This window comes from Ruegeria sp. AL12, from assembly GCF_056540885.1.
On the sequence record NZ_JBQFXN010000009.1, the window covers coordinates 1 to 110,362 of the forward strand.

The 110,362-nt window shown below is 59.2% G+C and carries 113 protein-coding genes (1 of these 113 cut by a window edge); 47 read left to right on the forward strand and 66 right to left on the reverse strand.

The window, feature by feature from the left end; all coding sequences use genetic code 11:
* The first annotated feature begins 111 nt into the window (after positions 1–111).
* The 4 genes from pta to ACR0C6_RS17675 all read left to right on the forward strand — a co-directional run bounded on the left by pta (position 112) and on the right by ACR0C6_RS17675 (position 5,760).
* Entirely contained in the window at positions 112–1,119 is a 1,008-nt protein-coding gene (gene pta, locus ACR0C6_RS17660; protein WP_480447417.1) for a phosphate acetyltransferase, read from the forward strand.
* A gap of 90 nt (positions 1,120–1,209) precedes the next feature.
* Positions 1,210–4,029: a molybdopterin oxidoreductase family protein gene (locus ACR0C6_RS17665; protein ID WP_480620465.1), complete on the forward strand. Its 2,820-nt coding sequence runs from the start codon at positions 1,210–1,212 to the stop codon at positions 4,027–4,029.
* Positions 4,030–4,138: 109 nt separating this feature from the next.
* Positions 4,139–4,888: a 4Fe-4S dicluster domain-containing protein gene (locus tag ACR0C6_RS17670; RefSeq protein ID WP_171172200.1), complete on the forward strand. Its 750-nt coding sequence runs from the start codon at positions 4,139–4,141 to the stop codon at positions 4,886–4,888.
* Positions 4,888–5,760 (forward strand): dimethyl sulfoxide reductase anchor subunit family protein, encoded by an 873-nt coding sequence (locus tag ACR0C6_RS17675; protein WP_480620467.1) that lies wholly within the window; start codon positions 4,888–4,890, stop codon positions 5,758–5,760. The genes ACR0C6_RS17670 and ACR0C6_RS17675 overlap by 1 nt, the downstream gene beginning before the upstream one ends.
* Before the next feature lie 134 nt (positions 5,761–5,894).
* On the opposite strand, the gene dapA is transcribed toward ACR0C6_RS17675, so the two are convergent.
* On the reverse strand, positions 5,895–6,767 hold the full coding sequence (gene dapA / locus ACR0C6_RS17680) for a 4-hydroxy-tetrahydrodipicolinate synthase (protein ID WP_224858702.1): 873 nt from the start codon (positions 6,765–6,767) through the stop codon (positions 5,895–5,897).
* A 134-nt stretch (positions 6,768–6,901) separates the two neighbouring features.
* On the opposite strand from dapA, the gene ACR0C6_RS17685 reads away from it, so the two are divergent.
* Positions 6,902–8,875 carry a lytic transglycosylase domain-containing protein gene (locus ACR0C6_RS17685; protein ID WP_480620468.1) on the forward strand — a complete coding sequence of 658 codons (1,974 nt, stop codon included), beginning with the start codon at positions 6,902–6,904 and terminating at the stop codon, positions 8,873–8,875.
* On the opposite strand, the gene ACR0C6_RS17690 is transcribed toward ACR0C6_RS17685, so the two are convergent.
* A complete protein-coding gene (locus ACR0C6_RS17690; protein WP_480620470.1) occupies positions 8,849–9,718 on the reverse strand; it encodes a DMT family transporter in 870 nt (289 codons plus the stop codon). The two genes, ACR0C6_RS17685 and ACR0C6_RS17690, sit on opposite strands and share 27 nt — an antisense overlap.
* The gene (gene mnmC2, locus ACR0C6_RS17695; RefSeq protein ID WP_480620472.1) at positions 9,715–10,380 is read right to left on the reverse strand and encodes a tRNA (5-methylaminomethyl-2-thiouridine)(34)-methyltransferase MnmC2; all 666 of its coding nucleotides are present in this window, start codon (positions 10,378–10,380) and stop codon (positions 9,715–9,717) included. The genes ACR0C6_RS17690 and mnmC2 overlap by 4 nt, the downstream gene beginning before the upstream one ends.
* Before the next feature lie 55 nt (positions 10,381–10,435).
* Between mnmC2 and ACR0C6_RS17700 the strand changes: the two genes are divergently transcribed.
* On the forward strand, positions 10,436–11,470 hold the full coding sequence (locus ACR0C6_RS17700) for an NAD(P)/FAD-dependent oxidoreductase (RefSeq protein ID WP_480620474.1): 1,035 nt from the start codon (positions 10,436–10,438) through the stop codon (positions 11,468–11,470).
* Here the strand turns inward: ACR0C6_RS17700 and ACR0C6_RS17705 are convergent.
* The 4 genes from ACR0C6_RS17705 to ACR0C6_RS17720 form a co-directional block, all read right to left on the reverse strand.
* Positions 11,462–12,253: an HTD2 family dehydratase gene (locus tag ACR0C6_RS17705; protein ID WP_480620476.1), complete on the reverse strand. Its 792-nt coding sequence runs from the start codon at positions 12,251–12,253 to the stop codon at positions 11,462–11,464. The genes ACR0C6_RS17700 and ACR0C6_RS17705 overlap by 9 nt on opposite strands.
* Before the next feature lie 15 nt (positions 12,254–12,268).
* Positions 12,269–12,811 (reverse strand): NADPH-dependent FMN reductase, encoded by a 543-nt coding sequence (locus tag ACR0C6_RS17710; RefSeq protein WP_171119885.1) that lies wholly within the window; start codon positions 12,809–12,811, stop codon positions 12,269–12,271.
* A 132-nt stretch (positions 12,812–12,943) separates the two neighbouring features.
* On the reverse strand, positions 12,944–13,615 hold the full coding sequence (locus ACR0C6_RS17715; RefSeq protein WP_152459228.1) for a YiaD family glycine zipper/OmpA-like lipoprotein: 672 nt from the start codon (positions 13,613–13,615) through the stop codon (positions 12,944–12,946).
* 126 nt (positions 13,616–13,741) lie between these two features.
* Positions 13,742–14,434 carry a helix-turn-helix transcriptional regulator gene (locus ACR0C6_RS17720; RefSeq protein WP_171642196.1) on the reverse strand — a complete coding sequence of 231 codons (693 nt, stop codon included), beginning with the start codon at positions 14,432–14,434 and terminating at the stop codon, positions 13,742–13,744.
* A gap of 106 nt (positions 14,435–14,540) precedes the next feature.
* Between ACR0C6_RS17720 and ACR0C6_RS17725 the strand changes: the two genes are divergently transcribed.
* Positions 14,541–14,732 (forward strand): hypothetical protein, encoded by a 192-nt coding sequence (locus tag ACR0C6_RS17725; RefSeq protein ID WP_152459230.1) that lies wholly within the window; start codon positions 14,541–14,543, stop codon positions 14,730–14,732.
* Positions 14,733–14,734: 2 nt separating this feature from the next.
* Here the strand turns inward: ACR0C6_RS17725 and ACR0C6_RS17730 are convergent, their stop codons facing one another.
* On the reverse strand, positions 14,735–15,382 hold the full coding sequence (locus tag ACR0C6_RS17730; RefSeq protein WP_480620479.1) for an RluA family pseudouridine synthase: 648 nt from the start codon (positions 15,380–15,382) through the stop codon (positions 14,735–14,737).
* A gap of 96 nt (positions 15,383–15,478) precedes the next feature.
* Between ACR0C6_RS17730 and ACR0C6_RS17735 the strand changes: the two genes are divergently transcribed.
* On the forward strand, positions 15,479–15,889 hold the full coding sequence (locus tag ACR0C6_RS17735; RefSeq protein WP_152459232.1) for a nuclear transport factor 2 family protein: 411 nt from the start codon (positions 15,479–15,481) through the stop codon (positions 15,887–15,889).
* A gap of 2 nt (positions 15,890–15,891) precedes the next feature.
* Positions 15,892–16,602 (forward strand): SGNH/GDSL hydrolase family protein, encoded by a 711-nt coding sequence (locus tag ACR0C6_RS17740; RefSeq protein WP_480620481.1) that lies wholly within the window; start codon positions 15,892–15,894, stop codon positions 16,600–16,602.
* Here ACR0C6_RS17740 and rarD read toward each other — a convergent pair.
* The 13 genes from rarD to ACR0C6_RS17805 form a co-directional block, all read right to left on the reverse strand.
* Positions 16,593–17,498 (reverse strand): EamA family transporter RarD, encoded by a 906-nt coding sequence (gene rarD / locus ACR0C6_RS17745; RefSeq protein ID WP_171119891.1) that lies wholly within the window; start codon positions 17,496–17,498, stop codon positions 16,593–16,595. The genes ACR0C6_RS17740 and rarD overlap by 10 nt on opposite strands.
* A 262-nt stretch (positions 17,499–17,760) precedes the next feature.
* Positions 17,761–20,214, reverse strand: coding sequence for a GcvT family protein (locus tag ACR0C6_RS17750; RefSeq protein ID WP_480620482.1), 2,454 nt, complete (start codon positions 20,212–20,214; stop codon positions 17,761–17,763).
* An 89-nt stretch (positions 20,215–20,303) separates the two neighbouring features.
* The gene (locus ACR0C6_RS17755; protein ID WP_480620484.1) at positions 20,304–21,281 is read right to left on the reverse strand and encodes a GlxA family transcriptional regulator; all 978 of its coding nucleotides are present in this window, start codon (positions 21,279–21,281) and stop codon (positions 20,304–20,306) included.
* 4 nt (positions 21,282–21,285) lie between these two features.
* Complete coding sequence (locus tag ACR0C6_RS17760) at positions 21,286–22,179, reverse strand: homocysteine S-methyltransferase family protein (protein WP_480620486.1); 894 nt, start codon at positions 22,177–22,179, stop codon at positions 21,286–21,288.
* Between the two features lie 11 nt (positions 22,180–22,190).
* Entirely contained in the window at positions 22,191–23,243 is a 1,053-nt protein-coding gene (locus tag ACR0C6_RS17765; protein WP_152459238.1) for an alcohol dehydrogenase family protein, read from the reverse strand.
* Between the two features lie 12 nt (positions 23,244–23,255).
* Positions 23,256–23,732, reverse strand: a complete 477-nt coding sequence (locus ACR0C6_RS17770) for a cupin domain-containing protein (RefSeq protein WP_480447397.1) — start codon at positions 23,730–23,732, stop codon at positions 23,256–23,258.
* Between the two features lie 16 nt (positions 23,733–23,748).
* Complete coding sequence (locus ACR0C6_RS17775) at positions 23,749–26,196, reverse strand: GcvT family protein (RefSeq protein ID WP_480620488.1); 2,448 nt, start codon at positions 26,194–26,196, stop codon at positions 23,749–23,751.
* A gap of 15 nt (positions 26,197–26,211) precedes the next feature.
* Entirely contained in the window at positions 26,212–26,592 is a 381-nt protein-coding gene (locus tag ACR0C6_RS17780) for a GFA family protein (RefSeq protein WP_152459241.1), read from the reverse strand.
* 4 nt (positions 26,593–26,596) lie between these two features.
* A complete protein-coding gene (locus ACR0C6_RS17785; protein ID WP_152459242.1) occupies positions 26,597–27,220 on the reverse strand; it encodes a LysE family translocator in 624 nt (207 codons plus the stop codon).
* Positions 27,220–27,789 carry a helix-turn-helix domain-containing protein gene (locus ACR0C6_RS17790; protein ID WP_480620490.1) on the reverse strand — a complete coding sequence of 190 codons (570 nt, stop codon included), beginning with the start codon at positions 27,787–27,789 and terminating at the stop codon, positions 27,220–27,222. The genes ACR0C6_RS17785 and ACR0C6_RS17790 overlap by 1 nt, the downstream gene beginning before the upstream one ends.
* A gap of 333 nt (positions 27,790–28,122) precedes the next feature.
* The gene (locus ACR0C6_RS17795; protein ID WP_480620492.1) at positions 28,123–28,872 is read right to left on the reverse strand and encodes a hypothetical protein; all 750 of its coding nucleotides are present in this window, start codon (positions 28,870–28,872) and stop codon (positions 28,123–28,125) included.
* 141 nt (positions 28,873–29,013) lie between these two features.
* Complete coding sequence (locus ACR0C6_RS17800) at positions 29,014–29,469, reverse strand: GAF domain-containing protein (protein WP_480620494.1); 456 nt, start codon at positions 29,467–29,469, stop codon at positions 29,014–29,016.
* 72 nt (positions 29,470–29,541) lie between these two features.
* Positions 29,542–30,714 carry a thiolase family protein gene (locus ACR0C6_RS17805; protein ID WP_224858731.1) on the reverse strand — a complete coding sequence of 391 codons (1,173 nt, stop codon included), beginning with the start codon at positions 30,712–30,714 and terminating at the stop codon, positions 29,542–29,544.
* 103 nt (positions 30,715–30,817) lie between these two features.
* Between ACR0C6_RS17805 and ACR0C6_RS17810 the strand changes: the two genes are divergently transcribed.
* The 3 genes from ACR0C6_RS17810 to ACR0C6_RS17820 all read left to right on the forward strand — a co-directional run bounded on the left by ACR0C6_RS17810 (position 30,818) and on the right by ACR0C6_RS17820 (position 33,420).
* Positions 30,818–31,156, forward strand: a complete 339-nt coding sequence (locus tag ACR0C6_RS17810; protein WP_117872067.1) for an STAS domain-containing protein — start codon at positions 30,818–30,820, stop codon at positions 31,154–31,156.
* Between the two features lie 21 nt (positions 31,157–31,177).
* Positions 31,178–31,627, forward strand: coding sequence for an ATP-binding protein (locus ACR0C6_RS17815; protein WP_480447391.1), 450 nt, complete (start codon positions 31,178–31,180; stop codon positions 31,625–31,627).
* A 215-nt stretch (positions 31,628–31,842) separates the two neighbouring features.
* Positions 31,843–33,420, forward strand: a complete 1,578-nt coding sequence (locus tag ACR0C6_RS17820; RefSeq protein WP_480620496.1) for a gamma-glutamyltransferase family protein — start codon at positions 31,843–31,845, stop codon at positions 33,418–33,420.
* Between the two features lie 35 nt (positions 33,421–33,455).
* On the opposite strand, the gene hspQ is transcribed toward ACR0C6_RS17820, so the two are convergent.
* Positions 33,456–33,782, reverse strand: coding sequence for a heat shock protein HspQ (hspQ, locus tag ACR0C6_RS17825; protein ID WP_050604943.1), 327 nt, complete (start codon positions 33,780–33,782; stop codon positions 33,456–33,458).
* Between the two features lie 80 nt (positions 33,783–33,862).
* Here hspQ and ACR0C6_RS17830 point away from each other — a divergent pair, with 80 nt between their 5' ends.
* Together ACR0C6_RS17830 and ACR0C6_RS17835 are read left to right on the forward strand one after the other, a co-directional pair.
* Positions 33,863–34,744: an AEC family transporter gene (locus ACR0C6_RS17830; RefSeq protein ID WP_480620498.1), complete on the forward strand. Its 882-nt coding sequence runs from the start codon at positions 33,863–33,865 to the stop codon at positions 34,742–34,744.
* 60 nt (positions 34,745–34,804) lie between these two features.
* Entirely contained in the window at positions 34,805–35,386 is a 582-nt protein-coding gene (locus ACR0C6_RS17835) for a transglycosylase SLT domain-containing protein (RefSeq protein WP_152459251.1), read from the forward strand.
* A 14-nt stretch (positions 35,387–35,400) separates the two neighbouring features.
* Here the strand turns inward: ACR0C6_RS17835 and ACR0C6_RS17840 are convergent, their stop codons facing one another.
* The 4 genes from ACR0C6_RS17840 to ACR0C6_RS17855 all read right to left on the reverse strand — a co-directional run bounded on the left by ACR0C6_RS17840 (position 35,401) and on the right by ACR0C6_RS17855 (position 41,591).
* Complete coding sequence (locus ACR0C6_RS17840; RefSeq protein ID WP_170345603.1) at positions 35,401–35,997, reverse strand: LolA family protein; 597 nt, start codon at positions 35,995–35,997, stop codon at positions 35,401–35,403.
* Positions 35,998–36,036: 39 nt separating this feature from the next.
* Positions 36,037–38,958: a DNA translocase FtsK gene (locus ACR0C6_RS17845; RefSeq protein ID WP_480447389.1), complete on the reverse strand. Its 2,922-nt coding sequence runs from the start codon at positions 38,956–38,958 to the stop codon at positions 36,037–36,039.
* A 14-nt stretch (positions 38,959–38,972) separates the two neighbouring features.
* On the reverse strand, positions 38,973–40,154 hold the full coding sequence (locus ACR0C6_RS17850) for an aminotransferase class I/II-fold pyridoxal phosphate-dependent enzyme (protein WP_480447388.1): 1,182 nt from the start codon (positions 40,152–40,154) through the stop codon (positions 38,973–38,975).
* 108 nt (positions 40,155–40,262) lie between these two features.
* Entirely contained in the window at positions 40,263–41,591 is a 1,329-nt protein-coding gene (locus tag ACR0C6_RS17855; RefSeq protein ID WP_480620500.1) for an amidase, read from the reverse strand.
* Between the two features lie 88 nt (positions 41,592–41,679).
* On the opposite strand from ACR0C6_RS17855, the gene ACR0C6_RS17860 reads away from it, so the two are divergent.
* A complete protein-coding gene (locus tag ACR0C6_RS17860) occupies positions 41,680–42,906 on the forward strand; it encodes an FAD-dependent monooxygenase (RefSeq protein WP_480447386.1) in 1,227 nt (408 codons plus the stop codon).
* Here ACR0C6_RS17860 and ACR0C6_RS17865 read toward each other — a convergent pair.
* From ACR0C6_RS17865 to ACR0C6_RS17880, 4 genes are all read right to left on the reverse strand, one after another.
* A complete protein-coding gene (locus ACR0C6_RS17865; RefSeq protein ID WP_117872046.1) occupies positions 42,903–43,088 on the reverse strand; it encodes a Trm112 family protein in 186 nt (61 codons plus the stop codon). The two genes, ACR0C6_RS17860 and ACR0C6_RS17865, sit on opposite strands and share 4 nt — an antisense overlap.
* On the reverse strand, positions 43,085–43,726 hold the full coding sequence (locus tag ACR0C6_RS17870) for an LON peptidase substrate-binding domain-containing protein (RefSeq protein ID WP_480447385.1): 642 nt from the start codon (positions 43,724–43,726) through the stop codon (positions 43,085–43,087). The genes ACR0C6_RS17865 and ACR0C6_RS17870 overlap by 4 nt, the downstream gene beginning before the upstream one ends.
* 27 nt (positions 43,727–43,753) lie before the next feature.
* Positions 43,754–44,668 carry a thioredoxin gene (trxA, locus tag ACR0C6_RS17875; protein ID WP_480620502.1) on the reverse strand — a complete coding sequence of 305 codons (915 nt, stop codon included), beginning with the start codon at positions 44,666–44,668 and terminating at the stop codon, positions 43,754–43,756.
* Positions 44,669–44,743: 75 nt separating this feature from the next.
* Positions 44,744–45,532 (reverse strand): exodeoxyribonuclease III, encoded by a 789-nt coding sequence (locus ACR0C6_RS17880; RefSeq protein ID WP_480447383.1) that lies wholly within the window; start codon positions 45,530–45,532, stop codon positions 44,744–44,746.
* A gap of 242 nt (positions 45,533–45,774) precedes the next feature.
* Here ACR0C6_RS17880 and ACR0C6_RS17885 point away from each other — a divergent pair, with 242 nt between their 5' ends.
* Complete coding sequence (locus tag ACR0C6_RS17885; protein WP_480620504.1) at positions 45,775–46,593, forward strand: DUF2189 domain-containing protein; 819 nt, start codon at positions 45,775–45,777, stop codon at positions 46,591–46,593.
* A gap of 216 nt (positions 46,594–46,809) precedes the next feature.
* Here ACR0C6_RS17885 and ACR0C6_RS17890 read toward each other — a convergent pair whose 3' ends face one another.
* A complete protein-coding gene (locus ACR0C6_RS17890; protein WP_117872957.1) occupies positions 46,810–47,496 on the reverse strand; it encodes a response regulator transcription factor in 687 nt (228 codons plus the stop codon).
* 162 nt (positions 47,497–47,658) lie between these two features.
* Here ACR0C6_RS17890 and ribA point away from each other — a divergent pair, with 162 nt between their 5' ends.
* Positions 47,659–48,750, forward strand: coding sequence for a GTP cyclohydrolase II (gene ribA, locus ACR0C6_RS17895; RefSeq protein WP_480620506.1), 1,092 nt, complete (start codon positions 47,659–47,661; stop codon positions 48,748–48,750).
* Positions 48,747–49,247, forward strand: coding sequence for a L,D-transpeptidase family protein (locus tag ACR0C6_RS17900; protein ID WP_480620508.1), 501 nt, complete (start codon positions 48,747–48,749; stop codon positions 49,245–49,247). The genes ribA and ACR0C6_RS17900 overlap by 4 nt, the downstream gene beginning before the upstream one ends.
* Here the strand turns inward: ACR0C6_RS17900 and ACR0C6_RS17905 are convergent.
* Positions 49,231–49,890 (reverse strand): YggS family pyridoxal phosphate-dependent enzyme, encoded by a 660-nt coding sequence (locus ACR0C6_RS17905; protein WP_480620510.1) that lies wholly within the window; start codon positions 49,888–49,890, stop codon positions 49,231–49,233. The two genes, ACR0C6_RS17900 and ACR0C6_RS17905, sit on opposite strands and share 17 nt — an antisense overlap.
* Before the next feature lie 101 nt (positions 49,891–49,991).
* A complete protein-coding gene (locus ACR0C6_RS17910) occupies positions 49,992–51,119 on the reverse strand; it encodes a porin (RefSeq protein WP_480447379.1) in 1,128 nt (375 codons plus the stop codon).
* 286 nt (positions 51,120–51,405) lie between these two features.
* Here ACR0C6_RS17910 and ACR0C6_RS17915 point away from each other — a divergent pair, with 286 nt between their 5' ends.
* From ACR0C6_RS17915 to holA, 4 genes are all read left to right on the forward strand, one after another.
* A complete protein-coding gene (locus ACR0C6_RS17915) occupies positions 51,406–51,888 on the forward strand; it encodes a DUF3576 domain-containing protein (RefSeq protein ID WP_480447378.1) in 483 nt (160 codons plus the stop codon).
* 72 nt (positions 51,889–51,960) lie between these two features.
* Positions 51,961–54,498, forward strand: a complete 2,538-nt coding sequence (gene leuS, locus ACR0C6_RS17920) for a leucine--tRNA ligase (RefSeq protein ID WP_480620512.1) — start codon at positions 51,961–51,963, stop codon at positions 54,496–54,498.
* The gene (gene lptE, locus ACR0C6_RS17925; RefSeq protein WP_480620514.1) at positions 54,485–54,976 is read left to right on the forward strand and encodes an LPS assembly lipoprotein LptE; all 492 of its coding nucleotides are present in this window, start codon (positions 54,485–54,487) and stop codon (positions 54,974–54,976) included. Before leuS ends, lptE begins: the two co-directional genes overlap by 14 nt.
* Positions 54,973–56,001: a DNA polymerase III subunit delta gene (gene holA, locus ACR0C6_RS17930; protein WP_480620516.1), complete on the forward strand. Its 1,029-nt coding sequence runs from the start codon at positions 54,973–54,975 to the stop codon at positions 55,999–56,001. Before lptE ends, holA begins: the two co-directional genes overlap by 4 nt.
* Position 56,002: 1 nt before the next feature.
* On the opposite strand, the gene ACR0C6_RS17935 is transcribed toward holA, so the two are convergent.
* The gene (locus ACR0C6_RS17935; RefSeq protein WP_480620518.1) at positions 56,003–57,187 is read right to left on the reverse strand and encodes a TIGR03862 family flavoprotein; all 1,185 of its coding nucleotides are present in this window, start codon (positions 57,185–57,187) and stop codon (positions 56,003–56,005) included.
* A gap of 48 nt (positions 57,188–57,235) precedes the next feature.
* Between ACR0C6_RS17935 and ACR0C6_RS17940 the strand changes: the two genes are divergently transcribed.
* A complete protein-coding gene (locus tag ACR0C6_RS17940) occupies positions 57,236–57,532 on the forward strand; it encodes an HNH endonuclease (RefSeq protein WP_171230594.1) in 297 nt (98 codons plus the stop codon).
* On the opposite strand, the gene ACR0C6_RS17945 is transcribed toward ACR0C6_RS17940, so the two are convergent.
* The 3 genes from ACR0C6_RS17945 to ACR0C6_RS17955 are packed head-to-tail and all read right to left on the reverse strand — an operon-like array spanning position 57,533 to position 59,615.
* Positions 57,533–58,270 (reverse strand): VOC family protein, encoded by a 738-nt coding sequence (locus ACR0C6_RS17945; protein ID WP_480620520.1) that lies wholly within the window; start codon positions 58,268–58,270, stop codon positions 57,533–57,535. It lies immediately after the preceding gene.
* Entirely contained in the window at positions 58,267–58,875 is a 609-nt protein-coding gene (locus ACR0C6_RS17950) for an enoyl-CoA hydratase/isomerase family protein (protein ID WP_480447374.1), read from the reverse strand. Before ACR0C6_RS17950 ends, ACR0C6_RS17945 begins: the two co-directional genes overlap by 4 nt.
* Positions 58,872–59,615, reverse strand: coding sequence for an SDR family oxidoreductase (locus ACR0C6_RS17955; RefSeq protein WP_171642135.1), 744 nt, complete (start codon positions 59,613–59,615; stop codon positions 58,872–58,874). The genes ACR0C6_RS17950 and ACR0C6_RS17955 overlap by 4 nt, the downstream gene beginning before the upstream one ends.
* Before the next feature lie 107 nt (positions 59,616–59,722).
* Between ACR0C6_RS17955 and ACR0C6_RS17960 the strand changes: the two genes are divergently transcribed.
* From ACR0C6_RS17960 to lpxK, 5 genes are all read left to right on the forward strand, one after another.
* Positions 59,723–61,270, forward strand: coding sequence for a DUF2125 domain-containing protein (locus ACR0C6_RS17960; protein WP_480620522.1), 1,548 nt, complete (start codon positions 59,723–59,725; stop codon positions 61,268–61,270).
* 172 nt (positions 61,271–61,442) lie between these two features.
* Complete coding sequence (locus tag ACR0C6_RS17965; RefSeq protein ID WP_480620524.1) at positions 61,443–62,789, forward strand: TldD/PmbA family protein; 1,347 nt, start codon at positions 61,443–61,445, stop codon at positions 62,787–62,789.
* Positions 62,776–63,576, forward strand: a complete 801-nt coding sequence (locus ACR0C6_RS17970) for an inositol monophosphatase family protein (RefSeq protein WP_480620526.1) — start codon at positions 62,776–62,778, stop codon at positions 63,574–63,576. Before ACR0C6_RS17965 ends, ACR0C6_RS17970 begins: the two co-directional genes overlap by 14 nt.
* Entirely contained in the window at positions 63,573–64,811 is a 1,239-nt protein-coding gene (locus tag ACR0C6_RS17975) for a 3-deoxy-D-manno-octulosonic acid transferase (RefSeq protein WP_480447370.1), read from the forward strand. The genes ACR0C6_RS17970 and ACR0C6_RS17975 overlap by 4 nt, the downstream gene beginning before the upstream one ends.
* Complete coding sequence (lpxK, locus tag ACR0C6_RS17980; RefSeq protein ID WP_480620528.1) at positions 64,798–65,799, forward strand: tetraacyldisaccharide 4'-kinase; 1,002 nt, start codon at positions 64,798–64,800, stop codon at positions 65,797–65,799. The genes ACR0C6_RS17975 and lpxK overlap by 14 nt, the downstream gene beginning before the upstream one ends.
* Before the next feature lie 39 nt (positions 65,800–65,838).
* Here lpxK and ACR0C6_RS17985 read toward each other — a convergent pair whose 3' ends face one another.
* Positions 65,839–66,501 (reverse strand): DsbA family protein, encoded by a 663-nt coding sequence (locus tag ACR0C6_RS17985; protein ID WP_480620530.1) that lies wholly within the window; start codon positions 66,499–66,501, stop codon positions 65,839–65,841.
* 13 nt (positions 66,502–66,514) lie between these two features.
* Positions 66,515–67,021 carry a DUF721 domain-containing protein gene (locus ACR0C6_RS17990; RefSeq protein WP_480620532.1) on the reverse strand — a complete coding sequence of 169 codons (507 nt, stop codon included), beginning with the start codon at positions 67,019–67,021 and terminating at the stop codon, positions 66,515–66,517.
* A gap of 81 nt (positions 67,022–67,102) precedes the next feature.
* Between ACR0C6_RS17990 and mutY the strand changes: the two genes are divergently transcribed.
* Entirely contained in the window at positions 67,103–68,158 is a 1,056-nt protein-coding gene (mutY, locus tag ACR0C6_RS17995) for an A/G-specific adenine glycosylase (RefSeq protein WP_480620534.1), read from the forward strand.
* 61 nt (positions 68,159–68,219) lie between these two features.
* Entirely contained in the window at positions 68,220–69,356 is a 1,137-nt protein-coding gene (locus ACR0C6_RS18000) for an alkane 1-monooxygenase (RefSeq protein WP_480620536.1), read from the forward strand.
* Positions 69,357–69,435: 79 nt separating this feature from the next.
* Here ACR0C6_RS18000 and ACR0C6_RS18005 read toward each other — a convergent pair whose 3' ends face one another.
* The 4 genes from ACR0C6_RS18005 to ACR0C6_RS18020 form a co-directional block, all read right to left on the reverse strand.
* Positions 69,436–70,818 (reverse strand): adenylate/guanylate cyclase domain-containing protein, encoded by a 1,383-nt coding sequence (locus ACR0C6_RS18005; RefSeq protein ID WP_480447364.1) that lies wholly within the window; start codon positions 70,816–70,818, stop codon positions 69,436–69,438.
* 140 nt (positions 70,819–70,958) lie between these two features.
* Positions 70,959–72,059: a site-specific DNA-methyltransferase gene (locus tag ACR0C6_RS18010; protein WP_152459284.1), complete on the reverse strand. Its 1,101-nt coding sequence runs from the start codon at positions 72,057–72,059 to the stop codon at positions 70,959–70,961.
* Positions 72,060–72,166: 107 nt separating this feature from the next.
* Complete coding sequence (locus ACR0C6_RS18015; protein WP_480447362.1) at positions 72,167–72,784, reverse strand: ribonuclease HII; 618 nt, start codon at positions 72,782–72,784, stop codon at positions 72,167–72,169.
* Positions 72,785–72,894: 110 nt separating this feature from the next.
* Positions 72,895–73,353 carry a hypothetical protein gene (locus tag ACR0C6_RS18020; protein WP_480447361.1) on the reverse strand — a complete coding sequence of 153 codons (459 nt, stop codon included), beginning with the start codon at positions 73,351–73,353 and terminating at the stop codon, positions 72,895–72,897.
* Positions 73,354–73,530: 177 nt separating this feature from the next.
* On the opposite strand from ACR0C6_RS18020, the gene ACR0C6_RS18025 reads away from it, so the two are divergent.
* The 3 genes from ACR0C6_RS18025 to ACR0C6_RS18035 all read left to right on the forward strand — a co-directional run bounded on the left by ACR0C6_RS18025 (position 73,531) and on the right by ACR0C6_RS18035 (position 76,172).
* The gene (locus ACR0C6_RS18025) at positions 73,531–73,818 is read left to right on the forward strand and encodes a hypothetical protein (protein WP_152459287.1); all 288 of its coding nucleotides are present in this window, start codon (positions 73,531–73,533) and stop codon (positions 73,816–73,818) included.
* Positions 73,790–74,491, forward strand: a complete 702-nt coding sequence (locus ACR0C6_RS18030) for a winged helix-turn-helix domain-containing protein (RefSeq protein ID WP_152459288.1) — start codon at positions 73,790–73,792, stop codon at positions 74,489–74,491. Before ACR0C6_RS18025 ends, ACR0C6_RS18030 begins: the two co-directional genes overlap by 29 nt.
* A gap of 106 nt (positions 74,492–74,597) precedes the next feature.
* On the forward strand, positions 74,598–76,172 hold the full coding sequence (locus ACR0C6_RS18035) for a DUF427 domain-containing protein (RefSeq protein ID WP_480620538.1): 1,575 nt from the start codon (positions 74,598–74,600) through the stop codon (positions 76,170–76,172).
* A gap of 100 nt (positions 76,173–76,272) precedes the next feature.
* Here the strand turns inward: ACR0C6_RS18035 and ACR0C6_RS18040 are convergent, their stop codons facing one another.
* The 6 genes from ACR0C6_RS18040 to ACR0C6_RS18065 all read right to left on the reverse strand — a co-directional run bounded on the left by ACR0C6_RS18040 (position 76,273) and on the right by ACR0C6_RS18065 (position 79,962).
* Positions 76,273–77,067: a DUF1217 domain-containing protein gene (locus tag ACR0C6_RS18040; protein WP_480620540.1), complete on the reverse strand. Its 795-nt coding sequence runs from the start codon at positions 77,065–77,067 to the stop codon at positions 76,273–76,275.
* On the reverse strand, positions 77,064–77,465 hold the full coding sequence (gene flbT, locus ACR0C6_RS18045; protein ID WP_152459291.1) for a flagellar biosynthesis repressor FlbT: 402 nt from the start codon (positions 77,463–77,465) through the stop codon (positions 77,064–77,066). The genes ACR0C6_RS18040 and flbT overlap by 4 nt, the downstream gene beginning before the upstream one ends.
* Positions 77,465–77,839 carry a flagellar biosynthesis regulator FlaF gene (flaF, locus tag ACR0C6_RS18050; RefSeq protein WP_171230577.1) on the reverse strand — a complete coding sequence of 125 codons (375 nt, stop codon included), beginning with the start codon at positions 77,837–77,839 and terminating at the stop codon, positions 77,465–77,467. Before flaF ends, flbT begins: the two co-directional genes overlap by 1 nt.
* A 77-nt stretch (positions 77,840–77,916) precedes the next feature.
* Positions 77,917–79,128 (reverse strand): flagellin, encoded by a 1,212-nt coding sequence (locus tag ACR0C6_RS18055; protein ID WP_171119936.1) that lies wholly within the window; start codon positions 79,126–79,128, stop codon positions 77,917–77,919.
* Between the two features lie 209 nt (positions 79,129–79,337).
* On the reverse strand, positions 79,338–79,697 hold the full coding sequence (locus ACR0C6_RS18060; RefSeq protein WP_152459294.1) for a flagellar biosynthesis protein FlgN: 360 nt from the start codon (positions 79,695–79,697) through the stop codon (positions 79,338–79,340).
* On the reverse strand, positions 79,687–79,962 hold the full coding sequence (locus ACR0C6_RS18065; protein WP_171230574.1) for a rod-binding protein: 276 nt from the start codon (positions 79,960–79,962) through the stop codon (positions 79,687–79,689). The genes ACR0C6_RS18060 and ACR0C6_RS18065 overlap by 11 nt, the downstream gene beginning before the upstream one ends.
* 110 nt (positions 79,963–80,072) lie before the next feature.
* Here ACR0C6_RS18065 and ACR0C6_RS18070 point away from each other — a divergent pair, with 110 nt between their 5' ends.
* From ACR0C6_RS18070 to ACR0C6_RS18080, 3 genes are read left to right on the forward strand one after another with little or no spacing between them, the layout of a single operon-like run.
* A complete protein-coding gene (locus ACR0C6_RS18070; protein WP_480620543.1) occupies positions 80,073–81,296 on the forward strand; it encodes a flagellar hook-length control protein FliK in 1,224 nt (407 codons plus the stop codon).
* Between the two features lie 3 nt (positions 81,297–81,299).
* Positions 81,300–81,962 (forward strand): flagellar hook capping FlgD N-terminal domain-containing protein, encoded by a 663-nt coding sequence (locus ACR0C6_RS18075; protein ID WP_480620545.1) that lies wholly within the window; start codon positions 81,300–81,302, stop codon positions 81,960–81,962.
* A 53-nt stretch (positions 81,963–82,015) separates the two neighbouring features.
* Positions 82,016–82,882 (forward strand): phosphotransferase, encoded by an 867-nt coding sequence (locus ACR0C6_RS18080; RefSeq protein ID WP_480447354.1) that lies wholly within the window; start codon positions 82,016–82,018, stop codon positions 82,880–82,882.
* Between the two features lie 9 nt (positions 82,883–82,891).
* Here the strand turns inward: ACR0C6_RS18080 and ACR0C6_RS18085 are convergent, their stop codons facing one another.
* The 5 genes from ACR0C6_RS18085 to ACR0C6_RS18105 form a co-directional block, all read right to left on the reverse strand.
* The gene (locus tag ACR0C6_RS18085) at positions 82,892–84,193 is read right to left on the reverse strand and encodes an NAD(P)/FAD-dependent oxidoreductase (protein WP_480447353.1); all 1,302 of its coding nucleotides are present in this window, start codon (positions 84,191–84,193) and stop codon (positions 82,892–82,894) included.
* On the reverse strand, positions 84,190–85,008 hold the full coding sequence (locus ACR0C6_RS18090; RefSeq protein WP_152459300.1) for an ABC transporter permease: 819 nt from the start codon (positions 85,006–85,008) through the stop codon (positions 84,190–84,192). The genes ACR0C6_RS18085 and ACR0C6_RS18090 overlap by 4 nt, the downstream gene beginning before the upstream one ends.
* Complete coding sequence (locus ACR0C6_RS18095) at positions 85,005–85,895, reverse strand: ABC transporter permease subunit (protein WP_152459301.1); 891 nt, start codon at positions 85,893–85,895, stop codon at positions 85,005–85,007. Before ACR0C6_RS18095 ends, ACR0C6_RS18090 begins: the two co-directional genes overlap by 4 nt.
* Positions 85,895–87,022: an ABC transporter ATP-binding protein gene (locus ACR0C6_RS18100; RefSeq protein WP_480620547.1), complete on the reverse strand. Its 1,128-nt coding sequence runs from the start codon at positions 87,020–87,022 to the stop codon at positions 85,895–85,897. Before ACR0C6_RS18100 ends, ACR0C6_RS18095 begins: the two co-directional genes overlap by 1 nt.
* Before the next feature lie 75 nt (positions 87,023–87,097).
* The gene (locus ACR0C6_RS18105; RefSeq protein WP_480620549.1) at positions 87,098–88,183 is read right to left on the reverse strand and encodes a polyamine ABC transporter substrate-binding protein; all 1,086 of its coding nucleotides are present in this window, start codon (positions 88,181–88,183) and stop codon (positions 87,098–87,100) included.
* A 140-nt stretch (positions 88,184–88,323) separates the two neighbouring features.
* Here ACR0C6_RS18105 and ACR0C6_RS18110 point away from each other — a divergent pair, with 140 nt between their 5' ends.
* Positions 88,324–89,007 (forward strand): GntR family transcriptional regulator, encoded by a 684-nt coding sequence (locus ACR0C6_RS18110; RefSeq protein ID WP_171331767.1) that lies wholly within the window; start codon positions 88,324–88,326, stop codon positions 89,005–89,007.
* Between the two features lie 77 nt (positions 89,008–89,084).
* Positions 89,085–90,482 carry an aspartate aminotransferase family protein gene (locus ACR0C6_RS18115; RefSeq protein ID WP_152459305.1) on the forward strand — a complete coding sequence of 466 codons (1,398 nt, stop codon included), beginning with the start codon at positions 89,085–89,087 and terminating at the stop codon, positions 90,480–90,482.
* Between the two features lie 53 nt (positions 90,483–90,535).
* On the opposite strand, the gene ACR0C6_RS18120 is transcribed toward ACR0C6_RS18115, so the two are convergent.
* Positions 90,536–91,852 carry a lytic murein transglycosylase gene (locus ACR0C6_RS18120; protein WP_480620551.1) on the reverse strand — a complete coding sequence of 439 codons (1,317 nt, stop codon included), beginning with the start codon at positions 91,850–91,852 and terminating at the stop codon, positions 90,536–90,538.
* Positions 91,853–91,914: 62 nt separating this feature from the next.
* On the reverse strand, positions 91,915–92,628 hold the full coding sequence (locus ACR0C6_RS18125) for a helix-turn-helix transcriptional regulator (protein ID WP_480620553.1): 714 nt from the start codon (positions 92,626–92,628) through the stop codon (positions 91,915–91,917).
* 85 nt (positions 92,629–92,713) lie between these two features.
* Here ACR0C6_RS18125 and ACR0C6_RS18130 point away from each other — a divergent pair, with 85 nt between their 5' ends.
* Positions 92,714–93,412 carry a glutathione S-transferase family protein gene (locus tag ACR0C6_RS18130; RefSeq protein WP_480620555.1) on the forward strand — a complete coding sequence of 233 codons (699 nt, stop codon included), beginning with the start codon at positions 92,714–92,716 and terminating at the stop codon, positions 93,410–93,412.
* Positions 93,409–93,795, forward strand: a complete 387-nt coding sequence (locus ACR0C6_RS18135; RefSeq protein ID WP_152459309.1) for a DUF1801 domain-containing protein — start codon at positions 93,409–93,411, stop codon at positions 93,793–93,795. Before ACR0C6_RS18130 ends, ACR0C6_RS18135 begins: the two co-directional genes overlap by 4 nt.
* On the opposite strand, the gene rnr is transcribed toward ACR0C6_RS18135, so the two are convergent.
* The 3 genes from rnr to dapE are packed head-to-tail and all read right to left on the reverse strand — an operon-like array spanning position 93,786 to position 97,810.
* Positions 93,786–96,044 carry a ribonuclease R gene (rnr, locus tag ACR0C6_RS18140; RefSeq protein WP_480620557.1) on the reverse strand — a complete coding sequence of 753 codons (2,259 nt, stop codon included), beginning with the start codon at positions 96,042–96,044 and terminating at the stop codon, positions 93,786–93,788. The genes ACR0C6_RS18135 and rnr overlap by 10 nt on opposite strands.
* A 47-nt stretch (positions 96,045–96,091) precedes the next feature.
* Positions 96,092–96,667 (reverse strand): TIGR04282 family arsenosugar biosynthesis glycosyltransferase, encoded by a 576-nt coding sequence (locus ACR0C6_RS18145; protein ID WP_480447347.1) that lies wholly within the window; start codon positions 96,665–96,667, stop codon positions 96,092–96,094.
* Positions 96,668–96,670: 3 nt separating this feature from the next.
* On the reverse strand, positions 96,671–97,810 hold the full coding sequence (dapE, locus tag ACR0C6_RS18150; protein ID WP_480620559.1) for a succinyl-diaminopimelate desuccinylase: 1,140 nt from the start codon (positions 97,808–97,810) through the stop codon (positions 96,671–96,673).
* 210 nt (positions 97,811–98,020) lie between these two features.
* Between dapE and ACR0C6_RS18155 the strand changes: the two genes are divergently transcribed.
* On the forward strand, positions 98,021–99,079 hold the full coding sequence (locus tag ACR0C6_RS18155; RefSeq protein ID WP_171230558.1) for a transporter substrate-binding domain-containing protein: 1,059 nt from the start codon (positions 98,021–98,023) through the stop codon (positions 99,077–99,079).
* Here ACR0C6_RS18155 and ACR0C6_RS18160 read toward each other — a convergent pair.
* Complete coding sequence (locus ACR0C6_RS18160) at positions 99,076–99,420, reverse strand: hypothetical protein (protein ID WP_171119954.1); 345 nt, start codon at positions 99,418–99,420, stop codon at positions 99,076–99,078. The two genes, ACR0C6_RS18155 and ACR0C6_RS18160, sit on opposite strands and share 4 nt — an antisense overlap.
* A 337-nt stretch (positions 99,421–99,757) precedes the next feature.
* On the opposite strand from ACR0C6_RS18160, the gene ACR0C6_RS18165 reads away from it, so the two are divergent.
* Entirely contained in the window at positions 99,758–100,261 is a 504-nt protein-coding gene (locus ACR0C6_RS18165) for a hypothetical protein (protein ID WP_480620561.1), read from the forward strand.
* A 139-nt stretch (positions 100,262–100,400) separates the two neighbouring features.
* On the opposite strand, the gene dapD is transcribed toward ACR0C6_RS18165, so the two are convergent.
* The 3 genes from dapD to ACR0C6_RS18180 all read right to left on the reverse strand — a co-directional run bounded on the left by dapD (position 100,401) and on the right by ACR0C6_RS18180 (position 102,892).
* Positions 100,401–101,228 (reverse strand): 2,3,4,5-tetrahydropyridine-2,6-dicarboxylate N-succinyltransferase, encoded by an 828-nt coding sequence (dapD, locus tag ACR0C6_RS18170; RefSeq protein WP_171119955.1) that lies wholly within the window; start codon positions 101,226–101,228, stop codon positions 100,401–100,403.
* Between the two features lie 108 nt (positions 101,229–101,336).
* Positions 101,337–101,936 carry a GntR family transcriptional regulator gene (locus ACR0C6_RS18175; protein ID WP_480620563.1) on the reverse strand — a complete coding sequence of 200 codons (600 nt, stop codon included), beginning with the start codon at positions 101,934–101,936 and terminating at the stop codon, positions 101,337–101,339.
* A gap of 44 nt (positions 101,937–101,980) precedes the next feature.
* On the reverse strand, positions 101,981–102,892 hold the full coding sequence (locus tag ACR0C6_RS18180) for a threonine/serine dehydratase (protein ID WP_480447344.1): 912 nt from the start codon (positions 102,890–102,892) through the stop codon (positions 101,981–101,983).
* A 79-nt stretch (positions 102,893–102,971) separates the two neighbouring features.
* Here ACR0C6_RS18180 and ACR0C6_RS18185 point away from each other — a divergent pair, with 79 nt between their 5' ends.
* Positions 102,972–103,814, forward strand: a complete 843-nt coding sequence (locus ACR0C6_RS18185; protein WP_152459318.1) for an LOG family protein — start codon at positions 102,972–102,974, stop codon at positions 103,812–103,814.
* A gap of 3 nt (positions 103,815–103,817) precedes the next feature.
* Positions 103,818–104,915 carry a cystathionine gamma-lyase gene (locus tag ACR0C6_RS18190; RefSeq protein ID WP_480447343.1) on the forward strand — a complete coding sequence of 366 codons (1,098 nt, stop codon included), beginning with the start codon at positions 103,818–103,820 and terminating at the stop codon, positions 104,913–104,915.
* Here the strand turns inward: ACR0C6_RS18190 and ACR0C6_RS18195 are convergent, their stop codons facing one another.
* A complete protein-coding gene (locus ACR0C6_RS18195) occupies positions 104,916–105,299 on the reverse strand; it encodes a hypothetical protein (protein WP_152459320.1) in 384 nt (127 codons plus the stop codon).
* A 160-nt stretch (positions 105,300–105,459) separates the two neighbouring features.
* Here ACR0C6_RS18195 and ACR0C6_RS18200 point away from each other — a divergent pair, with 160 nt between their 5' ends.
* The 3 genes from ACR0C6_RS18200 (at position 105,460) to ACR0C6_RS18210 (ending at position 108,440) form a co-directional block, all read left to right on the forward strand.
* Entirely contained in the window at positions 105,460–106,380 is a 921-nt protein-coding gene (locus ACR0C6_RS18200) for a DnaJ C-terminal domain-containing protein (RefSeq protein WP_480447342.1), read from the forward strand.
* A complete protein-coding gene (locus ACR0C6_RS18205) occupies positions 106,377–106,715 on the forward strand; it encodes a hypothetical protein (RefSeq protein WP_171642075.1) in 339 nt (112 codons plus the stop codon). Before ACR0C6_RS18200 ends, ACR0C6_RS18205 begins: the two co-directional genes overlap by 4 nt.
* 63 nt (positions 106,716–106,778) lie before the next feature.
* Positions 106,779–108,440: a U32 family peptidase gene (locus tag ACR0C6_RS18210; protein WP_480620566.1), complete on the forward strand. Its 1,662-nt coding sequence runs from the start codon at positions 106,779–106,781 to the stop codon at positions 108,438–108,440.
* 6 nt (positions 108,441–108,446) lie between these two features.
* On the opposite strand, the gene ACR0C6_RS18215 is transcribed toward ACR0C6_RS18210, so the two are convergent.
* Both ACR0C6_RS18215 and rlmN read right to left on the reverse strand, forming a co-directional pair.
* Positions 108,447–109,064, reverse strand: coding sequence for a cytochrome P460 family protein (locus tag ACR0C6_RS18215; protein ID WP_480620568.1), 618 nt, complete (start codon positions 109,062–109,064; stop codon positions 108,447–108,449).
* A 285-nt stretch (positions 109,065–109,349) separates the two neighbouring features.
* Positions 109,350–110,362: the 3' portion of a dual-specificity RNA methyltransferase RlmN gene (rlmN, locus tag ACR0C6_RS18220; RefSeq protein ID WP_480620570.1), read on the reverse strand. 175 nt of this gene lie beyond the right edge of the window; only the last 1,013 of its 1,188 coding nucleotides appear in the window; the start codon falls outside the window, past its right edge; it ends in the stop codon at positions 109,350–109,352.

Genomic DNA, 110,362 nt, shown 5'->3' on the forward strand with positions numbered 1-110,362 from the left:
TCGGCGAACCCTTCCGCCGCGACGCAATGAAAAAACCCGTCGCCGTCGCAGGAATCTCGGCCGAAGACATGAAAGTTCAGGAAGCGTGATCAAAGGACGAGGCCAGAGCGTATGACAATGACACCAATTGAACTGTTGCGTCAGAACGCCCCGGCCTCGCGCCCTGTGATTTCTTTATGCGAAGGCAGTGATCCCCGCGTCGTTGCGGGGGCACTGGCCGCCCACCAGGCCGGACTGGCTGATGTCATTCTGGTCGGTCCACAAGCCGACGTCGAAGCCACCCTCAAGAACCAGAATGCCGCTCGCTCTGACGGCGTCATGGTTCACGACCCGGCAACCTCGGACCTGACCGAGGAATTTGCCCAAACCTATTTTGAACTGCGCCAACACAAGGGCGTCGATCCGGCCAAAGCCCGCGCCGCCGTTGAAACACCGCCAGTCTATGCCGCCATGCTGGTACGCAGCAGGCGGGCCACTGGAACCGTAGGTGGTGCCGTTCACACGACCGGAGACATTGTACGCGCGGCCATTCAGGTGATCGGCATGGCCCCAGATGCCGGAATGGTATCATCCTTTTTCCTGATGTACCCGCCGGAAAACGCTCAGCCCGGAGCGCGGGCGATGCTCTATTCGGACTGCGGCCTGGTCATCGATCCCAGCGCTGACGAGTTGAGCAAAATTGCCGTCGCCTCGGCCAGATCGGCGCGGGCACTGCTGCGGGTTGACCCCAAGATCGCCATGCTCAGCTTTTCGACCAAGGGCAGCGCAAAGCATCCCGATGTCGACAAGGTGATCGAGGCCACTGAAACACTGCGCCAAAGTTCCCCGGATCTCGAGGTCGACGGCGAGCTTCAGTTCGACGCGGCCTTTGTGCCATCGGTCGGGGATCGCAAATCGCCCGGATCTTCGGTCGCCGGTCAGGCCAACGTGATGATCTTTCCCAATCTCGACGCGGGCAATATCGGCTACAAGATCACGCAACGACTGGGGGGTTACACCGCGATCGGCCCGGTTTTGCAGGGGCTGGCCCGACCCGCCAATGATCTTTCCCGCGGATGCAGCGCCGAAGATGTGACCCAGATGATCGCCGTGACGGCACTGCAAGCTATCAGGGAATAATACTCAGAACTCACGTCGTTTCCAGAACGATGTTCTCAAATCGGAAGGAAAGTGACAAAGTCCTCCCGACACAACCGACAGGACCCGCCAATGACCCATCAGCAGCCGATCCTTGAAACGTCTCCGAAAGTTTCGGACGAGGTCCGCAAAACCACCTGTTATATGTGCGCCTGCCGCTGCGGCATCAACGTTCACATGAAAGACGGCAAGGTCGCCTATATCGAAGGAAACCGGGACCACCCGGTAAACAAGGGGGTTTTGTGCGCCAAGGGCTCTGCCGGGATCATGCAGGTCAACGCCCCTTCTCGCCTGCGCAAACCGCTGAAGCGTGTCGGCCCACGTGGCTCGGGTGAATTTCGCGAGATTGAGTGGGACGAGGCGCTCAGCACTGCTGTGGGCTGGCTGAACGAACTGCATGAAACCGCACCGCAGAAGCTGGCCTTTTTCACTGGCCGCGACCAGAGCCAAAGTTTCACCAGTTTCTGGGCCCAGAATTTCGGCACTCCGAACTACGCAGCCCACGGCGGCTTCTGCTCGGTCAATATGGCGGCCGGTGGCATTTACACGATGGGTGGCGCGTTTTGGGAGTTTGGACAACCCGACTGGGATCACACCAAACTGTTCATGCTGTTCGGCGTTGCCGAGGATCATGACAGCAACCCGATAAAAATGGGGATCGGCAAGATCAAGGCGCGCGGCGCACGGGTGATCGGAGTGAATCCGATCCGGTCGGGCTATAACGCAATTGCCGATGACTGGGTCGGCATCACACCCGGAACAGACGGGCTGTTCATTTTGTCGCTGATCCACGTTCTGATGAAAGCCGGCAAGATCGATCTGGATTACCTGAGCCGCTATACCAATGCGCCGGTTCTGGTAAACGCAAGCGAGGGTGCGGAAAAGGGCCTGTTCCTGCGCGACGAGGACGGCAAGCCGCTGGTTATTGATCGCAAGACGGGCGAGCCAACCGCATTCGACAAGCCCGGCGTGCGCCCGGACCTGTCGGCGACATATGACAAGGACGGTGTGACGCACCGCCCCGTTTTCCACCTGATGGCCGAAAAATACCTCAGCGACGAACACGCGCCCGAGGCGGTGGCCGATCGCTGCGGCATCCCCGCCAAACGTATCCGGGCCATTGCCGCTGAAATCGCCAGGGTCGCTTTTGACGAAGCGATCGAACTGAATCAGGAATGGGTTGATTTTCGGGGTGAAAAGCACTCGAAGATGATTGGCCGTCCCGTCAGCTTCCATTCCATGCGGGGCGTATCAGCCCATGCCAATGGATTCCAGACCTGCCGCGCTCTGCATGTGCTGCAGATCATGCTGGGAACAGTCGAGGTACCGGGCGGTTTCCGCTTCAAGCCACCCTATCCCAAACCGGTCGAAGCACACCCGACGCCGCATGGCGACAGGCGTCCGGGACGCCCGCTGAACGGCCCGCATCTGGGCTTTCCACGTGGTCCAGAAGACCTGCTGCTGGACGACTGCGGCACGCCGCAACGCATCGACAAGGCATTCACCTGGGAAAACCCGATGTCCGTGCACGGGTTGATGCACATGGTGATTTCGAACGCAGCGGCTGGTGATCCCTACAAGATCGACACCCTGTTCATGTACATGGCGAATATGTCGTGGAACTCCTCCATGAACACCAAAGGTGTGATGGAGATGCTGACGGCCAAGACCGATGACGGCAATTACGTCATCCCGCGCATCATTTACTCCGACGCCTATTCTTCGGAAATGGTGGCTTATGCCGACCTGATCCTGCCCGACACCACCTATCTCGAGCGGCACGACTGTATCTCGCTGCTGGATCGCCCGATCTGCGAGGCCGACGCCGCAGCAGACGCCATTCGCTGGCCAGTGGTCGAACCCGACCGTGACGTGCGTGGTTTCCAGTCGGTTCTGATCGAGTTGGCCAACCGTATGAGCCTGCCGGGTTTCACGAATGAAGACGGCAGCCCAAAGTGGAAAGACTACGCGGATTACATCGTAAACCACGAACGACGCCCTGGCATCGGCCCGCTGGCCGGTTTCCGGGGTCCAGACGGCGACAAGGAAGGCCGCGGCGAGGTCAATTCGGATCAGCTGAACCGGTATATCGAAAACGGCGGATTTTATGTGGCGCATATCCCGGAAGGCGCGGATTACTACAAACCGTGGAACACCGCCTATCAGGACTGGGCCGTCGGGATGGGCATCTATGACAGCCCTCAGCCCTATCTGTTCCAGCTCTATTCCGAACCGATGCGCCGGTTCCAGCTGGCTGCCGAAGGTCACGGAGACCGCCAGCCGCCCGAGCACCTGCGCCAGCGCATCAAGGACACCATGGATCCGCTGCCGATCTGGTACGAAACCGACCAGCAGGGCAATGAAGGCTTCACCGTCAACGCTCTGACCCAGCGCCCAATGGCCATGTATCACAGTTGGGGCACACAGAACGCGTGGCTGCGCCAGTTGCACGGGCAAAACCCGCTGTACGTCCCGACCAAACTGATGCGAGAACACAACCTGCAAGACGGCGACTGGGCAAAAGTCAGCTCCCCCCACGGTGAGATCACCGTGCCGGTGATGGAGATGGCCGCGCTGAATGACAACACGGTCTGGACATGGAACGCCATCGGCAAACGCAAGGGCGCCTGGGCCTTGCAGGACGACGCGCCAGAAGCGACCAAAGGTTTCCTGCTCAATCACCTGATTCACGAATTGCTGCCGTCCAAAGATGATGGAATGCGCTGGGCCAATTCGGACCCGATCACTGGTCAGGCGGCATGGTTCGACCTGAAGGTCAAAATCGAAAAAGCCGACGCACCTGCCGATGCGCAAAGCCAGCCGAGTTTCGACCCGATCAAATCTCCTGTCGGAACCGGCCCTGAGAACCTGGCCTGGAAGGTGGGCAAATGACCCGGATCCGCACTTCATCTGGCCAAAAATATCCCGGGGGTGAATTGAGCCGCAGGCTCAAGAGGGGGCTGCCCCCCTCACCTGCCCTCCACAGCAGAGGTTCCCTGACATGACCCAGCTACCAAACTCCACTGACCGCAAGATGGGCCTGGTCATCGACCTGGACACCTGTGTCGGCTGCCACGCCTGCGTTATTTCCTGCAAAGGCTGGAACACGGAAAATTACGGCGCCCCTCTTTCGGATCAGGACGCCTACGGTGCAAACCCTTCGGGCACCTTTCTCAACCGCGTGCATTCCTACGAAGTGCAACCTGCCGACGGGCATGCCCAGCTGATCCACTTCCCGAAATCCTGCCTGCATTGCGAAGACGCCCCCTGTGTTACCGTTTGCCCCACCGGCGCCAGCTACAAACGGGTCGAGGATGGCATCGTCCTGGTCAATGAAAGCGATTGCATCGGATGCGGCCTGTGCGCCTGGTCCTGCCCCTACGGTGCGCGGGAACTTGATGTGGCCGAAGGCGTGATGAAGAAATGCACACTTTGCGTGGACCGCATCTACAATGAAAACCTCCCCGAGGTCGACCGTATCCCCTCCTGTGTTCGCACCTGCCCTGCGGGCGCAAGGCACTTTGGTGATCTGGGCGATCCCGACAGCGATGTCAGCCAGCTGGTTGCAGAACGGGGTGGCATGGACCTGATGCCGGAAATGGGCACCAAACCCGTCAACAAATACCTGCCCCCGCGCCCCAAGGACACCGTGGAAGACCAGATCGACATACTGGCCCCCCTGCTGGCCCCCATCGCTGACGAGCCCAAAGGGTTCCTCGGCTGGCTCGACAAGACGTTGGAGAAACTCTGATGCATCCCGCACCCTCCGTCATTCTGTTCACCACCCTGTCCGGTCTGGGATTTGGACTGCTGTTCTTTCTTGGCCTGGGGTTTCCGGCTGTCTCGGGTTGGGTGGCTTTTGTGTTCTTCGCCATTGCCTATGGTCTAGCCGTCGGCGGGCTTTTGGCTTCGACCTTCCACCTGGGCCATCCGGAACGGGCCTTGAAGGCGTTCACTCAATGGAAAACCAGCTGGCTCAGCCGTGAAGGTTGGTGTGCCGTACTCGCGCTGGTCATCATGGGGCTCTATGCGATTGGCGTGGTGTTTCTGGACCAGCGCTGGGGTTTTCTGGGCTGGATCGGCGCAGGGTTGTCGCTGGCCACAGTGTTCACGACCTCGATGATCTACACGCAGCTCAAGACCATCCCACGCTGGAACATGAACCTGACACCTGCCATGTTTCTCAGCTTCAGCCTGGCCGGTGGTGCATTGCTGGCAGGTCAGACAAGCGCAGCTCTGCCGCTGCTGTTGATCGCGGCGCTGGTGCAGATACTGTACTGGCGCAAAGGGGATCAGGCGTTTGCGTCATCGGGAACGGATCTGGGAACAGCCACCGGGCTTGGCGCACGCGGATCCGTCCGCGCCTTTGAGCCGCCCCATACCGGCACCAATTATCTGCTTCGAGAATTCGTTCACGTCGTGGGTCGCAAACACGCCGAAAAACTGCGGCTGATCTCGTTCACTCTGGCATTCGTGCTGCCGGTTCTGCTGTTGTTGCTGCCGTTCAATCACGTCTTCGCCCTGCTGGCCGTGGCCTCGCATCTGGCAGGTGTTGCAACGTCGCGCTGGCTGTTCTTTGCGCAGGCCGAACATGTCGTGGGGCTGTATTACGGCAAACGCTGAGGGGGCTCTGCCCCCGCCGCGGCAAGCCGCGACTCCCCCGGGATATTTTTAGCCAGATGAAGTCTGGATACATCAAAAAGAAAGGGCGGCGCTCAAGGTTTGAGGCCGCCCTTCGTCGTATTCTGAAATACCAGTCAGATCAGGCCGGCATGGGCCATTGCGGCCTCGATTGCATCCTTGGTGCTGTCTTCCAGCTCGGTCAGGGGTGAGCGGACTTCGGTGCTGCAAAGGCCCAGTTTGCTGAGTGCATATTTGGCACCGACAAGGCCCGGCTCGATGAAGATCGCCTCATGCAGCGGCATCAGCTTGTCCTGATACTCCAACGCTTTTGCATAATCTCCGGCCAGCGTGGCCTGCTGGAATTCGGCGCAGAGCCTGGGGGCCACGTTTGCGGTGACCGAGATGCAGCCAACACCGCCGTGCGCGTTGAAGCCAAGAGCCGTGGCGTCTTCGCCGGACAATTGGCAGAAATCTGCGCCGCAAGTTGCACGCTGCTGGCTGACACGGGCCAGATCGCCCGTTGCATCCTTGACCCCGACGATGCGAGGAAGCTTGGCCAGTTCACCCATTGTGGCAGGTGTCATGTCAATGACTGAGCGGCCCGGAATGTTGTAGATGATAATCGGGATATCCGCGGCCGCATGCAGCGCCTCGAAATGCGCGATCAGGCCACGCTGAGTTGGTTTGTTGTAATACGGCGTGACGACCAGTGCCGCATCCGCTCCGACTTTTTCCGCGAACTGAACGAAGCGGACAGCTTCGACCGTGTTGTTCGACCCGGCACCGGCAATTACAGGAACGCGGCCCGCAGCGGTTTTAACAACCTCTTCGATCACCGTTTCATGCTCTTCGTGGCTGAGCGTCGGGCTTTCACCGGTTGTTCCAACAGGCACCAGCCCGGTCGAGCCTTCGGATATCTGCCAGTCCACCAGATGTTTGAGCGTCTTCAGGTCCAACTCGCCGTTGTTGAACGGGGTGACGAGGGCTGGCATCGAGCCTTTGAACATGACACGCTCCTTCAAGGTGCATTTTGCAGTTTTTACGCCGCGGTTCCTCACGTTTCCAGCTTTGTGAGTTGATCCCAGCGACGCACGGTTTATCCTCACAGGCTCTATCCTCGGTTGGTTGGGAAATGCAAGGGATGACACGCTTTCTGGCACTGTTGACTGCTGTGATTCTGTATTCGGTGACTGCGACGCATTCAGCACGGGCAGATGCTGCTGCTGATTTGCGCGCTGGACTTAACGAAATGCGCAAAGGCGACTGGAACGCAGCGTTGCGCGTATCCGGCCAGCGAGGTTCCGTATCGCGCGATATCATTGTCTGGCACTGGCTGCGCGAGGGCTTCGGCAGCTCTGGCGACGTGTTGGTGTTTCTCGAACGTCGCCCGGACTGGCCCGGGCTGGCATGGCTGCGCCGCAAGAGCGAGCCTGTTTTCACCGGTGCCGATCCAGACAGGGTTCTGAAATTCTATGCCGGCATGCCGCCTCAGACGGCAGAGGGCGCGTTGAACTTTGCCGTCGCCCTGAAAGCCAAGGGACGTATCGGAGAGGCGGAGGCCGACATTGTGACCGCTTGGCGCACCATGCCAATGGGTTCGGGTCTGCAAAAAAGCTATCTGGAGAACTTTGCCAAACTTCTGAAGCCGCATCACGCGGCGCGCTTGGACAGAATGCTGTGGGACGGTCATCTTGTAAGCGCCGCGCAGATGTTGCCTTTGGTCGGTTCGGACGAACGCAAACTGGCCGAAGCGCGCATAGCATTGCAGAAACGCCAACCCGGTGTGGACACCAAGGTGGCAGCAGTTCCCAAGTCTCTGGCGGATGCGCCCGGGCTGGCCTTCGATCGTTTTGTCTGGCGCGACAAGAAAGAACTGGATGACAGCGCCGTCGATCTGATGCTGGCACGCTCTACCGGGCCTGACGCCCTGGGTGAGCCTGACAAATGGGCGGAGGGACGGCGCCGTCTTGCACGGCTTGAGATGCGATCGGGCCGTGCGGCGCGCGCATATGACGTGGCCGCCAATCATCACATGACCCCCGAAATGGGTTATGGCTATGCCGATCTTGAATGGCTGGCCGGTTTTCTGGCGCTTCGCAAACTGAACGATCCTGCCACCGCCGTTCGCCACTTCCAGAACTTTTCGGACGCCGTGAAATCTCCGATCTCGAAAGGCCGTGGTGGCTATTGGCTTGGGCGCGCTTACGCGGCATTGGGTGACGCGGACAAGGCGTATGACGCCTATGCGATGGGGGCCGATTACCAGACCTCATTCTACGGTCTGTTGGCCGCAGAACGGATCGGACGACCGTTTGATGCGGAACTGGCCAATCCGCGTCGCGCGCCGCATTGGCGGCAGGCGGAATTTGCCGATTCCAGCGTTTTGGAGGCCGGATTGCTGTTGCTGAAAGCCGGAGAAGCAAACCTGTCCGAACGGTTCCTGACCCATCTGGTCGAAAGCCTTGATCCAGTGCAGGCCAATCAATTGGGCGATCTGGTTATCGAACTGAAACAGCCGCATCTGGCCGTGATGATCGCCAAACGGGCGGCAACCACGGGCACCGTTCTGCCCGCAGCCTATTACCCGGTCCATCCCGTTGCAGATATGCGATTGCCGATGGCCAAGGAAATGACATTGGCCATCGCGCGCCGCGAAAGCGAGTTCGACCCGGTTGTCGTCAGCGGTGCGGGCGCGCGCGGCCTGATGCAGGTAATGCCCGCCACGGCCAAGCTGGTCGCGGGCGAGCTGGGCATTCTCAGCGGCCATCAGACGGGACGTTTGACCACGGACTGGCAATACAACGCAAAGCTTGGGGCCAACTATCTTTCCGGTCTGGCAGCCGATTTCAACGGCAACGTTGTGATGATGGCGGCGGGGTATAATGCAGGGCCAAGGCGCCCGATCTCGTGGATGGAACGCTATGGTGATCCACGCACAGGCGAGGTTGATATCGTCGACTGGATCGAGACGATCCCGTTCAGCGAAACGCGGAACTACGTGATGCGCGTGACCGAAAGCCTGCCGGTCTACCGTGCCCGCCTGGGACAACCTGCCCTTCCGATTCCGTTCTCGCAGGAGCTGATCGGATCATCTCTGGCGGCGTTCGCGCCATAAGGTGAACAAACCTGCGGCTACGACGATGGTTGCGCCCGCCACGACTTCGGGGCGCAACGTTTCGCCAAAGATCGAAATACCCAGGATCGCGCTCCAAACCAGGTGGAAATATGCAAAGGGTTGAACCGCACTGGCTTCTGCCACTTCGTAGCACTTGATCAGCAACCAGTGCCCGAATACCCCACTGACGCAAAGCAGCGCCATCCAGAGCCAGTCGCCGCGCGCCATCGGCTCCCAGAACCACATGCCAATCAAGGTCATCGCCACGGCACCGGCGACACCGGTCCAGAAAAAGCTGGTCGCCGCGCTGTCCTGACGGGCGACATATCGCGTCAAAAGACCATAGATCGCAAACAGCAAAGCGGAAATCAAAGGTATGACAGCCCATGGGTTAAAGACCCCGGCGCCCGGTTGCAGGATGATCAGAACGCCGATGCAGCCGACACCGATCGCGGCCCATCGCCGCCATCCGACCTTTTCGCCCAGCACCGGCCCGCTCAGCGCGGCGACAAGCAGAGGATAACAGATGAAAACCGCCATACTGTCGATCAGGCCAAGGACCGTAAAGCCGAACACCGCAATGCAGATCTCGGCCGCCAGCAACAAGCCCCGCACGATCTGCAAACCCAACTGACTTGTCTTTGTGGCCGCCTTCAGCCCACCGGGGGCGCGCGCGGCCAGAGCGATGACAAAAGCCGCAAAGAACCAATAGCGGATCATGACCACCATGTAGGTGTTGTAGGTTCCGGCCAGATGGCGCGAGATACCGTCCTGCAAGGCAAAGACAATTGTCGCGCCCACCATCAAAGCGATGCCCGCGCCGACATTGTTCTTCTGGGTCATGCTTTGTGTGCCCGTGTCATGTGCCGCTTGCGACCATAGCCGGGTGTGCGGGTCACGTTGAAACCGGCACTTTCAAGCCCCCGGCGCACGAAACCTGCGGCCGTATACGTGGCCGCGGTACCGCCTTTGACAGTGTGGTTTGCCACGTCCTGCAACAGGTCCGCGCCCCACAATTCGGGGTTCTTGGCTGGTGAAAACCCGTCGAGAAACCAGGCATCTGCCATTCCGTCCCAGTTCGGCAATGTCCTGCGCGCATCGCCGATCGCCACCTCAAACCGAAGCGAATCCAACACACATGTCCGTCCTGTCCAATGCGCCAGAAACCGACTGTTCCACGGATGCAATTCAGGAAAGGACCCGAGCGCGCGTTGCATGTCTTCCGGCGCCATGGGAAAGGCTTCGAAACTGGTAAAGCGCAATGGCCCTTTCTGACCGGATGCCTCCCATTCCGACCAGGCGGTCAGCAGGTTCAGGCCGGTGCCAAAACCCAACTCGGCAATGTGAAACCCCGGCGCAAACCGCGCAGGCAAATCATTTCCCGCCAGAAACACATGGCGCGTCTCTTCCAGCCCGTTCTGCAACGAGTAATATGGGTCGTCGAAGCGATCCGAGACCGGTATCTGATCTTCGGTCCACGTCAATTCGGCGCGCTGGTCTGCCATTGGGGAATCCTGTAGCTAAGCGGCGCGACACTGAACAAGGAAAAGGGAATTGGCAATGGTCGATGTGACGGTTCGCGGCGCAGGAATTTTCGGCCTGTCCATCGCCTGGATTTGCGCGCGCCGCGGTGCGAAAGTGCAGGTTGTTGATCCGTCCGGTCCCGGCGCCGGGTCCAGCGGAGGTCTGGTCGGCGCATTGGCCCCGCACGTGCCGGAAAACTGGAACGCCAAGAAAGCATTTCAGTTCGACAGTCTGATCATGGCTGAACCCTTCTGGCGACAGATCGAAGACACCGGCGGGGTTTCACCCGGCTATGGCCGGCTGGGCCGCCTTCAGCCGATCCCGGACGCGCGTGGTCTGGAACTGGCCCGCCAGCGCGAAGGCACCGCAGATGAGCTTTGGCAAGGTCGGGCGGAATGGCGTGTCATCACCACGGCCCAAGCGGGTTCTTGGTGCCCACCCAGCCCCACAGGCTTTGTCATTCGCGATACGCTGACGGCACGAATGCACCCCCGGCGGGCCTGTGCCGCGCTGGTCGCAGCCCTGGAGGTCATGGGCGTTCACATTGTCAGTGAAGCCGAGGACAAGGGGCAGGTCATCCACGCCACGGGCCTTGCAGGATTGCAGGAACTGAACGACGCCTACGGCAAGACCGTCGGAAATGGTGTCAAAGGGCAGGCCGCCCTGTTGCGCTTCGACGCGGGGGAAGTGCCGCAACTATTCGCCGACGCGATTCACATTGTCCCGCATGCTGACGGAACACTTGCGATCGGATCGACCTCGGAACGGAATTACGAGGACCCGACCAGCACGGACGAAGCTCTGGACGAAGTGATAGACCGCGCCACGCGCGTCCTGCCCCTGTTGCACGGGGCCGAGGTGATCGAACGCTGGGCTGGTGTGCGCCCGCGCAGCAAAAGCCGAGCGCCGATGTTGGGCGCCCATCCCCTGCATCAAGGGCAGTACATCGCCAATGGCGGGTTCAAAATCGGTTTCGGCATGGCCCCCAAAATCGCCGAGGTCATGGCCGATCTTATGCTTGAAGATCGGGATACGATCCCTGATGAGTTCCGGCCCGAAGCCTCATTGTGACTGCGCGACGGCTTGCATACATTGCCGCCCGTCAGGGCCACGCACCCACATGTTTTCACCCCTCCGGCACAACTGGGCATTTTCGAAATGCATCAATGGCGAAGTCGCGCGGAACGAAAACGAGGCGAGCGGACCGATCAGGTCAACCGCGAACAACATCAGAAGCTGCGCCAGAAGCGGCCCGTGCACGACCAGCCCGCCATATCCTTCAACATCGCGCGCATAGTCCAGATCATAGTGAATACGGTGGCCATTGAAGGTCAGGGCCGAGTATCGAAACAACAACGTTGAATCGAACCCGACTTCGCGGCAATCGGTCTCATCGGTGCGCGCTGTGGGCGGTTGGGGCATTTCAGCATCCGGCGCAGAATCTTCGCGATAAACGAGATCCTGCCACTCTGTCACGCGCAACAGACCGTTCTGCCAGATCTCGTGCCGCAAAGTGACAAAGCCCAACGGGCCGGACCGCCCCACCTTGGCGCTTTGACTTTCAAGAACCGATTTCTTTTCGGCGGTGATCCCTGCGATCAGAGGAGCGTGAAAGGTCAACCGCCCGCCGGCCCACATTCTGCGCGGCCACCCCATATCCGGGATCAAACCCCCAACCTTGGGATGCCCATCCCGGCCCAATGCGGCGGCCGGTTGCGGGGTCCAGAAATAAAGCTGATGGAAGAAGGGCGGCAATTCCGAACCACTGGCGATCGTTGCCACACCGCCCAGCGCCACCTGAAATGCCGCCGCGCGGGCCGGATCCAAGAGATCGGTCTGTCGCTCTTGCGTCATTTGCCTGAACCGCGATCAGAAACCGGCCTCGGCCCGGAGTTTCTGCATCAAGTCATGCAAAGACTTTTCGTACCGGTCCGAACGCAGCTTTCCCTGATCGTCGAATTCGTTCGAACTGTTCGCCAGATGGATTTCGGGCCCTTGCAGGATGCGCGGCTGAAATGGAACCATACAGGCCCGCAGGATCATCTGCGCCCGTTCCCCGCCTGCACGACCAGCGGCCGCCGACATTACCGCAACCGGTTTGTCGGCCCATGGATTGCCTTGCGTTCGGCTGACCCAGTCCAGCGCGTTTTTCAGAACGCCTGATGGACCCTTGTTGTACTCAGGTGTCGAAATGATCACCGCATCGGCCTGTGCGATCTGATTGGCCAGCGTATGAACCGCCTCGGGAATCCCTTCTCCGTCTTCCAGATCACCATCGTAGAGGGGCAGGTTCAAATCCGCTTCGACAAAGCTTGCCGGATCGAACAACCGTGCCGCCTCGCGCAGAAGCTTACGGTTGGTCGCGTTCTGGCGCAGGGAACCGGACAGGCCAAGAAGGGTCGGTTGAGACATCGGGAAAGCTCCGTTTCTGTGTTTCCCGCAAGTTAGACCGAGATCACCCCGATCCAAACCCCATTTGACGCACAGTCATTGCGCAAACCGAGCCGCCCATCGGGCGGCCCCGCTGTTCACGCCGCGCAGTGGTTACGCGTTCCCGCTGGGCACCACGACAATCTCGACACGCCGGTTTTGCGATTTTCCTTCGGGCGTCAGGTTGGACGCGACAGGGTTGTTTTCGCCCTGCCCGATCGTGCGAATGCGGTTGTAGCTGACACCATTGGCCTGAAGGATATCGGCCACGGCATTCGCGCGACGCTCTGACAGGCCCTGATTGTAGGTTGCGTCGCCGTCGCTGTCAGTGTGCCCGATGATCTGCACGTTCGAATTCGGGTAGTTGACCAGGTTCTGGCCCACTTTCACCAGGTCAGACCGTAACGCCGGGCGCACGGTCGAACTGTCGGTGTCAAAGGTGATGTCATTCGGGACCGTCACAATCAGGCGATCGCCTGCGTTGACGATTGTAATTCCGTCATTTGCCAGTTGTTGACGCAGCTCCGCAGCCTGCTTGTCCAGTTGATTGCCGATCACGCCGCCCCCAGCAGCACCGATTGCAGCACCGGCCAGCGCGCCCAAACCGGGGTTCGAATTATTGGCAATCGCCCCGATTCCAGCGCCGACCAGCCCACCCAGAACGGCGCCCTGTTTGGCGTTCTGGTTCGGGTCGTCTTGTACTGTCAGCGTGCCCGGGTCGGTACAGGCCGCCAACACAAGGGCTGAACACAAACCTGTGGCCACGAAAAACTTGGAAATCGTCATGATATCACCTTCTGCTCCAGCACCCGTTATTCGGGCGTGCTTCGTTTTCCTCAGTATATCACTGTGCAGGCTTGGCGGCTCAAGCAACAATGCGGTGAAGTCGGCGAATACCCGCCAAACACGTATTCAAACCGCTTCAACGAACGTTTCTGCATTCTGCTGTTCCTGCCAGAGCTCGCGCAACGACCTGCTTTGTCCTGAAAAGCTATCTTCGGTGCATTCACTGGACCAGATACGGTCGGTGCGGAAATGGCGAAACCCGTTACGCAATTCGCACCAGCCTGCCAGCATCGTGCATTCGATGTGATAGATCAGCGCCAAAGGGCGCACGACCCGAACCGTGCGTTCGCCTTCGCCATCTTCATAGGTGATACGGATTTTCCGCTCTGCCCTGATGGCTTCGCGGTAATGCGCGATCGAAACGCAACCCTTGTTTGGATCATCCGCCGGGGCACCCCATGGGGCAACCTGCAACCAATCCGCTGGGCAATGCAATGCGTCGATCTTCTGGCATATCCGGCTGGCGGCCCTTTGCAGGTGACTGTCGCCGGTACGCGCAAGAAGAGACAGGCCAACCCACAAGGCCTCAACTTCTTCTGCATCGAAATTGAGCGGCGGCAGATCATAGCCGCGCCGCATCACGTACCCGATGCCGGCCTCACCTTCGATGGGCGTCCGTTGCGCCTGCAACTCGGCAATATCCCGATAAACCGTGCGCACGGACACCTCCAACCTTGCGGCCAGAGCCTCTGCCGTGACCGGAGCGCCCGCAGCCCGCAGGATCTGGATGATTTCAAACAATCGGGTCGAACGGCGCATTGCATCCTCCTGTCAACATGCTGACACCCTAGCACACCCCACTGACAAGAGGGTGTCAGGAGTGATGGGCCAGATTGGAACGGCATCGAAAGAAGGAGCACGAAATATGCCATACCTCGACACCCATGTCATGATGACACTCAGGCTGGGGCAATGGTCTCAGGACCATACCCTGCGCGCCTTCGAGATCGAGCGCGAAATCACCATGGCCCGGCAGTGCAAGCAGCCCGTATCAAAGAAACGATCCAAACGTTTTTCGCTGGGGAATCTGAAGATGCTCTGGACCAGCACGGCCTGAGATCAGAACTCGGGCCGGGCCCGAAACTTCATCGAAACCCCACCTTCCGGGTGTTTCAGGCGCAGCTCTTCTGAATGCAGCATCAATCTGGGGAAGTCCAGCGCGTCGCCTGTCGCATAGAATGGATCGCCCAGGATCGGGTGGCCCAGCGCCTGCATATGAACGCGAAGTTGATGAGACCGGCCCGTTTTGGGAAACAGACGCACACGCGTTGTATTGCCTTCGGTCTTGACGACACGCCAGTCCGTCACGGCAGGTTTGCCCGTCACATGGCAAACCATCTGTCTGGGCCGGTTGGGCCAGTCCACGATCAGAGGCAAGTCCACGGTGCCGGTCTTGGGTTCCAGCTGCCCCCAGACACGGGCGACATAGGTTTTGCGGGTCTGACGCTGCTCGAATTGCATGCTCAGGTTGCGCTGCGCGTGCGGCGTTTGGGCAAAGACCATGACACCGGACGTGTCCCGGTCCAGCCGGTGCACCAGCAGTGCTTGTGGAAATGCATCCTGCACCCGGGTCAACAGACAATCTGACAGATTCGCGCCCCGCCCCGGAACCGAAAGCAGGCCCGATGGTTTGTTCACCACGATCAGCTGTGCATCTTCATGCAACACATCCAGTGGGGTTTGAGGGGGTTCATAGGTGTCGCTCATGCAGGGTGCCTATCGCAGCTCGTGACCTCCCGCAACGTCGTCCTTGCATGCCCGCCCATGTTCGGTGACCTTCTCTTCAAAAGCGGAGGAGATGCCATGCACCCGACAATTGAACGCATGCAAGAGGTTGTCGCAAAGGGCGATGAGGCCTTGATCCATCAGCTCCTGGCCGAAGATGTGCAGTTCCTGCCGCCCACATACTACAGCACCTGGACAGGGCGCGCACCGGTCGCTGCCGTTCTGGGGCATGTCGGGCAGGTATTTTCAGATTTTCGTTATCGGCGCGTCATGGGCGACGGGAAAGACTGGGCATTGGAGTTTCAATGCAAAGTCGGTGATCTGGATGGTATCGGCGTGGATCTTGTTACGTTGAACGACGATGGGTTGATCCAGGTTTTCGAGGTCGTCATGCGCCCCTACAAAACGGTAGGTGCCTTGCGCGATGCCATGATGGCGCGGGTCATGACAGACGCTCGTTTTCTGGAATTCAAAAACGCGCTGAGCTGACAATGCCTCGTTCACTGGCTGCCGATCAGATTTTGCGGGTTCCGTTGCTTCCGGTGCTTGCCGCGCAGGGCCTATCGGTACGCAGGAACGCGCAGTTGCTGCCGGAACCGACTGGCCCGCGCGAAGGCCGCACAGGGCGCGGGCCGCGTCTGCGGCTTCTGATCACCGGTGACAGTTCGGCAGCCGGAGTGGGCGCAGGCACGCAGGATCAGGCGTTATCCGGCCATCTGGTCAACCGTCTGGCCGGGCACTATGCGGTCGAATGGCGGCTGGAAGCGACAACCGGGCACACCACCCAGGACACGATTGAGCGTCTTTCGCAAATGGAAGGCGAATTCGATGCTGTCGTTACGGCACTCGGCGTCAATGATGTCACCCGGGCTGTGACACGCCAGCAATTTGCGCGCCGCCAGACTCGCCTTATCCGCTTGCTTTCAGAAAACCTGGGGGCTCGTCGCATCGTCGTAACCGCAGTCCCGCAGATGAACAGGTTTCCGGCCCTGCCTCAGCCGCTGGCCTGGGTGCTTGGATGCCAGGCCGCGCGCCTGGATCAAGGGTTGCAAGAGGTTGCGGCTGCATTTTCGCATGTTCAACACCTGCCACTCGACCTGCCGGACGACCCGGCGTTGGCTGCACCGGATGGCTATCATCCCAGCCCCCGGGCGTATGCGCTTTGGGCGGATGCAGCCGCGCGCCTGTTGCTTCAGGCCTGACCGCGCGCCTGCCGGATCATAGGGATCGAGTAAACGACCAGAGCCGCCCAGATCAGTGGGAATGCGATCATCCGGCCCGTGTCTATCTTCTCGCCGAACAGGGTTATCGCTGTAATGAAGATCATGGTCGGTGCGATGTATTGCAGGATGCCCATCGTGGACAGGCGCACCAGTTTGGCGCCGTTTGCATAGACCAACAACGGCACCGCCGTCACGACCCCTGCACAGGACAACAACAAGGTGTCCGACATCGCGACACCGAAATGACCAGTGCCCCGCACCCCCAGAAAGGTGACATAGACCAGCGCCGGAATCAAAAGGATCAGGACCTCAAGCAGGAAACCCTGGTTCGGCCCAATCGGCAGCGAGCGCTTGAAGAACGCGTAGAAGCCCCAGCTGATCATCAACCCAAGAGCCGCCCAAGGCAAACGACCGGCTTCCACCACAAGTACCACCACACCCAGCGCGGCCAATCCGACCGCGAACAATTGTGTCCGTGTCAGGGGTTCTCTCAAAAGGATTGCCCCCAGCGCGATACTGAATAGGGGGTTGATGTAATAACCCAACGCCGCATCCAGTGCGTTGCCCGTGGAAATGGCCCATACGTAAATCGCCCAGTTCACGGAAATAAGCGCTGCTGTCAAAGCGGCCATACCCAACATCTTCGGATTGCCAAGCGCGGCCTTCAGATCCCGGGTTCGGCCCAGGACAACCAGCAACAACCCGGCCACAGGCACTGACCAGATAACACGGTGCGCTACAACCTCAACCGCGCCCATATGATCCAGCGCTTTCATGTACAGAGGCAAGAACCCCCACAGGACATAGGCCGTGACTGCCAGCGCAAGCCCCTTTGGTGTGTCCGTGTTCTGTGAAGGTAGAAGCGTGTCTGCCACATCGGGTCTCCGGTTGATACCGGTTCGGTTTAAGGCAGAAATGAACGGGTTGAAAACTCTGAAAACAGTGAAGTGTCACATAACAATGTTTGATGAGTTGTCAAATCACGCTTTTTAGGTCAGGTCTGAAATGCGAGGCTCTGCCTCGCGCTCCGGGATATTTGTGGCCAGATGAACAAGGGACCCGCTCTTCATCTGGCCACAAATATCCCGGGGGAGTCGCCGAAGGCGGCGGGGGCAGCGCCCCCACCAAACCCCGTGGTCACACCTTCACCCGTTCGGATTTCGGGTCATACATCGGCTTGAGCGACGCCTCGGCCCGAACTTTCGTGCCACACACGTCGATTTCGTAGGTCGAGGCCAGAACGTCTGCGGCCTTCTCCCCTTCGCAGGGCACGTAACCCAAACCGATGGCGCCTCCCAGCGTGTGGCCATAGTTGCCCGAGCTGAGATAGCCCACATACTCGCCATCGCGGATGATCGGTTCATTGTGGAACAGCAGCGGCTCGGGATCGGTCAGGCGGAATTGAACCAGGCGCGATTTCGGCCCGCTTTCCTTGCGCGCGATCACCGCCTCGCGGCCGATGAAGTCGCAGCCCTTGTCCACCTTGACGGCAAAGCCCAGCCCCGCATCCACCACGTGATCCTCGCAGGTGATGTCATGGCCGAAATGGCGGAAACCTTTTTCGATCCGGCAGCTGTCCATCATGTGCATGCCACAGAGTTTCAGCCCCATGTCCTGCCCCGCATCGTGCAGCGTTTCAAAGACGTGGCCCGCCATGTCGGAAGAGACATAGATCTCCCATCCAAGCTCGCCCACATAGGTGACACGGTGGGCGCGGGCGAGGCCCATGCCGATCTCGATTTCCTGCGCGGTGCCGAAGGGGTTTGCCGCGTTGGTGAAATCGTTTGGCGAAACCTTTTCCAGCAAGGCCCGCGCATTCGGACCCATCACCGCCAGAACGCCTTCACCCGCCGTGACATCGGTGATGACCACGTTGAAATCGCCCGAATGACGCATCATCCAGGTCTGGTCCGCCAGGCGCGTCGCCGCCGGGGTGACCACCAGATAGGCGGTCTCGGAAAGGCGGGTGACGGTGACATCTGCCTCGATCCCGCCGGAACGGTTCAGAAACTGCGTGTAGACGATCTTGCCATTGGGCACGGCATAGTCGCCGCCACCGACATAGTTCATGAACTTCTCGGCATCGGGGCCCTCGACCCGGATCTTGCCGAAGGAGGACATGTCGTACATGCCCACGTTTTCGCGCACAGCGTGGTGTTCAGCGGTCGAGTTCTCGAACCAGTTCTGACGCTTCCAACTGTAGTTGTATTCGCGTTCCTGCCCTTCGTTGGCGAACCAATTGGCGCGCTCCCACCCGGCCAGTTCACCGAACACGGCACCGTGTTCATTCAGGTGGTGGTGGAATGGCGTCCGGCGCACGCCGCGCGCGGTGGCCTTTTGGCGATAGGGGTAGTGGTCGGCATAGAGCAGGCCCAGCGTTTCCTTGGACCGTTCGAAAAGATACTGTTTGTTGCCCTGGAAGGGTTGCATCCGGCTGATGTCCACATCGCCCAGGTCAAAGGGTTTTTCACCCGAATCCATCCACTCGGCCAGCGCCATGCCCGCGCCGCCCGCCGACTGGATCCCGATCGAGTTGAAGCCGGCGGCGACCCAGACATTGTCCATCTCGGGCGCAAGGCCAAGGTGATAGGCGTCGTCGGGCGTGAAGCTTTCAGGCCCGTTGAAGAAGGTGTGAATGCCTGCCTCGGCCAGCATTGGCATGCGGTTGCAGGCGGCCTCGAGGATCGGTTCGAAATGGTCGAAATCCTCGGGCAGTTGATCGAACTCGAAACTGTCTGGGATGCCCTCCATCGCCCAGGGCTTGGCGTTGGGCTCGAAGGCACCCAGCAGGATCTTGCCCGCATCCTCCTTGTAATAGGCGCATTCGTCCGGCACCCGCAGCACCGGCAGCTGGGTCAGGCCGTCGATGTTCTCGGTCACGATATAGAAGTGTTCGCAGGCGTGCAGCGGCACGTTGACGCCCGCCATGCGGCCAACTTCGTGCCCCCACATGCCGGCGCAGTTCACCACCATGTCGCATTCGATATGGCCCGAGGCGCTGCCGTCATCGGCCACCCAGTCCACGCCGGTCACGCGGCGCCCTTCCTTGACGATATCGGTGACCTTCACCCGTTCCTTGACGATGGCGCCGCGCTGGCGGGCGCCCTTGGCCAGAGCCAGCGCGATGTTGGCCGGATCACCCTGCCCGTCCAGCGGCAGATAGACCGCGCCCTTGACACCTTCAAGGTTGATATGCGGATAAAGCTCCTGCACGCGCTCATTCGAGATTTCTTCGACCTCGACGCCAAACGCCCGCGCCATCGCAGCCTGACGATAGATTTCCTCTTTGCGTTCCTCGGTCAGCGCCACGGTGATCGACCCGCAGCGCTTGAAGCCCGTGGCGACACCGGTTTCCTCTTCCAGCGCGCCATACAGCTCCTGGCTGTACTTCGCCAGCTTGGTCATGTTCGCGGTGGCGCGCAGCTGCGCGATCAGACCCGCCGCATGCCATGTGGTGCCCGAGGTGAGCTGCTTGCGTTCAAGCAACACGACGTCTTTCCAACCCTTCTTGGTCAAATGATAAGCGACCGAGCATCCGATGACGCCACCGCCGATGATGACCGCTCGGGCCTTGCTGGGAAGATCAACCATCCTGAAATCTCCGCTGTGTCAGGTTTGGCGTAGGTTGCCACGGAAGATCGACAACAAATGCACCAAAAGCGTCACAGAATTCGCAGTTTTCACCGATGTGATGCCGCTCGCTTTTGTCGGCGTACGACAAAGGGCGTGACCCCGAAGAAGCTTTTGTAAACGGACGAAAACCCGTTCGGAAAACCACAGGCCAAACCAATTTCGCGAACGCTCATCGTGGTGTTCAGCAACAGGTTATTTGCCTTGGCCAGTCGCATTTCCCGGTAGAATCCGTTGGGAGTGGTTCCAAAAAAGGTTTTGAACTTGCGCTCGAGGGACCGGTTCGACAGGTGCAGCGATTCGACGATCTGATTGATCGGCAGAGGGTCTTCGATATTGGCCTGCATGAGCTTTATGCACTGATCCAGCTTCGAGTCGCCTGTCGCCGTCAACTTGGCGCCCGAAAATGGCTGCATCGAAGCGAAATCGCGGATGTTCTCATGCAGCATGATGTCGGCCACGGTCATCTTCGCAGGCCCCGAGATATGGCGCCCGATCACCGCCAAGGCGATATCCGTCGTGGCCTCCATCCCGGCACATGTCACAACCGCGCCCTGTTCGGTTGCAATCGACAGTTTGGCTTCGAACCGGGCGCCGCGTTCCCGCAGAAACGATGCGTTTTCCCAATGGGTTGCCAGGTCGGCCGTTCCCTGCTCGTCGATATAGCGGCTGGCGGCTTCGGCCAGCAGGAACACCTTGGCGTCCCGGAAGGTATAGTCCGACACCACCCGCCCCAACGACAAATCCGGATGGTCCGGGTCTGAATTGCCGATTACGAACAGGTAATCTGCCCTTGGCTGTGACGGCACTGCTTCTGTTTGAACCACGGCGTCACTGCTGCTGGCAATCGGGCCACCTTTGAGCGAGCGATAGGTGAAGGTGAACGGAGGGCTTGGGCATACGCGGTTGGCCAGCCTCAAGACCTCAACCAACGACGCCAGCTCCAACAGCACGAAACCCGGCGCGACAAGGATGTCGAAATGCCGGATGGCTTGTTTTGGAGCGTTCGAAGTAGATTTTGCCGCCATTTTTTCAAACGATGTTATGACCGGCGGCCCGCAACCGATTCGCCAGTTCTTCGATATGATCCGGCCCGATTTCGCAGCATCCGCCAACAATCGTTGCCCCCTGATCTATCCACCGCATCACCTGGTCCGCATAAGCCCTGGGGCCAAGGTCATGACGTTCTTGCAGGGCATCCACGGTCGGCGCATCCTGAAGGAAATCATCCGAAATATGCGTAAAGCCATTGGCGTAGGCCCCATAGGGCCGACCCATGCCGGACAGAACTTCCAGCGCCGCCGGCATCGCCTCGGGGCACGAACAATTGATCAACACGGCATCGGGCGAAAACTCCTCCACCAGCAGAGCAATGTCCGCCAACGGTTCGCCGGACCTGAGAAGGCTGCCATCGTCATCATTGACTGACAGAGACAGCCAAACCGGTTTTTCGCATCCGACCGTGCCACGCAATGCGCCCTCGGCCTCTTGCACCGAGGACACGGTCTCGATCAAAAACAGATCGACCCGCGCGGCCATCATGGCCACAAGTTCGGCGAACTTTTCGGCCGCATCCGCAGGGTCCGGGTTAAGGTCGGGGCGATATGAAGCGAGCAATGGCCCCAGTGCACCCGCAATCCGCCCCCCGGTTGCCGCGCGGGCAAGTTCGGCCTGTGTCAGGGCGGTGTCGATCAGGGTAGGCATATGATCCTCCATCCCCACCCGCACCAGACGAGAGCGATGGACGGCATAAGTATTGGTTGTCGCGACCGTCGCACCCCGGCTGAAATAATCGCGGTGCACTTCCGCGACCAAATCGGGGTGATCAATCATCACGCGCGTCGACCACAGCGGTGTCGCCTGATCGCCACTGCGTTTTACCAGTTCCTGCCCGATAGAGCCGTCCAAAAGAGTGATATCTGCCATGTCATTACTCCTCAGGGCACCAATACCAGTTTTCCCGGAAGGGTCTTCGATTGAAAGTCAGCCTGTGCAATACCAATATCCTTCAACGGATAGGTCCGGGAAACCAGTGGCTTGATCCGTCCGGTATTCACCAGTTCAACAAGACGGTCAAAGACTTCGGGCGCCTGGTGCGTGCACCCATGTATGGTGATGTCGCGCAGATATATGTCCCGCAGATCAGCTTCGACAATCGGGCCTGCTATTGCCCCCGAAACGGCATAGTGCCCGCCGGATTTCAGGGAAAGGATCAGCGATGGCCAGGCCGGGCCACCCACAACGTCGATCACCACATCGAACATATCCTGCGGAAGCGGGTCGTTCCGGTCAAACGTATTCTCGGCCCCCTGGGATTTCACGATCTCGGCTTTCGTGCCCGCTGTTACAGCCCAAACCGACGCCCCGCGCAGGGCGGCCAGTTGCACCGCCGCCAACCCGACGCCACCCGAGGCGCCGGTGATCAGCACCTTGTGCCCGGCCGTCACGCCTGCGCGGGTCAGCAGGTTCTCCGCCGTCCCGAAGGCGCAAGGAATGGCGGCGATTTCCACATCCGAAAGGGGCGAGGCGCTGACGTCATAGAGATCATCGGCTTCAACCAGACAATACTGCGCAAAAGCCCCGTCGATTTCGGAACCCAGCGCAATGAAGCCCTGCGGGTTTCCCGGGCGCGGGCGCGGCAGGTTTATCGGACAGGTCACGCGCTGACCCGGTTTGAAGGCAACACCCGGCCCAACCTGTTCCACGATGCCGCAAAGATCTCCGCCCTGAATGCGGGGAAAGTGCAATGCACCGCCCCAACCGCCCGCTTCGACCTTCTGATCAACGGCATCCGTCGCGCCGGTGACGTCCGAGGAATACCAACCGACCCGTGTGTTGATATCCGTGTTGTTCACGCCTGCGGCGGCGACCCGAACCAGAACTTGCCCTGCCCCGGGTTCAGGAACCGGGATATCATCTCGCCATTCCAGAACTTCGGGGCCACCGTGGCCCGTCAGATAGACACCGGACATCGTCTTTGGAGCATTCATTTCGCTGGCTTCTCAGGTCTGGTCGGCGGGATGGGGCGGAACCGGTCCCATCGGCACGATGTCATATCGGGCATTCAGGTCGGCCATCTTGGCCTCGTCCTCGAAATCCGCCGGGGTCATGGTTGCCAGTTCCGCAAGGAAACCATCAAACCCGGATGGTTGAAAGATCATGAGCATCCGTGCCGGTTTTTTGTCGGCAACCCGGCAGGCATGCGACACACCCGCCGGAACATGCATGGTGGTGCCCGGCGTGCACAGGTGCCAGTCTCCGTCGACATAGAAATCCACGGCGCCCTCCAGGAAATAGAACGTCTCGGCATGGCTGTCGTGGCGATGAAGGCCAAGCGCGAAGCTGGCCTTCAAGTTGTCTTCCATCAGTGTGTAGGCTCCGCCCGTGTCCTCACCGGAAACTTTCACGAAGGTATGGTCGTTTTCCCAGTCATAGTTGGGACCTTCACCAGGTCCCATCTTGGAATATCGCGGGCGCATGGGGGCCTCCTTTTTGTCAGGCGCGCAGCCGCTCGTTTGCGGGATCCCACAGCGGCTGACCCTCCTGTACCACGGCGCGGCACTTCTGGCCGTAGATTTCCACTTCGAGCTCGGTGCCCGGGTTGGCCAGATCGGCCTTGATCATGCCCAGCGCGATGGATTTGCCGACGCGGTACCCCCATGCGCCCGAAGTGGTCTCGCCCACGATCTGATCGCCCTGCCAGATGCAGGACATGTAAGGCGCATCGCAGTCACCGGCCTCGACGACCAGCGTAACGAAAGACTTCTTCACTCCACGCTGCTTTTCGGCCAGCAACGCGGCCTTGCCCGGGAAGTCCTGCGGCTTGTCGAACTTGATGAAGCGCTCCAGCCCACCTTCCAGCAGCGAGTAGTCGGTGCTCAGATCGCCCTTCCACGCGCGGTATCCCTTTTCGATGCGCAGGCTGTTCAGCGCATACATGCCAAACGGCTTGGCCCCGGCGGCAAGGATCGCGTCATAGATCGCGGGCATGTGCTCGTTGAGCGCATGCACCTCCCAGCCCAGTTCGCCGGCGAAGGACACGCGGATCAGGTGGGCGGGCTGTCCGGCCACGGTGGCCGCCTGATGGGTCAGCCAGCCCAGCGAGAGGTCGGCATCGGTCAGGCCCGACAGGATCTCGCGCGATTTCGGCCCGGTCACGATCAGCGTGTCGCGGGTGGTGGTCACGTCCTCGACGGTGACGCCCGCGGGCATCGCGTTCACAAGGATGTCGCGGTCATGCCATTGCGCGGTGGCGGCGGTGATCATCACGAAGTCATCCTCACCCAGGCGCATGCAGGACATCTCGGTCAGGATGCGGCCGCGATCGTCGGCGATGTAGACCAGGTTGATCCGGCCCACCTTGGGCAGACCACCGGTGACCAGCCCGCGCAACGCCTCGGCCGCGCCTTCGCCCTTGACGATGAAGCGCGAGAAGCCCGGCAGGTCGAGCACGCCGCAATGGTCACGCACGGCCTCGCACTCCTCTTTGATCCGCTGCTCCCACGGGCCGGACCGGCCCCAGGTGTGGGTGCTTTCCTCGGAGGTGTCGTCACCCGGCTGCGCGAACCAGTTGGCGCGCTCCCAGCCGTTGTAGACCCCCATGACACCGCCCAGTTCCTTGACCTTGGCATGCACCGGCGACAGCTTCTTGTCGCGCGCGGCGGGCCATTCATGATGCGGGAAGTGCATGGCGTATTCGTTGCCGTAGACCTCCATGCCCTTCTGGTTGCAGTAATCCTGATCGGTGTAGTCGGTGTAGCGGCGCGGATCGACGGCCCACATATCCCATTCGGTGGCGCCATCCACGATCCATTCGGCCAGTACCTTGCCCGCGCCGCCGCCCTGGGCGATGCCAAAGGTGAAGGTATGCGCCTCGAAGGCGTTCTTGACGCCGGGCATCGGGCCGATCAGCGGCAGGCCATCGGGCGCATAAGGGATCGGGCCGTTGATCACGCGCCCTACGCCCGAGGTCGCCATCAGCGGCACCCGTTCCATCGCGTCGGTGACGATATCCTCGATCCGGTCCAGATCGTCGTTCCACAGCTGGAAGCTGAAGTCCTCGGGCATCGGGTCGTCCTCGGTCATCCAATGGCCCTTGCAGTTGGGCTCGTAGGGGCCAAGGTTGAAGCCATGCTTCTCCTGCCGCAGGTAGTAGGAAATATCCACGTCGCGCAGCAGCGGCAGCTTGCCGCCGTTTTCCTTCGACCAGGCCTCGACCTCGGGGATCTCGTCAGTCAGTAGATACTGGTGGCTCATGACCATCGCTGGCACGGTGCGACCACCATAAGGCTTGAACCATTCACCCACACGCTGCGCGTAGTAGCCGGCGGCGTTGACGACATAGTCGCAGTCGATATCGCCCTTTTCGGTGTGGACGGTCCAGGTGCCGTCGTCATGTTGGCTCACGCCTGTGGCAGGGCAGAACCGGATGATCTTCTGGCCCATGTCACGCGCGCCCTTGGCCAGCGCCTGCGTCAGCTGCGCCGGGTCGATGTCACCGTCGGTCGGGTCATACAGAACTCCCTCAAGATCATGAGTTTCCAGGAAAGGGTAGCGTTCCTTGGCCTGCTCCGGCGTCCACATCTCCATCGGGATTCCCTGATAGCGGCCCATCGACATGGCCCGCTGGAACTCCTGCATCCGTTCCTTGCTGTGCGCCAGACGGATCGACCCCGAAACATGGTAGTTCATCGGATAGTCGACCTCTTCGCCCAGACGCGAATACAGCTCGGTCGAATAGCGCTGCATGTTCATGATCGCCCACGAGGTCGAAAAGGTCGGAACGTTACCGGCCGCATGCCAGGTCGAACCTGCGGTCAGTTCGTTCTTTTCCAGCAGAACGCAGTCGGTCCAGCCTTTCTTGGCCAGATGATACAGCGAGGAAGCCCCCACCACACCGCCACCGATAATGACCACGCGGGCTTTTGTCGGAAAATCACTCATGTGTCTTGGTCCCTGTTACTGTGCCCGTTGGGGCAGATCGTCCGTGATGTCGTAATAGTCGCCCTTGTCAGCCACAAAGATGTGCTTCGAGAGCTTTTGGCCCGTGGGCGCATCGAACGCGCCCATGGCAATCGAAATCGTGTCCTCTTCGGTATGTTGCCAGAAGAGAAATGAGCCGCATTTGTTGCAAAACCCGCGCCGTGCGATGTCTGATGCGCGAAACCAGTTCAGCGTGTCGCGGGCCGAGAAACTCAGATTGTCCTGATGGGTCGTGGTCGAGGCCCAGACATGGCCGGATTGCTTTCGGCACTGCCCGCAATGGCAGACCGAAGGCGGAGAAAGGTCTCCGTCGATGGTGAAAGCAACTGAACCGCAAAGGCAGGACCCTCTGTACATAAGATTACCCCCTTGCCGCAGGCGCGGTGCTGGTTCCCAACAACACGCCGTAGATTATGAAACAGGCCGCCATCACCCGGCGCACCCAGATGTTGAACACTGCGCCCAGCGCCGCCTTGCCCATCAAAGCGCCCAACACGGTAAAACCGGTATAGCTGAGCGTTGTGATGAAAAGTGCGGTTGGCATGATCACGACCATCTGCTGCCAGATCGGCACGTCCGGCTGCACGAATTGCGAAAACGCGGCCAGATAGCCCGCGACGCTTTTTGGGTTGATCGTGGCCACTGCCAGCGCGTGCAGATAAACGTGCCGGGCCGGGCGTTCCGAGACCGGAGCGGGCTTGCCGGCATTCATCCATCCCCGCACGCCCAACCAGATCAGAAAGCCCGCGCCGACCAGCTTGGCCACGAAAAACCCGGTCGGAGAAGCGGCAATCAGGGCTGTGACGCCCAGCGCGGACAGAATCAAAAACATGCTGGCCTGCGTCAGTATGGCCAATACACCCATCATGGCCTTTGGAAACGGCAGGCTCATCCCGTTCGAGATGCAGTTGACCGCGTTCGGCCCCGGTGTGGTGACGAATACCACCCAGAACAGCGCGAAAATGGTCCAGGCCTCGAATGACATCAGTACACCGGCGGAGCAATGACCCATATGGCCACAGCAGGCTCTTCATAGGGGTTGGCCCATTGATAAGGTTCATGTTTGATCCGAAAACTGTCGCCTGGCCCCACGAGGAATTCACGCGACCCGATCGTCAGGTTCAATCGACCTGAAATCATATAGCCCACTTCCTGGGTCGGGCGGTTGGCCGGTGTCTGCATCCGTGAATTTGGCTCGAACGTGGAATGCACCATTTCGAAATCATCGGTCAGATCCGGCGACAGCAACTCTTCGATCAGGCCTTCTTCGCCCGACCCCATCGGGCGACGCGACCCGGCGCGCACAACATAGCCCAATTCGTCCGCAGGGGCGGCTGAATGCGCAAACAGCATCGACATTGGCACGCCAAGGCATTCTGCAATCTGGCGCAGGTCCGAGATTGAAGGCTCGGACAAATCGCGCTCGACCTGGCTCAACCAACCGACAGAGCGATCCAGCCGAGTTGCAATCTCGGTCAGGGTCAACCCTCGGGCCTTGCGCAAGGCCCTCAGGTCAGCACCAAGGGTCGCGCTTTGGGGGGCTTGGCTGTTCACAGGCCGCTCCGAATCTTGTGAAATTCTTCCTTCGTTTTTCACGATGGAGCAAGCTGGTGAAATTTCCAAGCATTTTTTCACGCTCGGTTTCATTTGGGTGTCGATTATCATCGTTTGCGAACGACAGAATTGAGGACCAGCAGGCGCACAGGCCTCTGAAACACCAGAAAATCCGCAGGGGTGCAGCAGCCGAATTTCAGTTTTTGCCGTACAAGGGCTTCATTTCAAAAAGACAGCACATATCGCTCCCCCGTGGCGCTGCGGCGACATGGGAAAACCTTCGCGACAGAGACAGCTCTGGAAAAGCCTGAATCGTGCAAAGCCCGCCCGGCTTCAGAATTGAAGGCCGGCAAAAACCTTCACTTCATCCAACACATGTTGAGGCCAACGACGGGTGAAACTGTCGGCGATCGTTTCACGCTTTTCCGGCTCAAGCCCGGCAAGCAAGCTGGGAAAGCGGCGGCGGTTTCTGGGCAGGGTCCACATTTCGATGCCGTTTTCGAAACAGTACCGGGCAAAACGCACGTCGACGAACTTCTCGCTGCCTTCCATGTATTCCAGTGTCGGGAACAGCGACCCGGACACCATGACGGTTCCGGTTCCCAGCTGGTGCACCCTGGTCGAGTAGGTCAGCCGTTGGTTCATACGCAACAACGTGCGCTGCCGGATGGACCTGGGCGTCGGGTGTGTGAACGTCGTGGCATGATAGCCGAAGACACGTTTTTCCAGTCCGACGCCCCGCGCCCGGCGTATGGTCTGACGGACATAGTTGTCCGCATATTCGATATCATCGTCGACCAGAAAAACGGTATCTGCCGGATCCGGCTGGAAAATGAACTTGCCGACATCCTTGTAATCCCGGTCGGGGATCACGGCGGTGACGTTGTCGAACTCGCCCAGAAAATCGGGAACTTCCTGATATTCGTTCAGGCAGATGAAAACTCTGTCGACCTGATGCGCGATGCTTGCCACTGAATGGGGCAATACGCCGATGCGATCCGGGAATGTCGCCATATGGGCGCGTCTGATCCCTTTTGGAGGCGCTTCATCCGCGACCGTCGGATTGATGTCAGACTCTTGCATCCCTGAGAAACACCCCAAAACGAAACTTCGCTATGGATTTTGATAGGAGATCGCTTCGAAGCCTGCAAGACGAAGTCAGCCGGGCCGTTCAATCGCCCGGGAATCCCTTGGGTTGATGCACATCCGCAACGACCGCAGCGGTCAGAGCCCGGCAAACACGGCGGTCAGGATGTCTTCCAGATTTTGCGCATCCTGTTGTGTGAAAGCACCCGGCTGGTCGCTGTCAATGTCAAAAACGGCGATGACTTGTCCCGACGAATCCCGCACGGGCAGAACCAGTTCGGACCGAGTTGAGCTGGCGCAGGCGATATGACCCGGAAACGCATCGACATCCGGCACCAGTTGCGTTTCGCCCGTTCTTGCGGCGGCACCGCAGACGCCCCGTTCGAACGGGATGACCAAACAACCATGCCCACCCTGATAGGGGCCGATCTTGAGAACGCCCGGTTCGGTGACACGGTAAAACCCGGTCCAGTCGAAACGATCGTCGGAATGGTGAACCTCGCAGGCGACAGTGGCCATAAGAGCAACCTGGTCCGTTTCGCCTTCGGTCAGGGCCGCGATGGTTTTGGCAAGCGTTTCATAATCGGCAGTCATTGATTGCAACCCCTTCGGATGGTCGGGGGCACGGCCCCCGAACCCCCGGAGTATTTGGAAAAAGATGAAGGGTCAAACGCGTTCGATGGCAATGGCCGTGCCTTCCCCCCCGCCAATGCAGATCGCCGCGACGCCCCGTTTGAGATTTCGTTTTTCCAGCGCATTCAACAACGTAACGATGATGCGGGCACCAGAGGCACCGATGGGATGGCCCAGGGCGCAGGCGCCGCCATTCACATTCACCTTGTCTCGCGGCAAGCCCATTTCGTGCATGAATGCCATCGGCACAACCGCGAAGGCCTCGTTCACTTCCCACAGGTCGACGTCATCCTTGCTCCAGCCAATGCGCGACAAGAGCTTCTGCGCCGCCGGAACCGGAGCCGTCGTGAAAAGGCCGGGGGCCTGAGCATGACTCGCATGACCCAAAATCCGGGCCCGAACCGTCATGCCCTGCGCTTCGGCGGTTTCTGCCGACGCAAGAACCAGCGCCGCCGCGCCGTCCGAAATCGAAGACGAGTTGGCCGCCGTTACCGTACCGTCCTTGCGGAAGGCAGGTTTCAGCGTCGGGATCTTCTCGGGGCGGGCGGATTTCGGCTGCTCATCTGACTTAAGCAGAATTTCACCCTTGCGGGTCCGGACGGTAACGGGCGTGATTTCCTGATCGAATGCGCCATTTTCCTGCGCAGACAGCGCGTTGGACAAAGATTGCAGCGCGTATTCATCCTGTGCTTCACGGGTGAACTGATACGCCTCGGCACAGTCTTCGGCGAAAGTCCCCATCAGGCGGCCTTTGTCATAGGCATCTTCAAGGCCGTCGAGGAACATGTGATCAACCACCTGGCCGTGGCCAATGCGGGCACCGCCGCGCATTTTGGGAAGAAGGTACGGCGCGTTGGTCATGCTTTCCATGCCGCCCGCAACCATCGTATCTGCGTGACCCAATGCAATTTGGTCAAAGGACATCATTGCCGCCTTCATCCCCGAACCACACATTTTGTTCAGCGTCGTGGCGGGAACCTCTTCGCCCAGCCCCGCCGCGAATCCGGCCTGCCGCGCAGGTGCCTGGCCCTGCCCCGCCGGCAAAACGCAGCCCATCAGCACTTCGTCGACCGTCTGCACCCCTGCCTGCTGCAAAGCCGCGCGGATTGCTTCGCCCCCGAGGTCAGCCGCAGCAACACCGTCAAACATGCCCTGAAACCCGCCCATCGGTGTACGGGCGGCCCCTGCTATAACAACGTCTCTCATCCGGGTTTTCCTCCTGCTTTCCAGCTCTTGAATACCGAATGGTAAGAATTGCCGTCTAGCGTATTTCTACGACTCAATTTTCAGTTTGGAAGGCGGCAGGATCATGGGGCTGACCAGCAAGACAACCGGCGAAACTCAGATCATCACCGTTCATGCCGACCGGATCGATGCTGCAATGGCCATTCAGTTCAAGGAAGACATGCGCGCCAATACCGAGGACAGCGCTCATCGCGTTGTTCTGGATCTGTCCGATGTCGAGTTCATTGACTCCAGCGGTCTGGGTGCAATCGTTGCCTCAATGAAACAGCTGGGCAAGGACCGGAGGCTTGATCTGGCCGGATTGCAGCCAGTGGTCGAAAAAGTTTTTCGCCTGACACGCATGGATACGGTTTTCAGGCTTTTTGAAACACTGGATGACGCGTTGTCAGAGACGGACGCCTGACGGCAGCAGGGGATAGATGGCGTGGAGCCGATTGAAAACAAGACCTGTCTGGAATTGACCTTCCCTGCGACGGAATCAGAGGCCAGCGAGGGCATTGCAAAGCTCAGCGTCGGTCTGGCGGAACGGGGATTGCCCCCGCATAAAGCCGGTGATGTGAAGATTGCTTTGGCTGAAGCCATCAACAATGTCGTGGAACACGCTTACAATGGCATCGCCGCGGCCAAGGTTCAGGTCACCTGCCGGCTGGACAGGGATCTTCTGGACATCTTGATCTCGGATACGGGGCGCCCGCTGCCTGGATACCGACTTCCGGATGGCACCCCTGCTCCGATTGGAACGGATCTGCAAGACCTCCCCGAAGGTGGGTTCGGCTGGTTCCTGATTCATCGCCTCACCAGTGATATCAGGTACGAGCGGCGCGGGGGATGCAATCGTCTGTCCCTACGGTTTGACTTTGAACCCAACGAGTGATCGACCACAATTGGTCACAATAAGGTCATTTTCGAAACATTGTCGCGCCGCAAACAACCAGCATACAGTGACTCGTAGCTCAGATAGCTTCCCTCGGCGCCACATATCACAGCCCCCACCCAGTGAATGGCGCCGAGGACTTCCCACCCTGAAATCGCTGGACAATCGCTGATCAGTGAATAGCTTTCTCTTGTTCCAACGAGAGAGAATTCGCCATGCGTGATCTGCATAGCCCGGGCCGATCCGAAGTTTTTGCCACGCAAGGCATGTGCGCGACGTCGCATCCGCTGGCGGCCAAAGTGGCCATCGATATCTTGGGCCAGGGCGGCAACGCGATGGATGCCACGATTGCCGGGGCTGTTCTTTTGGGGATTTGCGAACCTCAGATGACCGGATTGGGCGGCGATTGCTTCGTTCTGTTCAATCGCGCCGGCGAAAGCAGGATACGCGCGCTCAACGGATCGGGTCGCGCACCGGCTGCCGCGCATTCCCAGGTGTTGCGCGATCAGGGCCTGTCATCCGTACCTTTGGATGGGCCGGATGCCGTGACCATTCCCGGAGCCGTCGATGCCTTCTGCCACCTGGCCCAGACCGAGGGTCGCCTGGGGCTGGGCGCGATTTTGAAACCGGCGATTCACTATGCTGAAGCGGGTGTTCCGGTGGCTCCTCGGGTCGCTTTCGATTGGAAATCGGGTGCCGCAACACTTCAGGGCGCCGCCCGCGACCACTATCTGATCGGCGGGCAAGCCCCGTCGATCGGGCAGGTTTTCCGTGCGCCGGGACAGGCGGAGGTATTGCGCCAGATCGCGGCCCACGGGCGCGACGCGTTCTATTCAGGTGAAATCGCCGACGATATGATCACCGCGCTTTCGGAAAGGGGTGGTGTCCATTCCTCTGAGGATTTTCATCACACAAGATGTACTGAAACGCAGCCGATACACGGGGCCTACAAAGGTGTGGATCTGGTGGAACATCCGCCGAACGGCCAGGGCGCAACCGCGATTTTGCTGCTGAATATCCTCAAGCATTTTGACATGGCCTCGATGGATCCATTCGGAGCAGAGCGTATTCATATCGAAGCCGAGGCCACCAAACTGGCCTATGACGCTCGAAACCGGTTCATCGCGGATCCCGACCACATGGCAAGAGTGGAGCGCTTTCTGGATCCGGATATCGCTGCCAGACTGGCTGCTTTGATCGATCCCCAAAAGGCGATGCCTGCTGCGGCGCCTCTGACCGAAGCGGTTCACAAGGACACGGTTTACATCACCGTCGTCGACCGCGACCAAATGGCTGTTTCGCTGATCTATTCGATCTTTCACAGCTTTGGATCCGGTATCGCGTCGGAAAAATACGGCATATTGCTGCAAAACCGCGGGGCTGGATTCACATTGCAACCCGGCCACCCCAACGAACTGGGCGGCGGCAAACGCCCGATGCACACGATCATTCCGGGAATGTTGGCGCAGAACGGTCGGGTCACTATGCCGTTTGGTGTCATGGGCGGTGCCTATCAGCCAACCGGACACGCGCGTTTCGTGTCAAATCTTACCGATTTCGGGCTTGGGTTGCAGGAAAGCATCGATGCGCCGCGCGCTTTCTTCGACGGATCGGTTCTGAAACTGGAACGTGGGTACAGCGAGGCAATCGCGAAACAATTGTCCGATATCGGCCACAATATTGAAGTGCCGGAAACACCACTTGGCGGAGCGCAAGCGATCCGAATCCGAAACGACGGCGTTTTTGAAGGCGCCAGCGACCCACGCAAGGACGGCTGTGCGCTTGGATATTGATCTGCGGCAGACCTATGCCCGCCGGTTCGGCTCTGCTAGTTCAGGTGGAAATGCAGAGGGTATGCACCATCTTCGAACGGTCCGAACATATTGGGAATATCCGGGTGCTCGACCGGTTCGCCTGAATAGTCAGCAACCAGATTTTGTTCTGAAACATAAGCAACATAGAAGGATTGGTCGTTCTCGGCCAGCAGGTGGTAGAACGGTTGCTCTTTCCTTGGGCGGCTGTCTTCCGGAATTGCCTGATACCATTCTTCAGTATTCGAAAACTCGGGATCCACGTCAAAAATCACCCCTCGAAAAGGGTGTTTCTTGTGACGAACCACCTGGCCCAAGCCGTATTTTGCACGTGTCTTTAGCATTGTATCAGCCCCCAACACTTTTTTTACCCGTTTCCGGGCGGAAAAGCCAATCATTGATGTGAAAATCAGGGAAACAGTCTGTGAACCTTATACTGACAGTGTTCGAAATCGTGGCGCCGGTTTTTCTGTTGGCGGCTGTTGGTTTTACATGGGTCAAGCTGGGTTTCGAATACCGCCTGCAATTCGTCACGCGCTTTGCAACGATGCTGGCAATGCCCAGTCTGATCTTTGTTGCCCTGATGCAAACCGAAATCTCGGGCAATGATCTGTCGCGCTTCACGATGGCGACGCTGGTCGCAAATCTGCTGCTGGTGGTTGTGTTCTGGTTGATCGTTCGAGGGCTGAGACTGGACCCGCGAACATATCTGTCGCCTTTGATCTTCGGCAATACCGGAAATCTGGGCCTGCCGCTGTGTATCTTTGCCTTTGGTCAGATTGGTCTGGGATATGCTGTTGTCTTTCTGTCAGTTACCGCATTGTTTTCTTTCACTTACGGGATTTATCTGGTCGCTGGGAAAGGGGCGTGGGGACAGGTTGCGCGCCAACCTATGGCCTGGGCGACGATCCTTGGCGCAGTGTTTTTGTGGCAAGGATGGCAGACGCCGACATTTCTGACCAACACGCTGGAGCTTTTGGGGCAAATGGCTGTTCCGCTGATGTTGGTCACGTTGGGTGTGGCAATCGCCCGTCTGACCTCGCACAGCTTGGGGCGGGCGCTGTGGCTGTCAGCGCTGAAACTGGCGGTGTGCTTTACGCTGGGATGGGGAATAGGGAGATGGTTTGATTTGGATACGATCGCATTTGGCGTTCTGGTTCTTCAAATCTGTACGCCGGTTGCCGTAACCTCTTACCTGTTGGCCGAACGGTTTGGGGCCGATTCCGACGCCGTCGCCGGCATGGTCATGGTGTCCACAGTGCTTTCCGTAGCGGCGTTACCGGCTGTTCTGGCTATCATTTTATAGCGATTGTGATTTCCTCAGCGCTCAATCTGCGCTAGAATAAACAAAAAAGGCACGAGGCACATGAGCAGAATTCTTTTCGTACTCCTAGGGGTGCTGCTTCTGGCATCCTGTGGGGGCGGCTCTAAACAGCCGCCCAGCAGATTAAACGATGCGTGCAGTATTGCGCGTGAAAAACCCGACTATATCAAAGCCTTCAAGAACACCGAGCGCAAATGGGGCGTACCGGTTCACGTTCAGATGGCGACCATCTATCAGGAAAGCCGCTATCGGCATGATGCGCGCACTCCGCATAGATACGTATTGGGCGTCATCCCGATGGGTCGTCAAAGCAGCGCTTACGGCTATGGTCAGGCACTGGACGGCACATGGGAACAGTACCAGCGTGAAACAGGAAAACGCCGGGCCAAGCGCGATCGCATCCGCGACGCCTCGGATTTTATCGGCTGGTACATGAACAAAAGCTACGAGCGAAACGGTATCCACCCGGCAGATACGCGCAATCAATACCTGGCCTATCACGAAGGTCACACAGGGTACGCCCGTGGCAGCTACAACAGCAAATCCTGGTTGTTGAACGTTGCAAATGACGTAGACGCACGCGCACAACTATATCAGGCACAGTTGGCGAACTGCCGGTATTGATACGTACAAGTGGGTCAGCGATTGCCTGACCCGCTTCTCTTTTTGTCCGAGAACAGCTTCTGATCAAGGCGACCGCCTTCATTCAGGGCGCCCAGCAATACCGTTGTCTGGCTGCCCGCATTGTCGTGTATCACCCATTTGCGCAGCTCGACCGGATTGTCCGTGAACATCAGTTCGATCCGGCCCGCTTCGGGGTTCTTGGGATCCTGCGCGGTGACGACGGTGGCCGTGCCGTCAAAGCTGTGACCTACAACCATATTCGCCTGGCTCAGGTTCACGTTGCGCGCCAGCACGATGGACAGTGGTGTGCGCTTAAGCGGGTATTGCTCGGGCGGCTGGTTCGATTTCGGATCAAAGATCTGAACACTTCCGGATCTCGCCAGCACCACGGCACTGTTGGGCGGGTCATATTCAAACCGCATCTTGCCGGGGCGCTGCATCCACAGCTTGCCGGTGCTCAGCGAGCCATCGTCATTCACCTGGGTGAATGTCGTCTGAACCGTCTTCAACCCGTTCAGGTAATTGGAAATCTGCGAGAGCGGCAGCTTCTCCGCCGCCCATGCGGCGGGTGCGGCCAGTGTCAAAGCAAGGGCAAAAGCAATCTGTTTCATGCCGTACAGATAGGTCTTCTGCCCTTGTTATTAAATATCCTATTGCTCGGGGACGAGGATTTCGCGTTTCCCGACATGATTTGCTGACGAAACAACACCTTCGTCTTCCATTTGCTCAACCAGCCGCGCAGCTTTGTTGTAGCCGATGGCAAGTTTTCGCTGAATATACGAGGTCGAGCATTTGCGATCCTTGATCACGATTGCCACCGCCTGATCGTACAACGCGTCCTCTCCGTTCGTATTGCCGCCAGTGTTCAGGCCCAAAACGGCATCGATATTGTCAGCCTTTTCCTCGGCCGGACCGTCGACGACACCGCCAATGTAGTCCGGCGGACCGAACTGTTTCAGGTGGTTGACAACTTCCTCGACCTCTTCATCCGAGACAAAGGGCCCGTGGCAGCGGGTAATCTTGGCACCGCCGGCCATGTAAAGCATGTCGCCCTGCCCCAGCAGCTGTTCGGCCCCCATTTCACCCAGAATCGTGCGGCTGTCGACCTTCGACGTCACCTGGAAGGAAATCCGCGTTGGGAAGTTCGCCTTGATCGTACCGGTGATCACGTCAACCGAGGGGCGCTGTGTGGCCATGATCAGGTGAATGCCCGAGGCCCGCGCCATCTGCGCCAGACGCTGGATGCAGGCTTCGATTTCCTTTCCCGCCACCATCATCAGGTCGGCCATCTCATCGACGATGACGACGATATAGGGCATCGCTTCGGGCGCGAATTCTTCTGTCTCGAACGTTGGTTCACCGGTTTCATCGTCAAACCCGGTTTGCACCGTGCGGCTGAACATCTCGCCTTTGGCCAGCGCATCCTTCACCCGGCCGTTATAGCCCGCGATGTTGCGGACACCCATTTTGGACATCTTGCGATAGCGATCTTCCATCTCGCCCACGACCCATTTCAGGGCAACCACCGCCTTTTTCGGGTCGGTTACAACGGGCGACAGCAGATGCGGGATGCCGTCATAGACCGACAGTTCCAGCATCTTCGGGTCGATCATGATCAGGCGGCATTCATCCGGCGTCAGCTTGTACAGCAGCGACAGGATCATGGTGTTGATCGCCACCGACTTACCGGAACCGGTTGTACCAGCAATCAGTAGGTGAGGCATCTTGGCGAGGTTTGCCACGACGGACTCGCCGCCGATATCCTTGCCCAAGGCCAACGGCAGTGCCTGGTTGCCATCGCCAAAATCGCGGCTGGCCAGGATTTCGCGCAGAACCACCATTTCGCGGTTTTCGTTCGGCAGTTCGATGCCGATCACCGAACGGCCCGGAAGGGTCGAAACCCGCGCTGACAGTGCCGACATCGAACGCGCGATGTCATCGGCCAGGCCGATCACGCGGCTTGCCTTCAGCCCCGGAGCGGGCTCCAGTTCGTACATGGTGACGACCGGGCCGGGTCGAACGCTGACGATCTCACCCTTGACGCCGTAATCATCCAGCACGTTTTCCAGCATCCGCGCGTTTTCTTCCAAGGCTTCATCGCTCAGATGGTGGCGCTGAATGCTGGCCGGATTCGACAAAAGGCCCAGAGGTGGCAGTTCGAAGTCCGAGTGCCGCTCTTCAAAGGATAATGCAGGCTGTGTCTCGGCCTGTGCGCGGCGAGACGGTTGCGGTGTGCGGCGTACTGGTTGCGCGACCACGGGCTTGCGCGGCTCGGCCACCGGGATTTTCATCGCCGGGCGTGGTTGCAAAACAGCTTCTTCGACATCCTCGAATACCTCGTCCTCCAGATCCGGCTCGGGTGTATAGTGGTTCCGCATGGGTTCGGGCGCTTTTTCAAACGGCGTGGATTCTTGCCAGTCTGGCATGTCACCCGCTGTTACGGGCGGCTCGGGCGGCAGTCCTGCTGCTGTCACCGGCGGTTCCATTGGCAGGCCATCCGGCTGGCTTGCGTTCAGGATCAGCGGGCCCGGGCGACGGCCACGGCCCTTGGTCAGCGGAAGGTTCGGGTCGGGTTCGGGTGTCAACTCACCGGTGGCCACTTTTCGATTGCGCACAGCGGCCGAGATTTTCGAACGGATGCGATCTTCACCCGGCATTTCGTCGAAACCCGCGATTGGTTCCGGATCGACCAGCTCTGGCTCGGGCATGGGATCGGGACGCCTGATGAGTGACGGCATGCGCGCCAACAAACCGGACTTGACCGGAGGTTCGGGACTTTCCAGTTCAGGTTCTTCAAAGATTGGATCGGCATAAGCCAGATCATCCTCGAACACGGCCTCGGCCGCTGCGGTTCGCGCAAGTTTGCGCTCTTCCCATTGCGCGCGACGATCTCGCGCTGCCTGCGCAGCCGAAGCTGCACCACGGCCCATCAGGGTCATCAGCATGTCATATGCCATCACAAGCCCCAGCAGGAAGGCGCGGAAACCCCGCTTGACATCGGTTTTGGTGAAACCCAGCACAAAAATACCCAGTGCAATCATCCCGACCGCCATGGCCAGCGACATCAGCTTCACCAGAAAATGTGACGAAATCGGCAGCAGCGTCAGCAACGCGCCCATGACCGTATCGCCGAACAAACCGCCCAGACCATAGCTGTGGGTCGCGCGCCAGTCTGCATCAGGAACGAGGGTTGCGGCATACACCGAGACGACGGCGATCCAGATCGGCGCAAAGATCAGACGCGCAATGGCGCGATCTTCGCCGAAATGGCCCGCAAACCGAAATCCCCAACCGATCAGAACCAATGCGATGCCCCAGCTTCCCCAGCCGACGATCATGAACAAGGGCGCGGCGATCGAGGCCCCAATCCGCCCCATCCAATTTTGCACCGGCGCGTCGGTGGACACCATCCAGTTTGGATCATCGGGCGTGTAGGACCAGATCATCGCGGCCGCAGCCAAACCCAGCAGGATCAGGGCGATGCCAATCAACTCCTTGCTGCGTCGCTCCAGGGCTGCCTGCGTTGTGCTGTCCAGCAATGGATCGCGGTTGCGCGCGTTATATGATGCCATTTTGCCCTCGTACCTCACGAATAGATGCAGTCGCGGAGTGTGATCAGACCACGCTGCAACTCTGTTTTTGGGGCCACCAATGCAGCCCGGATAAATCCTTCGCCCGGGTTCTTTCCCGGATCGCCTTGTGAAAGATATGCGCCCGGCAGGACCCGGACACCGGTTTCCTTCCAGACTTTCAATGCGGTGTCTTCACCATTCTCGACCGGCAGCCACAGAAAGAACCCGGCCTCGGGCGGCATATAGCCCTGCACGCCTGCGAATACCTCATCCGCAATGGCGTATTTTTCCTGATACAGCGCGCGGTTTTGCCGAACGTGTTCCTCATCCGCCCAAACCTTTGCCGCGGCAGCTTGCAAGGGCAGAGGCAGAGGCGACCCTGCATATGTGCGCAACTGCTTGACCTGTTTGATCGTCTTTGGACCACCTGCGACAAGCCCCGATCGCAAGCCGGCCAGGTTTGAACGTTTGGAAAGTGAGTTGAACAGCGTGATCCGTTCGGGATCAGCGCCCAGTTCCTGCGCGACAGTCAGAATACCTGTCGGGGCTTCTTCACGGTAAATCTCGGAATAACATTCATCCGCAAAAATACGGAAATCGTACTGCTCGGCCAGACGGATCAGGTCAGCCCAATACTCGCGCGAGGCAACGGCCCCCTGCGGATTGGCGGGCGAACAGATATAGGCCACGGCGGTGCGATTCAGCACGTCCGCAGGCAGGCCGGCATAGTCCGGCAGATGGCCCGTCGCGGCGGTGGCGGGCACAAAATAGGGCTGCGCGCCCACCGACAGCGAGGCGACCATGTAGACCTGATAAAACGGATTTGGGCACAGGATGATCGGCTGCTGACCGTTCTTCTGTTCCGGGCACAAAGCCATGGCGGCGTTGTATAGCCCCTCGCGCGTGCCGTTCAGCGCCATCACGTTGGCATCAGGGTCCATCTGAACCCCATATCGCCGCTTGATCCAATCCGTGATCGCCGTGCGCAGGTCATCCGACCCTTCGTTCGGGGGATATCCCTGAAACCCGGCGGCGTTTTCCATGATGACATCCGTCACCCAAGCCGGAAATTCATGTGTCGGCGCACCAATGGTCATGTGAACGACATCACCGCCCGGCTGGTGGTGATCCAACAGGGCGCGCAGACGCGGGAATGCATAAGCCGGTAGGTTCGAAAACCGCTCGGGGAAAACCATGGTACTGCCTCAATATCGGGGTCATTGGCGCCCCGTTTTTTTGGCAGATTACAGTCCGTGTGCCTCTTCGTCCAGACAAAGAGGTTCCGAATCAGGGGATTGTGGCATTCAGGCCAGCACCGTTTCCGCTGCCGAACCCAGCCGCAACAACGCCTCTTCCGAGCCGGGATAGCCCAGCATCATCAACCCGCAGCCGGGCGTTCCGGTGGGCAGGCTCAGCGCCGCCAGCCCCATCAGATTGCCAATCCGCGTGTTCCGCAGGGCCAGAAGATTCTCGGTTACGTAATAGTCGTGATCGCTGAGCAAGCGCTCCAGATTGGGCGGCAAAATCGGCGCTGTCGGCGCCAGAACCGCGTCAAACCCGGCGGTTGCCGCGTCCCAGGCGCTGCGGCATGCCTTGAGTTTGGCCCAGGCTGCCACATAGTCGGGGCCCGAATAGCCCATGCCAATGCGGAAGCGTTCGAGAATCTCGGGATACATTGCCTCGGGATTGGCTTCGATGACATCGCGCCACAGCCCATAGGCCTCGGTCGTGTATACGATGCTGGTCAACGTCATGGCCTCGTTCAACTCGGGCACTTCCAACGGCACGATCTCGGCCCCCGCGTCCGCAAGTTTGGCTACGGCTTCGTCATATGCCTTGCGCGGTGTGTCGCGCAGGTCGTCCTTGGCGATGTTCTGCAAATCGGCAAAACGGCGTCCTTTCAGCGAAGCGCCGCGCAGATCGGCAGGCGTTCCCCCCTCGAGCAGAGCCAGCACATGCGCTGCGTCCTCGACCGAACGCGCCACAGGTCCAACCGTGTCGAAACGCAGGCACAGCGGCACCACACCTTCCAGGCTGAGCCGCCCCGCAGTGGTTTTCAGCCCCACCAGATCATTCCAAGCCGCCGGGATACGCACCGAACCACCCGTGTCCGAGCCGATGCCACACGCCGCCAACCCCCAGGCGACCGAGGCCGCCGCCCCCGAAGATGACCCCCCGGGCACTGCCGCCTCGTCATGAATGCAGGGCGGGGTTTCGGTGATCGGATTCAACCCAAGGCCGGAAAAGGCCAGCTCGCTCATATGCGTCTTGCCCAGGCAAATGGTGCCCATCTGAGTCGCATTGCGCAGCACCAGCGCATCCGCATCCGGCACGCGATCCTTCAGCAGAGCCGAACCCGCCTCGGTCACGGTGCCGGCGGTGTCGAACAGGTCTTTCCAACTGATCGGGACCCCGTCCAGCAGCGACCGGCGCAGGCCCAGTTGCGCGCGTTGCCGAGCGGCTTCAGCCTCGGCCCGGGCGCGGTCATGGGTGACGCGGGCATAGATGCGGTCCCGATGCGGATGAGCGTCAATAGCGGACAGGTAGGTTTCCGTCAGTTCGACCGGATCGATCTGACCCATGCCAATGCCACGGCCCAAATCACACGCGGTCATTGTCAACCAATCCTGCATCTCATCCCTCCTGGTTTTTCGGCTTTGGGTGACGGTAGCGACAGGACTGCACATGGACAATCCCGAAAGGGCGCGCATATTGCAGGGCATGACACAGGCTTCTGACATTCTGATCGTGGGCGGCGGGTTGAACGGCCCTGCTTTGGCGCTGGCACTGGCACAAACCGGTCATTCGGTCACGGTGATCGATGCGCTGGCCGAAAAGGTGCGCAAGAACGCGGCATTCGACGGGCGCGCCTATGCGCTGGCTCTGGCCTCACAGCGGTTGTTGGATGCCATCGGCATTTGGGACCGCGTCGCGCAGCACGCCCAACCGATGCTGGAAATCAAGGTCACAGATGGCCATGCCGGAACGGGGCCATCGCCTTTTTTCATGCATTTCGACCATGCCGAGATCGAAGAAGGCCCGATGGGATATATGGTCGAGGATCGCCACCTGCGCCGTGCTTTTCTGGACGCGATGGCCGAAGAGCCGCGCATCACCCAGGTAAGCGGCAAATCCGTCGTTTCGCAACAGGCCGACACGGCCAGCGTGACCGTGACGTTGGATGACGGCACAACTCTGGGCGGCAGCCTGCTGGTTGGCTGTGACGGTCGCCGCAGCGGAACCGCGTCACGGGCCGGCATCAAGCGCACCGGTTGGGATTACGGCCAGACGGCATTGGTCTGCGCCATCGAACATGAGCTGCCACATAATGGCATTGCACATCAGTTTTTCATGCCACCCGGTCCGCTGGCGATTCTGCCGTTGACCGGCAATCGCAGTTCCATCGTCTGGAGCGAACGCACCGACACCGCACAGCACATCAACGCCCTGCCCGAGGATGACTACGTGCAAGTGCTGCGCCCGCGATTTGGCGATTTTCTTGGTGAAATCAGTCTGGCGGGTGATCGTTTCACTTATCCGCTGAACCTGACCATCGCCAATTCCTTCATCAGTGATCGCATGGCGCTGGTCGGGGATGCCGCGCACGGAATGCACCCCATTGCCGGTCAGGGCCTGAATGCGGGCCTGCGCGATGTCGGCGCTCTGGCTGAGGTTCTGACTTTGGCGGGACGGCGCGGCGAGGATATCGGCTCGCTTATGGTTTTGGAGCGCTATCAGGAATGGCGCCGTTTCGACACGGCCTCGCTGGCGATGGCGACGGATGTCTTCAACAAGCTGTTTTCCAACGACAACCCGCTGCTGCGGCTTGGACGTGACATTGGCATGGGGGTTGTGGGCGCTTTGCCCGGCCTCCGTCGCGGTTTCGTTCGCGAAGCGGCCGGGCTGACCGGGGATCTGCCCAGGCTGTTGCAAGGGCGCCCGATTTAATCCAGCTTCCTGGCCTCGTCGACCAGCATGACCGGAATGCCGTTGCGGATGGGAAAAGCCAAACCCGCCGCTTTCGAAACGAGCTCTCGCTTTTCGGCGTCATAGTGCAGGGTCGTATGTGTCTGCGGGCAGATCATCGCCTCGAGCATGTGGCGATCAAAGGCGTGTTCAGGGTCGGTCATTGCAGTTTTTCCTCGTTTGATCCGCCGCGCAAGGCGAATTCAATCAGCGTCACCAACGTTTCGCGCCGGGTGCGCAGGCAGGGGGCTTCCAGCAGGGCCTGTTTGTCTTCGGGGTCGAAATCCAGAAGCATAGACAATGAATTCACCAAAAGCTCATCCTCTGCGTCCTTGAGCGAATCCCAATCGGTGGACAATTGACGGGACGAAAAGAAACGCTCCAACAATGTCAGAAACGCGTTGCGGTCAAACCCGTTGTCTTTCTCGGCCTTTCCCAGATCACGGTCGAACCCGTCCCACGAGACCGCGCACCTCCGGTAGGGCGTGAACGAGTCCATCTCTGACATGACCCTGAACCGGGATATACCGGTCAACGTGATCAGGTACCGGCCATCTTCGGTTTCCGAAAACTGCGTCACCCGCCCTGCGCATCCGATACGGTGCAGCTTGTCTTCGTCATTGACCGAAGGATTGGGCTGAACCATTGCGATCAACCGTTCCTTGGTTTTCAGCGCGTCGTCCAGCATCTGAAGGTAGCGCGGCTCGAATATGTGAAGCGGCAAGCGCGAGCGGGGCAGCAGCAGTGCCCCGGGCAATGGAAAAACGGATACCGTATCCGGCAGGTCGGCGGGGTGCATCATGTACCCAATTCTAGCTCTGATGAGAGATTAGGCAAATATCATCGAACTGAGTTTGCGACGTCCGTTCAGAACAATCGGGTCATTGGCCTTGAGCGCATCGAAGATGGTGAAAAGCTGTGTCTTGGCCGCGCCCTCATTCCATTCACGATCCCGGCGGAACAGCTCCAGCAATTGCGCCACGGCTTCTTCCACATTGCCGTTCGCGTGCAGCGCCTGGGCCAGATCAAAGCGGGCCTGATGGTTGTCCGGATCCGCCTCGACAGCCGCCATCAGCTCGGCGACGGGGCCGGCATCTGCCGCCTGCTTGGCAAGTTCCAGCTGCGCATGTGCGGCTTCCAGCTCGGCCGATTTGGATATCTCGGCCGGAGCGCCGTTCAGGATCGCCTCTGCCTGCTCCAGATCACCGGTGGCGATATGCGCCCGCACCAGCCCGCCATAAGCCGCGGCGTGGTTCGGGTCTTCGCCCAGAATCGCGGCAAAGGTCTGAGCCGCGTCCGCGGCAGCACCTTCGGCAAGCATTTCCTCGGCAGCCTGCACGGCATCATCCAACTGGCCGCCCGGGCTTTCACCGCCTGCGGCTTCGATCACACGGTCCACGAAGGCCTTGATCTCGGACCCCGGCAACGCGCCTTGAAACCCGTCCACCGGCTGACCCTTGAAAAAGGCATAGACGGTCGGGATCGACTGGATGCGCATTTGCGCGGCAATTGTCTGTGCCTCATCCACATTGATCTTGACCATCTTCACCGCGCCTTTCGCGGCTGTCACAGCCTCTTCCAGCATCGGCCCAAGGGTTTTGCACGGGCCACACCAAGGTGCCCAGAAATCAACGATCACAGGTGTTTCCTGCGAGGTTTCCACCACATCGGCCATGAAAGTGGCCTCGGTCCCGTCTTTGATCAGATCGGTTGCTGGGGCGTTTCCGCCGTTCAGAAGGTCCATGGCAATCACTCTTTCGTTCGAACTTGCGCCCTATATGCAGCCGCTTGCCGCGGAAACCAAGGGCTGAGTTGCGGATCAGACGTCGAAACTGGCAAAGACCGGAGCGTGATCGCTTGGTTTTTCCCACCCACGGGCGTCCCGCAGAATGCGGCTGGAATGGCCCGCGTTCGAGATATCGGCCGTGGCCCAGATATGGTCCAGCCGGCGCCCCTTGTCCGCCGCATCCCAATCCCGGGCGCGATAGGACCACCAGCTGTAAAGCTGCCCTTCCGGGATGTCCTGACGGGTGATATCGACCCAGCCACCTGCTTCCTGTGTCTCGGCCAGATGCTCGACCTCGATGGGCGTGTGCGAGACGACCTTCAGCAGTTGTTTGTGTGACCACACATCATCCTCACGCGGAGCGATGTTCAGGTCGCCGACAAGGATGGATTTAGCCGGCTTTTCCGCACGGAACCAATCGCGCATATCAGTGAGATAGTCGAGCTTCTGGCCGAATTTCTCATTCACTTCTCGGTCCGGCACGTCGCCGCCCGCCGGGACATAAAAGTTGTGGACAGTGACACCATTTTCCAACCGCCCGGCAATATGGCGGGCATGTCCGAGACCCGCGAAATCCTTGTCGCCCACCTCTTCCATCGGCAGGCGCGACAGGATGGCGACACCGTTGTAACCCTTCTGCCCGCGCGCGATCATGTGGGTGTAGCCCAGTTCGGCAAACCCTTCGGTCGGGATCTTCTCAACCGGTGACTTGCACTCTTGCAGGCACAATACGTCAGGGGCTTCTTCTTGCAGCAATTTCAAAACGATAGGCTCACGCAGGCGAACGGAATTGATGTTCCATGTGGCAAGGGTGAAAGGCATGTCGGGGATTCCTTTGTCGCGATTGGCGCAGGTTAGCGTGGCACAAAGCCAGTTGCCACGAGAAAAGGCGGCTTCATCCCTGGACTATCCGTTGGCAGGTCAACGAGCTTCGCCGTCGAGCTTCCTCTTGCCCTGATACCTCGCCTGATGCAGACTTGTGTGCGAATGAGGAATGTCTGTTTCACCGCTGGGTCTGTTCGCGAACAGACCGGCCCGGCACGATGCTTTGGGAGGAGTGTGTCATGGCATCCGAATCCGCAGGTTCTACGCCGCCGGAAAACCTGACGCCACAGCAGCAGACCATGCCCAATGTCAACAGGGTCACTGTAGATGATATCACAGCGTCACTGAAGGCAGGGTTTTCCGACTTTCTGGCCCGCCCTGTCATGAGCGGTTTCTTCGGCCTTTTCTTTGCGGTTTTCGGAATTCTGTTGGTTTGGGCCCTGATCTGGCTTGGCCAGATCTGGATGATTATCCCTGCCATTGCAGGCTTTCCGCTGATCGCCCCTTTTGCCGCCGCCGGGCTTTATGAAATGTCGCGCCGCTTGCAGAAAGGCGAAAGCTTTGGCTGGTCTGAAATCCTGACCGTTATGGCCAATCAACGCAAACGCGAAATGGGCTGGATGGCCTTTGTCACTCTTTTCATTTTTTGGGTATGGATTTACCAGGTTCGGCTTTGGCTGGCGATCATCCTCCAGAACGCATCCTTTTCGGATTTCGACGGGTTTTTGAACGCCGTATTCTTCACACCGCAGGGTTGGATATTCCTTGCCATAGGCACCTGTGTCGGCGCATTCCTGTCGGCCGTACTGTTTTCGGTGACCGTCGTCGCCATGCCCTTGCTGCTGGACCGGGAAACCAACTTCATTTCCGCCATGTTGACCTCTTTGCGCGTCGTATCCGAAAGCCCGGTGGTCATGCTGGGCTGGGCGGCGATCATCTCGGTCACCATGCTGTTGTCGCTGGTTCCGGCGTTTCTGGGTCTGATCTTGACCCTTCCGATCCTTGGCCACACCACGTGGCACCTTTACCAGCGCGCCATTGCCCCGGCGGAAGGGTGAACGCGGCAGAACTCACCTCCATCATTGGTCGAATATCGGTCAGTGCTGCTGTCTGCCTTCGTGTGGAAACCGTCCCTCAGCAACGAAAAAAAGCCGGGCCATTCGGCCCGGCAGTCCAACAGGGAGGTACATGTCATAACCCGGACATGCACGGGTTGGGAGTAACCTAATTATGAGTGCAGAGTATCACTTTGATCCACATCAATCCACAACCAGTTAAGACACCAGCCTATATCCACCCGATTCTGTGACCAAAAGGCGCGCATTGGACGGATCGGGCTCGATCTTCTGACGCAGACGATAGATGTGGGTTTCCAGCGTGTGGGTCGTGACCCCGGCATTGTATCCCCACACTTCGTGCAACAGCACATCCCGTGCCACGACACCGTCGGTTGATCGGTACAGAAACTTGAGGATGTTGGTTTCCTTCTCGGTCAGACGGATCTTGCGGTCTTCTTCCGTGATCAGCATCTTCATCGCCGGCTTGAACGTATAGGGGCCAAGAACAAATACCGCGTCCTCGGATTGTTCGTGCTGCCGCAACTGAGCGCGGATCCGGGCCAGCAATACCGGAAATTTGAACGGTTTGGAGACATAATCGTTCGCGCCGGCGTCCAGGCCCAGGATCGTATCGGCATCGCTGTCATGACCGGTCAGCATCAGAATCGGGCTTTTGACGCCCTGTTTGCGCATCAGGCGGCACAGTTCCCGCCCGTCGGTATCCGGCAAACCCACATCAAGAATAACCAGATCATAGATCGCTTCGCGTGCGCGCTCCATCGCGGACTGGCCGTCTGACGCTTCGAAAACGTCAAAGTCTTCGGTCATGACAAGTTGCTCGCTGAGCGCCTCGCGCAGATCCTCGTCATCGTCCACCAAAAGGATTTTCTTGAGTTGAGCCATTTCCCGATCCTCCAAACGCTTTTCCATCACTTGCGCGCGGAATATGCAATCAACAAGATTTGCTGCAACGGTTTCACGCCTTCGTGTCAGAGTTGGCAGAAATGTTTCACATTTCCTTTCGAAACAGCTAGGAGAAGGGCTGAGCGTTATAGGGTAACATAGATGAGCCTCATTCCCGATATCACCGAACTTCTTGCCCGGGCCCGGGCCGATCTGCGCATGGGCGTTCCAGTGGTGCTGACCGATGACAGCGGCTTTAGCGTTGTGGCGATCTCTGCGGAAACGCTCAACCCGCAACGCCTGGCCGATCTGAAAAAGCTCGGAGACCCGGTGGTGGCCATTACCGGGCGGCGGGCCGAAACACTCAAGGCGCGGGCCTATGACGGCGATCTCGCGCGCGTTTCGATTCCCGCCGATGCAGATATCACTTGGGTGCAGGCGGTTGCTGATCCCTCTGACGATCTGAACGCGCCGATGAAAGGTCCGTTGATGACCGAGCGCCATGGCAACGCCAATTTGCACCGCATCGCGATTGCGTTGGCCAAGTCCGCGCGCATTCTTCCCGCCGCGATCGTCGTGCCGGTCGAAGACGGCCGGGCCTTTGCCGTATCGCACGGCCTGACCTGCATTGACCACACGCGTGCCGCCCCGCATCTGGCGGACCGCAGCGCCCTGCATGAGGTGGTTGCTGCGCGTCTTCCGATGGAAGTATCCGAGGCCGGCCGCCTGCATGTTTTCCGCCCCGAAGATGGCGGAGAAGAACATTACGCAGTCGAAATAGGCCGCCCGGATCGGGACAAACCGGTGCTGGCCCGATTGCATTCCGCCTGTTTCACGGGCGATCTGATGGGCAGCCTGAAATGCGACTGCGGTCCGCAATTGCGGGGCGCGCTGGCACAAATGGGGGCCGAAGGGGCTGGCGTTCTTCTGTATCTGAACCAGGAAGGGCGTGGTATCGGGCTGGCCAACAAGATGCGCGCCTATTTTCTTCAAGATCAGGGTTTTGACACGGTAGAAGCAAACCACAGGCTGGGTTTCGAGGATGATGAGCGCGACTTCCGACTCGGGTCGGATATCCTGAAATCTCTGGGTTTCAATTCGGTGCGCCTGCTGACGAACAACCCTGCCAAGATCTCGATGATGGAACGCACGGGGATCGCCGTGACCGAGCGCGTTCCTTTGAAAGTGGGTGAAACCGCGCACAACCGCGGATACCTGGCCACGAAAGCCGCGAAATCTGGGCACCTGTTGTGACCCCAAACGATCTTGTGCTCACCCCGCGTGGCGTTCGCTTTCTCGGCAGGACGTTCCCCTGCTCGATTGGCAAAGGCGGATTGAGCAACACGAAACACGAGGGTGACGGGGCGACACCTACCGGATGCCATCGAATCGTTGGCATGCTCTACCGGCCCGACCGGCTGGTCGCCCCCAACTTTTGGGCGATCCCGATTGGGCCGCAGGACTTGTGGTCGGATGACGTCGAGGACAACCACTACAATCACATGGTGCCGGCCCCTTATGCGTTCAGTCATGAAAAACTGCGCCGGGCTGATCCGCTTTATGATCTGGTCCTGTTGACCGACTGGAACTGGCCGAATGCCGTTCCCGGCAAGGGATCGGCGATTTTTCTGCATCAATGGCGCAGGCCCGGCTACCCCACCGAGGGCTGCATTGCCTTCCGTCGGGACCATCTGCACCGGATTGCAGGGCGAATCTCCCTTGGAACGCGCCTAATCATCCCTGAGGTTTGACCCGCTCACCAAAAATGGCCGACCCGATACGAACATGGGTCGCTCCCAAGGCGATGGCCTGCTCGAAATCACCGCTCATCCCCATCGACAACCCCTCAAGCCCATTGCGCGCGGCGATCTTGGCCAAGAGGGCGAAATGCAAAGTGGGTTCTTCGTCGACCGGCGGGATGCACATCAACCCGCGTACCGGCAGGTCCAGCGATCGGCATTCCGCGATAAACCCGTCCGCCTCCGCAGGAAGAACGCCTGCCTTCTGCGCTTCTTCACCCGTATTGACCTGAATGAACAGGTCGGGGCAGTGTCCCACCTCTTGCGCCAGCCGCGCCAAGGTTTTGGCCAGTTTGGGGCGGTCGACCGAATGGATCGCATTGCACAGTTCCATCGCCTGCCTGGCCTTATTGGTCTGCAACGGGCCGATGAGATGCAGATCGACGGCATCGAATTGCTCTTTGAAAGCGGGCCATTTGCTGGCCGCCTCCTGTACGCGATTCTCACCAAAACACCTGTGGCCCTGCTCCAGCACCGCCTGAACCCGTTCGTTGGGCTGCACCTTGGACACGGCAATCAATTTGACCGAACCGGCCTTTCGTTGAGCTTTGGCTTCGGCTTTGGCGATACGTGCGGTGATTTCTTGCAACGACATGGGGCCCTCAATCTGTCTTTGGCGCAGAAAAACACCAAGTCGGCACAAAAGAAAAGGGCGAGTCCGAAGACCCGCCCTTAAACCTTACGGTTCAGATCAGCTTAGAAGTTGAACTGAGCACCGAAGTCAGCAACGATCTGGTCGTTTGCGCAGACAGAGCAGTCGTTGCGGCCGATACCACCACGCAGCGATGCACCGCCACCCAGGTCGTAGATCGCACCGAGCGCAATCTGCTGTTTGTCACCATCTGCACTACCGTCACCATAAGTGAACAGCAGAGTGGTTGCGGCGCCCAAGTTGTAGGCTGCCGACAGACCCCATGCCGTGCCATCTGTGGCCGCACCGGCAGGGCGGAAGTCCGTTCCACGGGTTGCCCCAGTGTTGTCGTCGTCTGCGACGAACAGAGTACCCGAGAAGTCGCCGAATTCAGCACCCAGTGTCAGAACGGTCAGGCTTGGGTTCGGGCCAGTGGCCGAGTCGGTCTGACCGTAAGCCAGAGCAGCGGTCACGTTGTTGAAGGTATAAGCTACGCTGATGTCCCAACGGTCGTTGCCATCGTTAACAGTGACAGGGCCCGGAGGCGTGCCAGGAGCGGGAACGGTTACGGTAGTCGCGCCAACATCGTACGACGCGCCAAATGCGAAGTCGCCAACCGAGTATTGGAAGAATACGCCATTGGAACCTGAGCCAGTAGAATCATAGGCCAAGAAGCCGTAGTCAACACCCGAATACTGACCTGCGAACAGCTCAAGGCCGACTTCGTTACCGTAGTAGTTTGCAAGGTTGTCGAACGAGCCAGCCACGTTGCCCGCGTCAACACGCAGACCGCCATAGATGACCGAGAAGCGCGCGCCGTTCAGACCAGCTTCGCCAGCTTCACCGTTCGCGTTTTCATCAGCTTGCAGACGAACACGGCCTTCAAAACGAACGCCGCTATCGGTTTCAACGATACCGTCGATGTTCAGGCGGAAACGCGATACCAGGATGGTATCGTCGACGTCTACGCCGTTAACGTCAGCAGTAACGGCATTGGTGGTTGTTACAGTACCGCCGTTCTGGGTTGTCCATACAGTCGGAGCAGCTGCCGGGCGCACCGAGCCTGTGACAGTACCTGTGCGATCTTCTTGGTAGCCAATACCAAAACGGCCGTAACCGCTGAAGTTAACTTCAGCTGCTGCAACGCCTGCGGTCGCAATCAGCGCCGTCGATGCGAAGAGAACTTTTTTCATCTTGTTTCCCTCGGTTTCATTCAAAAGAGTTTTCTACTCGACACATGCCTCGGCATATGTCTCAGCACGGACACCGTTTCGCTCTTTTTGCCCCCATTGCGCAAGCTTGGCATAAACCCGGTCACGTCATTGGGGTCAGATTGGTGCAAGGATGCCACAGTTCTTTTTTGCCCGGATCAGGCTGACACGCCTACATTTCAGAAGAATAGGCTTGTTGCAGCGAGGGTCCTTGGCTAGGAGTATGCCCTGAATACTGCACAACAAGTGAAAACAGGACCTGCTGACAATGCGCCTGCCTACGATTTTGGGATTAATCATGCTGACCACCACTATTGCGGCATGCGGGCAGAATCGAAGCACTTCGACATATTCCGCCAATCCCGCCAGCGGTAATTCCGATGAACGCGAGTTGAACGATCCTGAACGTTCGACGCTGTGGGACATTTTCGACCGCAGCACGGCCGAGCAGACCACCAATGTAAACCGGTACTTGTGGGCAGCTTCTCTGGACATATTGAATTTCCTGCCGGTGCAGGAGATCGATCCGTTTACCGGAGTGATCGTAACGGGTTACGGCACTCCTCCGGGCGGAGGACGGTCATACAGGGCGACCGTACACATCAGTGATCCGGCGCTTGCGGCCCGGTCTTTGTCCGTCGCGCTGCAATCCAGCGGCGGCGCCCCGGTAAGCGCGGCAACAACCCGCGCCGTGGAGGACGCGATTCTGTCCCGCGCGCGTCAGCTGCGCATCGCGGACAACAAGTTCTAGCACTCCGCCGAAAATCACACTAATACCACGCCGGGTTCCTACCCGGCGTTTTCATTCACGAAGGACCGCACAATGTCGCGCTATTCGGCCACCGAAATCGAAGCAAAATGGCAAGAAGCCTGGGACAAGGCAGGAATCTTCACCGCCAACCACAAGGCGGACAAGCCGAAATACTATGTGCTTGAGATGTTCCCCTACCCGTCCGGCCGAATCCATATGGGGCACGTGCGCAACTATACGATGGGCGACGTCATCGCGCGGCACAAGCTGGCCACCGGGCACAATGTTCTGCACCCCATGGGCTGGGACGCGTTCGGAATGCCAGCGGAAAACGCTGCCATGGCGATCGGCGGCCACCCCAAAGAGTGGACTTACGGCAATATCGCCGACATGCGCGCCCAGATGAAGCCACTGGGCCTGTCGATCGACTGGTCCCGTGAATTCGCCACATGTGATCCGGAATACTATGGCCAGCAGCAGGCGCTGTTCCTCGACATGCTCGAAGCCGGGCTGGTCTACCGCAAGAACGCCGTGGTCAACTGGGATCCGGTCGACATGACCGTTCTGGCCAATGAACAGGTGGAAAACGGGCGCGGATGGCGCTCGGGCGCGCTGGTGGAACGGCGCGAGCTGACGCAGTGGTTCTTTAAGATCTCGGATTATTCCGAAGAACTGCTGAACGCTCTGGACACTCTGGAAAACTGGCCCGCCAAGGTTCGGCTGATGCAGGAAAACTGGATCGGCAAGTCACGCGGCCTTCAATTCGGGTTCGAACGCACCGATGGTGGGGAACCGATCACTGTCTACACGACGCGCCCCGACACCCTGCTGGGCGCATCTTTCGTTGGGATCTCGCCCGATCACCCGATCGCCAAACAGCTTGAGACCGAAAACCCGGAAGTTGCTGAATTCGTTGCCGAATGCCGCAAGGGCGGCACCACGGAAGAGGCCATCGAAACCGGCGAAAAGCTGGGTTTCGATACCGGCATCCGCGTCAAGCACCCGTTGGACCCGAACTGGGAACTGCCGGTCTGGATCGCCAATTTCATCCTGATGGATTACGGCACCGGCGCGATCTTCGCCTGCCCGGCCCATGACCAACGCGACCTTGATTTCTGCCGCAAATACGATCTGCCGGTGATCGATACGTTCTTTGCGCTGGACGATGACACACCGGTCGACAAGATCGCCTTTGTCCCGCCAAAGACCGAGAAAGTCCGCTGGGTGAACCATTTCGCAGGCTTGACCGAAGCAACCGGAGAAGAGGCGATCAACACCACCATCGATTTCGCCGAAAAAGCCGGTTGGGGCGAAGGGGTCACGAAATATCGCCTGCGAGACTGGGGCTTGAGCCGTCAGCGCTATTGGGGTTGTCCGATTCCCGTCGTTCACTGCGAAAGCTGTGGTGTGGTCCCTGAAAAGAAAGAGAACCTTCCGGTTCGCCTGCCCGATGATGTCACCTTCGACAAACCGGGCAACCCGCTGGACCGTCACCCGACGTGGCGCGACTGCGCCTGCCCAAACTGTGGCGCCCCTGCCAAGCGCGAGACCGACACGATGGACACATTCGTGGATTCGTCGTGGTATTTCGCGCGCTTCACCGCTCCGCGCGCGGAAACGCCCACCGATCTGGCCGAGGCGGAATACTGGATGAATGTAGACCAGTATATCGGCGGGATCGAACACGCGATTCTGCACCTGCTGTATTCGCGGTTCTTCGCCCGCGCGATGAACATCACCGGGCATTTGCCGGACAAAGCCATCGAACCCTTCGACGCGCTGTTTACCCAAGGCATGGTGACGCATGAGATCTACCAGACCCGCGATGCCAACGGTCGTCCGGTCTATCACCTGCCCGAAGAGGTCACGGACGGAAAACTGGCTGACGGCACAGAGGTCGAGATCATCCCATCGGCCAAAATGTCAAAGTCCAAGAAGAACGTTGTCGACCCGGTCAGCATCATCTCGGCCTTCGGCGCCGATACCGCGCGCTGGTTCGTGCTGTCCGATTCGCCGCCCGAACGGGACGTGGAATGGACGGCTGCGGGGGCCGAGGCCGCGTACAAGCATCTCAACCGTGTCTGGAATCTCTGCGACAAGATCGGCGCCATGGACCCGAACGCCACGGGTGAAGGCGATGAGGAGCTGCTGCGCGAGATGCACAAAACCATCCGCGATGTGACCTTGGGTGTTGAAAGCTTTGGCTTCAACGCGGCCATCGCCAAGCTTTATGCCTTCACCAACACTCTGGTGAAATCCAAGGCAGGTGCTGCGGCCCAAAAGCAGGCCATCAAAACGCTGGCACAGCTGATGTCGCCGATGACACCGCATCTGGCAGAAGATATTTGGGCCCATCAGGGCGGTGAAGGCCTTGTGGCCGTTGCGCCATGGCCCGTCGCCGACGAGGCGATGCTGGTTGATGACACCGTCACCTTGCCGATCCAGATCAACGGCAAGCGTCGCGCGGAAATCAGCGTGGCCAAGGATCTGGACAAAGCCGAGGTTGAAAAAATTGCGCTCAGCACCGAAGCTGTTCAAAAGGCGCTGGAAGGGAATGCGCCGAAGAAAGTGATCGTCGTTCCGGGCCGGATTGTGAATGTTGTCGTTTGATCGCAGAACGTTTTTGCTGATGCCGCTGGCGCTGGCCGCCTGCGGCTTTGAGCCCGTCTATGCACCTGGCGGATCGGGTTCGGCCTTGTATGGCCGCGTCGAGGTGTCGGCGCCCAACACCGTGGAAAGCTTTTTGCTGGTCCAAAATCTGGAACAGCAACTGGGGCGAAGCGCCGGGTCGGTGAACGATTACAAGCTGGATGTTCTGGTTTCGACCGTAACGCGCGGCGCAGCAATCACCACCACAAACGAAACGCAGCGCTACACCATCGACGGACGCGCGCAATACACGCTGCGGTCCAACGCATCCGGTCAGATCATCGCCTCGGGCTCGGTGGCGGATTTCGTGTCATATTCTGCCGCAGGATCGACCGTTTCCACCTTGGCGGATGAGCGCGATGCCAAGAGGCGGCTGATGATGATTCTGTCGGGTCAGATCATGAACCGACTTTACGCCACACCGGATCTGGCCGCATGAAGCTGAGCCCGCGCGAGGCTGAGGGGTATTTTGCCAAGCCGGACGCGGACAAGACCGGGCTGCTTATCTATGGCGCGGATGCGATGCGGGTTGCGCTCAAGCGGCAGCAGGTGCTGGCCGCTCTGCTTGGCCCCCAAGCCGAAGAAGAAATGCGCCTGACCCGCATGCCCGGTGGCGATCTGCGTGGTGATCCCGCCCTGCTGCTGGACGCGGTCAAGGCGGTCGGCTTCTTTCCCGGTCCACGTGCCGTTTTCGTGGAAGACGCAACCGAAACCGCGGCGCCGGCAATTCTGGCCGCGCTCGAAGATTGGGCCCCCGGAGACGCCCAGATCATCGTGACCGCGGGGCAATTGAAACCCAGCTCGAAGATCCGCAAGGCGTTCGAAGGCCACCCTGCCGCCTATGCCGTCGGCATTTATGACGACCCTCCCTCACGCGCCGAAGTGGAACGGGTTCTTGCCGAGTCGGGTATGAAAAACGTGCCCCGTGATGTCATGTCTGCAATCAGCGAATTGGCAGTAAGCCTCAGCCCCGGTGATTTCGCCCAAACGATTGAAAAACTGTCTCTTTACAAACGCGGTGACAGCACTGATTTGACAATCGAAGATATCGAGGCCTGCGCTCCGCGCTCGACCGAGGCGGCGCTGGATGATGTTCTCAACGTCGTGGCCGAAGGCCGCGCCGGTGAGATCGGGCCGCTGATCCGGAGGTTGCAGGCGCAGGGCACCAATGGCGTGACTCTGTGCATCGGAGCGATGCGGCATTTTCGGACACTCTATGCCTGCGCGTCCGATCCCGGTGGTGCTGCGCAGGGCATCGGCAAGCTGCGTCCGCCGGTTTACGGCAAACGGCGTGACCGTATCCTGCGACAGGCACAAGGTTGGGGGGCGGCCAAGCTGCAAACCGCGCTGACGGTTCTGACCGATACGGATTTGGCGCTACGGTCGGCCGGGCAGACGGCCCCCGCAATGGCGCTGGTGGAACGCGCGATGATCCGTTTGGCGATGTTGGCGCGATCCCGCTAGGTCACTCAGCCTTTTCCAACCAGTCGGCGGCAGACCGACCGGCCCAGCGCCCGGTCGCCAGGCAGGCCGTGAGCAGATAGCCCCCGGTTGGGGCTTCCCAATCCAGCATTTCCCCAACGCAAAACACACCCGGTAGGGCCGTCAGCATCAGCCGGTCATCCAGCGCTGTCCGTTTGACACCACCTGCGGTCGAAATGGCTTCGTCCATCGGGCGAAGGCCGGCATGCCGGATAGGCAGCTTTTTCAACATGCTCACCTGCACGGATTGAGAGTGTCCGCCGCGTTTTGCCATTTCATGAAACAGGGCGATTTTCTGAGCAGACAAGTTCAGCGATTTTCTCATCCACTGGGACAGCGTTGTTTTCGACCGTTTCGCGGACAACCGCGCCAGCAGAGCCTGTTGGTCCAGATCAGGCGTCAGATCAGCAAACAATGGCTGCCCCGCGCGCAACGCCGGTGTCAGCGAGTACAGCCCTCCGCCTTCCAGACCGGTTCTGGAAATCGCTGCCTCTCCTCGGCTTTCCAAATCGCCTGCCATCCATCGGATCGATTTCAATGCGGCCCCGAAATGGGGCTGCATATGTGGGCTCCAATCAACGGAAATGGCTGAGTTCGCGGGTTCAAAGGGTGCTAAAGCCACGTCTTTTCCGGCCAATATCTGCGCCCAGTGACCATCCGAGCCAAGGCGGGCCCAGCTTGCACCTCCCAGTGCCAGCACGGTGACATCCGTCGAAACACTGCGCCGCCCGTCCGGAGTGTCGAACACCGGCGCATCACTTTCCCAGCCGGCCCAACGCCAGCGGGTCCTGATCTCGACCCCGGCCTTGTCCAATCGTGCCAACCAGGCCCGCAACAAGGGCGAGGCCTTCATTGCTTCGGGAAACACGCGCCCCGTCGAGCCGACAAACAGCGTCTGCCCCAACCCGCGCGCCCAGTGCTGAACAGCTTCGGCATCAAAGTCAGACATGATCGGACGCAACCAATCCGCCGCTTCACCATAGGCGCGGATCAGGTCATCAAACGGCTCGTCCTTGGTCAGGTTCAGCCCCGATTTCCCGGCCATCAGGAACTTGCGCGCGACCGACGGTTTGGCCTCGGCCACCAACACGGAATGCCCGGCTGCGGCCAGCTGTTCTGCCGCCATCAACCCGGCGGGGCCTGCTCCGATCACCACTGCCTGCGCCATTCGCACCCTCTTGCCTTCGCCCGTCACAGGCGCAAGTTTCACATCATCATGACGAACAGCGATCCGATCTGCCCGCTTTGCGGCCGCCCGATCCCCGACGGGGCTGGCAGCCTGCATCATCTGATCCCAAAACTCAAAGGAGGCAAGGGCGGACCTACCGTTCTGCTGCATCAGATCTGCCACAAAGAGGTGCACGCCACCCTGACCGAAGCCGAACTGGCACGCAGTTTCAACACGGTCGCGGCCCTGCGTGCGCATCCAAGGCTCGAGAAATTTCTGACTTGGGTTCGCAAACGCCCCCCCGGATTTCGTTCGAAAGTTCCGGGCAAGCGGCGCGGGCGCTGATCAACCTGGCAGGATCTGGTCGCCGACAATATCTGTGAGAGGTTCGGACAGACCTTCGATCTCGATACCCTGAAAGTCCGGCACATGGGCGAATTGTGCGCCCGCAACATGCTGGAATTCCAACGTCGTATAGGCGCGTTTCCACAGCCATTCGCGGTTTTCAACAGCCCAAAGGTCAGGATTGGGCGGGGTTTCGTTGGTAAAGGCATAGAAATGCAGGTCAAAGCCGTAAGGGGCGACCTCCTGCATTGACAGCAACGACATGCCCCGGGCGCGCCAGAACGCGTCTTCGGCGGCAATATCGCCGGTTCGAAGGGTAATCTGACCGATCCGAGCCTGCGCAAAAGGCGCGTCGGGGTCCGCTGCATACGGCGGCCGGTTGCCTTCGAAATCATGTTGCAGCAGTTCGATGACGAACCCTTCGGGATCCGCAAGATGGCACATGTAGCCGATGTCCAGAAACTGGTTCGGCGTGCTCACTGGTACGTCGAACCTGCGCAGATGAGCCGCAGCAAGATCGACATCAGGCACGGTGATTCCTATCTTCCAGTACCGCTGTCCCTTGTCATGGGTGTACCCTCCTCCTCCCGGCAGCAACAAAATATCTGCGTCTGCACTGTCATAGTCGACACGGTAGCCGGTTTCTGCTGGGCCGACGGACATGCCCAGAATGTCGCGATAAAACGCGGCCAGCCGACCCGGGTCAGCGACCCGCAGGCGCAGTGCAGACAGCCTCATGAGCACAACCTTGCGATTCCCGCCGCGATCTCGGGGTCGGCGTTCACGCTGTCGGCCACCAGATCGCGTGCGGTTTGCATCAGATGTTCGGGATCGACAATCCGGTCCACCAGGCCAAATTCATACGCCTCCTGCGCGGTGATTTTCTGACCGGCCATAAGGATCAACTTGGCCCTGGCCGGTCCGACCAGAGCCGCCAGCCGCGCGGGGTCGGACGGTTGTGGCAGAAACCCCAGCTTCATCACCGGATAGAAGAACTTGGCCGACGGCACGGCAATGCGCAGATCGCAGGCCAGCGCCATACCGTTGGCCCCGCCTGCCAAAGTGCCGTTCAGCGCGGCAACGGTCAGACAGGGCAACGCGGCAATGGCGCCGGACAGCCTTTCCCAGACATCCGATTTGGCCAGACCGCCGCGCGCTTCGTCCAGATCTGCCCCGGCGCTGAACACTTTGCCTGCGCCGGTCAGGATCAACGCCTTGGCCTCTGTCGCGGATTCGGCGATCTCGGCCAGTTCCGCGAGCATGGCCCCGGTCAGGGCGTTCGCCTTGCCGGGATTGTTGATCGTGACGGTCCACAGGCCGCCTTCTTTGGTCAAATCGATCATATCAGCCCGGCCCGTTTGCGAATGTCTTCAAGCCGCAGCGAAATTTCAGTGCCAAGAAACTCATCGGCATCATCCGAGCACATCCACAACAGCGCCCGTGCGGGCCAATCAGCGGGGATATGCACATCCCAGTCCAGCTGACTGACGGGATTTATGCCGCTGGCCTTGATCGACCGCTGCATATCGGTGGCCACCGTCCCCGGTGACAGGCCCATGGCGCGAATACCATTATGGGCTTCTTCCAGATGCAGACATTCCGTGAGCATCTTGGCCCCGGCCTTCGAGGCGCAATAGTGGCTCCAGGCCTCGACCGGATTCGATGCAGCACCGGACGAGATCGTCAGAATGCTCCCTCCTCCCGCAGCCCGCATCACTGGCAACGCCGCGCGCATCCCGTAGAAAATACCTTTCAGATTGATGTCGATGGCCTTGCTCCACGCCTCGGTGTCAGCATTCGAGAGATGAAAGATCGGATCGATCACACCCGCGTTGCCGATCAGAACATCCAACCCACCGAACCGGTCCACGCATGTGGCCACGGCTTGTTCCACCTGCGCGAAATCGCTGACGTCACAGGCCAATGCGATGGCCTGATCGCCCAATGCGGCCGCCAGAGCGTCAATCTGGTCCTGGCTGCGAGCCACCAATGCGACATTGGCGCCGGCTGCGGCAAAAACGCGCCCTGCCTCGGCCCCAATTCCTCGGCTGGCCCCGGTTATGAGAACAGTTTTTCCCTGCATTTGCCCTTCCTCACGCATTGTAATCTCTGTCGGCTACAGCCGTAGCGCGTAAACGGGGAAAGGGTCCAGCCCTTGCCCCCTTGACGATACCCGCCACAAAACCGACCATGCGCCACAAATTGATCAAGAAGGGTTACCTTATGTCCGTTTTCCTTCGCCGCAGCTGCGGCGCTGCCCTGGCTTATGCCGTTGCCACCCAAGGGGCGTTTGCCGATCTGTCGGCCGATGACGTCTGGTCCGATTGGCAGAGCTATTTCACCTCGATGGGTTACACCGTCACAGGAGACGAAAGCACCTCGGGCGACGTCACCACGATTTCCAACATGACACTTTCAGTGGCCCTTCCCGAAGAGGACGGACAGTTTCAGATGGTCATGCCGGAAATGACACTGACCGAAAATGGTGACGGGACCGTTACCATTGACCTGCCGGAAAGCTTTCCCATGGAAATCACCGGTCAGGCCGAAGACGAAAACTTCGCAGCCACTGTCACCTATTCCCACAGCCAACTGAACATGGTCGTGTCGGGCACACCGGACGACATGACCTATGACTACAAGGCTGACAATCTGGGCGTAAAACTGGATTCGATTGAGGTCGATGGTGAGGCTCTGCCCAATGATGTGTTTGGCATCGATGTCCAAGCAAGCGATCTGTCCGGCAGCTCGCGGATGCAGATCGGTGACAATCGAAACATCAGCCAGACGTTCAACGCAGCCACGTTAACTTATGATCTGAACTTTCAGGATCCTGAAAGCGGCGAAAACGGGTTGATCAACGGTCAACTGGATCAACTGGCATTCGAGGGCACCAACGTCGTCCCGCCGGATTTTGACTTTTCGGACCCAGAAGCCTTTTACAAAGCCGGTTTTTCCTTTGACGGCACCTTCACCTATGCCGCGGGCAGCACGGATCTGAGCGGGACCAGCGAAGGTCAGGCGTTCTCGATGAACAGCACGTCCGAAGGCGGGCGTTTTGCAGCCAGCATCGATGCAGAGCGTATCGTCTATGACATTGACCAGAACAGCACGAAGATGGCCGTTACCACGGCGGGCCTGCCGTTCCCGATCGAACTTTCGATGGCCAAGGCGGGCCTGAACTTCGAATTCCCCATCCAGCAATCGGACGAGGTTCAACCCTTCGGCTTTGGGCTGAACCTGACCGATTTCACCATGTCGGACATATTGTGGGGCATTTTCGATCCTGCGGGCGCGTTGCCGCGTGATCCGGCGACGATTGCGCTGGATGCGACGGGAACCGCGAAAGTGCTGATGAATATCTTCGATCCTGAAATCGACGTCGAATCCGACGAAGCGCCGGGGGAATTGCACTCGCTGAAGATCAACGAACTGCTGGTTTCGCTGGTTGGCGCCAAACTGACCGGTGACGGTGATTTTGCTTTCGACAACACCAACACCGAAGAGTTTGATGGCCTGCCCAGCCCAAGCGGCGTGGCGAACCTTCAGCTGGTTGGCGCCAACCAGTTGATCGACACCCTGATCGGAATGGGAATCATCTCGGACGAAGACGCGCTGGGCGCCCGCATGATGATGGGTCTGATGGCAGTTCCGGGCGAAGAACCGGACACTTTGAACTCGAAGATCGAGTTCACCGAAGACGGCCAGATCCTCGCGAATGGTCAGCGTATCAAGTGACAATCAACGGAAAGGGCCGCGCAACATGCGGCCCTTTCTCTGTCCTGCCAACCCCTGCCCAAACCTCTGAAACGGCACGGGTTCACCGCGATCCTCAACGCACAATCTGGTCACAGGTCTTGCGAGACGGGCAGTCCAAGGCTAGGTCCTTGGCAATCAACCCGGAGGCCTCATGACCTGCTCACCAGAAGAAATCAGCCATCACTTGCTTGACGTGGCCCGCAAGGCAGGCGCGGACGCGGCGGATGCCATCGTTATCGACGGATCCTCTGTTTCCGTCGAAGTGCGGGGCGGCGCGCTGGAACATGCCGAGCGCTCGGAAGGGACTGATCTGGGATTGCGGGTGTTTCTGGGCAAACGATCCGCCATTGTGTCCAGTTCCGACAGCCGCCCTGAAACCCTGCGCGCCATGGCGGAACGAGCTGTCGCGATGGCCAGGGAGGCCCCCGAAGATCCGTTTTCCGGGCTGGCTGACAAGGACCAGCTGGTCACAGACTGGAACATAGAGTCACTGGAATTGTCAGACCCCGCCCCGGCCCCGTCTTCCGAAGCCCTGATGCAGGATGCTCTGACGGCCGAGGCCGCAGCGCTGGCCGTCGCCGGTGTCACCCAGGTGTCGGATGCGGCCGCAAGTTACGGGACCCACCATGTGCATCTGGCCGCGACAAACGGGTTCACCGGCGGATACGCGCGCAGCAGCAGGTCGGTTTCCTGTGTTGCGATCTCGGGCGAAGGCACCGGGATGGAACGGGACTATGACGGCGACAGCCGGACGTTCCAATCCGACCTGCGCAGCGCGGAAGAAATCGGGCGCACAGCAGGCGAACGCGCCGTGCAACAGGTTGGGGCGCGCAAACCTGTGACGGGAAGTTTTCCGGTGCTCTTCGACGAACGGATCTCGTCTTCGCTCATCGGCCACCTTCTGGCCGCCAGCAATGGCGCGGCGATCGCACGGGGCGCATCCTGGCTCAAGGATTGTTTGGGGCAGGACGTTCTGCCCGCGCACCTGTCCCTGATCGAAGACCCGCACCGCCCGCGCATTTCGGGCTCGCGTCCCTTTGATGCCGAGGGTCTGCCGACACAACGCCGGGCAATCGTGGAAAACGGCGTTCTGACCGGCTGGACGCTGGACCTGTCAAGCGGGCGAAAACTGGATATGGCGTCCACGGGAAATGCGGCGCGTGGGGTCTCGGGCCCGCCATCGCCCAGCAACTGGAACCTGAGCCTGACACAAGGTGACCAAAGCCGCGCCGACCTGCTGCGCGATATGGGGACCGGGTTGCTGGTCACATCCATGATCGGATCGACGATCAACCCCAATACCGGTGACTATTCAAGGGGTGCATCGGGCTTCTGGGTCGAGAATGGCGAGATCACGCATCCGGTCAATGAATGCACCATCGCGGGCAATCTGCGGGACATGCTGCGCCGGATCATCCCGGCGAACGATGCCCGCCCATACCTGTCGCGCGTGGTTCCGTCGCTTCTGATCGAAGGAATGACACTTGCCGGCAACTGATCTGCCCCTGCTGATCGAGGCGGCGCTGGAGGCCGGCAAGATCGCCACGCGCTATTCCGGCACGCAAGCGCAGCGCTGGGACAAACCCGATGGCGCCGGGCCAGTGACCGAGGCAGATCTTGCCGTGAACACGATGCTGGAGGAGCGGTTGTGTTCGGCGCGACCGGGCTATGGCTGGCTCAGTGAGGAATCCGAGGATTCCACCGACCGGCTGGACCGCAGCAGCACTTTCATCATCGACCCGATCGACGGCACCCGAAGCTTTGCAGAAGGCGCGCGCACCTGGGCACATTCCATAGCCGTCGCCGATAACGGCATGGTGACGGCGGCGGTCATTTACCTGCCGATGCGGGATTTGCTGTACACGGCGGCCCAGGGTCAGGGCGCGTCTCTCAATGGTAAGACGATCACGACCTCGGATACCGCAGAGCTTTTGCAATCAAAAATTCTGGCCGCCAAGCCAAATCTTGACGCGCGGCATTGGCGCGACGCGCAGGCGCCAGAATTCGAACGCGCGTATCGACCGTCACTTGCCTATCGCATGGCTTTGGTTGCGCAGGGGCGGTTCGATGGCATGCTGACCCTGCGCCCCAGTTGGGAATGGGATATTGCCGCCGGCGACCTGATCATCCGAGAGGCCGGCGGCATCTGTTCGGACCGTACGGGGCAACGGCTGATCTTCAACAACTTGCATCCCAGGTTGAACGGCGTGATCGCCGCCAGCGCCTTGGTTCATCAGCAATTGTCGGCACTGCTGGATCCGGCCGGGCCGGGAATCGGAACATGAGCAAACCGCGCTCACTCAGCCTGGCCGCCTACAGGGTGTTGTCATGGGGGTTGCGCAACGGGGTTGCGCCGCAATCCAACCTGCCGCGCCCCGAAGGTGAGTTGCTATGGATCCATGTTGCCACCCCGGATCGGCTGCGGGCTGTGACCGACTTCTGCCGTCGGCTGTCGCAGGTCAGGGCCAAGCTGAATTTCCTGCTGACAGCCCCCCCGGATGAGGATCTGTCCAACTGGCCAGACAGCAGGTTCCCTTTGATCAACCTGCCACAGGAACAGAGTGGCGCCGCCCGCGAGTTTATCGAATACTGGCGTCCGAACATGGGGTTGTGGGTCGGTGGCGATCTGATGCCCAACATTGTCACGCGCGCTGACGAACAGGCGATCCCGCTGGTCCTGTTCGACGCCCAATTCAGCGTCACTCTGTCCCGGAACGCCCGTTGGCTGCCGGACATCACGCGGGTGACCTTTGACTGTTTCCGCAAGATTCTCACGCCATCCGCCGAGACGGCTCGGCAGATCCGCCGCCTCGGAATCCAATCCGGAAAAGTTGCGGAATCACCGCCTTTGCGGATCAGCCCCAACCCCCGGCCCTGGCCAGAAGACGAACTCATCGAGACCACTCATACACTTGCCGGGCGTCCGGTTTGGTTGGCGGCATGGGTTCAGGACAAGGAATTCATCTCGGTTCTGACAGCCCACCGTCAGGCGCTGCGGATGCTGCATCGGCTGGTTCTGGTGTTGCACGTGGCAAACGAGCCGGAAGTCACGCCGCTGAGACGGCGGCTGGAATCGATGGACCTGCGCTGCATCAACTGGGATGAAGGGGACATGATTGAAGACACCACTCAGGTCGTCCTGACATCGGACCCCGAAAACCTGGGCCTGTGGCATCGCATGGCACCAGTGACCTTCATGGGCAGTTCGCTGGAACGCAGCGCGGGCGGTCAGGACCCGTCCGAAGCAATCGCGCTGGGGTCTGCGATCATGTTCGGACCATATGTGCACCGCCATCAGGAATTCTATTCCAGCCTGCAACAGGTGAACGCCGCCAAAGAGGTAAAAACGGCCACCGAACTGGGCGACGCCGTTGTGCAGCTTCTGGCGCCGGATCAAGCTGCCGACATGGCGTTGGCTGGATGGCAGTTGTTGACCGAAGGCGCACCGCAGGCTGACGCCCTGATCGAAATGGTACAGGATATTCTGGATCAGCGGAGAGCGGATCATGCGGGCACCTGATTTCTGGAACACGACCCCGGACCAACCGGATCTGAGGGCGCGTCTGCTGGCACCGTTGGGGCGCCTATATGCAGCGGCAACCGCCCGAAGGATCGCCTCGGAATCCGGCGAAAAGCCGGGTGTGCCCGTGATCTGTATCGGCAACCTCAATGCTGGTGGAACCGGTAAAACACCAACGGTGATCTGGACCCTTGAACAGCTTCGAGGCGCCTGGCACGAACCACATGTCGTCACGCGGGGGCACGGAGGCTCTTTGGACGGGCCGGTGCAGGTTGATCCGGCCCGGCACACGGCTGCCGAAGTAGGAGACGAGCCGCTGCTTCTGGCGATGTTTGCCGAAGTCTGGGTTGCCAAGGACAGGGCGGCGGGCGCACGGGCCGCCGCAGCGGCGGGCGCCACGGTAATCGTGCTGGATGACGGGTTTCAAAACCCTTCGGTGGCCAAGGATTTCTCGATCATTGTTGTCGATGCTCAACGCGGGTTCGGAAACGGTTTGTGCCTGCCTGCCGGGCCACTGCGGGAACCGGTCGACATCGGGTTGAAACGGGCCGACCTTGTGTTGTCTCTGGGCGATGAGGCCGCGCAAATGGCTTTCACCGCTCAGTGGGGCGACAAGTTGTCCGTTCCCCATGTCACCGGAGCAATCGAGCCCCTGCAAACCGGCATGGACTGGACCGGCACACGCGCTTTGGCATTTGCTGGTATCGGCCACCCCGAGAAGTTCTTCAAAACCCTGCGGCAGCTGGGCGTAGACCTGGTCCGCGCCGAAGCCCTGGACGATCACCAGCCTCTGACTCAGGCACTGATGGCCCGTCTGGAAAACGAGGCGCGCCAACTGGGTGCTCAGATGATAACGACCGAGAAAGATGCCGTACGTCTGCCCCCGGCTTTTCGGAGCAAAGTGATCACTCTGCCGGTGCGTCTGCGAGTCGGCGAAACTGACAAGGTCCGCGACATGCTGCTGAAGGCAGCACCTGCACCCCAATAGGCCCGGTCGGCCCAGACAGGGCCAACCGGAAAAGGGTGTTTAGCCACCCAGTTCGTCTTGGATCAGCTTTTTGAAGTCAGCGTAGGACTGGTTGTCGACCTTCTTGCCGTTCACCACAAATGATGGCGTCGCCTGGATACCATCGCGTTCGGCGTTTTCCTGATACCACGCAGCCAATGTCCGCGCCTTGGTACCGTCTTGCAGGCAAGCCTCGAGCTGATCGCCATCGATGCCGGCCAAACGACCGATCTTGCGCAGCTCGTCCACGATCTCGGCCGGACCACCTGCGCGTGTCCATTCTGCCTGCCCTTCATAGATCAGGTCTGTGATACCGAAGAACTTTTCGGGGCCAGCGCAGCGTGCAACCATCGATGCCCAAAGGCCGTAGCGGTCAAAATACACCTCACGATAGGTAAACTTGACCTTGCCGGTGTCGATGAAGTCTTTCTTGAGTTGTTTGAAGGCGCCCTGATGGAAACTCGCGCAATGCGGGCAGGTATAGGACGCATATTCGATGATTTCGACAGGTGCATCCTCGGCGCCCAGCACCATCTCGACGATCGTCGAAGTATCAAGGTCTGCCTCCTGCGCTTCGGCGGCACTGACCAGTGGAATGGTGACATTGGTGTTCGACCCTGTCAGCCAATAGCCGCCAGCGGCCACGGCGACGGCCGCACAGATTACGGTTGCAATACGGCTCATTTTCAGCCCTTTCTCAGCGTTTCTGTTTGGATAAAACGTTGCGCCCGAGACGTTCAAGAGCCGCGCGCAAATCTTCATCATGTACATCGCGTGACATTTTGTCGGCCTCGGCGGCAATGTCAGGCGCAATCTGGGGTTTGGCTTGCTTCGGCTTGTGGTCGAAACTGGCCTGCCCCTCGGCAAATCCGGTCGGAGCGGTCTGGGTGATACGGACACGGCTGATGGCGTTATAGCCATAGACCGCGTTTACCTTGCCGCGCAGCTTTTCCTTCTGCATTTCCAGCATCGGAGCCTGTGGCCCGGTCGTCAACACGGTCAGGGTGGCACCAAATCCGCCCTTGCCATAACCCACTTTGACCGGGCGCGCGATGGCGGCGGTTTCCTGGCCGACAATCTCGGCCCAGTGGGTCAAAAGCCGTGACACGGCAAACCCCCGGCTTTCCCCGGCGCGCCGGATCTGATCGTTCAGCAAGGATGCGGTGCGTTTGAACCCGCGGGTCGAAGAACGTCTGCGTTGCATCTGGTTTCCTGCTCCTACACCTCTATTGTACTGGGCAGGCCACCATGTGCCAGCGAAACCCGACCGGGAGTTGAATAAAACTTGCGTGACTCTGCTGAAATCATCGTCAGTGATGCGTTGCTGGAATGGTACGACCGCCACGCCCGCGAAATGCCATGGCGCATCGGTCCGGCAGATCGCGCCGCCGGGATGCGCCCCGATCCCTATCGGGTCTGGCTGTCCGAAGTGATGTTGCAGCAAACAACAGTTGCCGCCGTTCGCGACTATTTCCTGCGCTTCACCACCCGCTGGCCTACGGTTCAAGCTCTGGCCGCCGCACCGGACGATCAGGTCATGGGGGAATGGGCCGGGCTTGGCTATTACGCCCGCGCCCGCAATCTTTTGAAATGCGCCCGTGCCGTCACGCAGGGCTACGATGGCCGGTTTCCTGACAGCTTTGAAGCGCTGCTGAACCTACCCGGCATAGGCCCCTATACCGCCGCAGCGATCTCGGCCATAGCGTTTGATCGGCCTGAAACCGTGCTGGACGGAAACGTCGAGCGTGTCATGGCCCGGCTCCATGACATTCACGATCCGCTACCCGGGTCCAAACCCCTGCTGAAGGAAAAGGCGTCGGCCCTGACCCCGGCCATACGTCCGGGCGATTACGCGCAGGCCGTCATGGATTTGGGGGCAACCATCTGCACACCGAAGTCGCCGGCATGTGGCATCTGCCCCCTGCGTGACCCCTGTCAGAGCCGCGTCGCAGGCACCCAATCCGACCTGCCACGAAAAACGCCCAAAAAGCCCAAACCCACGCGGTATGGGCACGTGTATGTTGCGCAAAGCGCAGACGGGGCCATGGTGCTGGAACGCCGGCCTGACAAAGGTCTGCTGGGCGGAATGCTGGGCTGGCCCGGATCAGAGTGGAACGATGCCCCGACCGAACGTGCCCCGTTCCCTGCGAATTGGAAGATGTTGCCGGGCGAAGTGCGCCACACATTTACACATTTCCACCTGATTTTGCGGATCTGGACCACGGATGCCGCTGATCACGACGTACCCGAACATCTGACGGTCGTCGACAAGCACAGCTTCAGGCCCGGCGACCTGCCAACCGTGATGCGCAAGGCCTATGATCTTTGGCGAGGACAATAAGTCCGCTGTGCAAGTCTTCGGGCCATGTCTAGGGTATGTCCAAAAAGTCGGAGCAGAAAAGATGATCGCAACTGGCACATTGTCCCGCTGGCAATCTGCATCCCCTTTCTGGGTGTCGCTGCTACTGATCCCGCTGGTCTGGTTTTCAGCTGCTACCGGTGGATGGTCACTGCTGCTGGTTCCTGCCGCAACCTGGTGGGCTTTTGCAGTGCTGGACCGGATCACCGGGCTCAACACTCAAAACGCCGACCCCGAGACGCCGGACACGGCGCTGCAATGGTACATATTACTAATAAAACTCTGGGCCCCGATCCAGTTCGTCACCCTTTTTAGTCTGATCTGGTACGCAACCCACAACACCCATCTGTCAACGCTTGAGAAAATCGGCCTCTTCTTTGGCATGGGCGTCATTTCGGGCACGATTGGGATCAATTACAGCCACGAGTTGATGCACCAGAAAAGCCGCTTGGAACGCTGGCTTGGGGACATCCTTCTTGCCATGGTGCTGTATTCTCATTTTCGGTCCGAGCACCTGTTGGTCCATCACCGCCATGTTGGCACCCCGCGCGATCCGGTGTCGGCGCGCTACAACGAAGGGTTCCATCGCTTCTATCCCCGCGTTCTGTGGCAATGCTGGGTTTCGGCCTTCAACGCCGAGCGCAACAAGCTGGCCCGCATCGATAGACAGTGGACAGATCGTTCAAACCCGTTCTGGCGGTACTGGGCGCTGCAAGGTGGGATGCTGGCACTGGCCGGCCTGATCGGAGGATGGTCCGGCGTGGCGCTGTTTCTGCTGCAGGCTAGTGTCGCAATATGGCAGCTCGAGCTGGTCAATTACGTCGAGCATTACGGCCTGACCCGAAAACACCTGGGCGACGGACGGTACGAGCATGTCCTGCCACGCCATTCCTGGAATGCCTCGCAGAAAGCTTCGAACTGGTTGCTGATCAATCTTCAGCGCCATTCGGACCACCATTACAAACCCAACCGCCGGTTTCCGCTGCTGCAACATCACGCGTCGGACACAGCCCCGCAATTGCCCTATGGCTATCCCGTCATGACCGTGTTCGCCATGATCCCTCCGCTGTGGCGGCGGGTCATGAACCCGCGCGTTCGCGCGTGGCGACGCCACTATTATCCCGAGATCTCCGACTGGCACCCCTACAACAAATCTTTGAACCCCATGCCCAAAGCGTGACTGCAGCGCGCACAGGCGCGCTGCTTGGCCCAACTGTCAGCACTGCATCTGCGATGCTGTTCTGACGGGCGGGAGGCCCTCAGCTTTTCATCATCCAGACATCCATCGGCGCCTCGACCCCTCGCACGGTTTGGTCGCGGCAGGCAACAAAACCGGCCATGACCTCCGGCGCCTGCGGGTTTTCTTCCGCAACCCGCAAACGCACGGCATCGCTGACAACGATACGCGCCTTGAAATCACGCGTCAGTGCCTCAAGCTTGGCCGCCACATTGACCGCATCGCCAATCACCGCGAATTCCAACCGGTTGGCACCGATATCCCCAAGTACGACCGAGCCGTAATGCACCCCAACGCCGACATGGATTTCAGGCTCACCCGCCCGGCGGCGTTCCAGATTCCAACGGTCGATCACACCCACCATCGCACGCGCGCAGTCCAGGGCATTACTCGCGTCCAGGGGCGTTGGCACCGGAGTGCCGAAGGTCGCCATCAAACCGTCGCCCAGATACTTGTCCAAGGTCCCGTGGTGCCGGAATACCTCGGTTTCCATACGGGCATGAAACCCGCGCAGAACCTCGATCACTTCATAGGGATCCCGCCCGGCGGCGTATTTGGTGAATCCGACGATATCGATGAACAGAACGGCCACATCTTCTTTGCGGACCTGTTTCAGCGGCTCATCGTTCTGGCTCAGCTCATCCACCACGTTGGGTGAGAAATACCGCGACAGGTTGGCCCGCTCCCGTTCCAGTCCCGCGTTGTTCATCAACAATTGATTGAGACGCCGCATCGAAATGCCCAGCGTTACCGCGACCATTATGAATACGATCACTTGCTGGATACGTTGAGGGATCATGAAACTGTTGGGGTCCAACAGCTCGGCAACATCCGGATAGCCCTGCAAAGCCTCTGCAACCTTTTCGCTGATCCCCGGAATCGGCGTTGCCAACCACGAGGCAACGATCCAACCGATCGTCCACATCAATGCCGTCCACGAACCGATGGCAATGACCGTGCGCCAGGAATAGGCCAAGGTTCCAGCCGCCAGGATGACGAAAAAGTACTGAAAGTTGTCGAACCGGTATTGCATGGCCAGAGGGCGGACATCGTCACTGAACGGGTTGGGCACGATCATTCCAAGGGTCATGATCAGCAGATCCACGAAGATCAAAAGAAGCTCGACCCGCGATTGCCCCACCCGACCGGAACGGCGGATCAGCCAACCGTTGGCGCAGATCAGCAGCAGAATGAAGTGATACCAAAGCACCTCCCATTGCGGGTTCAGGAAAACCAGAAGAACCCCGGTCAGTGCCATCGCCACCCAACGCGCGCGGACGGCCAGTTCCAACCCTTCTCGCTTGTGCCGCTCCAACGCGGCCTCGGTGTATTTGTTGTCCAGATCGAACGTGTCAGGTTGCGTGAAAAACAGACTGCGGCGGGGCTGCGCGGTTGTCTCGGTCATGGCCGTGATCTTTCTTGCAGTGTCAGGGTCAACAACATGCAATCACTGTTGATGCCAAAACAAAAGACCCCGCCGTAGGATCGGCGGGGCAAGGCGTAGTGCCTTGTGTCAGGCCACAGGCACCGGCGGTGTTCTTTGTATCAGTTCATCTCGGCCCGGATCTGCTGGCGCAGAACGTCGATCGGAACCGTTTTGCCGTCACGCTTGAAGCACCAATAGGTCCAGCCATTGCAGGACGGAGCATTTTCCAGATGGGCGCCCACCTGATGGATCGAGCCTTTGACGTTGTCACCGACCAATGTGCCATCGGCCCGGACTTTGGCCTTGTGACGCCGGTTCATGGAATAAAGCTCTTCGCCCGGGCGCAGCATCCCACGCTCGACCAGCTGGCCGAAGGGAACGCGGGGTTCGGCGCGCTTGCTGGCGCTGACTTCCAGAGCCTCACGATCGAATTTGCGGACCTTGGCAATGCGCTTCTCGGCCACCTTGCGGTAGCTTTCCTCGCGTTCGATACCAATGAACTCGCGGCCCAGCATCTTGGCGACGGCTCCGGTCGTTCCGGTGCCGAAGAACGGATCCAGCACCACGTCCCCGGGGTTGGTCGAGCCGATCAGAACACGGTGCAGCAGTGATTCCGGCTTTTGCGTCGGGTGTGCCTTGTCACCGTTTTCATCCTTCAGACGTTCATGCCCGGTGCAGATCGGCAGCACCCAGTCGCTGCGCATCTGCACGCCTTCGTTCAGGGCCTTAAGCGCCTCATAGTTGAAGGTGTACTTGGCCCCTTCGCGCTTGGATGCCCAGATCATCGTCTCATGCGCGTTGGTAAAACGTTTGCCACGGAAGTTGGGCATCGGGTTTGATTTGCGCCAGACCACATCGTTCAAAATCCAATAGCCCTCGTCCTGCAACGCCGAACCAACGCGGAAGATGTTGTGGTAAGAGCCGATCACCCAAATCGCACCATTTGGCTTGAGCAGACGGCGCGCCGCCTTCAACCACGCGCGGGTGAATTGGTCATAGGCACCAAAGCTGGAAAACTGATCCCAGTGATCATCCACCGCATCCACCTGAGAGTTGTCCGGACGATGCAGCTGACCTTTCAACTGCAAATTATAGGGCGGATCCGCAAAAATCAGGTCAACGGATGCCTCGGGAAGACTGTTCATCACTTCGATGCAGTCCCCGGATAGAATCGTGTTTAAAGGGGGCGCTATTGCGCCCTTTTTGGTGGTTGTCGTCATATCACTGCCTCAAGTGTCCACGGCGCTTTTGCGCTCATTTGGTTGAGACAAGGATGAGTCAAAGACGAATCGGCGTCAATTTCTTTTTTGAATCAGCAACTTACGATTTACTCTTGATACAAGATATTGTGCACCGGCTTGAACGAACGTCTATGGTGTGGGGTCACGCCAAGATTTTGAAGTGCTTCCTTGTGTTGTTTTGACGGATAACCGGCGTTGGTTTCCCATCCATATCCCGGATGCTGTTGCGCCAAATCCACCATCACCTGATCGCGCCAGTTTTTCGCAAGGATCGACGCGGCTGCAATCGACACCGATCGGGCATCCCCCTTCACGACGGCCTGCGACGGGGTTTTCAGGCCGCGTGGAATCATGTTCCCGTCGATCAGCAGGAAATCGGGGGCCGGTGTCAGTGCCTCGACTGCGCGCAGCATCGCCAGATGCGATGCCCTGAGGATGTTGATCTCGTCAATCTCGGCGACCGAGGCTTCGGCCACGGCAAACTCGGCGCTGTGCCGGATCTCGGCATCCAGCGCGGCCCGACGTCTGGCCGTCAGCTTCTTGGAATCATTCAACCCTTCGGGGATGGTCTGTGGGTTCAGGATCACCGCTGCCGCGACGACCGGGCCGGCCAAAGGGCCGCGCCCGACCTCATCCACACCCGCGATACGGCAATGGCCCCGGTCCAGCAGCGCCTGTTCAAGTTCGAAATCTGGTTTTGTCATCCTTTTGGAAAACCGTGTTTCACACAGCGCCGCAAGAAAAAAAGAGAGGGCAGCCCACACCACCCTCTCTCACGCGGCGCGTCTTTGGCGCCGCTCCTGCTCAACCGGTGTTACTGGTAAACGACACGGTATCCTTTCTGGCGCAGGCACGCGGGTTCGTATGCCCGCTTGACCTTTTGGCCATTCCAGAAACCGACTTTGCACTCTTGCGGCAGGCTTTTGGCATGTTTGTAGTGCTTCTTGAGGCATTTCGGCCCAAGCAACGGATGATCCTGTGAATACCCGTTGAATGTGCGCAGGCAGCGCTGGGGCAGATCATAACGCGCCACGTGCGGCGGCAGAGGGCGCACCGGCTGCGGCGTGTAAGGTGCCGGGGTATAGGTCTGATGGCGAGTCGCCCGATCCTTTTTCTTTTCCTTGTTGTAATAGTGAACCCCGGCCCCGATGAGCGCGATGGCCGCCAGCCCGCCAAGAATGTCCTTTGCGTCCGCGGCCCGTGCCTGAGACGCAGAAACTCCGGTTATTGCAACCGCGGTCGCAACGATGAAAGCGATGAATTTCCTGTGCATGATGCGTGTCCTTCATAGTGTTTGGGCGACCGTGTGACGGAGCGCGTCCAGATTGCCCTGACACTTGGGGGCGACCGGTCCAGACAAGCAATAACGGCCCGGTGTTATCGGATATCAGAGCCCGCAAACCCCTTGGGTTATTGAATATCGCGGCAACTCATGCGCAGGATGCGGCCTATGAAACAAATCCTCTCTTCTCTGACCTTTGCGGCCCTGATATCGCTTGGCTCTGCTGCGTCTGCGGCGGATTGCTATGCGGACTACAAGGCCAAGAAAGACAACCCGCTGCGTCTGCACTATGGGGTCATTCAGGTCTCGAACTGCGACAAGGGCCAGGCCCAGGCAGAAATCGCCCAGCGCCTGAGCGCGTCAGGCTGGACCTTGCTTGAAGTGCAGTCCGTTTTCGGGCCGGAAGGGTTGGATCAGAGGAAAGGCAATGCCGGAAAATTCTATCTCCGTTTCTGACGCGCGCCGGTCGGGGGTCCGTCTGGTCGTGCTGGGCGTCGCAGCCATTGTCGCCATTCTGATCACCGCCGCCGTTTTCCTGTTCTGGACCCTGCCGGACGCCAACGCATTCAACGCACGGGTCGAGCGATTGTTCATCGAGACCGATCTGACCTCGCAAACCGAAATCCGGTTGCTTGAAATTCTGGCCCAGTCCGGCACCGCCTTCGCCGACACCCTGTCCAGTTATCGGATGGTGATCTATGTGCTGCTGGTTTTTGCCTGCGCCATGATGGCCTCGGCATTGGTCTTTCTGGTGATGCTGGTACTGCTGAACCGACGCATGGCGCAGATCGAACGCACCGGCATTCAGGTGACCTCGTTGCTGATCAGCCGCGAGGAAAACACCGTCTACCTCAACAACATGGATTTCAAACTCACGCCCGCCGCCATGGAAACCCTGTCTGTTCTGGCTGAATCCCGGCTGGATGATGAGGTTTTGTCCGGCGCCCAGATCGAGGCGATGATTTCCGGCCGCAATGAGGCCGATTGCGACGAAGCCGCAGGCGCGACACGGATAAAACGGTTGCGGGATGCGCTTGGCAACCAGATGGTCAGTGAACTTCTGGTCAAGAACATCGCCAAAAAAGGGTATATGCTGTCCATCGAAAAAGACGTGATACAAATGGTCTGAGCCTTGCTGCATGACCGTATGCGTTGGCACTTTTCCGTTCTGCGCCTCTTGGAATGTGGGATGCAAAGCCCCATTCTAGAAAAAACCCAGGCAAGGGAGGTCGCATATGAACGTCCACGCCGCACCAAAAATCAATGGGTATGGAATCTCGGTTGAATCGCTGAATGGCAGAATTGCCATTTATCGCAATGATGTGCTTTTGGCTGAAAGCACAGATGCCAAGGTGATGTATGAAACGCGCCTGCCGCCCACGATCTATGTTCCCCGCGCGGATGTCTGTGTTGATCTGAGCGAAGAAACAGACCTGCAAACATTCTGCCCGTTCAAAGGCACTGCCACGTATCACGACATCAATCTGGGGTCCGAAAACCTGGCCAATTCTGTCTGGGCCTATGAAGAAGCCCTGCCCGAAAGCGCGGCCATTCAAGGCTGTATCGGCTTTGTGCCCGGCGCCTATACGAAAATCGATCTGGGCGACAACCGCCTTCGTGAACCTGAAGACGGCAACATCAGCGGCCCCCTGATCGATTGGTTAATGCGTGGTGCTTCGACCGCGGCAACACCCGAAAGCTTTACCAAAGCGCTGGCCGAAAAGATGCTGGAGCACGGCATCGCAATACAAAGGCTGAGCATTCTGGCCTGGTCCCTTCACCCCCTGATCGCGGGAAAGCACTATATCTGGGAAAAAGATGAAGAAGAGATTCTGACTAGGGCTCCGACATACGAAATCTATGATCACCCAGCTTTCATCAACAGCCCCTTGCGGCATGTCTCGAACGGCCTGGGTGGCGTGCGGCAAAGGTTGAATGATGAAAACCCGCAAAACAGCTTCCCGGTCATGGAGGATCTGCGGGCCAAGGGCGCAACAGATTACGTGGCCATGCCCTTGCCGTTTTCCGACGGGCGCACCAATGTTCTGACGCTGACCTGCGATCACCCGGACGGGTTTACCACCGAAAATCTGGGCCTTGTCTTTGAATGTTCCTCGGTAATCGCCCGTTTCTACGAGGTGTTCATGCAGCGCGAAAACGCGCAGGTCCTGCTGGAAACCTATGTCGGCAAACGCACCGGCGCGCGCGTATTGGGCGGCGAAATCAGGAGGGGTGACGGGGATGAGATCGACGCCGCCATCATGTTCTGCGACCTCCGTAATTCAACGAGCCTGGAAGAGAAGCTGGGCCGGGGCGAGTATATCAATCTCCTGAACGAGTTCTTTGAAACGGTCTCGGGCATTGTTCATGACAACAACGGAGAAGTCCTGAAGTTCATTGGCGACGCTGTTCTGGCCGTTTTCCCGGCAACGGACGAGGATGCCAGTACGGCCCGCACCAATGCCCAGCGCTCGGCGATCAAAATCGTCGAAACTTTGGGAGAGCTGCGCAAAGAAGGTACGGACAGGCATTGCGACTGTTCGATCGGCGTCGCGTATGGGCGTGTCACCTACGGCAATGTGGGATCTCGCGAACGGCTTGATTTCACAGTTATCGGTCAGGCCGCAAACGTCGCCGCACGTTTGGGCGAGTTCGGCAAGTCGCAAGGGCACCGCATTGTCGTTTCAGAAGACATCGAACCGGCCTGTTCCAATGCTGTACCGCTGGGAGACGTCAATCTGCACAACGTGTCCCGACCCGTCAGATCATATGCTTTGCGAACCGCAGCCGATGAGATTCTGAACGGTTGAGGCCTTTCGTTGCAGTTCTGAAGAAAACCGCATTGCCTTGATCAGCGTGACGCCCTTGCGATCATGCTTCACCGACCACTTCGATCCGGAGGCGTTCTGCTCAAACGGCCACCAACAAGATCAATGCGGTCTGCGCCGGCGAGATCGTGTTCTGAAGTTGCGCAATCTGACTTCTGGCCAAATAGGTGTCGGTCAGTTTCTCGATGGACTTTGGGTTCGAAAACTGTGCCAGATCCTCCGAGCCGGTCAGTTTGAGCAACCTAGCCTTGAACTCGACGAGTTGTTTGTCAATGTCCAGCTGCGCAAAGGATGACGGCAGTCCAAGTGCCGTTTCCATCATGCTGCGCAAAGGGGGCAGCCCCATAAGATCAAACCACTTTGTGTCTGCGCTTGAGGTCCTGTTGGCAAGATCCGAAAGCTCTCGTTGTGCATAGAGCGAAATACGCATTGTTTCATCCGACTCGCCAACGGCAATTTCAAACCGGGCCGTCAAATTGGCCTGGGCGATTTGCTCCATGTCGGACGTCAGCGCGGTTTTTCGAACAGCACCGGGACCAAACCCAAAGGCGTCAGAAAATTCCCGGTATCGCTTGTCGGCCAATCGATTGGACAACGCGTCATCCGCCTGTGTCCCATCCTCGAGGATTTTGCGTATGAAAAACCGGTTGTCCAAATCTCCTTCCAACTCGAATGCACCCAAAGCGACCTGCAACAACCTGCGATCCGAAACCAGCTCTTCGGCGGATTGGATTTTCCCAATGTTGTCCAGAAAGTACTTTGTCTCTCTTTCATTCGCAGCGGACGACGAAAAACTCTGGAGCTGACTTTCATAGGTACGTTGCAGGAACCGCCAGCCCACGATTCCGCCGCTTGGGATGACGGGTTGGAATTTCATTGCTGGTAAGCCATCAGCCGCTCTTCGCGCGGCAGAAGCGAGCGAAGCGATTTGAGGCACTTGTAATAATGCTCTGCAACCAGGGCATCCGTGGCTTCGGCCAAGACCCGACGGCTATCTGCATCCGTAAAAACCTGGCTCAGCTCTTCCACGCGGCGCAACAATTGCTGACGTGCTTGGCCAGGTTCGATGTCCCCCGACAATACAAGCTGCGCGGCATAACAGACGCGGCGCACCGGCGTATTCACCTCATCCGGATGAATCGCATCCCGCAGTCGAAGTACATTTGCCTGTGGCGTCATGATCGAAAACCGGCCGCGGCGATCGCCATTCTCAATCACGACCCCGTTGATCAGAACCCTTTCTTTCGGGGCAAGCTTCAGGACCAGACCACTCATCAAGTTGCCCTCCTTTGGCGCAATCCGCGCAATACAGCCGTGTTGATTTCCACCAACGGTTCAACGGTTGCGCCGTCTCCCAGAACGCGGCTGCTGTGTTGTTCGGTGAATTCGGCAAGGTAGAAGATCCTAGCTCTCAGGTCGTTGGGCAGGGCATTCTCGGAATCGGCAACGCCGGTGGCGAGCACCCCCCATAGCCGCCGATTTTCGTGCACGGCCTGAACAAAGCCCGAAAAATCCGTTGCCTTTTGAGCGGTTGCTGCCTTCAGGCGCCGTGTGATCCTTGAAATCGCTTCGTATTCCGTGTCTCGAGGCGTCCGAGTCGGCGCGGCGGTTTGCGCATAGGTTTGATGGGCTAGGGTTTGCGGTGTCACTTGAAATCCTTCCAAAGGGCCGTCATCAGGCAGTCATTGTTGGGGCGCGAAGACCGCGCCCCAACCGATTTCGCGAATTAGCGGAACAGCGACAGAATCGACTGCGGTGCCTGATTGGCGATCGAAAGCGACTGTGTTGCCAACTGTTGCTGAACCTGAAGCGCCTGAAGCCGCGCCGAAGTCTCTTCCATGTCCGCATCGACCAGCGACCCGATACCTGACTTGAACGAGTCGGACAGGTTCGAGATGAACTCTTTCTGAGTTTCGATCCGGCTTTGAGAGGAACCAAAAGCAGCAGACGCGTCGATCGAAGTATCAATCAGCGACTCAACGGCGGCCAGGGCAGCGGTCGCACCCGCACCGGTCGAAACATCAATGCCGGCCAGCGCGCCCAGACCACCTGCACCGGCGTTCACGAATTGAGCCGAAAACGAAATGTCCGAGCCCGTACCGTTGGTGACAGACAAGGTTCCGGCTGTACCCGAGTCATAATCGACGGTCAGACCGGTAATCCCAAGCTCTTCAATCTTCGATTTCAACCCAACGGCAACCAGATCACCGGTTGTTGTCGCGGCAGCGTCTTCGGCGGAAACGGTATAGGATACGACCTGATCGTTGATCGCTACGACGACCTTGTCCCCGGCGGCAAAAACACCGCTGGATTCGTCGGTGACCAGTGCGGTTGCGGCGGTTGCGCCGTTATCGATGGTTGCGCCGACGCGATCGTTGCCTGTCGATGCGCCGGTCGAACCGTCAAAAACCTGCTTGGTGACATAACCACCGGTCGACAGGTTCTGCCCTGCAACGGTTATGGACGACGAGGTCACAGCACCTGTGTTGTCACGATCCAGCGATGCAAGGATCGAAGCGGAACCGGCAGAGCCGTCAACCAGGTTCAGACCATTGAACTGCGCCGCACTGACAACGGACGCGATCTGATCTTTCAGTGCAGTCACATCATCATTGATTTTGCCGCGGTCAACGTTGTCTTCCTGCGCCGCGACGATCTTGCCTTTCATCTGGGTCAGCAGATCAGTGACGGTTTCCGCGGCGTTCCGTGCTACGGCAACGGTCGATTCGCCAAGCGCAAGACTGTCCTTGATGGCGTTGAAACCTTTGACGTCCGACTCCATCACTTTGGAAATCGCCCAAACTGCCGAGTTGTCCTTGGCCGTCGCGACGTCCTTGCCGGTCGAGATTGCGTTCTGGGTCATCGCCAGGTTTTTGTTGACCGACTTGAGAGTTTGCAGCGCAACCATCGCGCCATTGTTTGTCAGAATGCTGGACATAGCTTTCATCCTTTTCCGTTCGGGCCATTTTGCCCATGTTCACCCCGCACTATTTGCGGGCATTGGTGTCTTTCTGACCTGTGCGACGCGCCGCGTGGCCGTTCGCGCCACCTGTTGATCTCAGGTGCAACACCACTTTTGAGCTCGATCCCCTAACGGAGTGCTAAAGCGCCCGGCCCAGAAATTTCGGATTTGAATCAAACTTCTGCCTATGCCCGCTTTTCCAGCTTTGCCGTGCTGCGCACCGCGAATTCACTTCGCTGTCCGTCTGCACCATAGGTGCTGAATTCCTGCCGAACGCGCCGCAATTCAGCCATTCGGCTGGCGACCGCCCGGATGCCTTCAGCCGCGCTGTTCAGCAGCGCCTGATTGCGCTCGGCTTTCTGTTGAACGCGAATCAGTGCCTCACTTTCCAGCACCTGAAGATCATTGATTGCCCCGATCAGCTTTTCTTTTTCAGGCACCATGCTGGACAAACGGTCCAGATCCCCCTGCACAAGTGCGGCACGTTCCAAATCCAGGACTTCTTCCAAAGACTTGATCAACGCTTTGTCCGCCTTAGACGTCATCGGTTTTCTCCATCAGTGACTTGAACAGAATTTCGGAAAGGCCCACACCACCGGACCGGGCAAGTTGCTGCGCCTGATGTTGAACAAGCATCGAAGAAAACTGATCCTCACCGGCGCCACCGCCAAAGGACTGACGGGTCTTTCCCAATCCGGCAGATTTCAGCATTTCGGCAAGAAACGCGGCCTCAAGCTCTATGGCGGCGTTTTTCAGCCGGGTCTGGGGTGACTGTGATTGAGATACGTGAGGAAGGGTTGAAACCTTCATAGCATTCTCCGAATTTGCTTCGAACTTTCTCGATCAAAGGTGAAAGCGGTTAAAATAAACGTAACTACCTACTGGCAGTGTTCCGACCAGTCACACGGAGAGGGAGCAAAATGCCCAACCCCCTAACGCTGGCGAACGCAACGCCGACCACGCCCGAGAAAGCCGTCACATCTCGTAAGGCTCAGGGCCAAAACACTGGCTCGGAGAGCTTTCAGGATGTCCTCGGGCAAGAGGTTGGTGCCACCGGCCACCCAGAAGGCGAAAACGCTGCCATCGATGCCGAACTGAAAAGTGTCGAAGCAGAGCCCGAACCTGTGCCGGAGACATCGGCCGAGGCATCTGCAACGGTCCATCCGACCCCGATTTCAGAACACATAGGCGAACAGCAACCCCCTTCTGCATTCCTGGAAACCCCGGACTTGGACAAGGTAAAAGTGGCGCCGGTTCAGATGGCGGAAGTAAATCAAGCACCCTCGGAAATACCGAATCAACCACCGGTATCGGTACCAAAAGGTTTGCCCACACAAAGCGACACGCCTTCCCCGGTTCCGGCGCTCTCGCAGAAGGCGCAGGGTCCGACGCCCCAACCTGTGCAAATGACAGCCATGACCGAAATCGGTCAGATGTTTGATCAGCTTGCAAAGCCCAAAGGCACGGTCGAACAAACGGGGGCCGTCCCCCTCCCGCTGGACGCTGAAAAGAAGCCGTTGCCCGAAGTGAACATTCTGACGCCCAAACCGTCAGCGCCTGACCGGGCGCCCTCGGTGGCGCAGCTTCAGTTGATGGCAACTGCCGTCGAAGCCGAACCCGTGACACCCGTTGTCGAGGCTGAGGCCCTGCCCGCCGTCAGAGAGGAACCTTTGCCGCTGACCTCGCGTGAGTCCGTGCCTCAACTCGCGGCTCCGTCCACTGCCGCCCGAGCGGAAATCGCCCGGGCGATTGCTGGTCAGCTGTCGGCAGCCGTCCAGACCCGCACCGGATCAGGAGCAACGGAAATAGCGTTGAATCCGGAAGAGCTTGGGCGTGTGTCCATTGTTCTGAACGGGCGGGAGGACGGCCTGCAAATCACCATTGCGACCGAGCGCCCGGAAACCCTCGATTTAATACGGCGTCATTTGTCCGTTCTGACAGAAGAGTTTCAGAAGCTGGGTTATGGGGATCTGAGCTTTGATCTGGGAACCCCTTGGGGTTCTGGCGCACATCAAAAGGACGCAAACGACGCTGACACACAATCCCCTTCACATTCAGAAGCTGCGCCGCACGAACGGATCGATCACACAACTTCCCATCCACAGTATCCGGCCTCGGGCCGGGGCATCGACATGAGGTTTTGACCAATGATTACGCCTGTCAACACCATGCAGCCCGTTGCGGATCAACAAAAGGCCGGGGCATCTCAGAAATCCGCGATTACGTCGGACTTTGAGACATTCTTGCTGATGCTAACGGCGCAGGCAAAGAATCAGGATCCGTTGGAGCCGATGGATTCGACCGAATATGCGTCTCAGTTGGCGCAGTTCTCGATGGTCGAGCAACAAGTCCAGACCAATGACCTCTTGTCCAACCTGGCCAACGCATTGGGCGGCACGAAACTGAACGAGCTTGCAAGCTGGGTGGGCATGGACGTCCGCTCGACATCAGCCTTTCACTTTGACGGCCAACCCGTGACATTGTTCGCCCAGGCAGACCCTGATGCGGACGCGACGAAATTGGTGATCCGCGACAGTGATGGCACGGTAATCGATAACGTCACTGTACCCACGACAACCGAGGAGTTTGTTTGGGCCGGAGTGGATTCTTCAGGCAATCCATTGGCATCAGGCAACTACAGCGCAACCCTGGAAAGCTACAAGGGCGACAAGTTGCTCTCGGAAAAACCTGTCGCCGCCTACAATCGCGTCGTCGAAGCACAGGTTGGCGACGATGCTGTTTTGCTGACCTTGCTGGGCGGTCAGGTGATTCCCGCAACTCAGGTCACCGCAGTCCGAACTGGTGCTTGATCTGTCGGGCGGGACGGGCCAAACCTTGGCAAATCGACTCGCCATAAGAAGTGATGGAACCTCTGCCCGACTTGCCTGCCCCCCCTCGTGATCTGGTTGACCATCTTCACGCGCAAGGATTGGTCAACGCGCATCCTCGGTTCGAGACATTGTACGGCGGGCGCACCAACAGGGTGTGGAAGGTCAAGGGCCGCGACAGTGACAAAGTCCTGAAACTTTACAGCACGGCATTGCGCAATCCTTTGTTTCGCAATGATGCAGAGTTGGAGGCCCAATGCCTGAAGGCGCTTGGCACCACGGGTTTCGTGCCAAGGCTGCGGGCCACAGGGCAATACGATGAAGCCCGTTGGGTGTTTTACGACCACGCCCCCGGAACCCCCTGGCGGCAGGATTCAGCCCAGGTTGGCGCCTTGCTGCGCAAGCTTCATACCCTGCCCATTGCCGTCCGGGCGCCAGCCGGATGCAATGGCAGCGCAGACTTGCGCGCTCATGGAAAAAGAATTCTGCAAGGCTGTACGTCAAACGGGCGCGACAAACTCGCTGATTTGCAACCTACGAATCCGGTCGCACCCACGGAACGGACGTGCCTGATCCATGGCGACCCCGTGGCAGGCAATATCCTGGTGGCGACCGGTGGTCTGACCTTGATCGACTGGCAATGCCCGGCCCTGGGCGATCCCTGCGAAGACCTTGCGCTGTTTTTGTCGCCTGCAATGCAGCAGCTTTACCGAGGCTCACCGCTGTCGAAGAAAGAGGAAGACCAGTTTCTTTCGGCCTACGGCAGGCCCGAAATCGTCGCGCGCTATGAACAGCTCAGGCCATGGTATGCGTGGCGCATGGCGACGTATTGCCTCTGGCGGGCTGAAAATGGTGCGCCCGATTACGCGACAGGGTTGAACTTGGAAACCGCAATTCTGTAACGCCCCGCCTCATCGCAGGTCGGCCAGCGCCAGCATGGCGTAGGCTGGCGGCATGAGCACACGGCGCCAGCGACCCAAAGGAAACCGACCCGGTGTTTGCGTCATCACGACCGGCAGCCTGGAGTCCTGCCCCAGAACCAACCGTGCCAATGCTCGACCGCAATACGTGCCCATGGCGACGCCATTGCCGTGATATGCAAAACCGGCAAACATCCCCGGTTGATCCGGAACGGGGCCGACAAAAGGTGTCAGGGCCCGCGACAGGCACACCAAACCGGACCAGATATGAGTGACCTCGACCGTCGACCAAGCAGGAAACATACGTTTGAAATCCTGCTGAACCTTTCGCCGAATGGTTGCTTCAGCCTGGGCCGATGACCGCAGGCCGCCCCTCATACCAAACAGAAAGCGCCCGTCCGGCATCAGGCGGAAATAGTGCAACAGATTGCGCGTATCATAGCACATCTGATCAGATGTCCATCCCTGTGCCATCTGTTCGGTTCTACCAAGGGGTCGCGTTACCATAACGGTCGACTGAGCAGGCATGTATCGTCCGGACATCCAGGCCGGGATATCCTCGCTGGAATAGCCGTTGGTACTCACCAACACCGCCTGCGCTTTGACTGTCCCGCTCTGCGTTTGCAACACAAAGCCGGACGCCGTTTTTTCAACGCTCAGAACCGCGGAATTCCGGAACAGATGCGCGCCCATTGCTTCGGCGGCTCTGGCAATCCCAAACAGGTATTTGCGGGGATTCAACCCGAAACCAACCGGCGAAGTGTATCCACCATGAAACGCGCCACCCATGCCCTTCGCGGGCAGGTCTCTGGCTTCGTGCAGGGTTCCCGCCTCGTCGGCATTGCGGCGCAGCATGTCCATCGCCCGCCTGGAATGCGCCAGCTGGGTTTCCCCGCTGGAGTGGGTATCCGCATCGATCTGATGCTGTGCCAACAGATCGGCGACCAGTCGGACCGCTTCCTGTTCCGCTGCCGCATAGTCCAAAGCGGCATCGCAGCCAAATCGGCGCTGCATGGATGCGTGGCCAAGTTTTGAGCCGCCAAGACAGCAAAACCCGCCATTTCGGCCCGAGGCTCCCCACCCCGGTGCGCCGGCTTCGAACACCGCAACCGAAGCTTTTTCAGCCAAATGCAGAGCAGCCGAAACGCCTGTAAATCCGCCGCCAATGATGGCCACATCCACATGCATGTCACCCTGGAACTCTGGCCAATCCGGGCTGGCAACAGTTTCGTCCCACCAACAGCCGTCGCGAGGTTCGCTGCCATAGGCGTAGTCTGGAAAAATCCGCTTCATTCGGTGCGCGCTGCGGCCATTTCATCCTGCTGCTGACGTACCATCGCGCGTTTGGTCACAAGCGAGGCCGTGATTACCCCGACCGTCACCACAGCGATCATGATCGTCGACAACGCGTTGATTTCCGGGCTGACGCCAAGGCGCACGGCCGAGAATATCTTGATCGGCAATGTCGTTGCCGACGGCCCCGAAGTGAAGGATGCAATCACCAGATCATCAAGTGACAAGGTGAAGGCCAGCAACCAGCCCGAGATTACCGCTGGTGCGATGATCGGCAGGGTGACAAGACGGAAGGCTTGCGCGGGCGAACACCCAAGGTCCAGCGCAGCCTCTTCCAGCGAGCGGTCAAAGGTGATGAGGCGCGAGGATACGACAACGGAAACGAAACACATCGAAAAGGTCGTATGCGCCAGAACGATTGTCAGAATACCCCGATCCAGGCCGATGCCGATAAACAGCAAAAGCAGCGACAGGCCGGTGATCACTTCGGGCATGACCAGCGGTGCATAGATCATGCCGGAAAACAGTGTCCGACCAAAGAAACGCCCGCTGCGGACCAGCACATAAGCGGCGGCCGTTCCCAGAATAGTCGCCAGCGTCGACGAAAAGACCGCGACCCGGATCGTGACCCAGGCAGCATCAAGGAACGCTTCGTTCCGAAGCAGCTCTCCGTACCATTTCGTCGAAAACCCGGCCCAGACCGTGACCAGCTTGCTTTCGTTGAAGCTGAAGACGATCAGGATGATCATCGGGATGTACAGAAACGCAAAACCCAGCGTCAGCGAAACCGTGTTGAACCAGCTCAATCTGTTCATCCCTCGGCCTCCGCCTGTTTCTGCTGGTTGCGCTGGAACAGCACGATGGGAATGACGAGGATCAGCAGCAGCACGATGGCCACCGCACTTGCCACCGGCCAGTCACGGTTCGAAAAGAACTCTTCCCACAGAACCTTGCCGATCATCAGCGTACCGGAACCACCCAGAAGGGATGGGATCACGAATTCACCGATCACGGGGATCATCACAAGGAAGCAACCAGCAATGATGCCGGGTTTGGACAGTGGAATAGTCACCAGCCAGAAGGCCTGCAAACGCGAACAGCCCAGATCTTCGGCCGCCTCAATCAGCGATCCATCCAAACGTTCTAGCGCCGAATAGATCGGCAGAATCATGAACGGCAGATAGGTGTAGACGATGCCGATATAGACGGCAGTTGACGTGTTCAGGATCGTCAGCGGGGTCGAGATGATGCCGGTCCACAGCAAGATCTGGTTGAGGTACCCTTCGTTCGACAGAATGCCCATCCAAGCGTAAACCCGGATCAGGAACGAGGTCCAGAAGGGCAGGATGACCAGCATCATCAGTGTCGGTCGCCATTCCTGAGGCGCGCGGGCCATGCCGTAGGCAATGGGATAGCCCACCAGCAGTGTCAGGAATGTCGAAATCAAAGCGATCTTGACGCTGGACAGGTAGGCTTTCCAATACAGGTCGTCCTCGGTCAGCCAGACATAATTCTCCAGATCAAGCTGGCTGAAAAACTCCTTTATCCCCGCCCAACCGGCTGACAGGTCCAAAGTCGGGGTATAGGGCGGGATGGCAAGTGCGGTATCCGACAGCGAAATCTTCAGAACGATGAAGAACGGCACCAGAAACAGGGCCAACAGCCAGACGTAAGGAATGGCGATCAGAACGGCGCGGCGCATCAGTTGGCCAACAGAACCGCGGCCGTGGCTGTCCAGGACAGCCAGACCGGGTCTTCCCAGGTGAAAGAACGGCGCGAGATGCGGCGGGTATTGGCCGTCTGCGCCTTGATGATTGTGCCGTTTGCCAATTCAACGTGATAGGTGGACAGATTGCCCAGATAGGCAATGTCGTGAACCTTGCCCTGCACGGCGTTGACCGCATCGACGGGCCGTTCGGCAGAGATCGTCACTTTCTCGGGGCGGATCGCCAGATGGCAGGGCTGACCGTCTGAGAAACCGGCAGGCGAAGACGCCGTGAACGGGGCCTGACCTTCGGCCCAATCGATCTGATAGGCGTCCTCTCCGGATGGCGTCGCGCAGCCTTCGATGATGTTCACATCTCCGATGAAGTCAGCGACATAGACAGATTCAGGGTTTTCATAGATCCGATCCGGGGTGGCCACTTGCTTTAACTGGCCCTGATCCATCACCGCGACGCGGGTGGCGACTGTCATCGCCTCTTCCTGATCATGGGTGACGATGACAAAGGTGGTGCCGGTCTTTTCCTGGATATCCATCAATTCGAACTGGGTATCCTGACGCAGCTTCTTGTCCAACGCGCCCAGCGGTTCATCCAGCAGCAGAAGCTTGGGCGCTTTGGCCAACGAGCGCGCCAGTGCGACGCGCTGCCTCTGACCGCCCGAGATCTGATGCGGTTTGCGACGGGCGAACTGTTCCAGCCGGGTCAGGCGCAGCATCTCTTCGACCCGGTCTTCCAGATCGTGCTTGGGCATGTTGTCTCGGCGCAGACCGAAAGCGATGTTTTCCCAGACACTCAGATGCGGGAACAGGGCATAGGACTGGAACATCATGTTCACGGCCCGCTTGTTCGGCGGGATGGGGTCGATATCCTGCCCGCCCAGCAAGATGTGGCCTTCGGTCGGGGTCTCGAACCCGGCCAGCATCCGCATCATCGTTGTTTTGCCGCACCCTGAAGGGCCTAGCAGGGCAAAAAACTCACGTTCGAAAATATCCAGAGACAGGTTGTCGATCGCTGTGAACTCGCCAAAGCGCTTGGTCACGTTCTGGAACTGGATCAAGGGTTTCGCCTGTGGGTCATTCCACGGCGCAAAAACGTCAGAACTCAAAGCAGCCCCCGCATGGTCAGTTTGGACAATAGTGCGGCGGGGCGATCGCCAGACCGCCCCGCGCTTTTGACCGGATCAGGTGCCTGACTTGATCTTGGTCCAAAGACGGGTCACGACCCGCTGTGTCTTCGCAGGGTACGGAGTCGTGATGTACAGGTTCTGCATCGTGGCTTCATCCGGATAAATTGCCGGATCGCCGATCACGTCTTCCTCAAGAAATTCCTGAGACGCCTTGTTGCCGTTGGCGTAGTACACGTAGTTGGACGCAGCAGCCATGTTGTTGGCATCCAGAATGAAATTCAGGAATTTGTGCGCACCTTCCGGATTCGGCGCGTCGGCGGGAATTGCCATCTGGTCGAACCACATCAACGACCCTTCTGCGAACGGGTGGTATTCGATGTTCACACCGTTGTCGGCTTCGGCCGCGCGGTCCCGCGCCTGCAAAATATCACCCGACCAACCCACGGCTACGCAAATATCGCCATTGGCCAGCGCGTTGATGTATTCCGAACTGTGAAACTTCTGGATGTAGGGGCGAACGCTTGTCAGAACGTCTTCGACCTTCTTGATCACGTCCGGGTCATGGCTGTCGGGGTCTTCACCGATGTACTGCAAGGTCATCGGTATCATTTCGGCTGGCGCATCAAGGAAGTGAACGCCACACGAGGCCAGCTTTTCCATATTCTCCGGCTTCAGAACCAAATCCATGCTGTTCAAGGCCACGTCGTCACCCAAGACTTCCTTGACCTTGTCGACGTTCACACCGATGCCCGTCGTTCCCCACATGTAGTTGATCGAGTAGGCATTGTTCGGATCATACCCTGCGGTACGCTCCTGAATCACGTCCCACAGATTTACCGCATTCGGCAACTTGGCCATGTCCAGTTCCTGAAATGCGCCCGCCTGAATCTGACGTTGCAGGAATGTGCCCGACGGCACCACCACATCGTATCCCGAACCACCGGCCAGCATCTTGGTTTCCAGAACCTCATTGCTGTCGAACACATCGTAGATCAGAGTCAGGCCGGTTTCTTCCTCGAATTTGCTCAGCAATTCTTCGTCGATGTAGTCGGACCAGTTGTAAACACGCACCTCTTCGGCGAATGCCGCCGAAGTCCCCAATGCGATGACCGCTGTCATGGTCAGCGTTTTGATTGTCATATTCTTCTCCCTGCAAGTGTACGGCTATTTTCCCGTTTTTTTGGATTTGATCAAGTTTTGCGTTTTTCCTCGATCCAGCGTATGGTTTCACGAGGTCTGTCACCTGACAAGTCAGGGTTAGTCGAAATGGGAAGAACCAATTGGATTTGATCAAAAATAAGGCATCTGCGTCGACAATCGACAAAGGGAAACAGCCCGCGCATGAGCAGGTTTATCAAACGCTCAGATCACAGATCCTGTTCGGCGAATTGGTTCCGGGCCAGCCTGTCACGATCCAGGGCCTGACTGATTCGCTGGGTGTTGGCATGACACCGGTGCGCGAAGCCATCCGCCGGTTGATCTCGGACGGGGCATTGGTGTTCCAGGGCAATCGGCGCGTAAGCGTGCCGCTGCTGTCCCCGGGCGATATCCAGGAAATGATCTTTGCAAGAACCTCAATAGAATCAGAGCTTTCAAGGCGCGCGACGTCGAATTTGCAGGCCGAGGACATCGATCATCTCGAGCGGCTCGATACGCATTTGGACCGTATGATCGCCGACGGGGATGTGGGCGGATATCTGCGTCTGAACCAGGCGTTCCACGAAACGCTGTACTCTCATGCAAACGCACCGATTCTCAGTGATCTTGCCGAAAGGCTTTGGTTGCGGTTCGGCCCTTCGCTGCGTGTCGTATGTGGTCGATTCGGGACTCAAAGCCTGCCGGATCGGCACAAGGATATCATTTCCGCCTTGCGCGAAGGCGACGCCGAAAAAGCGGCAAAGGCGACGGCTCAGGACATTGAGCAAGGCATGGAATTGATGTCGGACGCCCTGACTTCCGCTTAACTCAGCCTGATTCGATTGACAGCGATGAATTTGATCATATTGTGATCCGCAACTGCGTTCTTGTAGGAGATTCTCCGATGTCCACCATAACCAACCATATGCCGACCGCCGAATTGCAGGCGCTGGATGCGGCGCATCACATCCATCCTTTCTCGGCCAATGGTGCGCTGGGGCAGGAAGGGGCCCGCGTGATTACACGCGCCAGCGGGGTTTACCTGACCGACAGCGAAGGTGAGGAAATTCTGGACGCAATGGCAGGACTTTGGTGCGTCAATATCGGTTATGGCCGCGATGAGCTGGCCGATGTCGCGGCGCGTCAGATGCGCGAACTGCCCTACTACAACACCTTCTTCAAGACGACCCATGTGCCGGCAATCGCACTGGCGGCCAAAATCGCCGAACTGGCACCAGGTGATCTGAACCATGTCTTTTTCGCAGCTGGCGGGTCCGAGGCAAACGACACCAATATCCGCCTCGTGCGCACATACTGGGCCGAGAAGGGGCAGCCGGACAAAAATATCATCATCAGCAGGAAAAACGCGTATCACGGGTCTTCCGTCGGGTCGGCTTCGCTGGGTGGTATGGCAGGCATGCATGCGCAGGGCGGCATTCCGATCCCGAACATTCACCATATCAACCAACCCAACTGGTGGGCCGAAGGCGGCGACATGTCGCCCGAGGAATTCGGCCTGGCCCGCGCGCGCGAGTTGGAAGAGGCCATACAGGAGCTGGGCGAGGACCGTGTCGCGGCCTTCATCGCCGAGCCGGTTCAGGGTGCAGGCGGCGTGATCGTGGCGCCCGATACCTACTGGCCGGAAATTCAGCGCATCTGCGACAAATACGATATCCTGTTGATTGCAGACGAGGTGATCTGTGGGTTCGGTCGAACCGGCAACTGGTTCGGATCGCAAACCGTGGGCATCAAACCGCATATCATGACCATCGCCAAAGGGCTCAGCTCGGGCTATGCGCCGATCGGCGGGTCCATCGTGAATGACGAGATCGCCGAAGTGATCGGCGGGACGGAATTCAACCACGGGTACACCTATTCCGGCCACCCCGTCGCCGCTGCCGTGGCGCTTGAGAACCTGCGCATTTTGGAAGAAGAGAAGATCGTCGAGCATGTGCGCGATGTTGCCGCCCCCTATCTGAAACAGAAATGGGAGGCGCTGGCCGATCACCCGCTGGTGGGTGAGGCGAAGATCGTCGGAATGATGGCCTCCATCGCTCTGACACCCGACAAAGCCAGCCGCGCCAAGTTCGCGTCCGAGCCCGGCACGGTCGGTTATATCTGCCGTGACCGTTGCTTTGCCAACAATCTGATCATGCGCCATGTGGGCGACCGCATGATCATCTCGCCGCCGCTGATCCTGACCCCGGCGGATATCGACGAGATGTTCGTGCGGATTTACAAATCGCTGGACGAAGCGCAGGCGGAAATCATCGCTCAGGGGCTGATGAAAGCCGCTTCCTGAGATCAGAAAAAGGGTCTATTAAGGGGCGGCCCGCCTGGGTCGCCTCTTATTGTTCACCGCAGCCGCTCCAAAAGTGTCGCAGTTGGATAGCCATCCGGTACCAAGCCCTGCGCCAGTTGGTAGGCGCGAACCGCATTGATGGTGTTCGGCCCGGTGCGCCCATCGATACCCTTTGTATCGAACCCCGCATCAGTCAGGCGGGTTTGCAGCTCTTTCTTCTCGGTGAAGCTCAGCGCCCGCTCACCTCGGGGCCAGTCGGACTGAAACGGTGCGCCACCCGCAAGCCGGTCGGACAGGTGCCCGATACCGATCACGTAAGCGTCGGCCCCGTTATAGGCCTCAATCACGCTGAAATTGTCGAAAATCATCAGCGCCACACCCTGCCCCCCGGCGGGCAAAAGGATTGCGGCTTGCCCGTGATCCGGGACCGGTTTGCCGTCACGCCCCACCACGCCGCGCGCCGCCCATTCTGACGGCAGCAGGGTGTAGTCCCGTTTGGCGGTGGCATAGTCGAACCCTTCGGGCAGGCGCACCTCGACGCCCCAGGGCTGCCCCTTTTTCCAACCGTGCCGCGCCAGATAGGACGCGGCCGAGGCCAGCGCATCCGTCGGATCATCCGACCAGATGTCACGCCGACCATCGCCATCGAAATCAACCGCGTGATCCAGATACGAGGTTGGCATGAACTGCGTGTGCCCCATTGCACCTGCCCAGCTGCCCAGCATGTTTTTGGCGCTGACATCACCTGCCTGCACGATCCTCAGGGCGGCGATCAACTGCGTTTCAAAGAACTGCGCCCGCCGTGCATCAAAGGCCAGTGTCGCCAAGGAACTCAGCGTCCGGTTGCTGCCACGATAAGAGCCGAATGATGTTTCCAGCCCCCAGATCGCCGTGACCACTTCCTTTTCAACGCCATATTCCGCCTCGATTTGCTGCAACACTTGCCGATGTCGTTGCATCGCGGCACGACCATTGGAAACGCGCGTGTCCGAGACGGCGGAATCCAGATACTCCCAGATCGGTTTCGAAAATTCAGCCTGATTGCGGTCTTTTTTCAGGATGTCCTCGTCAAAGATCATGTCCGAGAACACCCTGTTCAATGTTCTTTCCGATATACCCTGCTGCTTCGCGCGCTCCTGAAACGCGCCGAGCCAGGCCTGAAACCGTGCGGTCACGGCCGCGGACACCCGCAAAGCCTCAACCGCCGGGCGCGGGACCGGACGGATCGAAACCGCCACATCCGCCGAGGCCAGCTGTATCGTTTCGCCGGACACTGCACTGCCTGGCCAAGTCGTATTTTCTGATATGTCCGCCTGCACCATGGATGCCCACAATGCGACGGTCATGACGCCGCCTACGCATTTTTGCATTCCGATTTTTCCTGATTACTGCTCGACCTCAGAGTAGCGCAAAATCGGCGAATCACAAAGTCTCAGGCATCCTCATCGCGGTCTTGCGCGTCGCGCGCTGCGCGGATTTGCGCCAAAACTTCGCGCAGCATGGGCACCCGGTTCGGTCTAAAGCTTTGATCTGTCACGGACATGTCCTGAATGCGATCCAACCGGAAAACGCGAAAATCCTGTCTCAGGTGGCACCAGCCGAGCAACACGTTTGATCGATCCATATAGACGATGCTCAGCGGGTTGACCCGTCTTTGTGTGGCATCGCCTTTTGCGTCCGTATACGAGAACTCGACCGCGCGTTCGTCCCACGTCGCCTGCCGCAAAATGGCCACGTCGATTGTCGGCGCGGGCGGGCGATTGAACCGCGTTGCCGCCAGAACCGCGTGGCTCAGCCGATGGGACTGTCGCTGTGGCAATCGCCCCTGCAATTTCCGCAGGGCGGCGCTGGCTGCATCTGACAAGGCCGGATCACCAATCACCTGAACTTCGCGCAGGCCAAGGACCAGGGCCTCAAGCTCGTCATCGGTGAAACCCAATGGCGGCAATGTGGCATCTTCGATCAGGGTGAACCCAAACCCTGCCTCACCGTCGATAACGGCCCCCAGACCACGCAGCGCGTCAATATCCCTGTGTATCGTCCTGGCAGAAACACCCAGATCCTGCGCCAGTTGTTCAGACGTTCTTGGCGACGGGCCAGAACGCAGGGCTTGCATCAGTTGGAACAATCGGGCGGTGCGGGACATGATGAACCCTAGCCTATCCCTAATGACAAAAACTGTCATCAGGCCGGTTTACTCATCCGGCACGTCAAAAACACGGAGCCACGCGATGCTGACCCTTCTCACCTATCCTTCCGCCTTCGGACTGTTCAGCGCCAGTCCGTTCTGCGTCAAGACAGCCTTGATGCTTCAGCACTCCGGTCAGGTCTGGCAGCGTTCGGACATGCTTGACCCGCGCAGGATGCCGCATCAAAAACTGCCAGTGCTGCGCACGCCAGAGCGGTTGATACCGGACAGCGATCTGATCCGCGATTGGCTGGAACAGAAGGGGGCCGCGTTCGATCAGGGGCTTTCGGATGTGGAAAAAGCGCAATCCCGCGCGCTGGTACGCATGGCCGAAGAGCATCTGTATTTCCACATCGTTCTGGACCGCTGGGGCAATGACGAGGTCTGGCCGATCCTTCGCGAAACCTTTTTCACCGAAATTCCGGCTCTGATCCGAAAGCCGGCGTCCAATGCGATCCGAAAATCCGTTCTGAAAGGGATCACGTCACAAGGGATCGGCCGGTTCTCGTTGCCCGAGCGCCTGGACCGGGTCGAACGCGATCTCGAGGCAATCTCGGCCCATCTGTGGCAATCCCGCTTCCTGCTGGCGGATCAACCGACTTCAGCAGATATGAGCGTCGGCCCGATGCTCGCCGCCATGCGCGCAACGCCTGCCGATACCCCACTGACCCGCAGGATCAAACAGGATAATCTGTTGAACAGTTACGTAGACCGGATGGAACAGGCGATACCGATTGCATGAAACCTTTTGATGACCCCTCGGTCGCCTCGGCCTTTGAAGCCATGCCCCCGCAAGCACGCGCGGGGGCCCTGGCGCTTCGCGACCTGATACTGAACACAGCAGAGTCTCTGCCCGCCGCCAATCCATTGCGAGAAGAGCTGCGCTGGGGCCAGCCCGCATATCTTGCCCCCAAAGGATCAACGATCCGGCTGGGGGCTCACAAATCCGCGGATTTCGCACTGTTCGTGCACTGCCAAAGCCGATTGATCGGTGATTTCACCACGGCCTTTCCGGGCGAGGACCGGATTGACGGGAACCGGGCCATCCTGTTCGATGACCCGCGCCAGATCGATGAAACCCGCCATGGCTGGCTGATTGCCCGGGCGCTGACCTATCACCTTTGACGGCGCTTGCGTTCGACCTTGCGCTTGATCTTGTCCTTCTTGCGTTTGGTGCTGGCGGCCTTGCGTCGCGTCGACCGCTTGGCGGGCCCGCGCCCGCGCGGCAGCGCCTGATCGTCGATGGACAGCAGCTCCAGCTCCAACCCGCCGGTCACAGGTGTCGCCTCGGTCAGTTTCACCGTGACCCGCTGGCCGATGGCGATGATCAGCCCGGAATCTGAGCCCATCAGCGTTCCGGCCTCTCGATCAAAATGGAAGAATTCGCGCCCCAAAGACCGCACCGGCACCAGGCCATCCGCGCCCGTTTCGTCCATTTTCACGAAGGCCCCGAACTGGGCAATGCCACTGATCCGACCGGTGAATTCGTTGCCCACACGTTCGCTGAGATAGGCCGCCAGATAGCGGTCGGTCGTATCGCGCTCGGCCATCATCGAGCGGCGTTCGGTATCTGAAATATGCGTGGCCGTTTCTTCGAGCCGGGCAATTTCGTCCTCGGTCAGCCCGTCCTTGCCCCAGCCATGGGCCGAGATCAGCGCCCGGTGCACGATCAGGTCGGCATAGCGCCGGATGGGCGAGGTGAAATGTGCGTAGTTGCGCAGCGCCAGCCCGAAATGGCCGAAGTTTTCCGGGCTGTAATAGGCCTGCGCCATCGACCGCAAGGTGCTGAGATTGATCAGCTCGGCATCCTCGGTGCCGGCGGCGGCATTCAGCAGCGCATTCAGGTGACGGGTCTGGAGCACCTGCCCCTTGGCCAGATTCAGCCCGGCGGCCTGCGCCGTCTCGCGCAGGCTTTCCAGTTTTTCGGGCGCGGGTTCTTCGTGCACCCGGAACAGCAGCGGGCTGCGCTTGGCGATCAGCGTCTCGGCGGCGGCCACGTTGGCCAGGATCATGAATTCCTCGATCAGCCGGTGCGCGTCCAGCCGCTCGCGGAAAGCCACGCTTTCGACCTCGCCCTTGTCGTTCAGAACGATCTTGCGCTCCGGCAGGTCCAGCTCCAGCGGCTGGCGATCAGCACGAGCCTTTTTCAGCGCGCCATAGGCGGCATAAAGCGGCTTCAGAACGCTCTCCAACAGCGGGCCGGTCCGGTCATTGGGGGTGCCGTCGATGGCCTCCTGCACCTCGGTGTAGTTCAACGAGGCTGCCGAGCGCATCAGACCGCGCACGAACCGGTGACCGATCTTGTTGCCATCCGCGTCGATCTGCATCCGCACCGCGATACAGGCGCGCGGCACGCCTTCGTGCAGCGAACACAGATCACCCGACAGACGGTCGGGCAGCATCGGCACGACGCGGTCGGGGAAATAGCTGGAATTGCCGCGCTTGCGCGCCTCGCGGTCCAGCGCGGTGCCGGGCCGCACATAGGCGGCGACATCGGCAATGGCGACCCAGATGACGTGCCCACCGGGGTTCTTGGGATCATCGTCTACATGGGCATAACAGGCGTCGTCATGATCGCGCGCGTCCGAGGGATCGATCGTCAGCAATGGCATATCCCGGAGATCCTCGCGCCCTTTCAGGCCGACAGGCTTGGCCTTGTCGGCCTCGGCAATCACCTTGTCGGGGAAATCATCCGGGATGCCGTGTTGATGGATCGCGATCAACGAAACGGCCTTGGGCGCAGTCGGGTCGCCCAGCCGTTCGACGATGCGCGCGCGTGGCAGCCCCATGCGGTTTTTCGGCCCGGCTTGTTCAGCCTCGACCAGTTCGCCATCCTTGGCGCCCAGCGCAGCGCCTTCGGCCACCAGCCATTCGGTCGATCCGGCCTTGTCGATCGGCACGATTCGTCCGCCTTCGGCCCCTTTGCGGAAGATACCCACGATTTTCCGAGGGTTCGTTCCGATACGGCGGATCAGGCGGGCTTCGTAATTGTGATCTTCCTCATGCACCACGGTCAGACGAGCCAGAATGCGATCACCTTCGCCCAGCGCCGGGTCGCTGGCGCGGGCAATGATCAGAACGATGGGCTCGACCCCCTCGCCATGCCATTCCAGCGGCCGCGCGAACAGGTCGCCATCGGCATTCGGCGCCTTTACCTGCAACACGCTGACCGGCGGCAGGCGGTCCGGGTCGCGGTAACTGCGCTTGCGCTTCTCAAGATGGCCCTCGGCCTCAAGCTCTTTGAGGATACGTTTCAGATCAATCCGATCCGCGCCCTTGATGCCAAAGGCTTTGGCGATATCGCGTTTCGAGGTCAGGGTGGGGTTCGCCGAGATCCAGTCGAGGACCTCCTGCTTGGTAGGGATGCGAGTCATACGTCCGGCCTAGCACGCGTTTGCGACCGCGTCATGACCAAAAAGCCTCAGGGGTCAAGATCGGCAACCGTATCCACATCGCGCAGCTGATCAAGCAATGACACCCGACCGCCAGAAATCGAGGCCAGCGTGTCAGCCAATGCGTGTTCCGTCGACCAGCGCACGTTTTGGAACAGATTTGCCGGCAAGGCTGCATATCGTTGCGCGCCGACCAGCCAATAGCCACCATCCGGGGCTGGCCCAAACACCATCTGAGAACGCCCCAATGCGTCGAAAGCACGGGCAATATGGCGGCGCGAAACGCCCGGAATATCCGCGCCGATCAGGCAAACCGGCCCCTTGGGCATCCCGCGCAGCATCCGGCCCATGCGATCCCCCAGATCCCCACGCCCCTGCGCGGCGCGCGGCAGGTCCGCAGGCCAGACGCGGCTTTTCAGACCCTGCTTATCGGGTGAGACGGCCAAAACGATACGCCAGCGGGGATCACGCAGCCGCCGGATCAAGGACCGGGTCTGGTGCCGAAACCACCACGCCGCCGCGACCATGCCGATTTCTCGCCCAAGCCGCGTTTTGACGCGGCCCGGTTGAGGTTCCTTCACCATGATCACCAATGTGCGCTGCATGGATCAGGCGAAATAGTCGGTCAGGATGCGGCTATAAATCGATTTGAGCTGCTGGATCTGGGCCACCTCGACGCACTCGTCGACCTGATGCATCGTGCGCCCGACCAGACCGAACTCTACAACCGGGCAATGGTTCTTGATGAAACGCGCATCCGACGTACCACCGGTCGTCGAAAGCTCGGGCGTTGCGCCTGTTTCCGCTTCTACCGCTTTGGCCACCAGATCCGACAGAGGCCCCGGCGGGGTCAGAAAGCTTTCGCCTGAAATCTTGATTGCGACATCTATTTCAACGCCGAACCGAGCGGCCACCTGATCTGCTTCCGACTTCAGCCAGTCACTCAGGCTGGCCCCGGAATGCAGATCATTGAAACGAATATTCACCGTTCCCTTGCACTGCGCCGGGATTACGTTGGTGGCCGCATTCCCGGTGTCGATTGTCACCACTGCCAATGTCGAAGCATCGAAGTGGTCCGTGCCCTGATCCAGTTCGTGCCCCGCCAGCCGATCCATCAGCCGCGCCATGGCTGGCAACGGGTTTTTGGCACGATGCGGATAGGCCGAATGCCCCTGAACACCGGTGATGGTAAACCATGCGGTCATCGACCCGCGACGGCCGATCTTCATCATTTCGCCCATCTTGTTCGGGCAGGTCGGCTCTCCCACCAAACAGACAGACATATGTTCATTCGCGCCGTCCATGTAATCCAGCAAGGCGGTCGTGCCATTCAGCGCGTCGCCTTCCTCGTCGCCGGTGATCGTCAGGATGATGGCTCCGTCAGGCGGGGTGTCGCGCACGAAATCGATTGCCGCCGCCGCAAACGCCGCAACGCCGGATTTCATATCCGTTGCCCCACGCCCATACATCACACCATCCCGTATTTCGGCCCCGAAAGGCGGCATCGTCCACGCGGCCTCGTCGCCGACCGGCACAACATCAGTATGGCCGTTGAACCCGAAACTGCGCGGATGGCCTTTCTGACCCCACCGTGCGAACAGGTTGCTGACGCCACCACGGTCGACACGCGTGCATTCAAACCCCGCATCCGCCAGCACCGATCCCAGCAGAACCAGCGCGCCACCCTCGGCAGGTGTGACCGATGGGCAACGGATCAGATCGGCTGTCAATTGGACGGGGTCGGTCATGCAATGGCCTCTGGAACTGTATCTTTCGCGGGTTCGCGCACAGATTCAACGAATTGGCCGGTTTTCCAACCCCAATTCGCAAAAATATCATTTCACCCGACTGCGCAGATATCAAAGCGACACCCTAACAAATCATGGCGGTTTACCCGGCGACCATCTTGCCGCCCGCCGCACAATCGCGTTACAGGGCCGCGAAACAGGTGAATGAAAATGAAGCGCGCATTCTACGCACTGATCTGCCTGACTTTCGCCGTCCTCGCGCAGCAGAGCATGGCACAGTCTCTAACGGTTACGACGGTGACCCGCCCCCCGTTTTCTTATGTCGAAGACGGTGCGGAAACCGGCTTTTCGATGGATCTGCTCGCCGCGCTGGCAGAGGCGCTGAACTGGGACTATTCCATCAATCGGGTCGATTCATTCTCGGAAATGCTGGAGGCGGTTCAGAATGGGTCCGCCGATCTTGCGGTCGCCAATATCTCGATAACCGCGCTGCGGGAAACGCAAATGGACTTCAGCCAGCCGATCTTTGAGGCGGGCCTACAGATCATGGTGCCATCGGAAGCCGCGCGCCAGCCTTCGTTGCTGCATGCGCTGCTCTCAAAAGAGTTGTTTATCGCCATCGGCCTGGCCTTCGCCATTCTGTTGGGCGGCGGCATGTTGATGTGGAGCTTTGAACGTAGTGCTCAACCCTATTTCGATCGCAAGCTAAACGAGGCATGGTTTCCCTCGTTCTGGTGGGCGCTGAACCTCGTCGTGAACGGCGGGTTCGAAGAGAGGATGCCGCGCACGCCGTTCGGCCGGCTTCTGGGTGTCGTTCTGGTTGTTTCGTCACTGTTCATCGTGTCCGTTTTCACGGCCCGCATCACCTCGGTCATGACCGTGGATGCGATCACAGGCAGCGTGAATTCGGTGAATGACCTGTATGGCAAAAGTGTCGGGACAATCACAGACTCGACCGCGGCAAGTTTTCTGAACCGGCGTGATATTGAATTCACCGGCTATCCCGGGCTGGAGCAGATGCTGGATGCGTTCCAGTCCAAACAACTGGATGCCGTCGTATTCGACGCGCCAATCCTGTCCTACTATGCGGCCCATGAAGGTCGGCGAACGGCGTCGATGACAGGCGGCGTCTTCCTGCGCGAGAACTATGGCATCGCTTTCCCGACCGGGTCGCCTCTGGTCGAAGATGTCAACCAGGCCCTGCTGTCATTGCGCGAAGACGGAACCTATGACGAAATCTATCGCAAGTGGTTCGGTATGCGGAACTAGGCCTGCGCCTCGTCTCCGAAGAACGGTGTCATCTGCGCGACGATCACGGCGTTTTCATCCAGGGCACGCTGCATCAGGGCACGTTCGTCAGGTTCGATTTCATGTCCCTGTGCCTCACGCTCGGCCAAGGTCCCGTACCCAGTGACATCCAAAGGCGCGGTGTCGGCCTGCTTCAGAATAGCCACCGTCTCGCGCACGGCCTCGGCTTCGTCCACGCCACTGGCGTAGCAGATCAGTGCCGCCCCGGTCGCACCGTCGGGCAGCCCGTCGCCATCCTTACGGCCGATCTGGACCAGAAGGGTATAGACTTGCTGACGTGAGGGCTTCTTGCGCTTTTCCATGGGCCCTGCATTACGCGCGGTGTTTTGAAGGGTCAACTGCTTCCATCGTTCCTGGCTTTGAGTATGGGATCTTACGCAGCCCCTTGCCCCGCCCATAGGCACTGAGGACTTGCAGAAATGCGACTCAGCAAAGCCCTATTCTCGTTTTCGCCCAAAAATTGAGCAGCGTTTCAATTCCAATCCCTGAGTTGAAACGGGCACATTTTTGCCACATTTTGGCCTCAATTTTAGCCATTTCCTGCTGGGTTCGACGCGTTTCCTGCCTTTCACAGCGATGAAGAGAAGCCAACTCTAAGATGCAGCCACTGCGTAAGTCATTTTTTACAGGAGAATTAAAATGAGTGTTCTGTCCAAGTTAATGATGACAACTGCAAGTGTGATTGTGCTTTCCGGAGTACCTTCTGTCGCCGTGCTGTCTTTTGTGACGCCAAGTGCAGCTTACGCCCAAGACGGCGGCGGTGAAAGCGAAGGCGGTGGCGATAGCGAGAGCGGTGGCGACAACGAAGGCGGTGGCGATAGCGAGAGCGGTGGCGACAACGAAGGCGGCGGTGATAACGAAGGCGGCGGCGATAACGAAAGCGGCGGCGACAACGAAAGCGGCGGCGATAACGAAGGCGGCGGCGATAACGAAAGCGGCGGTGATAACGAAGGCGGCGGTGATAACGAAGGCGGCGGCGACAACGAAGGCGGCGGCGATAACGAAAGCGGCGGCGACAACGAAAGCGGCGGTGATAACGAAGGCGGCGGCGATAACGAAAGCGGCGGCGACAGCGAAAGCGAAGGCACGGAAACCAACGCAGGAAACTCAGAAGTTGACGCTATGCAGGGTGAAAATCGCTGACCCACACAGAGCGTTCGTCCGAGCCTGGACACAATCTCGGGACCGGCTCTGACCAAGGTTCGGTCGCATAGGTCAAACACCCCAAAAACTGGAAAGGCCGGAGCGGGTCAGCTCCGGCCTTTCTGTACAACCGGGGCGATCAGTCCCGCAGCAATTCGTTGATGCCGGTTTTCGACCGGGTCTTTTCATCCACCCGCTTCACGATCACCGCGCAATACAGGCTGATGTTGTTCTTTGACGGCATCGAACCCGCAACGACCACGGAATAGGGCGGGACTTCGCCATATGTCACTTCGCCGGTTTCCCGATCCACGATCTTGGTTGATTTGCCGATGAACACGCCCATCCCCAGAACCGAGCCTTCGCGGACGATGCAGCCCTCGACCACCTCGGAGCGCGCGCCGATAAAGCAGTTGTCCTCGATGATGGTCGGGCCGGCCTGCATCGGCTCCAGCACGCCGCCGATGCCTACACCGCCCGACAGGTGGACGTTTTTGCCGATCTGCGCGCATGAGCCGACGGTCGCCCAGGTGTCGACCATGGTGCCTTCATCCACATAGGCGCCAAGGTTGACGAAGGACGGCATCAGCACCACGCCCGGCGCGATATAGGCCGACTTGCGCACAACGCAGTTGGGAACCGCGCGGAACCCGGCCGAGCGCCATTGATCTTCACCCCAACCGGCGAACTTGCTGTCCACCTTGTCCCACCAGCCGCCGTCCTGCGGACCACCGGTCTGAATTTCCATGTCCTTGATGCGAAAGCCCAGCAGAACCGCCTTTTTGGCCCACTGGTTCACGTGCCAGTCGCCGTTTTCCAGCTTTTCGGCAACACGCAGAGACCCGCTGTCCAGCGCGTTCAGCGTGTCTTCGATCGCTTCGCGTTGCTCACCTGCCGTGGCGGGTGTGATCGTGTCGCGTGCCTCCCAGGCGGCTTCGATGGCGGCTTCCAGTTGCGCGTTGGACATGGGGCGTCTCCCTACAGAATCTGTTCATGTTGGTTTGGCCTATACGCAAGCCGGGCCAATGGCGCAATGCGACGAACACGGGCCGTTTTGCGTCTGAAAGGCCCGCAATCAGCTGGCGCGGCGTATATGTCGGGTCAGAATACCTTTTGCCGTGCTCAGGTCCTTCCGCCTGAGCGCCTGAACAAGTGCGGCGTGATCCTTGTCAGTTTGCTGCACCCATTTCGACCGCCAATGCGCAAACAAGTGGCGTGCGCTTGCGATATGCAGATCGTCGATGGTGTGCAACAGACGGGGCAGCCCGCATGGTGTCAGGATGGCGCGATGGAATGCTCTGTTCAACGCCTCCCATTGGGGCATCGTTTGCGCCTCGTCACAGGCGATGCGTGCGCGATCGATCTTGTCCAATGCGACCGGAGACATGTTCTGCACCGATTGCTGCAACGCCAGTGTTTCCAGCACCACACGCATTTCGATGACCTCTCGCACCTCTGCCGGGTCCAGCGCCGTGACCCGCATGCCCCGGCGCGGCTCGTGCCGGGCCAATCCATGCGCCTCAAGCCGCAACAGGGCTTCCCGCACCGGAACATGGCTGGTGTCAAAGGTGCGGGCAATATGATCCTGCCGCAGCTTTTCCCCGGCGCCCAGCTCTCCGGTGATGATTTGCTGGCTGAGGTTCTGGTAAATCGTGTCCGAGATCGTAGCGGTCATAAATTATAGATAAAATCTACGACAGCTATCCTCAACCAGATAATTCACCCCGCAAGCGGGTCCGGCGCAATGTTCGCGCCGCACACCAGAACGGCCACGCGCTCGCCCGGTTCGGGCCGATACACGCCCGAGGTCAAGGCTGCCAACGCCGTGGCGCCCGCCGGTTCCACCAGAATACGATGCGCCTGCCACAGCATCTTCTGCGCCGCCGCGATGGCGTCATCCGACACCAGAACCGACGTCATCCCCTGTGCCAGGTCGAAACAGATCTGCCCGATCCGGCGCGCACCCAGCGCGTTTGCCGCGATCCCGGATACGGAAACATCCACCGGTTCACCGGCCTGCAACGCCGCATTCAATGCGCAAGAGGTCTGGGGTTCGACCGCCACGACCTTGCGCGCTCCGTCGAACCAGGCCAACGCGCCGGCGATCAGCCCACCCCCGCCCACGGCGACCAGAACCGTATCTGCCTGTAGACCCTGCGCATCCCATTCCGCAAAGCAGGTCCCCTGCCCCGCCACGGTAGCCGGCGCATCATAGGCGTGAATCTGCATCGCGCCGGTTTCCGCTTCATGCGCCTGCGCCTGTGTCAGCGCATTGGCGTATTCGCCGGGCACAACGCTCAGATCCGCGCCGGTTTGCCGGATCAATGCGATCTTGGATGGCCCTGCCAGTTCGGGCACGAAAATCTTGGCCGGATACCCAAGCGCCTGCGCCGCAAAGGCCGCCGCTGCACCATGATTGCCACCGGATGCAGCCACGACACCTGCATCGGGTACGTCGAGGCTCAGCAACGTATTGAACGCACCGCGCGCCTTGAAACTGCCGGTGTGCTGCATGTGCTCCAGCTTCAGCTCAATGGGATGGCCCGGAATTCGGCTCTCGATCACCGGCGTCACCTGCGTATGTCCGGCGATACGATTCCGCGCCGCTGATATTTCGCTCTTCCAATTCATTCTTGTCTTTCCGTGACTGGCACTCTGCCCGCGAACCCTATAGCTGTTTGGAAAACACGCAAGCAGGGATCGATCACCCATGAGAGAAGACCGCCACAATCCGTTTCGCGATGCGCAGACAGATCGCTCGACCGCGAGCGAAGTGCCGGACACGCCGCAGACGCGATCGTCCGCCTATCGCCTTGCCTTTGCCGATGACGAATTCCTGTGCCGGGACGAGCTGCGCCCGGTGCGTCTGCAACTGGAACTGTTGAAACCCGAGATGATCATGAGCGAACGCGAGATCACCTCGACCATCGTGATGTTCGGCGGCGCGCGCATCCCTGAACCATCGCAGAAACACACCGCACGAACGGAAACGCTGGCTGGTCTGTCGGCCTATTACGACGAGGCGCGCGAGTTCGCGCGGCTGATGACCGTGAAATCGAACGAGACCGGCTGCCGTGAAAACGTGATCGTCACGGGCGGCGGCCCCGGAGTGATGGAGGCCGGCAACCGTGGGGCACAGGACGCGGGCGGATGCTCTATCGGGTTGAATATCGTTCTGCCGCACGAACAGGCCCCGAACCTTTATGTGACGCCGGATCTCAGCTTCAACTTCCACTATTTCGCCATCCGCAAGATGCATTTCCTGATGCGCGCCCGCGCCATCACGATTTTCCCCGGCGGTTTCGGCACAATGGATGAGCTGTTCGAATCCCTGACCCTGATTCAGACCGGCCGGATGGACCGCGTGCCCTTCCTGCTGTTTGGTCGCGAATTCTGGGAAAAGGTCATCAACTGGAAAGCGCTGGCCGATGCCGGAACCATCTCGGACGAGGATCTTGATCTGTTCCGCTTTGTGGACACGGCGCAGGAGGCGGTCGAGATCATCGAAAACTGGGAGCCCGCCCCGCCCCGCGACGAAATTCCGGGGCGCTGAACCATGGCACCCAAGACCGGAGAGATGCTGCATCTGCGTGGAAATGCCCTGAGCAAGGGCGAACCCGTAGCGCTGCCGCTGACCCAAAGCAGCATGTACCACCTGCCGGGCACCCCGGACGGGCGGGCGAGTTACGGTCGGGTGGACAACCCGACTTGGGTGCATCTGGAACATGTTCTGTCGCATTTGGAGGACGCGCCCTGCCTCAGCTTTCCCTCGGGCATGGCGGCGATTTCCGCGGCACTGTTTGCCACCGTAAAGGCCGGATCACGCCTGCTGATCCCCTCCGACGGCTATTACGTGACGCGCCTTTTGGCCGATCGTTTCCTGTCGCGGCTGGGTGTGATCGTTGAAGAACGCCCCACCACCGCCTTTGCCGAAGGCGGTTTTGACGGGTTCGATGTGGTCTTTGCCGAAAGCCCTTCGAATCCGGGGTTGGACATGATCGATCTGACCGAGGTGGCGGATCGGGTGCGCGCTGCCGGGGGCATAACCATTGCCGACAATACGACGATGACTCCGCTGGGTCAGCGTCCTCTTGATCTGGGCATCGATGTGGTCGTCTCGTCCGATACCAAGGCGATGGGCGGGCATTCCGACATGCTGATGGGCCATGTGGCCAGCCGCAACGGCGACATCATGGAACGGGTCGGGGAATGGCGGAAAGTCTCTGGCTCCATACCGGGGCCACATGAAGCATGGCTGCTGCATCGCGGCCTTGAAACGCTGGACGTTCGGTTCGACCGGATGTGCAGCTCGGCCGAAGTATTGGCCGAACGCCTGGCGGCACATCCCGCAGTGAAACAGGTGCGCTATCCCGGGCTGGCCGATGACCCGTCGCACAAACTGGCGCAAGAACAGACCACACGTTTCGGCTTTCTTCTGTCCCTGACGCTGAACAGCGAAGACCAGGCCGAAGCCTTCATCAACAATTGCCCGCTTCTGCGCCCGGCCACGTCATTCGGAGGCGTCCACAGCTCGGCCGAGCGGCGCGCGCGCTGGGGCGACGACGTTGATCCGGCCTTTATCCGCCTGTCCGTCGGGTGCGAACCCGTGGAAGAATTGTGGCACGCTATCGAAGCCAGCCTGAACGCTGTGTGATTACTTTTTGGGCTCACGCAGTTCTTTGAACACGTAGATCGGCAGCACCACGCTGGCGATCAACGCCCCCAGCCAGACCAGCAATGTTGCCGCAAGCAGGTTCGAAACCCCGCCAACGGTCAGCCCGGCAGCAATCAGGTCGGTCACGAAAAGGCCCACGAAGGTCACGATCAGGGCGATCCCACCCTTCAGGGCGGGCGCTTTCTTTTCGCCCAGTTTCAGGATCAGGGGTTCAGCGACAACTTGTACGACGGTGAAGACTATCACCACCACGATGAACGAGATCGGCTTGATCGCAAATCCCGACAATATCAGCGCGGCAAGCAACAACCCAATGGCATTCCCGGCCAGCAGGGCCAGGGCGGATTTTATTCTGCGTGACATGCGGCGGTCTCCGTCATTCGACAATTATAAATATGCAGATACTATCAGGTCTGCGGGATTTTACGAAACAATTCAATCGCCTCTTTCGTTTTACCCGTTGAAATCTCATGGTAGAACACCTTCATCCTGATCAGACCCGTCCTTGACCTGAGAGAGTGATATGAGCGACGACCCCTACACCGTTCTTGGTGTCTCGAAGGACGCCAGTACAGCCGAGATCAAAAAAGCCTACCGGCGTATCGCCAAGGATTGCCATCCGGATCTGAAACCGGGCGATGACGCGGCTGAGGCCAAGTTCAAGGCCGCCGCGGCTGCTTATGATCTGTTGAAAGATCCTGAAACACGTGCGCGTTTTGACAACGGGGAAATAGACGCCTCGGGTCAGGAGCGCCCGCAACAGCAGTATTACCGGGACTATGCCGAGGCCGCTGGAAACCCCTATCGCGGGCGTCAGGCCGATCCCGACGACATGTCAGACGTCTTCGCCGAGTTCATGCGTGGTCGCGGCGGTTTTGGGGGCCAGCGCGGCCACCAGTTTCACGCACCGGGTCACAATCTGAACTACTCGCTTCAAATCAGCTTCCTGGACTCCGTGTTCGGCGCCAGTCAGAAATTGACCTTGCCGGATGGAGACCGGATCGAGGTCAAAATCCCGGCCGGGATCACCGACGGCCAGACCATCCGGTTGCGCGGCAAAGGCGCGCCGGGATATGGCGAAGGCCCTCCGGGTGACGCACTGGTGACGGTTTCGGTCGCCAAGCACCCGGTTTTTGAACGTCAGGGCGATGACATCCATATCACGCTGCCGATCACGATCGACGAGGCCATTCTGGGCGGCAAAGTCCCCGCCCCTACGATTGATGGCGGCGTGAATGTCAGCGTACCGGCGGGCACCAGCAGTGGTAAAACCCTGCGATTGCGGGGCAAGGGTGTCAAAAAACGCGGCTCATCCGAGCGTGGGGATCAGTTGATCGAACTGACCGTCTCGATGCCCGACAAAATCGATGACGATCTGAAACAGTTCATGGAGACCTGGCGCAAAACACACAGCTACGACCCGCGGAAAGGAATGCCGTCATGACCCTGACCGAGAAGGAACTGATCGAAACCGTCGCCCGACTGACCTCGGATCGGCTGACCGAATATCTGGCGGCCGAGATTGTGATCCCCGAACAATCAGACCAAGGGCTGATCTATCACAGTATCGACGTCGCCCGTCTGGAACTTGCCTGCGAGTTGCACGAACAGTACGACATGGAGGCAGATGCACTGTCGATGATGATCTCGCTGATTGATCAGATGCATGGGCTGCGGGCCGAACTGCGCGAAGTTCTGAACGCGATCGAGACGCAACCCGAGCCTGTGCGACAGCAACTGGTCAAGGTCATCGGTACAGCGCGATTCCGTCGCAGATAACGGGGTTTTGGACTCGAAACATTTGGATTAGAAGGCCGGCTTGATCCTTTTACAAGTGGCGCCATGACCCAGTTCAGATCTGAATTGCTGATGCCTGCGGGCAATCTGCGCAAGCTGAAACTCGCTGTCCTTTACGGGGCGGATGCGGTGTATCTGGGCACGCCCGATATGTCGCTGCGCACGAAATCCGAGTTTTCGCTGGAAGAGGTGATCGAGGGTGTCGAGTTCTGCCACAGCCATGGCCGGCGCGCCTATCTGACGCTGAACCTGTTCTCGCACAACAAGGACATCCCGAAGCTGGACGAATATATCGACACGGTCCGCAAAGTGCAGCCGGACGGGTTGATCATCGCCGACCCCGGCGTGTTTCAGTACGTGCGGGACCGCGCGCCGGAACTGCCGCTGCATATCTCGACCCAGGCCAATATCTGTTCATGGCTGTCGGTGAAGTTCTGGCAGGATCAGGGCGCGGAACTGGTGGTTCTGGCGCGCGAGGTTTCCTACCCCGAACTGGTGGAGATCCGTGAAAAATGCCCCGACATCAAGCTCGAGGCCTTCGTCCACGGTGCCATGTGCATGACCTATTCGGGCCGTTGCCTGCTGTCGAACTTCATGGCGGAACGCGGCGCGAACCAGGGCAACTGCGCCAATTCCTGCCGCTGGAACTATGCGCTGAAACTGCGCCTGAAGGATGGCACCCATCAGGAGCTGCGCATCACCGAGGAAAACGCCGACCTGTTCGAATTCCTGCTGGAAGAAGGCTGCCGCCCCGGCGATCTGATGCCGATCGAGGAAGACGACCGCGGTTCCTACATCCTCAATTCGCGCGATCTGTGCATCATGCCAAAGCTGGACGAATACCTGAAGATCGGCGTGGACAGCCTCAAGGTCGAGGGGCGCGGCAAGTCGGAATATTATGCCGCCATCGTCGCGCGCGCCTATCGCATGGCCATCGACGATTACTATGCCGACCCCCAGAACTGGGACCCGAAACCCTATATGCGCGAGTTGGAGACCGTGGGAAACCGCGGCTACACGCTGGCCTTCCACGAGGGGCGGCTGACCAACTACGCCCATGATTACGAGCACACGGCGTCCATCGCGCAGTGGGAATATGCCGGGATCGTCACCGAAGTGACCGAGGATGCCTTTCTGGTCGAGGTAAAGAACAAGCTGGAACCGGGCGATGTGCTGGATTTCGTCTCGCCCATCTCGCGCGAGACGGTTCTGCTGCGGGTCTATGATTTCGAACGCGCATCCGATGGTGCGCGGATGGACGTGTTGCATGGCAGCACCAAAACAGTGATCCGCCTGCCCTTCACCCTGTTCGACCACGAGGATATCGACGATCTGCGCGCCCGGTTCCCCGTCTATTCCGTTCTGCGCAAGGAACGCGCCCTGACCGACGAACACTGGAGCCGCATCCGCTTTGACAAGCTGGTGCAGGGTTTGGAAACCTCGGGCCGTGACAACCCTGGCGCCTATGCCCGCCGTCGCGACGCCTTGGTTGAAAAGATCGGCGAAGACGGCACCGAACGCCGTTTCAAAACCAACCGCATCGGCACCGAGGGTTGCTGTGGCAAAGGTTGCAACGGCTGCTTGATTTTCTGGCAGGACGACAAATACGCGCTGGCCCGTGAAGTTCTGTCAAAGCGCAAGCAGGGCGAACAACTCAGCCGCCGCGAGGCAACGGAACTGAAACTGCCGGGCGCACAACAAGCCTGAGCCGGCTCAGTCGCGTGTTCGATACTCTTCCGGCACGTAAAACGTATAGTCCCGGTCTGCCACCTGTTCGTGGCAGACATGGCAATAGGCCACGGCACCGGCGCGGTCGCCCATAGTGTCCCCAAAGACCGAGCCGTCCGGCAAGACCATGATGTAACGCCAATCCGCCGTGTCCGGGCTGGCTTCTTCTGCCAGTTTCTCCATTACGAACATGGCACCGGGATGCACGTGACCTTCATCCGTCACGGTCATGCTGTCCTTGGCAAGAACCGACCCCATGGGAAGTTCTTCACCTTCCTGCAATGTCGCGTAGTTATGCGCCATGCGATTGGCATAGCTGTTCACATACCTTTGCCCGTGGGTCGCCGAAATATAGGGCGCATCGTTGAAAAGCGGCCAGCTTTGGTAGTTGAGGATCAGGTCCAGTTGCGCCACGGCGTAGCCACGCGCCATGCGGCGATTGAGGGATCGGTAGTGTTCCAAAGCCTCTTGTTTGCTCAACTCGGCAGGGTTTTCGATTGCGATATGAGCGTCCTGGCCGTCAGCAAAGGCCAAGCCTGAACCCGAGACGATAGCAAACGCAGCGGCACCAAAACGGATGATCGAAAAAGAACTTGCATTCATAATCGTGGCCCACCTGAAATTCAGTTCACCTGAGCGCTTTCTGCACCACTTGGAACAGTCTAGCGGAATCGCAAAAACTCGCCATCTCTGACCCGGACACCTCACCGGCTTGTGCATCGAATTGAAGAGGCAAATTCAGCGACGGGCACGAGAAATATAGCAAATTATGCATGTGGTTTCAGCATCTGAAACATTAAGTTTGAACAAAACAATTGTGACGTGCAGACAGAGCCAGAAAACACTTAAGGCGCGATCTGATCAAGCCTGGCCCAGATGGACCAAACCCTATCGGCTCAGACCCGTTTCGGCCTCGATTTGTTTGCGTGATTTGCGCGCCCGTTCGGTCGCCGACTTCAACTGACCGCAAGCCGCCATGATGTCCTCACCGCGTGTCTTGCGGATGGGCGAGGCATAGCCGGCCTGATAGATGATGTTGGCGAAAGCACGGATGCGGTTGTTCGAGCTGCGCTTGTACGGTGCGCCGGGCCATTCGTTGAACGGGATAAGGTTGATCTTGGCCGGAATGTTGTGTCGCTTGATGTGATCGATCAGACGACGCGCATCTTCGTCACTGTCATTCACACCGTCCAGCATCACATATTCAAACGTGATCCGTTCGGAATTCGAAGCATTGGGATAGCTGGCCAAAGCGGTCAGCAGTTCCTCGATATTCCAACGTTTGTTGATTGGCACAAGAACGTCGCGGGTTTCATCTGTGGTGGCGTGGAACGAGATCGCCAGCAGGCACCCGATTTCCTCTGCCGTGCGCGCGATCTCGGGCACCACGCCCGAGGTCGACAGGGTAATCCGCCGGCGCGACAGAGAAATGCCCTCGGGGTCCATGGCGATCTTCATCGCGTCGCGGACGTTTTCGAAATTGTAAAGCGGCTCGCCCATGCCCATCAGAACGATGTTCGACAGCAGGCGGGTTTCGTCCTTGGGTGCGCCGGGGGTTGGCCATTCTTCAAGATCGTCGCGCGCCATCATGATCTGGCCGACGATTTCTGCGGATGTCAGGTTTCGTACAAGTTTTTGGGTTCCGGTGTGACAGAACGAACAGGTCAGCGTACAGCCCACCTGAGACGAGATGCACAGGGTTCCGCGATCTTCTTCGGGGATATAGACCACCTCGACCTCATGCCCGCCGGCGATGCGGCACAGGTATTTGCGGGTACCATCCTCGGACACCTGACGTGTCACCACTTCGGGGATTTCGATCACGAAATGCTCGGCCAGTTGTGCCCGATAGGCTTTGGCGAGATTGGTCATCTGGGCAAAATCGCGCACACCCCATTGAT

What these genes read in the sequence shown, in the direction of transcription:
- ACR0C6_RS18000 (WP_480620536.1), top strand. Translation starts at nt 68,220, where the DNA reads ATGATCGCAACTGGCACATTGTCCCGCTGGCAATCTGCATCCCCTTTC.
- ACR0C6_RS18035 (WP_480620538.1), top strand. Translation starts at nt 74,598, where the DNA reads ATGAACGTCCACGCCGCACCAAAAATCAATGGGTATGGAATCTCGGTT.
- ACR0C6_RS17750 (WP_480620482.1), bottom strand. Translation starts at nt 20,214, where the DNA reads ATGGTTGATCTTCCCAGCAAGGCCCGAGCGGTCATCATCGGCGGTGGC.
- ACR0C6_RS17965 (WP_480620524.1), top strand. Translation starts at nt 61,443, where the DNA reads ATGACCTGCTCACCAGAAGAAATCAGCCATCACTTGCTTGACGTGGCC.
- ACR0C6_RS18200 (WP_480447342.1), top strand. Translation starts at nt 105,460, where the DNA reads ATGAGCGACGACCCCTACACCGTTCTTGGTGTCTCGAAGGACGCCAGT.
- ACR0C6_RS18195 (WP_152459320.1), bottom strand. Translation starts at nt 105,299, where the DNA reads ATGTCACGCAGAATAAAATCCGCCCTGGCCCTGCTGGCCGGGAATGCC.
- ACR0C6_RS17775 (WP_480620488.1), bottom strand. Translation starts at nt 26,196, where the DNA reads ATGAGTGATTTTCCGACAAAAGCCCGCGTGGTCATTATCGGTGGCGGT.
- ACR0C6_RS17760 (WP_480620486.1), bottom strand. Translation starts at nt 22,179, where the DNA reads ATGGCAGATATCACTCTTTTGGACGGCTCTATCGGGCAGGAACTGGTA.
- ACR0C6_RS17840 (WP_170345603.1), bottom strand. Translation starts at nt 35,997, where the DNA reads ATGAAACAGATTGCTTTTGCCCTTGCTTTGACACTGGCCGCACCCGCC.
- ACR0C6_RS18080 (WP_480447354.1), top strand. Translation starts at nt 82,016, where the DNA reads ATGGAACCTCTGCCCGACTTGCCTGCCCCCCCTCGTGATCTGGTTGAC.
- ACR0C6_RS17710 (WP_171119885.1), bottom strand. Translation starts at nt 12,811, where the DNA reads ATGTCTCAACCGACCCTTCTTGGCCTGTCCGGTTCCCTGCGCCAGAAC.
- ACR0C6_RS18155 (WP_171230558.1), top strand. Translation starts at nt 98,021, where the DNA reads ATGAAGCGCGCATTCTACGCACTGATCTGCCTGACTTTCGCCGTCCTC.
- ACR0C6_RS17670 (WP_171172200.1), top strand. Translation starts at nt 4,139, where the DNA reads ATGACCCAGCTACCAAACTCCACTGACCGCAAGATGGGCCTGGTCATC.
- ACR0C6_RS18020 (WP_480447361.1), bottom strand. Translation starts at nt 73,353, where the DNA reads ATGCACAGGAAATTCATCGCTTTCATCGTTGCGACCGCGGTTGCAATA.
- ACR0C6_RS17915 (WP_480447378.1), top strand. Translation starts at nt 51,406, where the DNA reads ATGCGCCTGCCTACGATTTTGGGATTAATCATGCTGACCACCACTATT.
- ACR0C6_RS18025 (WP_152459287.1), top strand. Translation starts at nt 73,531, where the DNA reads ATGAAACAAATCCTCTCTTCTCTGACCTTTGCGGCCCTGATATCGCTT.
- ACR0C6_RS18145 (WP_480447347.1), bottom strand. Translation starts at nt 96,667, where the DNA reads ATGCAGCGCACATTGGTGATCATGGTGAAGGAACCTCAACCGGGCCGC.
- ACR0C6_RS18205 (WP_171642075.1), top strand. Translation starts at nt 106,377, where the DNA reads ATGACCCTGACCGAGAAGGAACTGATCGAAACCGTCGCCCGACTGACC.
- ACR0C6_RS18185 (WP_152459318.1), top strand. Translation starts at nt 102,972, where the DNA reads ATGAGAGAAGACCGCCACAATCCGTTTCGCGATGCGCAGACAGATCGC.
- ACR0C6_RS18005 (WP_480447364.1), bottom strand. Translation starts at nt 70,818, where the DNA reads ATGACCGAGACAACCGCGCAGCCCCGCCGCAGTCTGTTTTTCACGCAA.
- ACR0C6_RS17705 (WP_480620476.1), bottom strand. Translation starts at nt 12,253, where the DNA reads ATGACGCAAGAGCGACAGACCGATCTCTTGGATCCGGCCCGCGCGGCG.
- ACR0C6_RS17765 (WP_152459238.1), bottom strand. Translation starts at nt 23,243, where the DNA reads ATGAATGCTCCAAAGACGATGTCCGGTGTCTATCTGACGGGCCACGGT.
- ACR0C6_RS17860 (WP_480447386.1), top strand. Translation starts at nt 41,680, where the DNA reads ATGACACAGGCTTCTGACATTCTGATCGTGGGCGGCGGGTTGAACGGC.
- rnr (WP_480620557.1), bottom strand. Translation starts at nt 96,044, where the DNA reads ATGACTCGCATCCCTACCAAGCAGGAGGTCCTCGACTGGATCTCGGCG.
- ACR0C6_RS17725 (WP_152459230.1), top strand. Translation starts at nt 14,541, where the DNA reads ATGCCATACCTCGACACCCATGTCATGATGACACTCAGGCTGGGGCAA.
- ACR0C6_RS18090 (WP_152459300.1), bottom strand. Translation starts at nt 85,008, where the DNA reads ATGAACAGATTGAGCTGGTTCAACACGGTTTCGCTGACGCTGGGTTTT.
- ACR0C6_RS17910 (WP_480447379.1), bottom strand. Translation starts at nt 51,119, where the DNA reads ATGAAAAAAGTTCTCTTCGCATCGACGGCGCTGATTGCGACCGCAGGC.
- ACR0C6_RS17805 (WP_224858731.1), bottom strand. Translation starts at nt 30,714, where the DNA reads ATGAGAGACGTTGTTATAGCAGGGGCCGCCCGTACACCGATGGGCGGG.
- dapA (WP_224858702.1), bottom strand. Translation starts at nt 6,767, where the DNA reads ATGTTCAAAGGCTCGATGCCAGCCCTCGTCACCCCGTTCAACAACGGC.
- ACR0C6_RS17740 (WP_480620481.1), top strand. Translation starts at nt 15,892, where the DNA reads ATGCCTCGTTCACTGGCTGCCGATCAGATTTTGCGGGTTCCGTTGCTT.
- ACR0C6_RS17795 (WP_480620492.1), bottom strand. Translation starts at nt 28,872, where the DNA reads ATGCAAGAGTCTGACATCAATCCGACGGTCGCGGATGAAGCGCCTCCA.
- ACR0C6_RS18190 (WP_480447343.1), top strand. Translation starts at nt 103,818, where the DNA reads ATGGCACCCAAGACCGGAGAGATGCTGCATCTGCGTGGAAATGCCCTG.
- ACR0C6_RS17800 (WP_480620494.1), bottom strand. Translation starts at nt 29,469, where the DNA reads ATGACTGCCGATTATGAAACGCTTGCCAAAACCATCGCGGCCCTGACC.
- ACR0C6_RS18180 (WP_480447344.1), bottom strand. Translation starts at nt 102,892, where the DNA reads ATGAATTGGAAGAGCGAAATATCAGCGGCGCGGAATCGTATCGCCGGA.
- ACR0C6_RS17950 (WP_480447374.1), bottom strand. Translation starts at nt 58,875, where the DNA reads ATGATCGATTTGACCAAAGAAGGCGGCCTGTGGACCGTCACGATCAAC.
- ACR0C6_RS17880 (WP_480447383.1), bottom strand. Translation starts at nt 45,532, where the DNA reads ATGCCTTTCACCCTTGCCACATGGAACATCAATTCCGTTCGCCTGCGT.
- ACR0C6_RS17780 (WP_152459241.1), bottom strand. Translation starts at nt 26,592, where the DNA reads ATGTACAGAGGGTCCTGCCTTTGCGGTTCAGTTGCTTTCACCATCGAC.
- ACR0C6_RS18065 (WP_171230574.1), bottom strand. Translation starts at nt 79,962, where the DNA reads ATGAAGGTTTCAACCCTTCCTCACGTATCTCAATCACAGTCACCCCAG.
- ACR0C6_RS17810 (WP_117872067.1), top strand. Translation starts at nt 30,818, where the DNA reads ATGGGGCTGACCAGCAAGACAACCGGCGAAACTCAGATCATCACCGTT.
- ACR0C6_RS18130 (WP_480620555.1), top strand. Translation starts at nt 92,714, where the DNA reads ATGCTGACCCTTCTCACCTATCCTTCCGCCTTCGGACTGTTCAGCGCC.
- ACR0C6_RS18105 (WP_480620549.1), bottom strand. Translation starts at nt 88,183, where the DNA reads ATGACAATCAAAACGCTGACCATGACAGCGGTCATCGCATTGGGGACT.
- hspQ (WP_050604943.1), bottom strand. Translation starts at nt 33,782, where the DNA reads ATGCTAAAGACACGTGCAAAATACGGCTTGGGCCAGGTGGTTCGTCAC.
- ACR0C6_RS17955 (WP_171642135.1), bottom strand. Translation starts at nt 59,615, where the DNA reads ATGCAGGGAAAAACTGTTCTCATAACCGGGGCCAGCCGAGGAATTGGG.
- ACR0C6_RS17665 (WP_480620465.1), top strand. Translation starts at nt 1,210, where the DNA reads ATGACCCATCAGCAGCCGATCCTTGAAACGTCTCCGAAAGTTTCGGAC.
- ACR0C6_RS17885 (WP_480620504.1), top strand. Translation starts at nt 45,775, where the DNA reads ATGGCATCCGAATCCGCAGGTTCTACGCCGCCGGAAAACCTGACGCCA.
- flbT (WP_152459291.1), bottom strand. Translation starts at nt 77,465, where the DNA reads ATGAGTGGTCTGGTCCTGAAGCTTGCCCCGAAAGAAAGGGTTCTGATC.
- ACR0C6_RS17685 (WP_480620468.1), top strand. Translation starts at nt 6,902, where the DNA reads ATGACACGCTTTCTGGCACTGTTGACTGCTGTGATTCTGTATTCGGTG.
- ACR0C6_RS18215 (WP_480620568.1), bottom strand. Translation starts at nt 109,064, where the DNA reads ATGAATGCAAGTTCTTTTTCGATCATCCGTTTTGGTGCCGCTGCGTTT.
- ACR0C6_RS17870 (WP_480447385.1), bottom strand. Translation starts at nt 43,726, where the DNA reads ATGATGCACCCCGCCGACCTGCCGGATACGGTATCCGTTTTTCCATTG.
- ACR0C6_RS17945 (WP_480620520.1), bottom strand. Translation starts at nt 58,270, where the DNA reads ATGAGGCTGTCTGCACTGCGCCTGCGGGTCGCTGACCCGGGTCGGCTG.
- ACR0C6_RS18055 (WP_171119936.1), bottom strand. Translation starts at nt 79,128, where the DNA reads ATGTCCAGCATTCTGACAAACAATGGCGCGATGGTTGCGCTGCAAACT.
- ACR0C6_RS18070 (WP_480620543.1), top strand. Translation starts at nt 80,073, where the DNA reads ATGCCCAACCCCCTAACGCTGGCGAACGCAACGCCGACCACGCCCGAG.
- ACR0C6_RS17940 (WP_171230594.1), top strand. Translation starts at nt 57,236, where the DNA reads ATGACGAACAGCGATCCGATCTGCCCGCTTTGCGGCCGCCCGATCCCC.
- holA (WP_480620516.1), top strand. Translation starts at nt 54,973, where the DNA reads ATGAAGCTGAGCCCGCGCGAGGCTGAGGGGTATTTTGCCAAGCCGGAC.
- ACR0C6_RS18060 (WP_152459294.1), bottom strand. Translation starts at nt 79,697, where the DNA reads ATGACGTCTAAGGCGGACAAAGCGTTGATCAAGTCTTTGGAAGAAGTC.
- ACR0C6_RS17990 (WP_480620532.1), bottom strand. Translation starts at nt 67,021, where the DNA reads ATGCAACGCAGACGTTCTTCGACCCGCGGGTTCAAACGCACCGCATCC.
- ACR0C6_RS17755 (WP_480620484.1), bottom strand. Translation starts at nt 21,281, where the DNA reads ATGGCGGCAAAATCTACTTCGAACGCTCCAAAACAAGCCATCCGGCAT.
- ACR0C6_RS17850 (WP_480447388.1), bottom strand. Translation starts at nt 40,154, where the DNA reads ATGGTTTTCCCCGAGCGGTTTTCGAACCTACCGGCTTATGCATTCCCG.
- lptE (WP_480620514.1), top strand. Translation starts at nt 54,485, where the DNA reads ATGTTGTCGTTTGATCGCAGAACGTTTTTGCTGATGCCGCTGGCGCTG.
- ACR0C6_RS17985 (WP_480620530.1), bottom strand. Translation starts at nt 66,501, where the DNA reads ATGAGCCGTATTGCAACCGTAATCTGTGCGGCCGTCGCCGTGGCCGCT.
- ACR0C6_RS17690 (WP_480620470.1), bottom strand. Translation starts at nt 9,718, where the DNA reads ATGACCCAGAAGAACAATGTCGGCGCGGGCATCGCTTTGATGGTGGGC.
- ACR0C6_RS18040 (WP_480620540.1), bottom strand. Translation starts at nt 77,067, where the DNA reads ATGAAATTCCAACCCGTCATCCCAAGCGGCGGAATCGTGGGCTGGCGG.
- ACR0C6_RS17935 (WP_480620518.1), bottom strand. Translation starts at nt 57,187, where the DNA reads ATGGCGCAGGCAGTGGTGATCGGAGCAGGCCCCGCCGGGTTGATGGCG.
- ACR0C6_RS18095 (WP_152459301.1), bottom strand. Translation starts at nt 85,895, where the DNA reads ATGCGCCGCGCCGTTCTGATCGCCATTCCTTACGTCTGGCTGTTGGCC.
- ACR0C6_RS17905 (WP_480620510.1), bottom strand. Translation starts at nt 49,890, where the DNA reads ATGTCGTTGCAAGAAATCACCGCACGTATCGCCAAAGCCGAAGCCAAA.
- ACR0C6_RS17700 (WP_480620474.1), top strand. Translation starts at nt 10,436, where the DNA reads ATGGTCGATGTGACGGTTCGCGGCGCAGGAATTTTCGGCCTGTCCATC.
- ACR0C6_RS18175 (WP_480620563.1), bottom strand. Translation starts at nt 101,936, where the DNA reads ATGACCGCTACGATCTCGGACACGATTTACCAGAACCTCAGCCAGCAA.
- lpxK (WP_480620528.1), top strand. Translation starts at nt 64,798, where the DNA reads ATGCGGGCACCTGATTTCTGGAACACGACCCCGGACCAACCGGATCTG.
- ACR0C6_RS17675 (WP_480620467.1), top strand. Translation starts at nt 4,888, where the DNA reads ATGCATCCCGCACCCTCCGTCATTCTGTTCACCACCCTGTCCGGTCTG.
- ACR0C6_RS17770 (WP_480447397.1), bottom strand. Translation starts at nt 23,732, where the DNA reads ATGCGCCCGCGATATTCCAAGATGGGACCTGGTGAAGGTCCCAACTAT.
- ACR0C6_RS17720 (WP_171642196.1), bottom strand. Translation starts at nt 14,434, where the DNA reads ATGCGCCGTTCGACCCGATTGTTTGAAATCATCCAGATCCTGCGGGCT.
- ACR0C6_RS18210 (WP_480620566.1), top strand. Translation starts at nt 106,779, where the DNA reads ATGACCCAGTTCAGATCTGAATTGCTGATGCCTGCGGGCAATCTGCGC.
- ACR0C6_RS17975 (WP_480447370.1), top strand. Translation starts at nt 63,573, where the DNA reads ATGAGCAAACCGCGCTCACTCAGCCTGGCCGCCTACAGGGTGTTGTCA.
- pta (WP_480447417.1), top strand. Translation starts at nt 112, where the DNA reads ATGACAATGACACCAATTGAACTGTTGCGTCAGAACGCCCCGGCCTCG.
- ACR0C6_RS17845 (WP_480447389.1), bottom strand. Translation starts at nt 38,958, where the DNA reads ATGGCATCATATAACGCGCGCAACCGCGATCCATTGCTGGACAGCACA.
- ACR0C6_RS18030 (WP_152459288.1), top strand. Translation starts at nt 73,790, where the DNA reads ATGCCGGAAAATTCTATCTCCGTTTCTGACGCGCGCCGGTCGGGGGTC.
- ACR0C6_RS18085 (WP_480447353.1), bottom strand. Translation starts at nt 84,193, where the DNA reads ATGAAGCGGATTTTTCCAGACTACGCCTATGGCAGCGAACCTCGCGAC.
- dapD (WP_171119955.1), bottom strand. Translation starts at nt 101,228, where the DNA reads ATGTCCAACGCGCAACTGGAAGCCGCCATCGAAGCCGCCTGGGAGGCA.
- ACR0C6_RS17735 (WP_152459232.1), top strand. Translation starts at nt 15,479, where the DNA reads ATGCACCCGACAATTGAACGCATGCAAGAGGTTGTCGCAAAGGGCGAT.
- ACR0C6_RS17855 (WP_480620500.1), bottom strand. Translation starts at nt 41,591, where the DNA reads ATGCAGGATTGGTTGACAATGACCGCGTGTGATTTGGGCCGTGGCATT.
- ACR0C6_RS17715 (WP_152459228.1), bottom strand. Translation starts at nt 13,615, where the DNA reads ATGACGATTTCCAAGTTTTTCGTGGCCACAGGTTTGTGTTCAGCCCTT.
- ACR0C6_RS18115 (WP_152459305.1), top strand. Translation starts at nt 89,085, where the DNA reads ATGTCCACCATAACCAACCATATGCCGACCGCCGAATTGCAGGCGCTG.
- ACR0C6_RS17890 (WP_117872957.1), bottom strand. Translation starts at nt 47,496, where the DNA reads ATGGCTCAACTCAAGAAAATCCTTTTGGTGGACGATGACGAGGATCTG.
- ACR0C6_RS18165 (WP_480620561.1), top strand. Translation starts at nt 99,758, where the DNA reads ATGAGTGTTCTGTCCAAGTTAATGATGACAACTGCAAGTGTGATTGTG.
- ACR0C6_RS18120 (WP_480620551.1), bottom strand. Translation starts at nt 91,852, where the DNA reads ATGCAAAAATGCGTAGGCGGCGTCATGACCGTCGCATTGTGGGCATCC.
- ACR0C6_RS17730 (WP_480620479.1), bottom strand. Translation starts at nt 15,382, where the DNA reads ATGAGCGACACCTATGAACCCCCTCAAACCCCACTGGATGTGTTGCAT.
- ACR0C6_RS18135 (WP_152459309.1), top strand. Translation starts at nt 93,409, where the DNA reads ATGAAACCTTTTGATGACCCCTCGGTCGCCTCGGCCTTTGAAGCCATG.
- mnmC2 (WP_480620472.1), bottom strand. Translation starts at nt 10,380, where the DNA reads ATGGCAGACCAGCGCGCCGAATTGACGTGGACCGAAGATCAGATACCG.
- dapE (WP_480620559.1), bottom strand. Translation starts at nt 97,810, where the DNA reads ATGACCGACCCCGTCCAATTGACAGCCGATCTGATCCGTTGCCCATCG.
- ACR0C6_RS17960 (WP_480620522.1), top strand. Translation starts at nt 59,723, where the DNA reads ATGCGCCACAAATTGATCAAGAAGGGTTACCTTATGTCCGTTTTCCTT.
- ribA (WP_480620506.1), top strand. Translation starts at nt 47,659, where the DNA reads ATGAGCCTCATTCCCGATATCACCGAACTTCTTGCCCGGGCCCGGGCC.
- ACR0C6_RS18125 (WP_480620553.1), bottom strand. Translation starts at nt 92,628, where the DNA reads ATGTCCCGCACCGCCCGATTGTTCCAACTGATGCAAGCCCTGCGTTCT.
- trxA (WP_480620502.1), bottom strand. Translation starts at nt 44,668, where the DNA reads ATGGACCTTCTGAACGGCGGAAACGCCCCAGCAACCGATCTGATCAAA.
- ACR0C6_RS18015 (WP_480447362.1), bottom strand. Translation starts at nt 72,784, where the DNA reads ATGACAAAACCAGATTTCGAACTTGAACAGGCGCTGCTGGACCGGGGC.
- ACR0C6_RS18075 (WP_480620545.1), top strand. Translation starts at nt 81,300, where the DNA reads ATGATTACGCCTGTCAACACCATGCAGCCCGTTGCGGATCAACAAAAG.
- ACR0C6_RS17865 (WP_117872046.1), bottom strand. Translation starts at nt 43,088, where the DNA reads ATGACCGACCCTGAACACGCCTTTGATCGCCACATGCTCGAGGCGATG.
- ACR0C6_RS17835 (WP_152459251.1), top strand. Translation starts at nt 34,805, where the DNA reads ATGAGCAGAATTCTTTTCGTACTCCTAGGGGTGCTGCTTCTGGCATCC.
- leuS (WP_480620512.1), top strand. Translation starts at nt 51,961, where the DNA reads ATGTCGCGCTATTCGGCCACCGAAATCGAAGCAAAATGGCAAGAAGCC.
- ACR0C6_RS17820 (WP_480620496.1), top strand. Translation starts at nt 31,843, where the DNA reads ATGCGTGATCTGCATAGCCCGGGCCGATCCGAAGTTTTTGCCACGCAA.
- ACR0C6_RS18160 (WP_171119954.1), bottom strand. Translation starts at nt 99,420, where the DNA reads ATGGAAAAGCGCAAGAAGCCCTCACGTCAGCAAGTCTATACCCTTCTG.
- ACR0C6_RS17785 (WP_152459242.1), bottom strand. Translation starts at nt 27,220, where the DNA reads ATGTCATTCGAGGCCTGGACCATTTTCGCGCTGTTCTGGGTGGTATTC.
- ACR0C6_RS18010 (WP_152459284.1), bottom strand. Translation starts at nt 72,059, where the DNA reads ATGACGACAACCACCAAAAAGGGCGCAATAGCGCCCCCTTTAAACACG.